We start from the raw sequence: 113467 nt of genomic DNA, 5'->3' as shown, positions 1-113467 counted from the left end.
TCGAAGCCGGCCGGCGCGATGCCGAGAATGGCGATCTTGCCGCCATTGTTCATCTTGTCGATCATGTCGCGAAAGGCGGGCGCCGCACCCGACATTTCCAGCCCGACATCGAAACCCTCGGTCATGCCAATGGACTTCATCACATCGGCAAGGTTTTCCTTGGAGGCGTCGACGACATGATCGATGCCGACCTTGCGGGCCAGCGCCAGCCGGGTGGGATTGATATCGGTGATGACGACCTTGCGCGCACCGGAGCGCTTGGCGACCATGGCCCCCATGATGCCGATCGGCCCCGCGCCGGTCACCAGCACATCTTCGCCCACCAGATCGAAAGAAAGCGCCGTATGGACGGCATTGCCGAAGGGATCGAAGATCGCGGCGATTTCATCCGGAATATCGTCGGGGATCGGCACGACGTTGGATTCCGGAATGCAGACGAACTCACCGAAGGAGCCGGGACGGTTGACGCCGACGCCGAGCGTGTTGCGGCAGAGATGGCCCCTGCCCGCCCGGCAGTTGCGGCATTTGCCGCAAACGATATGACCTTCACCCGAGACGCGCTCGCCGACATGATATTTCGTCACGGCGGAACCGATCTCGGCGATCTCACCGCAAAATTCGTGGCCGACCACCATCGGAACGGGAATGGTTTTTTGCGCCCATTGATCCCAGTTCCAAATATGGACATCCGTGCCGCAGATCGCTGACTTTTTGACCCGGATCAGGACATCGTTCGGCCCGACGTCCGGAACCGGCACATGCTCCATCCATAGCCCGACCTCCGGCCTGGATTTGACCAACGCTTTCATCATGTTCGACATGATCGGTTCTCTCCAACCAATTCAAATGATTCCGAGTTCTTTTCCGGCTTCGGCAAAGGCTGCAATCGCCTTTTCGACATCGGCCTTCGAATGGGCAGCCGACATCTGTGTGCGGATGCGCGCCTGCCCCTTCGGCACCACGGGGAAGGAAAAGCCGATGACGTAGACGCCCTTCTGCAGCATGAGCGCCGCCATGTCCTGCGCTAGCTTCGCGTCGCCAAGCATGACGGGGATGATCGGGTGATCGGCGCCGGCGAGCGTGAAGCCGAGCTTGGTCATCTCTCGGCGGAAGAGTTCGGCATTGCCTTGAAGGCGTGCACGCAAATCAGCGCCATTTTCGATCAGATCGAAGACCTTCAGCGAGGCTGCGGCGATGACGGGTGCCAAGGTGTTGGAGAACAGATAGGGGCGCGAACGCTGCCGCAACCACTCGACGATCTCACCCCTGGCAGAAGTATAACCGCCGGAAGCGCCGCCAAGCGCCTTACCGAGCGTGCCGGTGATAATGTCGATTCTGCCTTCGACGCCGCAGTATTCAGCCGATCCCCGGCCATGCTCACCGACGAAACCGACCGCATGGCTGTCATCGACCATGACCATCGCGCCATATTTCTCCGCCAGATCGCAGACGCCGCCGAGATTGGCGATGATGCCGTCCATGGAGAAGACGCCGTCGGTCGCTATCAGCTTGAAGCGGCTGCCCTCGGCCTTCTTCAGCTCTTCTTCCAAAGCCGCCATGTCGTTGTTGGCGTAGCGGAAGCGCTTCGCCTTGGAGAGCCGTACCCCATCGATGATCGAGGCATGATTGAGGGCATCCGAGATAATGGCATCCTCTTCCGACAGCAGCGTCTCGAACAATCCGCCATTGGCATCGAAGCAGGACGAATAGAGGATCGTCGCCTCCATGCCGAGGAAAGCCGAAATCCGCGCCTCGAGCTGCTTGTGCTCTTCCTGTGTGCCGCAGATGAAACGAACCGAAGCCATGCCGTAACCATAGCGATCGAGCGCTTTCTTTGCGGCCTCGGCAAGTTCCTCATTATCGGCGAGACCGAGATAGTTGTTAGCGCAGAAATTGAGGACGCGCGCGCCACCAAGCACGGCGATTTCGCCAGCCTGTTTAGAGGTGATGACGCGCTCGGCCTTATAGAGACCGGCTTCTTTCAGGCCGAGAAGTTCGTTGCGCAAATGGGATATGAACGCTGAAGTCATGGTCGCATTCCGATGCTGGTCAAAGGGCCTAATTAATCAAGGAATAACATAGGATCCGGCCTGTTGCTGCATCCGACAGCGGCAAAAATGCGCAACGCCGTGACGTCCGCGCGATAGGCGGCAGTTTCGATATTATCTGTCGAAATGGACTGAATGGACGCAACTTTCGAGCCAGCTTTCATTGGTTGCTATCGCAAAAATTACTTGACTCAGTCCAATATTTTACAGCAGATTGGCGCTACTCTGAAAATAAGTAAGGGAGAGCCATGAGTATATTCCACAGATTCTCCCTCGCAGGACGGGTTGCCCTCATCACCGGCGGCGGGCGCGGCCTGGGATTTGAAATGGCGCAGGCGCTTGCCGATGCCGGCGCTCACGTCATCATCAACGGACGAACCGCAGCCACACTTAATGTAGCCGTGGAGACGATCCGAGCGAGAAACGGCTCGGCGGAAGCCGCAGCCTTCGATATTTCCGATAGTGATGCCCAGCACGCAGCAATAAACGACATCGAAAACAATCACGGCCGGCTCGACATACTGATCAACAACGTCGGTGCGCGCGACAGACGCCCGCTGGCCGACTTCGATGACGAGGCGATCCTCGCCTTGCTCAACACGGATCTTGCCGCCTCGATCATGCTCTCCCGCGATGCCGCGCGCCTCATGAAACGAAACAATCATGGGCGACTGATCTCGGTCACTTCGATCAGCGGGCAGGTCGTCATGCCCGGCGACTGCGTCTATCCCGCCGCCAAGCAGGGTCTGACAGGCCTAATGCGCAGCATGGCTGTGGAATTTGGTCCTCACGGCATTACCAGCAACGCCATCGCGCCGGGTTGGTTCGCAACGGAAACCAATGCAGCAATGGTCGCGAACGAAGACCTGATCCCCATCGTGCGCCAACGCATCCCCGTTCAACGCTGGGGACGTCCGGACGAGATTGCGGGCGCCGCACTTTTCCTCGCCAGCGATGCCGCTTCCTTTGTCAACGGCCACGTCCTGACCGTCGATGGCGGCATGACCGTGCGCATGTAGCGCGTCGGCAGCCGCGTTTCGATATCGGCCTTCAGCGCGTCACCGGTTGATGAATTCCGAAATCACGGCAAGGAACGCATCCCCATAGCGTTCCAGCTTCGATTGCCCCACACCGGATATCCCCAGAAGGTCCCTATGATTCGTCGGCCGCTCCGTCGCAAAGGCAATCAGAGTCGTATCCGGAAAGACGACATAGGGCGGCACACCCAATTCTTTGGCGATCCGGGTGCGCTCGGCGCGCAACGCGTCGAAGAGAAGCTGGTCTTCGCCGGAAAGCCCGTGAGCCTGCTTCTCCGGTCGCCCCGCTCTCTTGCCGCGGCGGCCCGTTTCGGGCCGATCCTTGCGGAAAAACACCTGCCGCTCGCGCTTGAAGACGGCCCTCGCCTGTTCCTGGAGCTTCATGGCACCGAAGGCCGTGTGGTCGATGTTGATAAAGCCGTTCGCCAATAATTGCCGGAAGATCGATTGCCAGGTGCGAGAGGGAATATCCTTGCCTGCGCCGAAAACTGGCATGTCGATGTGGCCGAAACGCTCGGTCTTCTCATTGACCGTTCCCATCAGCACATCGATGACATGGCCGGTGCCGAAACGCTCGCCTGTACGATAGACGGCGGCAAGCGCCTTGATGGCCGCTTCCGTCCCGTCCCAGGTCTCGACAGGCTTCAGGCAGGTATCGCAATTGCCGCAACCGCCGCCATGTGCCTCGCCGAAATGCGAAAGGATCGACTGCCGCCGGCAGCCGGCCGTCTCGCAGATCGCAAGCAGCGCATTGAGCTTTGCCCGTTCCACCCGCTTGATTTCCTCGGACGCGCCGCCCTCGTCGATCATTCGCCCGCGCTGGATGACATCGGCCATGCCATAGGCCATCCAGACATTGGAAGGCAGCCCATCGCGCCCGGCGCGACCCGTCTCCTGATAATAGGCCTCCACCGATCCCGGCAGATCGAGATGGGCGACATAGCGCACATTCGGCTTGTCGATGCCCATACCGAAGGCAACCGTCGCCACGAGGCACAGGTCTTCCTCTTTCAAGAAGGCATCCTGATTGGCATCGCGAAGCGCTCGATCCATGCCGGCATGATAGGGAAGCGCACGGATGCCCTGCCCATTCAGCCACTCCGCCGTGTCCTCGACCTTGGCACGAGAGAGACAATAGACGATACCGCTATCGCCACGATGTCCGTCGAGAAAGCGCAGCAATTGCTGGCGTGGCTGATCGCGCTCGACAATCTCATAGGTGATGTTCGGCCGGTCGAAGCTGGTGGTAAAGACCTTGGCATCATCGAGCGCCAGCCGTTCAATGATGTCTTCGCGCGTATGCGGATCGGCCGTTGCCGTTAGCGCGATGCGCGGCACGCCGGGAAAAAGCTCGGCAAGCCGGCCGAGATCGCGATATTCCGGTCGGAAGTCATGGCCCCATTGCGAGACGCAATGCGCTTCGTCGATCGCAAAAAGCGCGATCTTGGCTCGGCTGAGCATCTGGCAGAAGCCTTCCGTCGCAATGCGTTCCGGCGTCACATAGAGCAGATCGAGCTTGCCGGCGGAAATGGCGCGATAGACATCACTCGCCTCCTCGCGCGACAGCGACGAATTCAAGGCGGCCGCCCGGATGCCGAGCTGCTTCATCGCCTCCACCTGATCCCGCATCAGCGCAATCAGCGGAGAGACAACGATGCCGATACCATCGCGGCAAAGCGCGGGGATCTGGAAACATAGCGACTTGCCGGCACCAGTCGGAAACAGCACGACCGCATCGCCGCCGGAAACGACATGCTCGACCACCTGCTGTTGCTTGCCGCGAAAGGCGGAATAGCCATAAACACGCTTCAGGACATCAAGCGGCGCCGGCGCACCGGTATGCTCACCGAACAAAGCGTCGTCTACGGAAAATCGCGGCTCTTGTCTTTCAGGCTGAGGCATCTATTCCCTATTTTCCAGCGGCACCTTTGACGCGACCGGAGAGCACGCCGAAGCCATCGATGATCGCTTCCTGGTTTTCCAGCCTTATCGCTTCGAGTTGAACCTCCTGCAAGGCGCGCATCAGCTGCTCGATCAGCTCGCCGTCGCCGTCTTCCGTTGCCTCGGCAATCGCGCCCTGCAATTCGATCTTGTGCCAACGGAGCGCCTTGGAACGCTTGTGAAGCGCGAGCGCCTGGCGGTAACCTTCGCGCGCATCCTCCATGGCGGCCTCCTCGGTTGCCGTCCACAGCCGGGCATTGCGGACCTGCTGGTCGAGGCTCTTCAGCAAGGCGCCGAAGCCCTGCTCCTCCAATTGCTCGACCAATCGTTCGCGGACGAATTGCGGCCCGACCATGGTGGCAGCGATGCCGAGAACCGCCGACCACAGGCGCTGCAATTCGCGGCTCTCGTAGTCGATCGCAGCAATCTCGTCGTACTCGTCCTGCAACAGTGGCGGATGATTGACGATGGTCAAGGCGAGCACGCTTTCGCGAAGGCTCGGAATATCCTGATGCCCCTTGATCATGGCCGAGCGGGCCAGACGATCGGATGCCGTCGTCGGCATTGGGGGAGCGCCGCGCGCCTGCCCACCGCGACCGCCGAAAGAGCGGCCGTTACCATCACGCGAAAAGCCGCGTGCCTGCTGGCCGCTGTTTCGTTGAAATTGCGGCTGAAACAACCCATTCAGCCGCTCCCGCATGTTTTGCTGGTAGTGGCGGCGGACATCCTCATCCGTGATGACGGAGACGATGCGCCGCAGCCGCGCTTCCAGCTCCGCCCGCGCCTCAGGCGTCTCGAACGTGCCGCTGCCGGCTTCCCTCGTCCAGATGAGCTCAGCAAGCGGCTTTGCCTGCGCCAGCACCTTGTCGAAGGGTGCGCGCCCGTCATGCCGGACGAGATCGTCGGGATCCTTGCCATCGGGCAGCAGCGCAAAACGCACGGTGCGGTTCGGTTTGATATGCGGCAGCGCCAGATCGGCGGCACGATTGGCGGCGCGAATGCCGGCGCCGTCACCATCGAAGCAGAGCACCGGCTCCGGCGTCATCTTCCAGAGAAGATCGAGCTGGTTCTCGGTCAGTGCCGTGCCGAGCGGCGCAACCGCATTCTCGACACCCGCCTGATACAGCGCGATGACATCCATATAGCCTTCGACGGCAATGATGGTGCCGGCCCCATCATTGCCCTGGGCAGCACGGCGCGCGCGCGTGAAATTATAGAGTACGTTGCCCTTGTGAAAGAGCTCGGTCTCGTTGGAATTCAAGTATTTCGCCGGCGCATCCGGCGACATGGCGCGGCCGCCGAAGGCGATCACCTTTTCTCTGGAAGAGAGAATCGGAAACATGATGCGGTCGCGGAACCGATCATAGGAGACCGGCACGTTCTCGTGCACGACAAGGCCACAGGCCTCCATCTGCTCCTTCAGTACGCCCTTGCCGGCGAGATGCTCCTTCAGGGCGTTGCGGCTATCGGGCGAATATCCCAGGCGGAACGTTTCGATGGTGCGGCCGCTGAGGCCGCGGTCGCGCAGGTAAGCTCGCGCTCGTGCGCCGTTGGCCGTCTGCAACTGATCCTGAAAGAACTGAGTCGCCATTTCCATGACATCGAGCAGCGATGTGCGCTCCTTCTCGCGTTTCGCCTCCATCGGATCGGCCACGGGCATCGGAACGCCGGCCATGTCGGCGATCTGCTGTACGGCCTCCGGAAAGCTCAAGCCCTCCAATTCGGTCAGAAAGCGGAAATGGTCGCCCGTCACCCCACAGCCGAAGCAGTGATAACGCCCCTTGCGATCCTCGCAGTGGAAGCTCGGCGATTTTTCACCGTGGAAGGGGCAGCAAGCCCAGTAATCGCCGCGCGGCACATTTGTCTTGCGCCGATCCCAGGTCACACGACGACCGATCACGTCCGAAATCAAAACGCGGTCGCGAATCTCGTCGAGAAACGTATTGGAAAATCGCATGGCTACCTCTGGCTCATTCCATATAAACAGGAATGCCGGGCATTGCCACGGCGACGCGGCCGCCTCCCACGCTATTCACAGCCCTTTGCCGGCGATTGCATTTTCGCCCCAACGATCACAACTCCGTGAACACGACGGTAGATTTATCCGCATTCGTGTCGAAATTCCCGGCTGCCGTTGACAGGCTCGAAATACCCAAAAGTTGCCTCCGCGTGACCGAAACTGGTAGGATTACATCCATGGGAGTAACTATTTCGTCCGCAAAAATCCGCGAAAAAGCAAAGACTTGCACAGCCTATGGTCGACAAACGCGACCAAGAGCGATGCCATGGACAATCAATGGCTGCAAAGCAATCGCGCACGCGCGACACTCTCTGACGGCGCATTTGCGGCAAGGTTCGTAAGCCAAACATTATTTTTTTGTAATTTGATTGTTCGTGTGCGCCGCAATAGCGTCCTTCTCACAGGGCGAGACAAGCCGGCAAAGAAACTTCTTTGCGACGCGACATGCCGAGACGCCCTGACGAACCGAAAGCCACCAGGTACGGGCTTTCTGTTTAGGAGAGGGAAATGCGCGTTCTGATCGTACCCTTGGCAGCAGCAGCCATCTTCGCCACAGCTAGCTACAGCTCGGCCACGATGGACGGCGGCGCCAGCGAAAAGAATGTGCTTTATGCCGGTGCGGGATATCAGTTGCCGGCGAATATGAAAGTTCCTGCCCTTACGGCAGGCGTAAAGGTTCAAATGTCCGAACTGCCGTCGCAGGCATTGGCTTTGCCCCAGCAGATCAGGATTTTCAGATAAGTTCAGCAGATACTCAGGTGGGGCACCATCCCTACCCCCGGCGCCGCCCCACCTGAGTGCCTTTGCAAAAGACGTTTGATTTTTGGGCCCCACCCTGCGTCATCAAACGTCAGCAAAGCGCAAGAAGGCAGGAGCTCCCCCAGCTCCTGCCTTCTCTAATTTTGGGCCATCCCCAATTCGCGACAATACGAGCATCGACACATGCTGCGGAACATCTTTGGTTCCTCGCCGCGAGTATCTTGACGCAACGATATCGATCGATATCCTTTATTATCTACGTATATGCGATCTTAGTAATTATCTCGTCAGACAATTTGAAACTTTGTTCAGTTGATCGGAGACGGTTGCATGTCTTTATCCGCGAAGGAACTTGTTCAAGACCCCAAATTTTTCACGGAAATCCTCGGTTATACACGAGAGATTATATCCACTTATGATGAAAATCAGCGCGTATGCTCTGTCTTTGCTTCACAGCAACGCTGGCTGATGGCGCTCGCCGGCTTCGCCCTTTATTGCGGCGGCATCGACGGAGAACCGCCCGGTATTCACGCCAATCGCTTCGCCAACTATATCGTCGAACACGAAATCGCCAGCCACAACACCGCACTCAGCTTCATTCAGGAGATGCTGGCTCTCGGTTTCCTGCGCTTTCTGCCTATCACCAGCGACAGGCGCGCGCGACCAATGCAGCCCACAGAAGAGGCCGCAAGGCAGCTTGCAAGATGGCTGAGCATCCATCTGTCCGTGCTGGATCGGTTGGATGGCGGCAAGCGCAACGCCTTATTTAGCAAAAAACCGGAACTCGTTACGCTGCTTCAGCCTACGATCTCGGTTGGCATCATCGAAAGCGACGAGCTGCGCAATCCGGGAGAAACGTTCGACCTGTTCACCTGGGCAAACTCGGGCGGCATCATTATGGATTATCTGATCTCCCGCATCGGGACGATCAATACGGCGACTAAGAAAGCGATTATCGGACCGGTGGCCTTTACCGATCTCTGCAACCGGTTTCTCATTTCCAGAACAAACGCAAAGCGACTCATGAACAAGGCCATAAACATGCAAAGCGTCGGATGGACGGGAGCGCCTGGGCGGAGCCAGCTTTGGCTCTCCACCGCTTTCATCGAGGAATATCGGAACTATCAGGCGGGGAAGCTCGCCATCATAGACGCCGCCTGGCAAAATACCCTCGGCAGGCGGCCGGTCCGCATACCGAGGGCGAAACAGAGTTTTACTTCAGCAGTTCCTTCAGGATAGCGGAGGCCTTGGCGAAATCCATCTGGCCGGCATAGCGCTCGCGCAAGGCGGCCACGCACTTGCCCATATCCTTTAGGCCTTGCGCGCCAAGTTCCGCGACGACGGCAACACAGATCTCACGGACCTTCTCTTCGGAAAGCTGCTCAGGCATGAAGCCCTGGATGACCGCGATTTCCGCGCGCTCCTTGTCAGCTAGCTCGGGACGGCCGCCATCGATATAGATCTTCACCGATTCCTCACGCTGCTTGATCATCTTGGCAAGCAGCTGCAGAATCTCGTCTTCGCTCGCCTGCTCCTTGCCGAGACCGCGATTGGCGATATCCTTATCCTTGATGGCAGCAAGGATGAGACGGACGGTCGAAAGCCTCGCTGTGTCCTTTGCCTTCATGGCATCTTTCTGGGCGCTGGAAAGGGTTTCGCGGATCATGTCTTTAACTCCTTGAAGCAGGCCGGCGACGATCGCCCCGGCCACTTATGTCATGTTGCTGTCTCTTAAACCAACAGTGCCGATCAACGCAATTGCGCCCGAGAGCCCGAATTCCCTATCAGGAAAGCAAAAGCGCGCATTGACCGCCTCGCCTTGTTTAGCTATGTCCATCACCTGCACATAAGATCGATAGGAAGATCTCAAGCCGCGGCCTCGGTCGACGGCTGCACCTTGCTACAAACATGGCGGAACCGCCGGTCTCTTCAAGGCCGCGCCCGACGCCGGAAACGGGATGACTATGACCGCCACAGCCCCATGGACCACTGAAAAGCCGACCGCCCTCCTCGTTCTCGCGGATGGCACCGTGATCGAAGGCAAGGGTATCGGCGCGACCGGCAAGGTCCAGGCCGAAGTCTGCTTCAACACGGCGCTCACGGGTTATGAAGAGATCCTGACCGACCCCTCTTATCTCGGCCAGATCGTCACCTTTACCTTCCCCCATATCGGCAATGTCGGCACGAACGAAGAAGACATCGAAGACCTGACGCCGGCCGCCCGTCACGGTGCCGTCGGCGTCATCTTCAAGGCCGATATCACCGACCCCTCGAACTACCGCGCTGCCAAACACCTAGACCAATGGCTGAAGGCGCGCGGCATCATCGGGCTCTGCGGCATCGACACGCGCGCGCTGACCGCCTGGATCCGCGAGAACGGCATGCCGAACGGCGTGATCGCTCACGATCCGAACGGCGTCTTCGACATCGAGCAGCTGAAGGCGGATGCCAAGGCCTGGAGCGGTCTCGAAGGTCTCGATCTCGCCAAGGTCGCCTCCTCCGGTCAGTCCTCACAATGGTCGCAGACGCCCTGGGTCTGGAACGAAGGCTATGGCGAACTCGGCGCCGATGACGCCAAGTACCATGTCGTCTGCCTCGACTACGGCGTCAAGCGCAACATCCTGCGGCTGTTTGCCGGCCTCGATTGCAAGGTCACGGTCCTGCCGGCGACGGCTACCACGGATGACGTCCTCGGTCTCAAGCCGGATGGCATCTTCCTGTCCAACGGCCCCGGCGATCCGGCAGCGACCGGCGAATATGCCGTGCCCGTGATCAAGGACCTGCTGAAGTCGGAAATCCCGCTCTTCGGTATCTGCCTCGGCCATCAGATGCTCGGTCTGGCGCTCGGCGCCAAGACGGCGAAAATGCATCAGGGCCATCACGGCGCCAACCATCCGGTGAAGGATCACACGACGGGCAAGGTCGAGATCGTGTCGATGAACCACGGCTTTGCAGTCGACTCGAAGTCACTGCCAGACGGCGTTGAGGAGACTCATATTTCGCTCTTCGACGGCAGCAATTGCGGCCTGCGCGTATCGGGCAAGCCGGTCTTCTCGGTGCAGCATCACCCGGAAGCCTCTCCCGGTCCGCAGGACAGCCATTATCTCTTCCGCCGCTTCATCAATCTGGTGCGAGAAAAGAAGGGCGAAGAAGCCCTGGCCGAACGCGCCTGATAAAACCGATGATCTAACCGCATGAAAAAGCCTCGGATTGGTGCCAATCCGAGGCTTCCTTTTGGTGCGTCAACTTGGGAGGTCTCTCGTCACATGCGTCCATGCCTGCCGGAGCTCAGGCTTGCAGGCGGCGTTGCTTGACCACTTCGAGCTCGCTCATCAGGATTTCTTCGAGGAACTCGAAATCCGACTGCCCGAACTCCACAAGACCGAATCTCAGCTTGTAACCCCAATTCTTGTCCTGGGTGAAATCAAGCCAGCCGAGGAGAGGACGAAGCGGCTGTTCGGGCGCATCAAGCCAATCCACATCCTTGCGATAGGCTTTTCCGCAGCCCATTTCGGCAAGATAAGGCTCGCCCTCACGGACAAAACCGATGGCGGTGAAGCTCTGAAAGCCATCCCTCTCGCCCATTTTGACAGACGGCGAATAGTAGACGATGCCGTCGCCCGGCTTGATACGCTTCAAAGGGGCCCGCTTGCCGTGGTTTACTTGCATGAAGCCTTGCTCGCGCCCAATACGCACATGCTCGGCACTGGCCACCGCCAGCCAGTAGGACTTCTGCTCCGGCTCCGGTCGCCGGGACGAAGTGTTGGCGTGTGGCAGGAGGCGTACGGCCGCCCCCCGATTGATTTGATCATCCCGCGGGAAAAGCGCGGCATCATTACGATTGCTTGCCTTGAATAACATGGTCGTCTCCCGTCTCTGGTATGAAACAGTTATAGCCGATCATGCTGTCAAATTTTGTCAGTAGTCTCACAACGCAATGAACGCTGCCGCTATCAGGCGGTAGCCTTCTCCGCCCGTACAAGAAGGTAGAACCGTGCACAAAGCATCGTCGCCGCAGAAGCAAGGCCGAGCAGGAAGCCGAACCAGATGCCGATGCCGCCGAAGCCGAGCGGAAACGCCAACAGCCAGGCAAGGAAGAAGCCGATCGGCCAATAGGCGATCAGCGCCAGAATCATCGGCACGCGCGCATCCTTCAGTCCGCGCAGCAGACCGCTCGCGATCGCCTGCAGCCCATCGACGAGCTGGAAGAAGCCGGCGACGACAATCAGCGGTGCGGCAAAGGCAAGGACCTCAGGCGCCTCGGCCGAATGGACGTCAAGGAACCAGCTTGCCAGCCAGGATGGCACAGTTGCAAACAGGATGCTGCCGCAAACCGCAATGCAGCTCGAAACGATAAGCACCACGATGGCCGCACGCTTCAGGCCGAAATGATCGCCCTGCCCATGGGCGACGCCGATGCGCACGGTCGCCGCCTGGCTGAGGCCGAGCGGGATCATGAAGGCAATCGACGCCCATTGCAGCGCGATGCCATGCGCAGCAAGCTCGATCGTGCCGATCTGGCCCATCAGCAGCGATGCTGCCGTGAATAGGCTGACCTCAGCTAGAACCGTCACACCGATCGGAAAACCAAGCCGGATGACATCCCATAAGGCATGCCAGTCGGGCCGCCAGAATCGCACAAAGATCTCGTAGCGCCGCGTCTCCCGGTGGGCTTGCACGTAACCAACGATGAAGAGCAAACCGGCGGTCTGCACGGCGACCGAGACAATGGCCGCACCATGCAGGCCCATCGCCGGCAGGCCGAAATGGCCGAGCACCAGGATATAGGCAAGCACGGCATTCATCACCAACATAGCGATCGTCACTTTGAGGATGATGCCAGCCCGGCCGATGGCGCTCACCAGCGCCCGGATGACATTGTAGAGCAGGCCCGGCAACACGGCGAAGTGGCCAATATCGATATAGCCGCTCGCTAATTTCGCGACGTCAGGCTTTTGTCCGGCTGCAAGCAGAATCTCCTCGGAATAGAAGAAGGCCGGCTGCGCCAGCAGCCAATAGGCCGTTACGACCCATAGGCCCATTCGCAACGCACGGCGCACTGAGGTAACGTCGCCTCTGCCATAGGCCTGCGCCACCAGCGGCATGACCGCGATGGAAAAGCCCGAACCGAAAACCAGGATCGTGAAAAGAAACTGGGCGGAAAGCACCATTGCAGCCAGCTGTTCGGCACCGAGCCGGCCGACGATCATTACGTCAGTCGTGTTGATGCCGAGCTGCGCCAATTGCGCGCCGATCAACGGAATGCCCAGCGCAAGCGTTGCGCGAACATGTGCAGACCACGAATTATCATTGTCATGCGCGTGCGGGCGCGCAGGTACCGGCATATCCATAGCGAAGACTCGATCTTTAGAATCGCGCAAACCGTCCTACCCAAGGGTGCGCGAGCCTGCCGCATTAACGCAACCTAGGTTAAAAAGCCAGCAGACAAGTCGATGATGCTAAAGAATTCATCAGAACATCAAAATATCTGATGATATTTTAGGCCGCTTCGCCTGCCTGCGATTGCGATACCGCTTTCGGCTCGGTCTTGCGGACCTTCGCCACGAGCACGACAAGCCCGGCAACCACTAGAATTGCGCTCATGATGAAGGGAGCACCGGCAAAAACGACGGGTGCGGTTGGCGCGGTATAATACTGGAACAGATATGGAAACAGCACGGGGCCGATGATGGCGGTAATACTCGTCAGGCTACCGAGCGCTCCCTGCAATTCGCCCTGTGCGGAAGGCGGAACCTTGCTGGCTGCAATCGATCGCAACGGCGCATCCGCGACATTTTCGATGACCGTCAGGACGATAACTGCGTAAACCATCCAGCCTTGCCATGAAAAAGCGTAGCCGATCAGGCCGAGACAGGAAAACACCATCCCGAGCACTGCGGTCTTCCACTCGCCGAGAACAGGCACCAGTCGTGGCAACACCAGACCCATAGCAATGGCGGCGCCGATCCCATAGACGGCAAGTGAGAAGCCGATCTGTCCCTCACTCCACTCATAGCGATAGGAGGTGACGAAAGCCCAGACTGCAGGATAGACGCCGTGCGCCAGCCAATTCAGGAACATCACGACACAGACCCAACCGATACCTTGATAGCGGCGCATGTGCCTCAGCGCGCCGAACGGATTGGCGCGTGTAATCTCGAAGGGCCGGCGGTGCTTGGCATCCAGCGTTTCCGGCAACAGGAAATAGGCGCCGACGAAATTCAGGAAAGCCAGAGCCGCCGCACCATAGAAAGGCACGCGTGGACCGAACTCGCCGAGGAAGCCGCCTATCACGGGACCGAGCACGAAACCAACGCCGAAGGCCATGCCGATCAGGCCGAAATTCTTCGCGCGGTTCTCGTCATTGCTGATATCGGCGATATAGGCCGAGCAGGTCGAGAAACTTGCGCCGCTGATGCCGGCAAGAATGCGGCCGACAAACAGCATCCAGTAGGAGCCCGCAATCGCGCAGATGAAATTGTCGATCGCGAACGTCAGCACAGAGGCAAGCAACAGCGGGCGGCGACCGAAGCGATCGCTCAAATTGCCGATCAAGGGCGAAAATAGGAACTGCATGCCGGCATAGGCCAGCAACAGCCAGCCGCCCTCGGTTGCCGCCGTGCTGACCGAGGCACCCGTCAACTCCTCCAGATATTTCGGCATCACCGGCATGATGATCGCGATGCCGATGACGTCGAGGAAGAGGATAAGGAAGACGAGGAACAGGCCTCGACGGGCGAATTTCTGATCGATCATGGAGATGCCTTCTGGCGGCTCCGCCTCGACGAAAGAGACAGAACGTGAACGAAAAACCGGAGCGTTCCCCATACCTAAAGATTTTGGCGGAAACAATACGTGAACGCTTCAATCCTATTGATTTATCGAACGCTTTTTTGATCCTTGGCACAAAAGCGACTATCTGTCGCGACCGCGCCGCTGGTCTCGATTGAGAAAGTCGACGAAGGCTCTGAGTGGCGCCGGCATGTGCCGCCTGCTGGCATAATAGAGAAACGGCCCGGAAAAGACCGTGTCCCATTCTTCGAGGATCGGCACCAGCTCTCCGCGGGCAATCTGCGGCGCAAGGAATTCCTTGAATGTTCGGATGATGCCCAAGCCGGCCGCGGCCGCGCTGCGTTCGATATCGATCGAATTCGTCGCAACGACCATCGGTGGCGTAATGAAGATCGTCTCGCCGTTTCTTTCGAACTCCCAGGGAACGACGGATCCGCTCAGGAAACGATGACGGATACAGCGATGCTCCAGTATATCGCGCGGATGCCTCGGCGTGCCGTTTGCCGCGAGGTAGGCCGGTGCCGCAGCCGTAGCATAATGCTGTTGCCGCGGCCCGATCGGCACGGCGATCATGTCCTTTTCCAGCCGCTCATCATAACGAATACCGGCATCGTAGCCGGCCGCCACGACATCGATGAAACTGTCCTCAGCGACGATTTCGACCGAGATCGCCGGATATTCCCTCAGGAAACAGCCGATGATGTCGGGCATGACGACCATGGCGGCAACCGTCGGCACATTCAGCCGTAACGTCCCGCCGACACTGTCGCGAAAGCTGTTGATATCATCGAGCGCCACGGCGATCTCGCTCATGGCCGGTGTCAGGCGCTCCATCAGCCGCTCTCCCGCCTCCGTCGGCGTCACGCTTCTCGTCGTGCGATTGAGCAGGCGGACCGCCAGTCGCTCCTCCAGTCGCCGGACCGCTTCGCTCAACGAGGAGGCGGAAACGCCGCGCTTCCGCGCTGCCTCGCGAAAGCTGCGCTCACGGGCAACAGCGGTAAAGGCAACCAGATCGGCCAGCGGCAAATCATCCATTGTGCGAAATTCCAAACAACCTGTTTCGATTTACCCGGATTATCGCACAGAGATCGGTGGAGTAAATAGACTGTAGAAGCCATGTTGGGATGGTGCGTACCTTAGGCAAGGAGAAGCAGGATGGAAAAGAATCAATTGGGAAGAACCGGGCCGCAGGTATCGGCGCTTGGCCTGGGCTGCATGGGCATGTCCGGCATGTATGGCCCGTCCGATCGCGCCGAGAGCATCGCCACCATCCATGCCGCGCTCGATGCCGGGATCAACCTGCTCGATACCGGTGATTTCTACGGCATGGGCCACAATGAGATGCTGATCGGCGAAGCCATCAGGGGGTTGAAGCGGGACGATTTCCTGCTGAGCGTCAAGTTCGGCGCACTGCGCGATCCCTCCGGCGCATGGCTCGGCTACGATGCCCGGCCGGCGGCGATCCGCAATTTCGTCGCCTATTCGCTGCAGCGCCTCGGCATCGATCACATCGATATCTACCGCCCTGCCCGCCTCGACCCGAACGTGCCGATCGAAGATCAGATCGGCGCGATATCGGATCTCATCAAGGCAGGCTACATCAGACATATCGGCCTGTCGGAAGTCGGCGCTGACACCATCCGCCGCGCCGTTGCCATCCATCCGATCGTCGACCTGCAGATCGAATATTCGCTGATCTCGCGGGGGATCGAGGACAAGATCCTGCCGACCTGCCGTGAACTCGGTATCGGCGTTACCGCCTACGGCGTTCTTTCGCGCGGCCTCATCAGCGGCCACTGGCAGAAGGATAATGCCCAAAAGGGCGATTTCCGCACGATAAGCCCGCGCTTTCAGGCCGGAAACGTCGAAAAGAACCTGGAACTGGTGGAAGCTTTACGAGAGATCGCCGAGGCGAAGGGCGCAACCGTCGCTCAGATCGCGATTGCCTGGGTCGCAGCCAAGAGCAAGGATATCGTCCCGGTCATCGGCGCCCGCCGCCGCGACCGCCTGACGGAAGCCCTGGGAGCGCTCGCGGTTGAATTGTCGCCAGCCGATATGGCCGCGATCGAACGCGCGATCCCGAAAGACGCCGCAGCCGGCGGCCGCTACCCCGAAGCGCAGCTGACGCATCTCGACAGCGAGAAATAACCCGAAAAGGCTTGCCCGCTCGCCGGTATCCCGGGAGCGGGCAAGCAGGATCAGACCGGATTGTTCAGCGTATCGCAATCCGAGAGCTTGCCGGAATCGAAACCCTGCTTGAACCACTTCATGCGCTGCGCCGACGTGCCGTGGTTGAAGCTGTCGGGAACGACGTAGCCTTGCGTGCGCTTCTGCAGCGTATCGTCGCCGATCTGCTGCGCGGCATTCAGCGCCTCTTCGAGATCGCCGGCCTGCAATATGCCCTTCTGCTGCGTGAACTTGCCCCAGATGCCGGCGAAGCAATCGGCCTGCAGTTCGATGCGCACCGACATCTTATTGGCGTCCACTTCGCTCATGTTACGGCGGGCCTGATTGAACTTCGGCAGGATTCCGAGCAGGTCCTGCACATGATGGCCGACCTCATGTGCGATCACATAGGCTTGCGCAAAATCGCCGGATGCGCCGAACTGATCCTTCATCTGCTGGAAGAAGGCCATGTCGAGATAGACCTTCTGATCGCTCGGGCAATAGAAGGGGCCGGTCGCCGCCGAAGCCTGGCCGCAAGCCGAAGGGAAGCTGCCGGAAAACAGCACAAGCTTCGGATCCGTGTAGGTCTGGCCCATCGATTTGAAGATGCCGGTCCAGGTGTCCTCCGTATCGGCAAGCACGGTCGCGACAAACTGCTTCATCTCGTCATTGGCCGGCTGCCCGCCGCTACTACTGTTGGAAGTGCTCTGCTGATATCCGGAGCCGCCGCCCTCCAGCATGCCGCTTTGCTGCAGCAGACCGATGACATCGACGCCCATGGCCCTCAGGATCAGGAAGATCACGATAAGGACGATAATGGTGCGGAAGCTCAAACCGCCGCCGCCAATCCCTCCGCCCGGAAATCGAAAGCCGCCGCCACCGCCGCCGCTCATGGGTGATGAGCCGCGTTCGTCCTCGATATTGTCGGATTGCCGACGCCCCTTCCAATCCATAGTGCACCTCCTGGCGATGCCTAAAATCAAAGTCCCTTGAGGCATTTATATATCCAGGAAGTGTAACAAAGCCAGTTGGCGATCGACAGAAGATCAGCTTAAACGACGGCGCTGCCATATTTCTTTAGACATCAGCCATAAAAGCGCGACGCCTATGCCTGCCACGACCAGGAGCGGGACAATTTCATCGCCCTCGAAGGCCACCTTGTCCATGATGCGGCCTGGAATGAAGGTAAACGCGCCTGCGCCGACAATACCGCCGAAGTAAAGGCCTCTCACGATGCGCTTATGAGCCTCAATATTGCGTTTGCGGGCATTGACGATGGCGCCCCAGCAACCGAACAGAACATATATCGAAAGCAGGTGGATCGGGCTGAAGCCATAGAACATGTTGATCTGGTGAATGAAGAAGCTCGATAGCGCCGTAACCACCATCAGAACCAGCCATATCTTGCCGAGCAGACGGTGCCTCGGCGTCCCCTTCGGCCTGACGAGGAGATAGGTGCCGAGCAAGGCGGCGGGAATGACCGCCGCGACATGGATCTGAATCGCGAGCGGGGCATCGAGAAGCGGCTCGAAGGTCATGATTTCTATCCGGTTGAGTTTATCGAGCCTTTCCGTGATAGTATCGTTCTCTCAACCGAAATTGCGCGAAAGAACGAGACATCTTCGTGGATCACACCTTTCTGCAGTCCACGCTTCGTGAATTGCAGGTCATCCGGCGTTCACCACGCTTCTGGGCGACCTTCGCCACGATCGTCCTGATCTTTACCCTGACCGGCCCGTACGGCACCCTTGACCGGCTGATGCCGGGAGCGCGGCTCGGTTACTGGCTCGCCTTGCATGCCATGGCCTGGTCCTTCGCAATCGTGTTTTCCGTCGTCGCCGAAATCCTGCTGCGGGGATATGTGGCGAGCATATTCGCCCGGATGATGATCGGCTCCGTCATCGCAGCATTGCCGATCGGTTTTGGCATCGAGCTCGTCGACTTCGCATTCTTCGGCGCGTTGCCCACGGTGAGCGGCAGCCTGCGTCAATCGCTAGGCTCTATACCACTTTGCGCCCTCTTCTGCATCCTCACCTATCTGACCATGCATCGGCAGATCGCGATGGCAACCGCAGGAACAGATCTCTCGGGTGCGAAGACGATATCCGCCTTCGCACCCGAGATTCGGCCAGGGACACCGCAGCCGCCAATTCTCTCGCGTTTGAAGCCGGAAAACCGTGGAGCGCTGATAAGGTTCACCGTTCGCGATCACTATACCGAGGTCGTGACAACACGCGGCCGCGAACTCGTCCTGCTGCGTTTCGGCGATGCGCTCACGGAAATCGGCAATACGGAGGGCATACGCCTGCACCGATCGCACTGGGTCGCGATGGATCAGGTCGCCAGCCTGAAACGCGACAACGGCAAGCTTTTCGTCATCGCCCGCGATGGAATAGAGATGCCCGTCAGCCGCTCCTATGCGGAAGCCGTTCGGCGCCGTTTCGGCTGATTACGAGGAAGCTGGCAGAATTCATGTCGATTCCGCCATTTATGGGGTTCCGTTTGCAAATACATTTGCCTATAAGCCGCTTCTAGCCTGAAAATATTGCCCATGCGCCCCCGGCCGGTGATCTCCCACCCTGGCCGGTTTTTGGCGCAACGAAAAAACGGATGTGAGCTCATGCCGAAGCGCCAAGATATCAAATCGATCCTCATTATCGGTGCAGGGCCGATTGTTATCGGGCAGGCTTGCGAATTCGACTATTCCGGCACGCAGGCCTGCAAGGCACTCCGGGAGGAAGGTTACCGTGTCATCCTCGTCAACTCCAATCCGGCAACGATCATGACCGATCCGGGCCTGGCGGATGCGACCTATGTCGAACCCATCACGCCTGAGGTCGTCGCCAAGATCATCGCCAAGGAGCGCCCGGACGCGCTGCTGCCGACCATGGGCGGCCAGACCGCGCTCAATACCGCGCTGTCGCTGAAGCGCATGGGCGTGCTCGACCGCTATAATGTCGAGATGATCGGCGCGAAGCCCGCCGCCATCGACATGGCCGAAGACCGCGCCCTCTTCCGCGAAGCGATGGCCCGCATTGGCCTGGAGACACCGCGCTCCATGCTGGCAAACGCCACCGACATCAAGGATGCCGACCGCAAGACGCATGAAGCCGAGCGCAGCAAGCTGAAGGCATCACTTTCTGGTTCCGAGCTCGACAAGGCGCTGGACGAACTGGAAAACCAATGGAACCTCGGTGAAAGCGACCGCAAGCAGCGCTATATGAGCCATGCGATGGCAATTGCCGCGCAGGCGCTCGACCATGTCGGCCTGCCCGCCATCATCCGTCCGTCCTTCACGCTTGGCGGCACCGGCGGCGGCATCGCCTATAACCGCTCGGAATTCTTCGAGATCGTCGGCGGAGGCCTCGATGCCTCTCCAACCACGGAAGTGCTGGTTGAGGAATCGGTGCTCGGCTGGAAGGAGTTCGAGATGGAAGTCGTCCGCGACACCGCGGACAACTGCATCATCATCTGCTCGATCGAAAACATCGATCCGATGGGCGTCCACACCGGCGACTCGATCACCGTTGCCCCGGCATTGACGCTAACGGACAAAGAATACCAGATCATGCGTAACGCCTCGATTGCGGTTCTGCGCGAGATCGGCGTCGAAACCGGCGGCTCGAATGTTCAGTTCGCCGTCAATCCGAAGGACGGCCGCCTCGTCGTCATCGAGATGAACCCGCGTGTGTCGCGTTCCTCTGCGCTTGCCTCGAAGGCCACCGGATTCCCGATCGCCAAGGTCGCGGCCAAACTCGCTGTCGGCTACACCCTGGACGAACTCGAAAACGACATCACCGGCGGTGCAACCCCGGCGTCCTTCGAGCCGTCGATCGACTATGTCGTCACCAAGATCCCGCGCTTCGCCTTTGAAAAGTTTCCCGGCGCCTCCCCGGTTCTGACCACCGCGATGAAGTCGGTTGGCGAAGTCATGGCGATCGGCCGCACTTTCGCGGAATCGCTGCAGAAGGCTCTGCGCGGCCTCGAAACCGGCCTGACGGGCCTCGATGAAATCGAAATCCCGGGCATCGAGGAAGGCGAAGGCAGCCAGAATGCCATCCGCGCCGCCATCGGCACGCCGACGCCGGACCGTCTGCGCATGGTCGCGCAGGCCCTGCGCCAGGGAATGAGCATCGAAGAAGTGCATGAAGGCTGCAAGATCGACCCCTGGTTCCTTGAGCAGCTGAAGAACATCGTCGACATGGAAGTCCGCATCCGCGAGCATGGACTGCCGCAGGATGCAGCCAACCTGCGCATGCTGAAGGCCATGGGCTTCTCCGACGCACGTCTCGCGACGCTGACTGGCAAGCGCCCGAAGGAAGTGGCCGAACTGCGCAATTCGCTGAATGTCCGCCCGGTTTTCAAGCGCATCGACACTTGCGCCGCCGAGTTCGCCTCGCCGACCGCCTATATGTATTCGACCTATGAGACGCCTTTCGTCGGCGCTGCCCGCTCGGAAGCACAGGTATCCGACCGCAAGAAGGTCGTCATCCTCGGTGGCGGCCCGAACCGAATCGGTCAGGGGATCGAGTTCGACTATTGCTGCTGCCATGCCGCCTTCGCGCTGAAGGATGCCGGCTATGAAGCCATCATGATCAACTGTAACCCGGAGACGGTTTCGACCGATTACGACACGTCGGATCGTCTCTATTTCGAGCCGCTGACCGCAGAAGATGTCATCGAAATCCTGCGTGCGGAGCAGGAAAAGGGTGAAGTCGTCGGCGTCATCGTCCAGTTCGGCGGCCAGACGCCGCTGAAGCTCGCCGAAGCGCTTGAGAAGAACGGCATTCCGATCCTCGGCACTGCGCCTGATGCGATCGACCTTGCAGAAGACCGCGACCGCTTCCAGAAGCTCCTGATGAAGCTGGACCTCAACCAGCCGAATAACGGCATCGCCTATTCGGTCGAACAGGCACGCCTCGTCGCTTCCGAAATCGGCTTCCCGCTGGTCGTGCGCCCGTCCTACGTTCTTGGCGGCCGCGCCATGCAGATCCTCCATTCGGAAGGCCAGCTGCAGAGCTACCTGCTCGACACGGTTCCGGAACTGGTGCCGGAAGACATCAAGCAGCGTTATCCGAACGACAAGACCGGCCAGATCAATACGCTGCTCGGCAAGAACCCGCTGCTGTTCGACAGCTATCTGACCAACGCCATCGAAGTCGACGTCGATTGCCTCTCCGACGGCACCGACGTCTACATTGCGGGCATCATGGAGCATATCGAAGAGGCCGGCATCCATTCCGGTGACTCCGCCTGCTCGCTACCCCCTCGCACGCTCTCTCTTGCGATGATTGACGAACTCGAGCGTCAGGCGAAAGCCATGGCCAAGGCTCTGAATGTCGGCGGCCTGATGAACGTTCAATTCGCCATCAAGGACGACACGGTCTACGTGCTCGAAGTCAATCCGCGCGCCTCGCGTACCGTGCCTTTCGTCGCCAAGACCATCGGCGCGCCGATCGCCAAGATCGCCGCCCGCGTCATGGCCGGCGAGAAGCTGGATGCGACCTTTGCCGCCTATGGCAAAAAACCCGATCCGCGCAAGCTGAAGCATATCGCCGTCAAGGAAGCAGTCTTCCCCTTCGCCCGCTTCCCCGGCGTCGACACCCTGCTCGGGCCGGAAATGCGCTCGACCGGCGAAGTCATCGGCCTCGACACGGATTTCGCACTCGCTTTCGCCAAGTCGCAGCTCGGCGCCGGCGTGGAATTGCCGCGTGACGGAACGGTGTTCGTCTCGGTTCGCGACGAAGACAAGCCGCGCGTGCTGCCCGCCATCCGCATGCTGGCCGAACAGGGTTTCAAGGTGCTCGCAACCGGCGGAACCCAGCGTTTCCTTGCTGAAAACGGCATCGAAGCAACCAAGATCAACAAGGTCCTTGAGGGACGCCCGCATATCGAGGACGCGATCCGCAACCGCCAGGTCCAGCTCGTCATCAATACGACCGACAGCAACAAGGCGATCTCGGATTCGAAGTCGCTGCGCCGTGCGACGCTGATGCAGAAGGTGCCTTATTACACCACCATGGCTGGTGCCGAAGCAGCCGCCATGGCGATCAAGGCGCTGAAGGCCGGAAACCTGGAGGTTCAGCCGCTGCAGAGCTATTTCTGAAGCAGCCAATTCGACCGCAAGGAGCGTGAGCAGGATAGCCGGCTCACGCTCGTTGCGGCCCCGCCAGCCGATCGAATGGCCAGGGAGCTTCAACAGGACCTGTCCTTAAACCTTCGAATTTTCTGGCATTCGTCTGTCGCAATCTGCTATAGGTGACAGAATAACGGCTCTGGATGGTTCCGAAGTACCCCTTCGGGACCTGTTTTCTTTTGTGTCTGCAGCAGAGCAACACAGGGAGTGAAGGACAAGAAAAATGGTTGAAAAGGTACCGATGACACAGAACGGGTTCGTCAAGCTGCAGGAAGAACTGCGCTGGCGTCAGCAGGAAGAGCGCCCGCGAATCATCGAGGCAATTGCAGAAGCGCGCGCCCACGGCGATCTCTCCGAAAATGCCGAGTACCATGCAGCCAAGGAAGCCCAGAGCCACAATGAAGGCCGCATCAGCGAACTCGAAGACCTGACGGCACGCGCAGAAGTCATCGATCTCACCAAGATGTCCGGCTCGAAGATCAAGTTCGGCGCCAAGGTCAAGCTCGTCGACGAAGATACGGAAGAAGAGAAGATTTACCAGATCGTCGGCGACCAGGAAGCCGATGTGAAGGCAGGCCGCATCTCCATCTCCTCCCCGATCGCCCGCGCCCTGATCGGCAAGGAAGTCGGCGATTCCATCGAGGTCAATGCACCCGGTGGCGCCAAGGCTTACGAAATCCTCTCCGTCTCCTGGGGCTGATCGCCCGTGCGCGATCGTGAGACAGCGCATGCGACCGATCTCCGCGAGATCGAAATCATAGCAACGAATTTCAAACGCCGGCTTTCCGGCGTTACGTCTACGATCGTGCAACTGATCCCCAAGCAGGTGGAGCTCGGCTATCACATCGCCACACTCGGCCCCGGCCTGCCGGAGAACCTGCCAAGGCTCGGTTGGCTCCGCCTGCCCGGTCTCTGGATGAAGCCGCGCCGCTATCGTGTCCGCATTTGGCATGCCCGCCGCAACAACGAAATGCTGGTGGGCTTGCTGCTGCGCTCCGTTCTGCGCATGCCCCTCAAGCTCGTCTTTACCTCGGCCGCCCAGCGCCGCCACACCGGCTATACACGCTGGCTGATCCGCCGCATGGATGCTGTGATCGCCACCAGCACCCGCTCCGGCAGCTTCCTTGAAGTGCCGCACACAGTCATCCAGCACGGCGTTGATCTCAACAGCTTCCATCCGCCGGAGAGGCCTGATGACCGCATGGCCGCAACCGGCCTGCCCGGCACCTATCTGATCGGCTGCTTCGGCCGTGTCCGGCATCAGAAGGGCACGGATCTCTTCGTCAAGGCGATGATCGAGCTCCTACCGCGCTATCCGGACTGGACCGCCGTCGTCTGCGGCCGCGTGACATCAGAGCATCGCGGCTTCAGCGAGCAGCTGGAAAAGATGGTGGCGGATGCAGGTCTCACCGATCGGATCCGCTTCATGGGCGAAGTCGACGATATCAAGCCCTGGTATCGCCGCGCCACCCTCTATGTCGCCCCTTCCCGCAACGAGGGTTTCGGCTTGACACCGCTGGAAGCCATGGCGTCCTGCACAGCCGTCGTCGCCTCGGATGCCGGCGCCTATGCCGAAATGATCGTGCCGGGCGAAACCGGGGCTGTGGTATCTGCGGGCGATGGCGAGGCTCTCACCAGAGCGATCGCCTTCTATCTGGCCAATCCGGAGGAAACCCTTCGCCAAGGAGAAAATGCCGTGCGCCATGTGCGCAGCGAATTCGCCCTAGAAAAGGAAGCGACCGCCATCGGCGACGTCTACAAGCGGCTGCTCGTCGCCAATAAGTGAGCGGATCAATCAGCGGCCGAGATCGATGCGCTTGCGCTCGATGAGATTGATCATCGAACGATCCTCCACCATGTCCTCTTCGATGCTTTTGACGATGGAAAGGACCTTGTCCCGATATTTCGTCGCACTGCTGTCATAGGTCCATCCCCGCGCCAGCTTCTCCATTAGCTCCTGCCGGGATTTCGTATAATAGTGGTTCAGCTGCAGAAAACGGTTCGAATAGAACTCGGGGGACTTCCGCGCACGCCGGGTAAACCGCTTGCCCGCGTCGTTGGCCGTCAGATCGCCGTAAGTCCGCGTCCGGAACTGGTGCACACTGACTTCGGTTACTTCACATGGGTCGACGATACACTTGAAATTGCTGACGTTTTCCTTCGTCGTCATTGGATCGGCGCCACGTTGCGTATAGTTCAGCGTCAACGGCCCATCGGGCGGCGTCTCATGGCCGCTGGTCGCAAACATATGCCAGGGCAACGAGACATTCGGGAAATCGCCGACGGCCTCCAACGCCTGCTCGACCGTCGCGGCCTCCTTTGGCAGCAGGAACTCGTCGACATCGATAAACGCCATCCAGCGGTAATCACCGCCGAAATTCAGGATGGCATGCGCGAAGGTGATGACCTGACCGTTCAGCACCACCGACGTCGCCGCGTCGCGCATGCGCCCGGCCCAGGGAATAATCGTCAACGCATCTTCAGAGAGCAGATTTCGAAGAAACGAGCAGGTCTCATCCGTCGAGCCGTTGTCATAGATATAGAAATGGCGAATGCCGACCGCCCGGTGGAAGCGCACCCATTCCTCGATGTAACGAGCCTCGTTCTTCACACAGGCGGCAATGGCGATGCCATGGCGCCCTGCCCTTGGCTCGGGCGGATCGATGGATAGCTTCTTGGCGTCGGACGCCTTCGGTTTCAGCCAGCGTATAAGCTTCATTCCATCGACCCTAATTTCACAGCAGGCTCGCCGGCTCCGGCAAGATCACGTCTGCGGCTTCAACGCAAACCTGTCGTTGTAACCAAAATCATATTTGAGCAGCGCCGAAACGCGGGAATAGTTGACGAAAGCGACACCGCGCTCGGCTGCGATCTGCCGTGCAAGTACGAGATGCTCGATGATGCGGGCTTCAGCGCGCGCGATGCCGGAAAAAGCGGTATCGCCGGCGGTCTCATAAAAGCGGGGCTCGCCGGCGTTGGAGATATCAATCCCCAGAAAGCCGACTTGATGCTTTGCGCAGTAAAGAGCGAATTGCAGGGCCGAGACGGCAACGGATCCGCCCAGAAAGACCCCGCGATCAGGCGAAAGCGAAAAACCTGCCGAACCCTCAGCATCCAATCGCACATATTGCAGTTTTTTGAGATCGTCGAGGGAGCGCCGGCGCGCGCCATAGGGCTTGCGGATATCGTCGATCAGGATGATCGTCTTGTCCGCCAGCCAACTTTTGTCGATCTCGCAGAGCGCACGCAGCACCGCCACGGAAAACAGGCAAAGCGAACCGGGAGCCACCTTCTCGCGCAGCATATCAAGATGCCGCCAGACAAAACGCTCATCCTCGACTGCAATTGCCAAAGGCTCGGAGATTGTGTCGCCTGACAAGCGGATAGCACCATTCAAAAGAATGGCGCTGCGGAATTCCAGGCCGCTCAGATCGTTATCGCGAATCGATGGGCCTGACCCGACGATGTAGATCGCGTCGCCGCAGCGTTCGCGCAGACGATCCATGCCCGCAAGGCTCGCGACCTTGACGCCGCGGTAAAGTACCTCGCTGACATTCTGGCTGCGGACGATGCTGAGCCCCGGAAACCAGTCCTGCACATGAGCCCGCGAGCCGCCCAGGAAAAGGCGCACGCCAGACTTGATCAGCGACCGATGCCAGGGGCGATCCGCCATCGCCTAGAGCTCCACTAGGCCGAGCTTCTTGACTTGCCGGATGGTCAGCATAGTGCGCACGGTGTCGACATGTTCATTCGCCGTCAGAACTTCGATGACGAAGTCCTGGAAACGGGTGAGATTTTCCGCAACGCAGTGCAGCAGGAAATCACTGTCGCCGGACACCATCCATGCCTGCCGAACGAGCGGCCACGCCGAAGTTGCGCTGGCAAAAGCCTTGAGGTTCGCTTCTGACTGATGCTTGAGACCGACCATGCAGAAAGCCACGAGATCGAAGCCCAGTTTCGGGCTGTTCAGCATGGCGTGATAGCCTTCGATGACGCCGGCCTCTTCCAGCTTGCGCACGCGGCGCAGGCACGGAGGCGCCGAAATGCCGACCCTGTCCGCGAGTTCGACGTTGGTCATGCGTCCGTCCCGCTGGAGTTCCCGCAGAATCTTGATATCGATGGCATCGAGCTCAGCGCGAAGCACTTTTTTGCCTTTCTTTAATTCCCCCTCGCCAGCTTCTATATAAGGCGGGAAAATACGCAAGAAAGTTTCTCTCGCGTAGTTGATTCTTACACAAAGCAGATTTGCTCTGTGTGTAATGCAAGGCTGCCCTTGAATAAATGCATAAGGCAATCATAAATGGAGCGCGGATCGCGAAATCGCCTGTTTTGCGCGCTTGAAGCCGCGCTTTCGCAATCGCCGAATTGAAAGGACTGACTATGCCTGCCCGCCACACGAAGGTGCTCATCATCGGTTCCGGCCCAGCCGGTTACACCGCAGCGGTTTATGCCGCGCGCGCGATGCTGCAGCCCGTTCTGATCGCCGGTCTCGAACAGGGCGGCCAGCTGATGATCACGACTGATGTCGAGAACTATCCGGGCTTTGCCGATCCTATCCAGGGCCCATGGCTGATGGAGCAGATGCTTCAGCAGGCACAACATGTCGGCGCCGAGATCGTCAACGACCTCGTGACCGAAGTCGATACCAGCAAGCGTCCTTTCGTCGCCCATACCGACAGCGGCCAGGTCTGGACCGCCGATACGCTTATCATTGCCACCGGCGCCAAGGCGAAATGGCTGGGTATCGAGAGCGAGCAGCATTTCCAGGGCTTTGGTGTCTCCGCCTGCGCCACCTGCGACGGCTTCTTCTATCGCAACAAGGATGTGATCGTGGTCGGCGGCGGCAACAGCGCTGTCGAGGAAGCACTCTATCTCTCCAATATCGCCAAATCGGTAACAGTGGTGCATCGCCGCGATACCTTCCGCTCGGAAAAGATCCTGCAGGAGCGTCTGTTCGCCAAGGCAAACGTGAGGATACTCTGGAATACCGAGGTTGCCGAGATCACCGGCACGCCGGCCAAGCCGCCGATGTCGCCGTCCGTCACCGGCGCACGCCTGCGTGATACGCGTACCGGCGCCGTCACGGAAATGCCGATCGACGGCATCTTCGTTGCCATCGGCCATGCGCCGGCGACCGAGCTCTTCAAAGGCAAATTGAAGCTCAAGGACAACGGTTATCTCTGGACCGCACCGGATTCGACCGCGACAAACGTCGAAGGCATCTATGCCGCCGGTGATGTGACCGACGATACGTTCCGGCAGGCGATCACGGCAGCAGGAATGGGCTGCATGGCCGCACTTGAGGCGGAACGCTATTTGACCGGGCACATGCCCGTCGCCGTGGCTGCGGAGTGATGCAGCCGATGAGGGGAAACGGCATGCCATTGGACTGGGACAAGCTGCGTATCTTTCACGCGGCTGCCGAAGCGGGTTCGTTCACGCATGCGGCGGATAAGTTGCATTTGTCCCAATCTGCCATCAGCCGCCAGGTCAGCGCTCTCGAGCAGGATGTCGGCATCAAACTCTTCCATCGCCATGCGCGGGGCCTCATCCTGACGGAACAGGGCGAGCTGCTTTATCGCACGGCTCATGACGTTCTGCTGAAGCTCGAAACTGTCAAGATGCAATTGACCGAGACGACCGACAAGCCGAGCGGCAAGCTGCGTGTGACGACGACCGTCGGCCTCGGCCAGGGCTGGCTCACCGACAAGATCCAGGAATTCCTGCAGCTTTATCCCGATATGTCGATCCAGCTCATCCTCGACAATGAGGAGCTGGACGTGAACATGCGTCACGCCGATTGCGCCATCCGTCTGCGCCAGCCGCAACAATCGGATCTGATCCAGCGCAAGCTCTTCACCGTGCACATGCACGTCTATGCCGCCCCCTCCTATATCAACCGCTACGGCGAGCCGCAGTCGGTTGAGGATTTGGACGAACATCGCATCATCAGCTTCGGCGAGCCGGCACCGAACTACCTACTTGATGTCAACTGGCTGGAGATTGCCGGTCGCTCATCCGACAACAAGCGCATTCCGCATCTGCAGATCAACAGCCAGACGTCGATCAAGCGTGCCTGCCTGCTTGGCATCGGCATCGCGGTACTGCCCGATTATATCGTCGGCCGCGACCCGGGACTCATTCAACTCGCGATCAACGCGGACGTGCCGTCCTTCGACACCTATTTCTGCTATCCAGACGAAATGAAGAATGCGGCTAAGCTCAAGGTTTTTCGTGATTTTATCGTCGCGAAAGCGCGCAACTGGAATTTCTGACGAAGGTAAGTCACTGATAACGAACTCTTTTTACGGCCAGCATACCAGCTACGCATATGACGCATAGCTGATATGCACAAATGAGAGTTGAAGCCTGCACATTTAACTACCATATCGCACATAGCTGATGCACACGGTGGCTTTTCCTCCCAGTTCCACCGCATTGGCTGTTCCCCTCTGGAGGTTTTTGACCTTCATACCTATAGGGCCCTGGATCACTCCGGAGGCCCTTTTTTTTGCCTTTTTGCCGCCGACGTAGCAAACGCATAACTGCCATGCACAAAAAAGCATTGCGCACTGCACAAATTAGCATCATAACGCACTCAGCTGATGCACATGGTGGCTTTTCCTCCCAGTTCCACCGCATTGGCTGTTCCCCTCTGGAGGTTTTGACCTTCACACCTATAAGGGCCCTGGTTCATACCGGTGGCCCTCTTTTTTTGCCCAATTTCTAAGCACGCACGTCGGCAGTTCTGCCAAAAATAATATTCAGCGTCGCCCTTGATATATCGAAAACCGTCGATACATAAATCGTAATTATTCGATATTCATGCGGTGAACGCCATGGACAAGAACGAGATATTGAAGGCCTTGGCCAATCCGGCCCGGCTCGAAATCCTCAATCATCTGAAAGATCCGGAAACACATTTCCCGACCCAGGAACATCCGCTGGAGCTTGGCGTCTGCGCCAGCCAGTTCGAGCGCTGCGGCCTGTCGCAATCGACAGTCTCGGCGCATCTCGGCACGTTGCATCGCGCTGGACTGGTGACGACGCGACGACTTGGCCAGTGGATTTTCTATAAACGCAACGAGGAAACAATCGCCGAATTCCTCGAAGCCATGCAAAAGGAGTTGTGAAGATGCGCCTTGCACTCCCCCTGCTCGCACTCAATTCCTTCGCCATCGGCGCGACCGAAAAAGAAGAGGCACCTACCTCTTCCTGATCTCCTCCTCCTCTCTTCTTCTCCCCCTCATAGAAAGGACTACCCCATGACCAAATTATTCGAACCGACGAAGCTCGGCGATATTTCCATCGCCAACCGCATTGTCATGGCACCCCTGACGCGCAACCGTTCGCCGAACGCCGTGCCGAACGATCTGAACGTCAAATATTATGCCCAACGCGCCACCGCGGGCCTGATCATCACCGAAGCAACGGCAATCACCCATCAGGGCCAGGGCTATGCCAACGTTCCCGGCCTTTACAGCAAGGAAGCGCTCGATGGCTGGAAGAAGGTGACGGACGCCGTGCACGCCAATGGCGGCAAGATCGTCGTGCAGATGTGGCATGTCGGCCGTATCTCCCATACAACCCTGCAGCCGAATGGCGGCAAGCCGGTCTCCTCGACCTCCAGGCGCGCTGAAAATTCAAAGACCTATCTGGTCAACGGCGACGGCACCGGCGGCTTTACCGACGTCTCGGAGCCGCGTGCGCTCGAAACCTCGGAAATCCCGGGCATCATCGAGGATTACCGCAAGGCCGCCCGCGCTGCGATCGATGCCGGTTTCGATGGCGTCGAGATCCATGGCGCCAACGGCTATCTGATCGACCAGTTCCTGCGCGGCGATATCAATGACCGTACAGACCAGTATGGCGGCTCGATCGAGAACCGCACCCGCTTTCTGTTCGAAGTGGTCGATGCGGTCTCCAAGGAAGTGGGCGCGGGCCGCACCGCGATCCGCATTTCGCCCGTCACGCCGTCTGGCGATGCCAGCGACCCGGCTCCGCAGCAGCTCTTCACCCAGGTCGTCGAAGGCCTGGCGAAATACGGCCTTGCTTATATCCATGTCGTCGAAGGCCAGACCGGCGGCAAGCGCGACTTCCTGCCCTTCGACTACGACGCTCTCCATGCGGCCTATAAGGCTGCAGGCGGTAAGGCAGGCTGGATGCTCAACAATGCCTATACCCGCGAAATGGCGATCGAGGCTGTAGACAGCGGCAAGGCCGATGTCGTTGCCTTCGGCAAGCCGTTCATTTCGAATCCGGATCTTGTCCGTCGCCTGAAGGAAAACGCACAGCTCGCCCAATGGGACCAGGCAACGCTCTATGGCGGCGGCGCCAAGGGCTATGCCGACTACCCGACGCTCGAAGAAGCAGCCTGATTAGGGCTTCCCAGCCAGATTGCGCTTTCGACAAAGAGCCCTCGCAACCCATGTTGCGGGGGCTCTCCATATCGGCTTCTGAGGCGGGTGAAACGAGCCATTCACGCAGTTTGCAGGCAACCGATCGATACAAGGCTTGCCCTTACCGCCTCATCGATCGGCGTATGCGGCTCTTCGCCGAGCACGGACACCAGCTTGTCGTTCCGCATTTGCAGCGGCACGTCCCAGAGATAGCTCATTTCGCGCAGCTCCCGCATGAATGTCACGAAGGGAGAGGCTAGCGGCACGATCCACCAGGGAAATGATTTTACCTTCACCCTGTGACCAACGACGCGCTGGACGGCCTCGATCATCTGCCTGCCGTCTCCATCCCAATGACCGCGCATATGATAGGCGGCGAAGGCCGGCAGCTGGTCGCCTTTCTCGATCAGCCGGATCATGGTTTCAGCAACATCGGGCAGATAGGCCCATTGATGGCCGACGCCGCGTTTGCCCGGATAGGTCATCGAAGTGATCAGTTTACCTGGCGTCACCATGGCTTGAGAAAACCAGCTGTTGGCGCGCGCACCCCCGAAGAAATCGCCGGCGCGAACGATGATGACAGGGGTATCGCCCTGCTCCGCCGCAGCCTTCAGACGTCGCTCCATCTGCACGCGGATGGCCCCCTTGCGGGTCTTCGGCCGTTGGGCGCTCTCTTCCGTGACAATCGGGAAAACATCGGGACCGAAATTATAGACCGTACCTGGCAGCACGATCCGTGCACCGACCGCCTTGGCGGCGGCAATGGTATTGTCGAGCATAGGCAGGACGACCTTGCCCCAATTGCGGTAGCCGGGCGGGTTGACAGCATGCACGATGACATCCGCGCCTTGCGCCGCCTTCAGAACATCATCCGCCTGCATGGCATCGCCCTGGAACCAGTCGAATTCCGGCTGGCGACGAGCCGCCTCGGCCGCATTGCGGTTCAGCGCCCGAATGCGCCAGCCGCGAAGGGCAAGCCCTTCCGCGACGGCACCGCCGATGCCGCCGGTCGCGCCGAGTATCAGGGCGGTCTTCGTGCTTTCCTTATTGTTGCTCATCGTCATCTCCATCGGTTTCGATGGCCTGACTATGCTTGGTATCGATGATAAACGAAATTGCCGAAAAATCTGCAGATGATATACATAAATGTATGACTCGAGTCGCTGAGCCAAGCTGGGATTTCTATCGCACCTTTCTTGCCGTGCTGGAGCACGGCTCACTCTCGGCTGCTGCGCGCGAACTCGGCCTGACACAGCCGACGGTCGGCCGTCACATCCTTGCCTTGGAGCAATCGGTCGGCGCGGAGCTGTTCACGCGTTCGCAACAGGGGCTGCTACCCACCGATACCGCCCTCGTTCTGAAACCCTATGCCGAGACTTTGGCGAGCACGACCGCCGCACTGTTGCGCGCAGCCTCCGCCTCGAAGGATAAGGTCAGCGGCACGGTACGCATCAGCGCGAGCGAGGTCATCGGCGCCGAAGTGCTGCCACCGATCCTTGCCAAGCTGCAGGCAGGATTTCCGGATCTGATCGTGGAGCTTTCAGCCTCCGATACGGTGGAAGATCTGCTGCAGCGCGAGGCCGATATTGCCGTACGCATGGTCGCGCCGGCGCAAGAAGCACTGCTTGCCCGGCATATCGGCATCATCTCACTCGGCCTCTTCGCCCATCGCAGCTATATCGAGCGGTATGGCAAGCCCGAAACTCTGGAGGAACTGCGTCGGCACAAACTCATCGGCTTCGATCGCCAGACAGCCTATATACGCATGATGACGAAGCGTTATCCGATGCTCGAAGGCGTCTCTTTCAGCTTTCGCTCCGATCACAGCATTGCTCTGCATAACGCCCTGCGCGCCGGCATCGGCATCGGCTTCCTTCAAATTCCCCTGGCAGGCCGCGACCCAGCCCTCGTCCAGCTGTTGCCGGAGATCGAGGTCGAGATCGACACCTGGATCGTCATGCATGAAAATCTGAAGACGTCGCCACGCTGCCGGGTGACATTCGATGCCCTGGTGATGGGTTTGCTCGATTACATTAAGGAAAACAACGTGAAGAACGGATCTTGACCATGGGAACGGCGGTGGAACTGGTGCCATACGACCCGCGATGGCCAGGGGATTTCGAGCGCATCCGCGAAAAGCTCGAACGATTGCTGGCGCCCTGTGTCATGACGATCGAACATATCGGAAGCACATCCATTCCCGGAATCGCAGCAAAACCGCTCATCGATATCGACGTCATCCTGCGCGGCGCAGCCGACGTGCCTGCTGCAACGCAGATTCTTCTCAAGCAAAATTACGAACCCCGCGGCAATCGCTATGATGATGATGTTTGGGCCTTCATGCGACGCGACGGCAGACCGCCGGAACGAATTTATCTCTGCCCGCCGAACAACCGGACCCATGAGCGCAGGGTGATCTTTCGCGATTATCTTCGGGCACATCCTGCAGAAGCGGCAGCCTACGCCACGCTGAAATTGGAGCTCGCCGAAATGCATCGACATGATGGCGATCGCTACACCGCCGAGAAACGTCACTTCGTCGACGCGATTATCGAGAAGGCAGCCGGTCAGCGGCAGATCTAGGCGCCAGGGGCAGTATCGACCGGCGGAAAATGCATCTGGCCGTCGATAACTTCCGTTTCCGGGCGGTCACCGCCGTCGGCATATTCCTCATGCCACTTGCCGCTCTCGTCCTGCCAGCTGATTTCGGCTGAATCTCCCCCGATTTGCTGTTCCGCCGCCACGATCCTGGCGGCCTCCACGGCCTCGGAATGTGTTGGAAACGCTTCCGAATAAACGTCACGGAAGCGATAAGCCCATCCACCGTCATGCGGCACGATTTCGTAAACGACCTTGACCATTCAGACCCTCCTTCTCATCTGCCAAGACCTTCAAACCGGACGTTGCCGGCAGAATCGCGTGCATCTGAGACGGTTTCGAGGATGCCGCTGCATTGTGGTTGGGCAGACCTATTCGCGCAGTATTCCATTAAACCGCGTTAACTGCAAATTTCGCCCTCTTCCTTGCAAGCTTGATGTGCGAACTCCTTGCTTTAGAGTGCAACCGTGAATCGGCGCAAAGGTGGGAAAGTGATCTTAGCGAAGTGGTTTAAGCAGGAAAGAAGCCTGCTGGTAGCATTGATAATTGCCGTTGGCGCCTATGTCGGCGAACATTCCATTCTGGAAATGGGCCAGGGCGCATCAATGATCGCAGCAGCGGCATTGATCGCGACGATCGTACTGGCCTCCATGCGCGTCGCCCATCATGCCGAGACGCTCGCCGTCAAGGTCGGCGACCCCTACGGCACGATGATCCTCACTCTTTCGGCCGTTGCCGTCGAGGTCATCATCCTCGCCATCATGATGAGCGGCGAGAGCTCGCCGACGCTGGTGCGCGACACGATCTATGCCGCCGTCATGCTCGATATCAACGGCATCCTCGGCCTAGCCGCCCTGCTCGGCGGCCTGAAACACGGCGAACAGCCCTATAATGACGATTCCAGCCGGACCTATGGCGTGATGATCCTGACTGCCATGGGCATTTCGATGATCGTGCCGGAATTCATACCGGATGCGAAATGGCACTATTATTCCGCCTTCACCATCGTTGCAATGATCGCTCTCTATGCGCTGTTCCTGCGCATGCAGGTCGGCCGGCATAGCTATTTCTTCAGCTACAGCTATCCGCGCACGGAAAAGAAGCTCGCAGCTGGGGAGGCTGAAGAGCATCATGAAGAGGAATCCACGGCAACTTCGATCGTGACAATCCTGATCGGCGTCGTGCTGATCGGTGCTTTGGCGGAGTTTATGTCAGCCTTCATGGACACCGGCCTCAAGGGCACCGGCGCTCCGCCCGCCATCGCCGCGATCGTCGTTGCCGCCATCTCGGCCGCGCCGGAAATTCTGACGGCGCTGCGCGCAGCCCTCAGAAACCGCATGCAGGCGACGGTCAACATCGCCCTTGGCGCTTCGCTCTCGACAGTCATCCTGACGGTGCCGGTCATGGAGGCGATCGCGCTCTATACCGGCCAGCCCTTCATCATGGCCATGTCGCCGGTGCAGACGGTCATGGTGATGATCACCCTGATCGTCGCCGCCATCAACCTCAACGACGGCGAAACCAACGCCATCGAGGGCATGACCCATTTCATTCTCTTCGCGACTTTCATCATGCTGACGGCGCTCGGTCTTTAATTCCGATTTCAAGGACTTGCGCCGCCAGGCGGATTCAAATTGCGAAGCGCTTGAATCATTTAATGAAGCCGAAACCGTCAGCCTGAATACGAAAAAGCCCGCCATCTCTGGCGGGCTTTCCATGTAAGCTATCGCTGGCCGCTTACTTGCAGGCGCCGCAGAAGCGCTGGATGCGGCGGCAAGCTTCCTCGAGCAGCTCTTCCGAGGTCGCATAGGAGATGCGGAAGTTCGGCCCGAGGCCGAAAGCCGAACCGTGGACAACGGCAACACCTTCCGATTCCAGCAGCTCGGAGACGAAATCCTCATCCGTCTCGATGACCTTGCCGGTCGGAGCCGTCTTGCCGATTAGGCCGGCGCAGGACGGATAGACGTAGAAGGCACCTTCCGGAACCGGGCACGAAATGCCCTTCGCCTGGTTCAGCATCGATACGACGAGATCGCGGCGACCTTCGAAGATCTTCTTGTTGCGCGGAATGAAGTCCTGCGGACCGTTCAGCGCTTCGACTGCAGCCCACTGGGCGATCGAGGTCGCGCCAGAAGTCTGCTGACCCTGGATCATATCCATCGCCTTGATGAGCTGCAGCGGGCCGGCGGCATAGCCGATACGCCAGCCGGTCATGGCATAGGCTTTCGACACGCCGTTCATCGTCAGCGTGCGGTCATAGAGGCTCGGCTCGACTTCGACCGGGGTGGCGAATTTGAAATCGCCATAGGTCAGGTGCTCGTACATGTCGTCGGTCAGGATCCAGACATGCGGATGCTTGACCAGCACGTCCGTCAGCGCCTTCAGTTCGGCATGCGAATAGGCAGCGCCCGACGGGTTGGACGGCGAGTTGAACATGAACCACTTGGTCTTCGGCGTGATCGCCTTTTCAAGATCGGCAGGCTGGAGCTTGAAGCTGTTGGCCTGCGTGGTCGCGACGAAAACCGGCGTACCGCCGCACAGCGCCACCATTTCCGGGTAGGAAACCCAGTAAGGGGTCGGGATGATGACTTCGTCGCCCGGGTTCAGCGTCGCCATGAACGCGTTGAACAGGATCTGCTTGCCGCCGGTGCCGACGATGGTCTGCTCGGGAGCATAGTCCAGATTGTTCTCGCGCTTGAACTTGGCGGCGATCGCCTTGCGCAGTTCCGGGATGCCGGCGACCGGCGTGTACTTCGTCTCGCCGCGGTTGATCGCGTCGATGGCCGCCGTCTTGATATTATCGGGCGTATCGAAATCCGGCTCACCGGCGCCGAGGCCGATCACGTCGCGTCCTTTTGCTTTCAGCTCGCGCGCTTTCTGGGAAACGGCGATGGTGGCAGAAGGCTTTACACGGGAAAGAGCGTCGGCAAGAAAGGCCATGGTGATCGGTCCTATTCGGTTGAAAATGGCAGAAAGCCTGTGGACCAGATTTCTGCGCTAAGCTCTATGTCGAATATGGACCGACGTTTCAAGCACAAAGGCGTCACAGTGGCTTTATTTCATGGCTTTCCGGGCTCCGCACGCTAGCTTTTCTTACCCGGCTAGAAGCCTGCCCACGAGACCAGGCGCCGCTTTCGCCGAGGACAGATCAAGCGTAGCCGGGCACCGTAGCCCCTCTGAACTTGAATCATCACGCGAAGCACCTGAATCGGATTCTGAAGACGGCGAAAATTTCCAATAGAGATCAAATACTTCATGAATATCCGATTCTCAGAAGGCAAGCTGCACACCTCCTTACGCGGGAAATACCTCGCCTACACGCGGGTTCGGAAGACCCGAAAAGCTTCTTTCAGCCGGAAGCGAGAACACAAAGACGTTATCGGTTCCACAACCAGCCTTGAACGGCAGTCGAACGGCCCCACCTTGCGAAAACAAGACTCTTGGGGAGGTCGAACGGATGCACAGGGCCAAAACAGGATCAGGCAGAAGCGGATTTACGATCGCTTTGATGGTCTGTGCCCTGCTCGCGGGAACACCGGTGCTCGCCGCGCCGGCACAGACCATCAAGACGCAAAAGGTTGATGTCAAAGTCGAGAAGATAGCGACAGGGCTCGAGCACCCCTGGGCGGTGGAAGTGCTACCAGATGGCGCTTACCTCGTGACCGAGCGGCCCGGCCGTATGCGTCTTGTCCGCGATGGGAAAGCCTTGGCCCCGATTTCCGGCGTGCCAGAGGTCTATGCGCGCGGCCAGGGTGGCCTGCTCGATGTCGCCCTTGATCCGAAATTCCCAAGCAACCGCACTCTCTATTTCACGGCTTCCGTGGCAGGCGATGGCGGAAGCGGCACGGCCGTCTTTCGCGCCAGACTATCGCCGGACGAAACTCGGCTGACCGATGTGAAGCGTATCTTCCTGATGAACAAGCTGTCGCGCGGCAATATCCAGTATGGGTCGCGCATTGCGATTGCCCGCGACGGCAGCCTCTTCGTCAGCCTCGGCGACCGTGGTCAACAGGACCGCGCCCAGGATTTTCAGGACGATGCCGGCTCCATTATCCATATCGAAGCCGATGGCAGCATTCCCGCCGACAATCCGTTCACGGACGGCAAAAGCGCTCTGCCGGAAATCTGGTCGAAGGGCCATCGCAACCCACAGGGCATCACTTTCGACAGCCAGACGAACAGGCTCTACACTGCAGAGCACGGCGCCCGAGGCGGCGATGAGATCAACACGCCCGAAGCTGGCAAGAACTATGGTTGGCCAGTTATTTCCTACGGCGTCAATTACAACGGCACGAAGATCGGCATCGGCACGGCAAAGCCCGGTATGGAGCAGCCCCGTTTCTATTGGGATCCATCGATCGCCCCGGGCGCCATTGTCGTCTACCACGGCAAGATGTTTCCTGAATGGAACGGCGATTTCCTCGTCACGGCACTGAAGTTCGAGCTGCTCTCACGGTTGAGCCAGGATGGCAAAGGCAAGATCACCGAACAGGAACGTATGTTTGACGGCGAATTCGGGCGCTTACGTGATATTACGGTCGCGCCAGATGGCGCGCTGCTGGTCACGACCGATGAAGACAACGGTGCGCTTCTGAGGATTTCGAGAGCCGCGAGCTAGGCTCAGCGCTCCGCTCCGGGCAGCTTTCGGCCTTGCCGCGAGCAAAAGCAGCTGCTAACGATCGCCTCATTCTTCCTCCCCTTCCCGCAGGATACAGATGTCTCGCATACAGGCGAATTTGTTGTTGTTGCTTGCCGCCGCGATCTGGGGCGGCGGTTTCGTTGCGCAATCGACAGCGATGAAGGCGATCGGACCGTTCTGGTTCATCGGCCTCAGATTTGCCGTGGCCACCATGGTCGTCCTGCCTTTCGTGTGGATGGAAAACAGAAAGGCCACGAAGCCGCTGACGTCGCGCAACTGGCTCTCCTTTTTGTTGATCGGCCTCGCTCTTTTCGGCGGAGCGGCAACGCAGCAGCTTGGCCTGCTGACGACGACGGTTACGAATTCCAGCTTCATCACCGGCCTTTATGTGGTCTTCGTTCCGCTGATCGCTGTTATCTTCCTGCGCCGCTCGCCGCATTGGGTCATCTGGCCAGCGGCATTGATGGCGCTTTGCGGCATCTACCTGCTCTCGGGCGGCTCCTTCTCGCGCCTTACCGTCGGCGATTTCCTGACCGTAATCTGCGCGCTCTTCTGGGCTGCGCAAATCACGCTTGCCGGCTCGGCCGTCAACGAAACCGGACGCCCGCTTGGTATTTCCGCCGTGCAATTTGCCGTCACTGCCGTTCTCGCTCTCGCGGTTGCCGCCGTCATCGAACCAATCAGCATCGCCGATATAAGCGCCGCACTCGGCGAGATCCTTTATGTCGGCATCTTTTCCTCGGGCCTGGCTTTCGCGCTGCAGATCATTGGCCAGCGTTATACGACCGCGCCGCAGGCGGCGATCTTCCTATCTTCGGAAGCGCTGTTCGGGGCTTCGCTCGGCGCCTTGCTGCTCGGCGAGACCATCGGCCCGCTCGGCTATGCCGGCTGCGCTTTGATGTTTGCGGCGATGCTGGCCGTGGAATTGGTGCCGGAATTGACTCGCCGACGCGACGCCACGGCATAAAAAACGCCGAAAATGCGCGCTTTTAGCCGCTTGACGGCATGCCTCGCCAAAATTTTTCGGGCGCTCGAAAATGGCCGTTCACACCAGCGAATTTGGGGAAATTTCGCCAATACTATATCGCGAGCGATGCAAAACCCTTAGAAACTTGTTTCAAAGTGGGAAAATTTGCGAATCGCCCTAACATATTCGCGTTACGGTATTGTAGCGGTTGTGCCACGTTAAAAAACTTTTGCTTGCCAATTTCCCATAAACACAGCACTCTCAATAGTGTTCGGGCATTTTTAGAGCATGGGAAGTCCTAATAGAATTGCGAGCCGGAAACGCTAATATTCCGGTCAGCCTGGTCGAGAAGCGGGTGGCAAACATCGCATTGAGATCATGCCGAGTTACGGGGACCTTTTCCTTCAAATTTCGAGAACTGCCTGCAAGCGCCCGCAAGGGCAACTAAAGTAATGCTGCCCGTGTGGATGGTGGGCAGAGAGAAAAGGACCTGAGGCATGGCCGAGACTGGCACTGTAAAGTTTTTCAATACCGATAAGGGCTTCGGTTTCATCAAACCGGACAAGGGTGGCGCAGACATCTTTGTACACATTTCTGCAGTTCAGGCTTCTGGTCTGGCAGGATTGTCGGAAAACCAGAAGGTAAGCTTCGACACGGAACCGGATCGCCGCGGCAAGGGACCGAAGGCCGTCAATCTGCAGATTGCTGGCTAAGACACCTTACGGCTTTCAAATTCGAGTTGAGGCCCGGCAGCAATGCCGGGTTTTGTCATTCAGTCTGCATTCAGTTTGCCACGTATAATTTGCCTCCCATGAAAGAGCGGGAATGACTTTTGTCCCGCTTCCGTTAGAGGATAGGCCAATGACCATACTCGGCAAAACGCTCGTCATGTCCGCCGTCGCAGCGGCATTGACGATCACTTCCATGAGCGCCGCGTCCGCCGACGAATATTGGCACCATCATAACCGTGATGGTTGGGCGCTGGGTGCTGCCGGGCTTGCAACTGGCCTGATCGTCGGCTCCGCCATCGCCAGCCAGCCGCGGTACGTCGAACCGTCCCCGGCTTATGTCGACCCGGGCTACGACGCGCCTCCTCCTGGCTACTACTATCGACCAGCACCGCGCCGCGTCTATGTCGAGCGCGACGTCAGCTATTATGCGCCAGCGCCGGCATACGGTCTGCGTCCCTGGTCATCCGCATGGATGCGTTATTGCTACGACCGCTACAGAAGCTTCGATGGCCGCACCGGCACCTATGTCGGCTTTGACGGCATGCGCCATTTCTGCACGACCGACTAATTTCAGCCGTGCCCCGAACGAAAATGCGAGGAACCACGGTGCCGCTTTCGAGCGGCGCCTGATTGATACGGAATAGGTCCCATCGGGAAGCGTTCGTCTTTCCGCCTGGATTTGCGACAGCGTGACCGCCTCTCGCTCGCTGAACGACGCGCCACGCCTCCCGCCTGGATACAACGTCTCCGATAAGAGCTCCGGCCCCATCGCGCGGGAGCTCTCATCCAAATACTGTGTGATAATGTCCTGCCATGGTCACACTGGCATTTAGGCGTATAGCCGTTGGCCGCGCGAGGAAGCTTTCCCGAGGTTGGAGAATGGGCGTCAGGAACTATTTGATCGAAGGCGTTTCTGGCGCCGGCAAGACTGCAGTCGCCACGGAGCTGCAGCGGCGCGGCCATCATGTTATCCACGGTGACCGCGAATTGGCGTACAAGGGTGATCCGGGGACGGGCGAACCTCTGGATGACTCTGCCAATGAGCCGCACACCCTGGATGTGACCTTCGGGCACAGGCATCACCTTTGGAATCTCGACAAAGTCAAATCCCTTGTCGCCGATCGAAGCCATCCGACCACCTTCTTCTGCGGCGGTTCCAGGAATTTCCATCGCTTTATCGATCTGTTCGATGGGGTCTTCCTACTCGACCTCGATCTGGAAACGCTGAATCGCCGGCTTGCCGCCAGGCCGGAAGATGAGTTTGGCGGCAAGCCTGCCGAGCGAGAGGTCATCGTGCGATTGCACGCGACGCAGGAGGACATTCCGAAGAATGCGACAAGCATCGACGCGACCGCCCCGCTCGCAAGCGTTGTCGACGATATTCTTTCCAGATGCCGCGAGAACGCGGGGCAAAAGGCCCGCCAATAACGCTTTGCCTACAGCCCGCGCAAAAAGGGATTGGCGCGACGCTCGTCGCCGATCCGGCTCCCCGGCCCGTGACCACAGATGAAGCCGACTTCATCGCCCAGCGGAAAGACTTTGTCGCGGATCGATTCTAAAAGCTGCTGGTGATTGCCGCCGGGCAGATCGGTTCTGCCGATCGAGCCGTTGAACAGCACGTCGCCGAGATGGGCAAAGCCCTGCTTCCGGTTGACATAGATGACATGGCCCGGCGCATGGCCCGGGCAATGGAAAACCTCGAATTCATGCTCGCCGAAGGAGACCTTGTCACCCTCCTTCAGGAAGCGGTCCGGCGTGACGTTGCGCACGCCGCTGATGTTGAACATCTTGGCTTTGGCTTCGATATCCTCGAGCAGGAAGCGATCATCCTCATGCGGGCCGATCACCTCGATGCCGAGCTTTTCGCGCACCTCGTCGGCACCACCGGCATGATCGATATGGCCGTGCGTCAGCCAGATGGCCTTCAGGGTAATGCCGTTCTCGCGCACCGTCTGCAGAATGATATCGACATCGCCACCCGGATCGACCACCACGCCCTCCTTCGTCTCCGGATCGAACAGGATCGTGCAGTTCTGTTCGAAAGGGGTCACCGGAATAATGCCGGCTTGGAGCATGCCCATGGAGCGCCTCGTCTGTTTGATCGTCGTGCTGCCGGTATAAAGGCAAACATCAGACAAAGCAGCCCCCGAAGTTTCAAAGTGATGGAATGCCGGCAGCCGAACCTCGAGATTCGATAGTATCCGTTTATTTCAAACGGTTATTTGGTCCTCCCATCGAACGATGACCTATTGGTGTCCGGCAAATCGGAACACTCAGGCACTCGAAACGTTGAAGATAAGTCTTTCAAGACAGAAGGAGAAAACCAATGTCCTTGAAGAGGAATCTGTTGCTGACCGGCTTTGTCCTTCTCGGCAGTGCGGGTCTCGCTCAGGCCGAGATGGCCGCAACCACCGCCACGGATATAGAAGTTCGTTCCGGGCCGGGTGCGGAATTTCCGACGGTCGGCGTCGCCACTCGCGGGTCCGAAGCAACGCTCGACGGTTGCGTCGAAGGGAGCCGCTGGTGCCGGGTTGACGTCAATGGCATGCGCGGCTGGGTCTATGCGCAATATCTGAGCGTCGAACAGAATGGCACCTCGGTCGTCGTCCAGGACCACCGGGATGATCTCGGCATCCCCACCATCACCTACGAACAGACAGATCCAGTCCAGACGGGCAGCCTACAACGCGTTCAGCCAAGTCCGAACGATCAGTTACTGGGTCCCGTCGATGAGAGCGGCACCGATGTGGTCGCCGTCACCCCGCCTGAGGAAGTCCGGACCTATATCGATGACAATCCGGTCGATACGGTTCGGTTGAATGGTGATCTGGTCGTGGGCGCCACCGTCCCGCAAAGCGTGGAGGTGCACCGCATTCCGGATTATCAATACAGCTATGTCGAGGTGAACCATCAGCCGGTTCTGGTCGATCCCGGCACGCGCAGGATCGTCTACGTCTACCGCTGATTCGCCCCGTAGGGCCGCATAAGATGGCGAAATTGACATGCGGCGGGGCGGCCGCATGTCCAAATCGCGAATTTCCCCTGAAATTATTGCGGGATTCTCCCGTTTGAGTTGCCCTTCTATTTCCAGCGATCCGTGCATGATGTAATCCTAATATCAATGAAGGATTATCGCCGCTCCCTGGCACCGATCCGGGACGCCGCGAGAGGGCATCCGGAAGCGTCTCCGGAATTATGGGAGAAGGGCAGTCATGGAAAGTCTAGGGCCTATCATTACGCAATTGATTGCCGGTGCGATCGGTGGCAACGCCGCAAGCGCCGTTTTGAAGCAGGATGGGATCAATCTCATTGCGAGAACGATCGCCGGGGCCGTGGGCGGCCTTGGCGGCGGCCTGATCCTGAACCTGATCGGCAGCGAAGCTCTGACCGGCCTCATCGCGCAAGGCATATCCTCGTTGGTCGCCGGCGGCGTGCTCTCCGCGATCGTTGGTGCCGTTCTCGGCCGCAAGTCCTAACTAGATCGGATCGCACAAGCCCGGCCGGGCAACGGTCAGGCTTGTGCGGATCAATGCGCAATTCTGCTTGGCAACAGCCGCTTTCACCGTGCATTGAGCTAGGCAAGGCGAAAGCATGCCATCGCTACGATATTTGCTGCCTTCAATGACCGGATATGTGCACTCTCCCACCCGAGAGCCCATCTAAGGCTTTCATTTTGCCCCGGGCGATCTTACCGTTTCACCAAGCATCTGATCCCTGCGTCTCCGCGTCGACGGAGCGGAAGAAAATGCAGGATGTGTTGGAGTTTTATGGGGCCGCGCTTAATTTCCTAATGAAGCAGCGCCATTTGGGCCGCACGGCATTGTGCGAAAACGGACAACGACGTAATGCGTCAATAGAGCTGACATATTTTTGCGGAAGTTTCCCGGATGCTCCATAATAGGAAAGGAAATGTCACGGTGCCACGACAGATGAGCCAGAATGCGGCAAAGACTGAGCTGCTGGCTACGCCGATGCAGAATGCGGGAAGCATCGATTTCGAGATTATCGAGCTGCTTTTCTTCGCCTACCGTGATTTTGTCTCCGATCCGGACCAGATCCTCGTCAAGAGCGGTTTCGGCCGGGCTCATCATCGTGTCGTCCATTTCGTTAACCGCGAACCCGGCATGACGGTTGCGGACCTTCTGGAAACATTGCAGATCACCAAACAGAGTTTGGCGCGGGTTCTCAAACAATTGATCGATTCGGGTTATATTCGCCAGGTCGCAGGTCCGGAGGACCGGCGGCAGCGCAAACTGTACCCGACGCAGGCAGGGCGCGATCTGGCGCTGGCGCTGGCCGAGCCGCAATCGCGCCGCATTGAAAGGGCATTCGAAGGCGCGTCGGAAGCGACGCGCGAAAGCGTGAAGCGTTTCCTGCGGGGAATGCAGACCGAGAAATGATGGCAATCCCGCCCGTGGGGCCGGTGCGGAATGCGTCAACTCAATCGATGGGTAGGACAGGATCGAGACGAACCGAATGACGACAAAAGCAGCAATCTCGGATGACGCAGCACATCTTCTGGTGGTGGATGACGACACACGGATCCGTGCCCTCCTCAACCGTTATCTTATGGAGAAAGGTTTTCGCGTCACGGCCGCCGCCGATGGCGCCGAAGCCCGCCGCAAGCTGGAAGGGCTCGATTTCGACCTCATCATCATGGATGTGATGATGCCCGGCGAATCCGGCATTGCGCTGACGTCGAGCCTGCGTGCTATCAAGAACATTCCGATCCTCATGCTGACGGCGCTGGCCGAAGCCGATTCCCGTATAGCGGGCCTTGAGGCCGGCGCGGACGACTATCTGCCAAAGCCCTTCGACCCGCGCGAGCTGGTGCTGCGCGTCAACAATATTCTTCGCCGCAACGCGCCCGCCGATTCCCCGAAGATCGAGCTCGTGATGTTTGGTCCTTATACGTTTTCGCTCACCCGTAAGGAGCTGAAGAAGGCGGCGGAGCTCATCCGGCTTACCGATCGCGAGCAGGAAATCATGCTGTTGTTTGCCAAGCGCGCCGGCGAGACGATCCCGCGCCATGAACTCATCGGCAACGATGCCGAAGTGGGCGAGCGGACGATCGACGTGCAGATCAACCGGCTGCGCCGCAAGATTGAAGATGACCCTGCCAACCCTATCTGGCTGCAGACGGTGCGTGGCATCGGCTATCGCCTGAGCATAGACTGAGATCGGCCCGCGGGATCAGATTATGGTGACATTCGATTCGATCAGACGCGACCAGGATCACACGCCATCCAACGGCCTGAGGTGGCTTTCGCGCTGGATGCGTCGCTATATCCTGCCGACCGGTCTCTATGCCCGCTCATTGCTGATCTTTATCCTGCCGATGATCATTCTGCAGGCGGTTGTCACCGTCGTCTTCATGGAGCGCCACTGGCAGATGGTGACGCAGCGGCTGTCGATGGCGACCACGCGCGACATCGCCGCCATCATCACCATCATCCAAACCTATCCGCAGGATGCTGACTATTCCGCCATCACCCAGATGGCGCGTCAGAAGCTCGACCTTAGTATATCGATCGAACCTGGGGGTGAATTACCGCCCCCGCGCGAAAAGCCCTTCTTCTCCATCCTCGATGGCATTTTGAGCGACGAGATAAAGGAACAAATCAATCTACCCTTCTGGATCGATACGGTCGGTAACTCCAGTCTGGTCGAAATCCGCGTTAAGCTGCCGGACAAGGTGCTGCGCGTCTTCGCAAAGCGCAGCCAGACCTACGCCTCGAACACCCATATCTTCATTCTATGGATGGTCGGTACGTCGCTAGTGCTAATCGGCATCGCCGTCCTATTCCTGCGCGGCCAGATCCGCCCGATCCTGGCGCTGGCTCAGGCGGCGGAGAGCTTCGGCAAGGGCCAGCGCCTGGAAAACTACTCTCCCCGCGGCGCCGACGAAATACGCCGCGCGGGCCTTGCCTTCATCCTGATGCGCGAGCGCATCGAACGGCAGATCGAACAGCGCACGGCCATGCTCTCCGGCGTCAGCCACGATCTGCGCACCGTTCTCACCCGCTTCAAGTTGCAGCTCGCCCTTGTCGGCGAAAATCCGGATCTTGTCGGCCTCAGCGAAGATGTGGAGGACATGCAAAGCATGCTCGAGGGCTATATGGCCTTCGCTCGCGGCGAGGCCGAAGAAGATGTCGGACAATTCAAGCTCAGCGATATCCTCGAGAAAGTCCGGCAGGACTTCACGCTGCATGACAAGTCCATGAGCTTCTCCATCGAAGGAGATGACGAAATCTCCGTCCGGCCGAATGCATTTACCCGCCTGGTGACGAACCTCGCCACCAATGCACGACGCTATGCCAACAGCCTCCGCGTCGAAGCGAGGCATAGCGCCAAGTGGCTGACGATCATCTTCGACGATGATGGGCCCGGCATTCCGGTCGCCGCACGGGATGATGTATTCAAACCGTTCTTCCGGCTGGATTCGGCCCGCAATCTCGACAAGTCGGGCACAGGCCTCGGCCTTGCCATTGCACGCGACATCGCCCGTAGCCATGGCGGCAATGTCACGCTCGGCGACAGCCCGCTCGGCGGCTTGCGCGCCACCATCCGCATTCCTGCCTGAGAGAGAGAGAGAGAGAGAGAGAGAGAGCATATGCCGATCGATATCGATGGCATGCACTGGTTGAACACGCCGCCGATGTGGGAAGTGAACCAGGGACGCCTGTTCGTCCAGTCCGGCAATAAGACCGATTTCTGGCAGGAAACCTATTACGGCTTCCACCGCGACGACGGTCATTTTCTCGGAATGCCCCGCCGCGGCGATTTCACCGCCGTAGTCACCTTCGTCGGGCATTATCGGGAACTTTACGATCAGGCCGGCCTGATGGTCCGCCACGATGCCAGGCACTGGATGAAATGCGGGATCGAATACACAGACGGCGGCAGGCATTTCAGCGTCGTCGTCACCAATGGCAACTCCGATTGGTCGGCCTTCCGGCTCGATCACGAGTTCGATGCCATGTCGGCACGGGTCACCCGCAACGGCGACGCCCTCTTCATCCAGTATCGCACCGACCGCATGAGCGAATGGCGCATGGCAAGGCTCGCCTGGTTCGATCCGACGCTCGATGAAGTGTTGGTCGGCCCGACCTTCTGCTCGCCGCAACGCGAAGGCTTCGAAGCAGAATTCCTCGATTTCAGCCTGACCGACCCGGTATCAAAAGATATTCACTGAGGACACGTCCTTTCGATTGCGAAAGGGGCGCCGCTCACATCATCCTTTTGCCATTCGGCACCGGATGGGTCACCGCAGCCAGAACGATCGCGCCGGACTCATCCTCGAAACCGAGCGTCAGCACTTCGGAGCGAACCGGCCCGATCTGGCGTGGCGGGAAATTGACCACGGCCAGCACTTGCCGGCCGACAAGAGTTTCCGGCGTATAGTGCACGGTGATCTGCGCGGAGGAGCGCTTGATGCCGATCTCCGGCCCGAAATCGATCCTGAGCTTGTAAGCAGGCTTGCGCGCTTCCGGAAAAGTCTCCGCTTCGATGATCGTTCCGACGCGGATATCCACCCGCTCGAAATCGCCGTAAGTGATCTCTTCCGCCATATCCTGCCTTTATAGGAAACTCAACCGGCCAGTTCCTGCGCCCGTTTGCGCGCCGCTTCGAGGGCCGCGTCGAATAGAGGCTGCATGCCATCCTCCGCCATCAGGACGCTGAGTGCCGCAGCTGTGGTGCCGCCGGGAGAGGTCACGTTCTGACGCAGGCGCGAAGCGTCGTCGGGAGACTGGTGCAACAGTTCACCAGCCCCCGCGACGGTTTCCCGTGCGAGCCGCATGGCGAGGTCCGCCTGCAGGCCAAGCTTTCGGCCCGCCTCCGCCATGCATTCCACGAGATAGAAAACATAGGCCGGGCCGCTGCCGGAAACGGCGGTTACCGAGTCGATATCGGTTTCGCCGGGCACCCATTCGACCGGACCGGATACCTTCAACAGGTTTTGAACCAGCTGCCGCTGGCGGTCGCTCACGCGTGCATTGGCAAAAGCGCCCGTCACACCGCGCCCGACCATGGCGGGCGTGTTCGGCATGGCGCGCACCATGGCCGCTTCTCCCAGATGCGTTTCCAGCGCGGAGAGCGTCTTGCCGGCCGCGATGGAGACGACGACCGTCGTCTCCCCGACAAGCGGCTTGAACGGCGGCAGAACCGCGTCCATCAGCTGCGGCTTGACGGCGATGAAGAGAACCCCCGCCGTCACGCCTTTCGGCACTTCGGTGACATGGCTTGCACCGGCATCCGCAATCATTTTCCCCATCGCTTCCGCCGGATTGGGATCGACGACGATGACCGATGATCCCGGCACGCCGTTTTTCAGCCACCCCGTCAGCAATGCCCCGCCCATATTGCCGGCGCCGATCAGAACGATCGGTCCTGAGGATGCAAATGCATTGGCGGATTGTTCGCCTGTCATGTCACGCTTCGCCTACCGTTTCGAAAAGTACGGCTTCCATGGCGCGATTTGCATCGAGCCCTGACCATACGACGAATTGGAAAGCCTGATAGTAAGCCTCGCAGGTGTCAAGCGCGTTGGAAAGCAGCACTTCCACCTGACGGTTGGTGGGCTCCGCCCCGCCCGACAAGAGAAGGGATTGGCGGAAAATGACGATGTCTTCCTGACGCCACAGATCGAAATGACCCATCAGCACCTGCCCGTTGATGCACGACAAGAGCTTGATCACCTCGTTGACGCGCGGGTCCGGAACCTTAACATCGAACGCGCAGGCTATGTGCAGCGCTTCGAATTCCTCCATCCACGAGAACGAGACGTGATAGTCGGTCCATCGCCCTTCGACGGTCATGGCGATTTCGTCCTCGCCAGACCGTTCGAACGACCAGTCGTTGTTGGCGGCGACGAATTCGATCATGTCGACCGGATTCGATTGTCGTTCGGCTTCCATTTCCATAAGGCTCATGCAGCACCTTCTTGACCGGATCGGTTGCAGTTTTCCCGTGGCTCGACACTGAAAGAACGCAAACAATTTTACTCCGGAAACATCCTCGGGATGATGTTGAACGGCTGCCAGACTAACGCTTCCACCATGCCCGGGGCTTACCAAGTCCGTTTCGAATCATCATTTAAAATCAGTGTATAGCGGCATGCCCGGCATGCCAGCCCCTGAACGGTGATTTTGGAAACGGCACTGTGGAAAGCTCTTCCGGCGTCTATTCAGAAGGGAGTCATAACCGACTCTGGCGATTGGCTTTTTTGCCTATGTCCACAGGTGGAAAACCGGACGGAAATTTTCAGAGGAAAAAGGCACGGCAAACGGGTGCCGCGCCGATCAGCAAACAGAAGTCCAGGCTTATTTGCCCTTGGAAGCGACCTTGGCTTCGAGCGCTTCGATTCTCGCCAGCAACGCCTCGTTCTCGTCGCGCGCCTTGATCGCCATTTCGCGAACAGCCTCGAATTCCTCGCGCTTGACGATATCCATGCTGTTCAGCCAGCGCTCGGCATGGGCATTGAAGGCGGTCTCGATTTCGCGGCGCACGCCTTGGGCAGCACCGGCGGCATCGGTCATCAGCTTGGCGAATTCATCGAAGATTCGGTTCGGTCCAGTGCTCATGGCAGTCTCCTTGCGGCCGTCGGCCCTCAACGGTCAGGCATCGATATGGGCCAGATAGTGCTGAGGTAGGATTTCCAAGGGGCCGATGCAAGCAAATTGAGATAGGACTGGACAACCGGACCTGCCATCTCGGCGAGATCAACAATCGACTTGACCGTTTCGACAGCGAACGCCATGTTCCGCGCACATTTTGGATATTTAGCATGATCCTGCCCCGAAATGGCATGATGCTTTCGGGAACATGCTGCAACGGGCCTGACGATCTTGCTGACTTCCGCCAATCTCGCCGCCATCCTGCCTTTTCCGGATATTGATCCGGTCGCCGTTTCTCTCGGCCCGGTTTCAGTCCATTGGTACGGGCTTGCCTATGTCGCTGGCATTCTGCTCGGCTGGTTCTATGCCAGACGGCTGGTCGATAACGGCAAGCTCTGGCTGAACGATACGGCACCGATGACGCGCCAACATCTGGACGATTTCATCCTCTGGGTCGCCTTCGGCATCGTTCTCGGGGGCCGCATCGGCTATATCCTTTTCTACGATCTCGATCCGGTGCTGGCCAATCCGATCCGCGCCATCGAAGTCTGGAACGGCGGCATGTCCTTCCACGGCGGATTAATAGGCACGACCATCGCCATGATTTTGTTCGCAAGGCGAAACAAGATTCGCGTCTGGAGCCTGTTCGATATCGTCGCGGCCGTCGCGCCGATTGGCCTGTTCTTCGGCCGCATCGCCAATTTCATCAATGGCGAGCTCTGGGGCCGCGTCACGGACGCTCCCTGGGCGATGGTCTTCTGCAGCCCGCATGTGATCGCCGCCCATAATGGCGTCTGCCCCGCAGGCTCCGACCCGCGCCACCCCAGCCAGCTTTACGAGGCTGGCATCGAAGGCATTATCCTCTTCCTCCTGCTCTTCATTTTGACCCGCTGGGCCCTAGCGTTGAAAAAGCCGGGCACGGTCAGCGGTATTTTTGTCATCGGCTATGCCTTCTCGCGTATTTTTGTCGAATTCTTCCGTCAGCCTGACGAGCAGCTCGGCTATCTGCTCGGCACGAACTGGCTGACGATGGGGATGGTGCTGTCGCTTCCGATGGTGGCGATCGGCCTTTGGGCCGTTATCCGCGCCCGTCAGGCAGCGGCAAGGCAGATGGCTTGAGGTGGAGTTCAATATCGCGTGGTCTTCATAAAGGTTGCTCCCATTTTGTCTGGGCCACGCATTAGCGAAAGCATAGAATGACAACGGCGCTCGGGGAAAAAATCAAAGCCATCATCCGCACCAACGGGCCATTGAGCATCACCGATTATTTTTCGCTGTGCCTCGCCGATCCGGTGCATGGTTATTACAAGACGCGTGAACCCTTCGGCCAATCCGGCGACTTTGTCACCGCGCCCGAAGTCAGCCAGCTATTCGGCGAGATGATCGGCGTCTTCATGGTGCATGCCTGGCAGCGGCATGGAGCCCCTGCCGAGGTGCGTCTCGTCGAAATCGGCCCGGGCCGTGGCACGATGATGTCCGACATGCTGCGCGTCATCGGCAAGCTGGCCCCGCCGCTCTATGATGCCATGACGGTCCATCTCGTCGAAACCAGCGAGCGCCTGCAGGGCTTTCAGCGCCAGACCCTCGAGCCCTACGGCGCAAAAATCTCCTGGCATACGGATTTCGGCGAGGTGCCCGAGGGTTTCACCCTGCTCGCCGCCAACGAACTCTTCGACGCCATTCCCATCCGCCAGTTTGTTCGCACCGCCAACGGTTTCCGCGAGCGCACGGTCGGCCTCGACGCCAATGACGAGCTGAGCTTCACGGCAGGCGTCGCCACGCTCGATCCTGCACTTCTTCCGGAGGGCGGACTGCCGCCGATCGGTACGATCTTTGAAATCGCGCCAGCCCGCCAGGCCGTCATGACGACGATCTGCGACAGGCTTGCCGCCCATGGCGGCACGGCGCTTGCCATCGACTACGGCCACATGGCGACAAGCTTCGGCGATACGCTGCAGGCCGTGCGCATGCACGAATACGATCCGCCGCTGGAACATCCGGGCGAAGCGGATCTCACCAGCCATGTCGATTTCCAGCATCTGGCACAGACCGCCCTCGCCTCCGGCCTGCACATCAACGGCTGCTGTCATCAGGGCGATTTCCTCGTCGGGCTCGGCCTATTGGAGCGGGCGGCGGCCCTCGGCAGAGACCAGGATGCGGCAACCCAGCAGAACATCCGTGTCGCCGTAGAAAGGCTGGCCGGCGCCGGCGAAGGCAAGATGGGAGAGCTCTTCAAGGTGCTGGCGGTTTCCAGCCCGGCTATCGATCTCCTGCCCTTTCGTGCCGTCAGCTGAGGCTTGACCACCAATCCTACGGATTGACAGTGCGCGCCGGACTGGGCCAACATCCCAGTCAAATCGAACTGCTTCGCCGCAGCTGCGTTATTCATCGCACGACAGGCTGAACCAAGACATCAAGGGACACCGCAGTTGCCGACACCACTTGCAAGCACGCTGCTGAGCGCCGCCGAAGCTGCCGGCATTCGCCATGGCTATTTCACCCGCGCCGGCGGCGTTTCCGAAGGCCTTTATCGCGGGCTGAATGTAGGCTTGGGTTCGCATGACGATCACGAGCACGTGCAGGAAAACCGCCGCCGCGTGGCCGGCTGGTTCGGTCTGCCCGTCGAACGGCTTGCTACCGTGCATCAGATCCATTCGCCCGATGTCGTGACAATCGGCGCCTATTATGATGGAAGCCGGCCGCAGGCCGATGCGATGGTCACGGCGACACCGGGCATCGCAATCGGCGTGCTCGCCGCCGATTGCGGCCCCATCCTTTTTGCCGATCCGGAAAATCGGGTCATTGGCGCCGCTCATGCCGGATGGAAGGGCGCGCTGACCGGTGTGCTGGAAAATACCATCGATGCGATGGTGGCGCTTGGCGCTAGACGTGAAACGATCATTGCCTGCCTCGGCCCGTCCATCAGCCGGGCGAGCTATGAGGTCGGCCCCGAATTCGTCGAGCGCTTCCTCGCCCATGATCCCGATTATGCCAGATATTTCACCCCTTCGGAGCGCGACGGCCATGCCATGTTCGATCTGCCGTCCCTCACGGTCGATCGCCTGCACAAGGCGGGCGTCACCGCCGAAAGCCTGAACCTATGCACCTATCCGGATCCTGAGCGCTTCTTCTCCTATCGGCGCACGACGCATGCGAAGGAGCCGGATTACGGACGGCAGATTTCCGCCATCGCTATCGGAAAGGCAGCTTGATATGGCCTTGCATTTCGAACGCAGCGAATTCGACGCTCGTCTGGCACGGCTGCTGGCGAGAATGCAGGAAGAAAAGCTCGATGCCATGCTGCTTTTCGCACAAGAGAGCATGTATTGGCTGACGGGCTACGATACGTTCGGCTTTTGCTTTTTCCAGACGCTGGTCGTCAAGGCGGATGGATCTCTGACGCTGATGACGCGCTCGGCCGATCTGCGCCAGGCGCAACTGACTTCTGTCATCAGCGACATTCGCATATGGGTCGATCGCGTCAACGCCGATCCGACGCTCGATCTCAAGGAGCTGTTGTCCGATCTCGATCTGCTCGGTGCCCGTATCGGTGTCGAGTATGACACTCACGGCATGACGGGCCGCATCGCTCGCCTGCTCGATCATCAGCTTGCAAGCTTCGGACAGATCATCGACGCCTCTTATCTTATAAGTCGACTGCGTCTGACGAAGAGCCCAGCGGAAATCGCCCATGTCGAACGTGCCGCCGCACTGGCCGACGATGCCCTCGATGCGGCGCTGTCTGTGGTCAAGGCCGGCGCGGACGAATCGGATATTCTCGCGGCCGTGCAAGGCGCCGTCTTTTCGGGTGGAGGCGATTATCCCGCCAACCCGCTCATCATCGGCTCGGATGCGGAAGCCCTGCTCTGCCGCTACAAGTCCGGCCGCCGCAAGCTCGACGCCAATGACCAGCTGACGCTCGAATGGGCCGGTGTGGATGCTCATTATCACGCCGCCATGATGCGCACCGTCGTCATCGGCACTCCCACCCATCGCCATCGCGAGCTCTATAGCGCCTGCCTGGAAACGCTGCAGGCGATCGAAACGATCCTGATGCCGGGACACACCTTCGGTGACGTCTTCGACATGCATGCGAAGATCATGGACGAGCGTGGCCTTGCCCGCCACCGGCTGAACGCATGCGGCTATTCGCTCGGCGCCCGCTTCTCGCCGTCATGGATGGAGCATGAAATGTTCCATATGGGTAATCCGCTGGAGATTCAGGAGAACATGTCGCTCTTCGTGCACATGATCATCATGGATTCCGACAGCGGTACCGCCATGACCCTCGGGCAGACCTATCTGACGACCTCGCAGGCTCCGAAAGCCCTTTCCCGCCACCCTCTCGAATTTCTTAACCGTTAGGGGCGTAAGATAGCGATCCTGGACGGTAAGACCGTCGGGAGAAAGGATCGCGTCAATGGGAGTGGTCAGGATAACGTTGACTGTCGCCGGCTTTTGCCTCGCGCTCTCCGCCTGCAATACCACGGACGCCCTGACGCCGCCCGAAGCGATAGGCGATGCCGGCTCCAGCCCTGTCACCCAGCGCGATGTCGAGCGCATGGCTTCGACACCCCAGCGCCGCCAAACCTATCAAAGCGCGCAGGAGAGTTACGGCTATCAGCAGCAGACCTCGCAGCAGGCCTATCAGCCGCAAAACTACGGCGGCAGCGGCACGCTGGACGACCAGGCCTCGGCGTTGAGATCGAACGGCACCAATCCCTATGCGTCGCGCCCGCTCGACGGGTCCCGCACTGCTTCCATCGCTCCAGCCAACAATCAGTTTTCCGAAGCCGACGAGCAGCGCGAAGCCGATCGGCGCTTGTCGGACGATCAGCAACCCCGGCAGCAGCAGCAGACTGCCGACGACCCACAGCCGGAACAACAGCAACCAGATCAACAACAGGCGTCGCTACCGCCCACGGCAGCGGCCGGCGGCAACAGCGTCCGCTTCCTGCCGATCATCGGCGCTCCCGTCGAAGCCGTCACGCCGCTGTCGCGCCAGCTCGGCGCCGACGCCCGCTCGCTCGGCCTGACGATCAAGAGCTCAAGCGATTCCAGCGCCGCCTATATCCTCAAGGGCTACCTTTCCGCCTTTGAAGACGGCCCGCAGATTTCCGTGACCTACGTTTGGGACGTGCTTGATAGTAATGGCAACCGCGTCCACCGCATCCAGGGTTCAGAAAGCGCGCCTCTGAAGCGTGGTGACCCTTGGTCAGCCGTTCCTCCAACGGTCATGCAGAAAATTGCCACCAAAACCATGTCGGATTTCAATTCCTGGCGCGAATCCAACGGTGGATAGCTAAAAGCTTTTCAGAAATATGAAAGCTAACACGCCTCTCCCTCTTGCATTCGAGAGCAAGGCGGTTAAAAGCGCGGCTATCAGGTTGGTAATAGGCGGGCCACAATGAAGGTTTTCGCAGGCAATTCGAACCGGCATCTCGCCGAAGCGATCTGCAATTATCTCAACGTTCCCTTGGGAAGAGCTAGCGTCCGTCGGTTCGCCGACCAAGAGATTTTCGTAGAGATCCAGGAAAACGTACGCGGCGAGGATGTGTTCCTGGTACAGCCGACGTCGTTTCCGACCAACGATCATCTCATGGAACTGCTGATCATGATCGATGCGATGCGCCGCTCGTCGGCACGGCGCATAACCGCAGTCATCCCCTATTTCGGTTATGCCCGCCAGGATCGTCGCGCCTCTGGGCGCACGCCGATCTCGGCAAAGCTGGTCGCCAATCTGATCACCGAGGCTGGCGCAGATCGCGTTCTGACGCTCGACCTGCACGCAGGCCAGATCCAGGGCTTCTTCGATATCCCCACGGACAATCTCTATGCGGTTCCGATCCTGACGCGCGATATCAAGGCGAATTATGATATCGGCAACGTGATGGTTGTCTCGCCCGATGTCGGCGGTGTCGTGCGCGCCCGCGCCCTGGCAAAACGTCTCGACTGTCTGTTGGCGATCGTGGACAAGCGCCGCGACCGCCCGGGTGAGTCCGAAGTGATGAACATCATCGGCGAGGTAGCCGGGAAGGATTGCATCCTGATCGACGATATCGTCGATTCCGGCGGCACGCTTTGCAATGCTGCCGAAGCACTGCTCGCACAAGGTGCGGCAAGCGTCACCGCCTACATCACCCACGGCGTTCTCTCCGGCGGCGCGGTGACCCGCGTGGCAAATTCCAAACTGAAGGAACTGGTAATTACCGATTCCATCCAGCCGACGACTGCCGTACTTTCGGCGCCGAATATCCGCGTCATCACGACGGCAACGCTGATCGGCGAAGCCATCAATCGCACCAGCCAGGAAGAATCGGTTTCAAGCCTGTTCGACTGAGCCTTGGGGCCGCCTCAGGTGGCCTTTGCTCCCGCAGGATGCGCCTGCTTCCATGCGAGCAGGCCAATGCCCAACAGCCCCGAGATGAAGACGGCCGCACCCGATCCCATGATCGAAGGCCCGATGCCGAACCACGCAAACAGCGTTGGGGACATCAGGTAGGCCAGAAGCAGGCCGGTGAAGATCGCGCACATCAATAGCCGATAGACCTGCGCCAGACGATGCGGCTCGCTGCGCGTCTGCATCAGATGCAGCATGGCAAGGTTCTCGAAGGGTCCGTTGATCGCCGCAAAGCAGGCAACGATCATCAGCCCTATCCGATCATGCATCAGCGGCAGCAGGAAAACGCCAGATCCGAAAATGAGCTTCGCCGCGATGATCCAGACCACCGGCCGGCGCGGCTTGACGCTGCCGAGGATCAGATTGGTCGTCAGATTGCCGACGCCGTAAGCCGTCATCATCAGGCTGTAGTCGGTGAGCGGGTCGGCGCTGGTTTCGCGCAAGTGCAGGATCATCCCAAGTAGGATCCCCATCGCCCAGGCGACGTTTCCCATCAGGTTGGTGAAGAGGCCGTAGAGAAGTGCCGCATGGCCACGCGCTGCGCGCCACCCGCCCAGAATGCCGTCCATGACGGCCGCCATTCCGGAGAAATCGCGACGCCGCGACGCCATCGGGAGTTTTGCCACCGCGAGCCATACGGCAACCGCCGACAATATGAAAGTAACAGCCGTGACGGTGAAGAACTGAGATTTCGGCAGGAGCCCGTTCACGAGCGCAATGAGGCTCGGACCGAGAATACGCGCCATGCGGCGGGTGGCATCGAACAAACCGTTCGTCGCATGCCGGATTTCGGCATCCACCGCAATCGTCGGCAAGGTCGCCTGCAGCGAAGGGTCGAACGTTGACGTCAGCAGCGCGATGCTTCCGGCAAGCACGATCAACAGCGGCAGGCTCATCAGATGCAGCGTTCCTGCTAGCGATAGGGCTAGCAATAGAGCCGCCCGCATCAGATCGGCCGTGATCATCGTCGTGCTATGCCGCCAGCGATCCGTGACGATCCCGCCGAACAGGCTGCCGAACAGCAGCGCGCCCGACTGCAACGCGGAAACATATCCCGCATTGCTGCCGATGAAGTCAGCCGCAATCCAGACGACTGCGACCATGTAAAATTCGGAGCCTGTAGCCGCCAGCACCTGGCCGGCCCATAATAGAGAGATCGAGCGCTGGCTCAGCGGCTTCAGGACAAACATGATCGCATTCTGATTTCGGAGTGGCTTATTTCATGACCTGCCCGTTGACTGTCACGTGACCGTCGTCGGAAAGATCGATATCCCAGCGCGAGCGTCCATCGGCATCCGTCTTGGCAAAGCCCTTGGCCATCATCAGGCCGAAGGAGAGCTGAGACAGATCCTCCTTGGTCTTTGCGGCCTCCTGGATGGCGGCAATCGTCTTGTCGAGATCTCGGGCAAGAACCGTCATCTTCATGGCGACGCGGTCCTTTTCGGTCAGCCAGCCGCGCATACTGCCCGACGCCTCGACATCATAAAGACCCGAAACGGCGCTAACCTTCGGGAAGTTGATGGTCATTGTCCCGTCAGGGAACATGGCCTTCTGCAGCTTCTCGTCCAGGGCTTTATCGCTCTCCGGGTTCTTGAAGTCGGCTTGCTGGAACACATCCGCCAGAGCGGAGAAATTCAAGTTCGGCACCTGCACCTGGATATCGGCCGTATTGGGAATGAAGGCGACATAGTCTTCGGGGATGAGGCCCGTTTCCAGGGCAAGCTTCTCGGCATTCAGCCCGAAATCGGCATTCATGGCATTGGCCGGTCCGGCTATCTTGAAGAAATAGCCCATCTTCTGCAGGCCGCCATTGCCGAATGGCGTCGTGACCGCGATATCCTTGATGGCGACTGACTCGTCGAAGGAGCCGACAATCGGCATAGCATCCATCAGCAAGGACTTGACCGCCTTGCTATCGGCATCCGAAAGCGTCTTCTCATTCTTGTGTTCGGAGACGAACTGCAGCAAGGAATTCAGTGCCTTCAAGGGCAGTTTCGTCGCCCCCATGTTGAAATCGATCGCCGCGATCTTGACTTCCCCGAGCGTTGCGTCGTCGGCCGAGATCTTGTCGTAGAGCGATTGCAGGCTGCCGTTCATCTTGAGATCGAGCCTGCCCGGCTCACCGCTGTCTGCCGACGACACGGTATAGGTAATGCTCTCGGCTGTGGCGTCATTGCTCTGGACGCTTTTATCTTCATCGGTGGTTTTTGTCGCAATGGTGATGCCGTTGCCCTTCATATCCATGGAACGCAGATAATGAAGTGCGGGATCGAACACGCCCTGAAAGGTCGATGACGCCAAGGCGTAGCGAACTTCAGTGTCGGGGCCCTTGCCAGGCTTAGACTTCGCCGTGATATCGAGGGCATTGTTGCCTTCGATATTCCAGAGGCCGCTATCGAGCGGCGTCGCCAGCATCATCAATGGCTTGAGGCCGCTCACGGCAAAATCGCTTACGTTCAGCTTGTCGAGAAGCTTCTGCACATCATAGGTGACTTCGTAGTGCGAGCTGACCGGCTTGACCGAGATCGCGCCGCTCTTGGCGATATCATCAGGCAGAAAATAAGTCAGATTGCCGTAAAGATCCTTGGCACCCTGCTCGCTGACATCAGCCGCCTGCACAAGGCCGGCCACGCCGGCAGCGAGAACAGCCGCCGTGGCAACCGCTTTGAAACGCATAATTCACCCCCAAATATGATGGAAAAGAAACGTGGAAATCTGGAAAGCGCCGACCGGCCTTTCGCGTGGAACTTTATCATCGCCCTGATACATGGGCTTGCCCTCAAACCTCAAGGCTTCTTCATCACCTGTCCGTTGACCGTCACCGTCCGGTCTTCGCCCATCGTGATATCCCAGCGGAGGCGGCCGTCCGGGTCGGTCTTGGCAAAACCCTTTGCAGCCAGCAGGCTGAAGGAAACGCTGTTCAAACGAGGCTGAGCCTTGGCGGCCTCCTGAAGTGCTGCAACCGTCTTGTCGAAGTCGCGCGCCAGGATCGTCGCCTGCAGCGAAATGCCGGAATGCGGCTTGGTCGAGCCCTTCAGCGCGCCGGAAACCTCGACGTCGTAGACATCAGACTTTGCGCTGATCTTCGGGAACTCCAGCGTTCCATAGCCATTCGGGAACATCGTGCGTTTCAGAGCCTCCCCGGAGACCGGCGTCGCCCGTGTTGCAATCGAATCGAGACCGGCATCGATGAGACCGGCAAAGTTGATATTGGGCACGCCGAGCTGAACGTCCAGCACCGCGGGCAGGAAAGGCGTAAAGGCATCAGGCACCAGACCGGCGTCGGGCGTGAACTGCTCGGCCCTAAGCTCCAGGTTGACGTTCGAAGCCTTGGTCAGACCGTCCATCTTGAAACTGTAATCGATGCGCTTGACACCGACCTTGCCCTTCTCGGTTGCCACCAGTGCGTTGTTCACTGTCACGGTCTTGCCGAGCGAACCGAAAACCGGCAGGGCCTGATGGACCAGCTGCTCGAACTTCTCGCTGCCGCTTTGCGATAGCTGCTTGGCCTTGACGTGTTGAACGAAGAAACGGATGAGCGCGCCCAGATCCTTCACCGGCAGGCTCGTGGCAGTGACGTTGGTATCGACGCTATCGGCGCTGAACGTGATGGGCGAAGCATCCGGACGCACCGTGAACTGCTCACGCAGGCGTTGCAGCGTTCCCTGCAATTGCAGGTCGACCTTGCCCGCTTCGCTGCTGTCGGTGACCGTATGGGCAAAGGAGGCACTGTCGATGGTGGCATCGATCTTGCGCCCGCTTTTCGGGCCGCTGCCGGCGCTCGAAAATTTCATGCCGCTGCTCTTGATACCCATAGACCGCATCATTTCGATGCCAGGATCGAAAATGCCGTCGAAAGAGCTGGAGGCGATCGAATAGGCGATGTCAGCGGTCGGCGAGTGCAGGGCGACATCGAGGCTATTGTCACCCGTCAGATGCCACCGTCCCTTTTCGACCGGCTGCGCAAAAAGCGAAAGCGGCTTGAAACCTGTGACCGAAAACGCGCTCGAATTGATCTTGTCGAAGAATTTCGCAAGATCGTAGGTAATCTCATATTGATCGCCGGCCGGCTTGACGGTCACGAAATCGCTGCGGGCAAGGTCCTGCGAGAGCGAATGGGTCAGGACGTTGCGGAGTTCCTTGGCGCCTTGCTCATTGACGTCGGCAGCCTGTGATGCGCCAGCAAGACCAATGGAAAAAACCGCGGCGGCGATTGCTCTGGAACGCATGCCCGACCTCTCCTTCTGGCGCCAATCGATTGGATTCGACTGTTGATGGGGCCGAGGGTATATGTCAAGGCGTTGATAGACATGATACGTCAGGCTTGTTCGTGGCAGTTGCAATGTCACCACAGGGCTTCGTATCCGGGGTGCTTGCACCTTTAGCCGCTTTGTATTATACGCCACGCGTCCGCGTAGACACCCTTGGAGGCAACGCGGATGAGGCAGGGCATGCCCTCCTCCAGTTCAATCGATACGGCGTAGGCCGACCGAATGAACTCTCCAAATAACCTCGAAAGGAATAGCTATGAGCCACGAAAGCTACGAGCTCAAGGCCGAGGCGCGCGAACGGGTTGGTAAGGGGTCCGCCCGTGAACTTCGCCGCAATGGTCTGATCCCCGCTGTCATCTATGGTGACAAGCAGGCCCCCATTTCTATCGCTCTCAACACCAATGAGGTGACGAAGCGCATCCACGCCGGCGGCTTCCTCACGACGATCGCAACGATCGACGTCGGCGGCAAGAAGATCAAGGTTCTGCCGAAGGACTACCAGCTCGATCCGGTCCGTGACTTCACGGTTCACGTCGACTTCCTGCGCGTTTCCGGCAACACGGCGGTCACCGTCGAAATCCCGGTTCACTTCGAAAACCATGAGAAGTCCCCGGGCCTCAAGGCTGGCGGCGTCCTGAACATCGTTCGCCACGAAGTCGAAGTTCATTGCCCGGCCGATGCGATCCCGGAATTCTTCACCGTTGACCTCTCCGGTCTGAAGAGCGGCGACAGCATCCACATCTCGGCCGTCAAGCTGCCGAAGAACGTGACCCCGGTCATCGCCGACCGCGACTTCACGATCGCAACGATCGTTGCTCCGGCAGCCGGTCTTGCTGAGGACGAAGCAGAAGGCGGCGAAGAAGCCAGCGCCTGATTGGCATCTTCGACCTGAAGCATTGAAACCCGCCTCCCCACGGGAGGGCGGGTTTTTTCATGTCCGGAAACAAATATTAGAGAAAGTAAAAATAAGAACGTCTTGGATCTATACTATCGTTGATTTCCATTAACCCCACAGTTTCAGCAACATTTAACGGATTCATGAAAATCTGCTCGAAAGAGTTGTAGAAAGCGGCGCCCTCCCAAATCCGCTGGTCTATAACCGGGGAGCTAACGGAACTATGAGCCATTCGGTCGAAAACCGGTTTTTCGCGATCGTTTGCGGTGCGCTGCTGGTTTTCGTGGCGCCGCTCTTCGTGCTTTTCCTTTTTCTGTCGTCCGAACGCGCCGAAAAGGAAATCAAGGATCACATAGCCGTTCTACTCGTCGCCAATGCCCAGGCCCTCGCAAAGCCGTTATGGGACCTTGATGAAGACAGCGTCACCCAGATCAGCGCGACCACCGTCGCCGAAGGCGCGATCGTCCGCGTCAATGTCCGCGATCTTTCCGGCCAGCTCGACGTCACGCAATCGACCATCCCGAAATCTTACAAGGGCAATCTGGAGTCCGTTGACCGGCCAATCATCTACAATGGCGTCGACGGTGCGAAGCGGCTTGGCACCATCACCGTCTATTATCCTCAGCTCGGCCTGTTCGACGGCCTGAAGAGCGAAGAGATCGTCTTCATCTCCATCTTCATCTTCGCCGTGTTGACGGTCTTCGGCGCGGCGCTGATCGGCAATCGCATCTTCGTCATCCAGCCGCTGATGCGGCTGACGCATGCCATCGAGGCCACACGGCGGCTCGGCTCGCGTCATCACGTCGACTGGCAGTCAAACGACGAGATGGGCCGGCTTGCCAGCAGCTTCAACGATATGCAGAGCAAGCTCCAGCGCGAGGAAAACGAACTGAAGCTGGCCCATCGGCGTGCGACGGATACCTATAATCTGACGCCCGCCATGCTTTTCTCGCTCGACAAGAACGATTGCATCGCTGCCGTCAGCGACTACTGGCTCGCTGCCACAGGCTATGATCGCGCCGAGGTGATCGGCCGCGAGTTTGCAAGCCTGATCCTGCCGGATTCACGCGTGCAATATATCGAGCGCAAACGCGGCAACCCCGATAGTGCCGCCCGCCTTGCCGTGACGGTGAAATTCCTTTGCCAGGATGGGCGGATCATGGATGTCCTGATCCTCGAAACGACCGCGATCCAGGACGGTCTGTCGCTCTCCGTCATGACCGACGTTACCGAACTCAAGCAGTCGGAAGACCGTAATCTGCGGCAGGCGATTACCGATCACCTGACCGGCCTTCTCAACCGCCAGGGCTTCGAGAGCGCGCTGGACGCAAAGATCAATGAAGCCGATCTGCGCAAGCGCGAACTCGCCTGCCTCTTCATCGATCTCGATCGCTTCAAATGGATCAACGACAATATGGGCCATGCCGCCGGCGATGCGGCACTGCGCGAATTGGTATCGCGCCTGCAGAAATGCCTGAAGCCGGGCGACATCGCCGCCCGCCTCGGCGGCGATGAATTTGCCATGCTGCTTCTGGCCGAGAATGCGGAAGCAAGAGCGATCGACATGGCGGCTCTTATCGCCGAGGTCTTCGAGGCGCCCTTCATCGGCGATGCGCGCCTCAGCGCCAGCATCGGCATTGCGATTTATCCCAGTCAGGCCGCCAATGCAGCCGAACTGCTGCTGAAATCCGACATCGCCATGTATGCCAAGAAGCGCGATGGCAAGAACGGCGCACAAATTTTCGACAACGGCATGCTGGACGATTCCCGCCGCCGCGCCGAACTGGAGAACCATATCGAAACCGGCCTCAACGAAGACTGGTTCGAAGCCTATCTGCAGCCCGTCGTCAATATAGACGACCGCTCGATCGCCGGTTTCGAGGCGCTGATGCGCCTGCATCACCCGCAAAAAGGCATCCTGCCCCCTGGCCGCATCATCGAGGTTGCTGAAGAGACCGGATCGATCATTCGCATCGGCAATCGCATCATGGAGAAGGCTATCGCCGATTTTGCTAGCCTCTCGCGGATCGAAGGCATGCAGGACACCTATCTCGCCATCAACTTCTCGCCGCTGCAGTTCGAACAGGAATTGCCGCTGCGCATTGCGGCCCTGCTGTCGCGCCACGAAATTGCCGCCCGACGCATCGTCGTCGAAATCACCGAGGCTGTGCTCATGGATGACAATCCGGAGACGCGCATGGTGATCAACGAGATCTGCCGCTACGGCTGCCGCATTGCACTCGACGATTTCGGCACGGGTTATTCGTCACTGAGCTATATCAACCGCTTCCCCGTTGACATTATCAAGATCGACCAATCCTTCATCCGCGCCATCAACGACACCGCCTCCGATGTCAGCGCCAAAAGCCGCATGCTGGTCGAAAGCATCACCACGCTGTCGCACAAGATGAATTGCACAGTGATTGCGGAAGGCGTGGAGACCGAGGAGGAATGCGCGACCCTGCGTGCCATGGGTATCGACTATGGCCAGGGCTATCTGTTCTATCGGCCGCTACATCCAGACAATCTGATACGGACGCTGGTCGGCTCGCACCAACATCACCCTTCCCCCGTAGCACAAGCGTCATAGCGATGAGGAACCGCATGCGAAAACCGCTGCTTATGATTGCTACCGGCCTGTTTTCGCTCACGTTTTTCTCCTCCGTCCACGCCGAGACAATCCATTTCACCACCGAGGAATATCCGCCCTTCAACTATCGCGAGGGTAAGATCGTTGTCGGAGCGACCACCGACCAGGTGCGGAAGGTAATGACCGATCTCGGCGTCGACTATACGATCGACATCATGCCCTGGGCGCGAGCCTACAACCAGGCGCTGATGGAACCCATGACCTGCGTATTCGTTGCAGCTCACAACGAAGAACGCGACAAGCTCTTCAAATGGGTGCAGCCGCTGCTGATCGACCGTAACGTTTTAATCAAGCATAGCGGCTCCAGCGTTACCGCCGGCAACATCGCCGAAGCCAGAAAGTATCTCGTCGGCACCTGGCGAGAGGATTATACGGAAGCGATCCTGCGCCGGAACGACTTCCCGCGCATCGACGTCGGTAGCGACTTCAAGGCCGCGCTGAAGAAGCTGATGAGCGACCGCATCGACCTGATGCCGATCTCCGAATTCTATTTCGACAAGTTGCAGAAAGAGGGCAACGCCGTGGAGAAGGTGACCCTTCTCTCGCAACAGCCCATGGGGATCGCCTGTCACAAGGATTTCCCCAGCGACCTCTTGGACAAGATGCAGACGGCTCTGAATGCGCTGATTGCCGACGGAACGCAAAAGCGGATTTTCCTGAAGTACGGCCTGCACCTCAGCGACTGACCGCATCCCGCCTTGACTTTGTCGTCAAATCGCTGTGGTGAAGGGCATCGGCATTTTCGAAGGGCGAAGCACATGCTTCTCATCGCAGGCCTCGGCAATCCGGGCGCCAAATATCAGGGCAACCGCCACAATATCGGCTTCATGGCCGTGGATGCGATCCACCGCCGCCACAACTTTTCGCCGTGGTCGAAGAAATTCAAGGCGGAGATTGCCGAAGGCGAATTCGGCGGCCAGAAGGTGCTGCTCATCAAGCCGCAGACCTTCATGAACCTCTCGGGGGAATCCGTCGGCGAAGCCATGCGCTTCTATAAGCTGCAGCCGTCCGACCTCGTCGTCATCTACGATGAACTCGATCTGCCCGCCGGCAAGGCGCGGCTGAAGACCGGCGGCGGCCATGGCGGCCATAACGGCATCAAGTCGATCGACGCTCATTGCGGCAAGGACTATCGCCGCCTGCGCCTCGGCATCGGCCATCCCGGTGCCAAGGAGCTGGTGCACAACCACGTTCTCGGCGATTTCGCAAAAGTGGACAGGGACTGGCTGGATCCCTTGTTCGATACGCTTGCCGACAATGCCGACATGCTGGTGCGCGGCGAAGATTCGCAACTGATGAACAAGATCGCGCTTGCCCTGGGCGGCAAGGCGGAGGACGACGCGCCCAAGCCGGAGAAGAAGGCGCCAGCCAACAAATCCCATATTCATCAGGCGCGCAATCACATCAAGCCGAAGATCCCGGAAACGGGTCCCATGGCGGAGATGCTGAAGCGGATGTTCGGCAAGAAGGACGATTGAGATGTCGGAGATAGCGCCGGAAAGCGGAGCAGATATCGTCGTCCGGTCGGTCGCGATGGCGGACCTGCCGACCCTGCTTGCACTTTATCGGCACCTGAACGCGGAAGATCCGATACTGGAGCTAGGGCTGGCGGAGAGCCGCCTTACGGAAGTCCTTGCCCATCCCGGCATGACGATCTTGGCCGCCTTTGACGGCGACGAGGCCGTCTCCTCCGTGACGCTGGTCATCATTCCCAATCTCACGCGGGGCGGCGCGCCTTATGCCTTGATCGAGAATGTGGTAACCCACGCCGACCACCGTCGGCGCGGCCTTGCCGGCACGGTCATCCGCAGGGCGTTCGCAAGCGCCTGGGAGAGGAACTGCTACAAGGTCATGCTGCTAACGGGCTCGAAAAATCCGGCAACGCTGCGTTTCTATGCCAATTGCGGCTTCAAGCAGGACAAGACCGGCTTCCATATCCGCCGGCCTGCCTAGCAAATATTACCGTGCCTATTCCTCAGGCTCTGTCGTGAACATCAGCGGGAATCCAGCGCTTTTGGCAAGATCGATCGCCTCTTGCGCCTTCGTCTCGGCAATATCGCGCGCACAGACCATGACCACGCAAGTGCCGAGCTTATGCGCGGTCATCATGACGCGATAGCCGGTCTCCTCGCTCATGCGGAAGACGGCCTTCAGCACCATGATGACGAATTCCCGCGGCGTATAATCGTCGTTCACGAGAATGATCTTGTAGAGCTTCGGTCGCTCGACCTTCGGCTTGGTCTTAGTCTTCGGTTTCAGGACAACATCATTGTCACTCATCGGCATCACCGTTGACGACAGGGAAAAGAGTTTTGGGCTGGCATCTTGATTATAGTGCCGCGCACCACATCCTTCAAGAAGGGCATGGGAGGGGAACAACGAGCCGATATCCCCGCCAAACCTCTTCTGCCAGCAGAAAAGTGGCTCTTTACTTGCCCGAGACTTGACCCGCAACGGCCCTTCCCCCATAGGCACTGCAAAGATTTTCAAGATATGGGCAAGGTGCCATGGGTTTCAAATGCGGTATCGTCGGGCTGCCGAATGTCGGCAAGTCCACTCTGTTCAACGCACTGACCAAGACGGCAGCGGCGCAGGCGGCGAATTATCCGTTCTGCACGATCGAGCCGAACACGGGTGAAGTCGCGGTTCCCGATCCGCGCATGCGCAAGCTTGCCGACATCGCCAAGTCGAAGGAACTGATCCCGACGCGCATCTCTTTCGTCGATATTGCCGGCCTCGTGCGCGGCGCATCGAAGGGCGAAGGCCTCGGCAACCAGTTCCTCGCCAATATCCGCGAAGTCGATGCCATCGTGCATGTGCTGCGCTGCTTCGAAGACAGCGACATCACTCATGTCGAAGGCCGCATCAATCCGGTCGCCGATGCCGAGACGATCGAGACCGAGCTGATGCTCGCCGACCTCGAGAGCCTTGAGCGCCGCACCGAGCAGACGCGCAAGCGCGCTACCGGCAAAGACAAGGAATCCATGGCGATGCTGCCGATCATGGATGCGTCGCTCGCATTGCTTCAGGAAGGCAAGCCGGTGCGCACGCTGCTCTCGAAGCTGGATGCCGAGGAAACCCGCATCCTCAAGGGCCTGAACCTTCTGACCTCGCACCCCGTGCTCTACGTCTGCAACGTCGCCGAGGGCGATGCCGCGACCGGCAACGAGCATACGGCAGCAGTCGCTGCCATGGCCAAGGAGCAGAATTCGGAAGTCGTCATCATCTCCGCCGCCATCGAAGCGGAAGTGGCGCAGCTGCCCGACGAAGAGGCGAAGGAATTCCTCTCCGCGCTCGGCCTCGACGAAGCTGGCCTCGACCGCCTGATCCGCGCCGGCTACAAGCTCCTACACCTCATCACCTACTTCACCGTAGGCCCGAAGGAAACACGCGCCTGGACCATCGAAACGGGCACGAAGGCACCGCAGGCCGCCGGCGTTATCCATTCGGATTTCGAACGCGGCTTCATCCGTGCCAACACGATCGCCTATGACGATTACATCGCCTACAACGGTGAAACAGGCGCCAAGGAAGCCGGCAAGGCACGCGACGAAGGCAAGGAATACGTCGTTCAGGACGGCGACGTCATCCACTTCCGCTTCAATACCTGATCGCCTTTATCTTGCCGGCGCCTATCTCAACGCCGGCAATCTCATCTGCAGGCCGGCAGGCAGGCGCCGCACGATGAGGCGGCGCAGATCGGCCCAGCCGATGCCGATCACGAGCACGACCAGCCCTACAATCATCAGCACCAGGAAGCCGACCTTATCGAGACCGGCGTTGTTGTGCCGGAGGATGGCTGCCGTCGCCAAGCCCAGCGATACGAGGCCGGCAGTCACGAAAGCGCGGCGATCGATGATGAGCCCGATCAGCATCATCACCAGCACCGCCACGAGGACCGTCACCGCCTGCAGATACCCCCCAAAGAGGGCATCGGTGAGATTGGTGAAGACGATGCCGCTGCTGGCGAGCTCGAGGCGCAAAGCCAAAAGGATCGTCGAGTAAAGCAGGGCTGGCGCCGTTGCGAGATGCAGCCAGAAGGCCACGTCGGACCGGCGCGTCACTCTCTGCGGATCGCTGAGATCATAGCGCATTGCCAATATAAAGCTGCCAAGAGCGGTCACCAGCAAGATCATCATCGTCTGGATGGGATAATCCGCCGGCACATTCGAAGAGCCAGTTACCGTGCCGACGGCATAGAAGACCGCGGCGAGAAACAGGCCGAACAACGAAAACAGGAATAAGGCCAGCGACAGCGGCACGCGGTAGCGCCAGTAAAACAACGCCAGCGACAGCGGGAATGGCGCTACCAGGACGATTGCGCCGATCGTGAAATTATTGCTCAGCGTCGGTGTGGAAGTCACATAGCTCACCACCATGTAGAAAACCCAGACGACGAGCGCGACGGTCAAGAACACGGCCGGAAGCGCCAGCCGCTGTCGGCGCACCAGGATCTCGGCGAGGACGACGATGGCCAGCATGGGCGCATAACGGTTCGCCAGCCCCCATAGCCCGACAAGCAGAACGACGAGACCGATGGTGATGAGCACATCGTGAAAGCCTCGCACGAAACGCGGCGCCTCGGTGTCTTCCAGGGGGTTGGGATCATCTGGAAAACGCGGTGCCGAGAGACCCTGTCCAGTCGGCACCGCGCCAATGTTCTTGTCCGCCAGATAGGGCAGCAATCGTTCGGCCTGACTGGAGGAAATGATCCCCGCGCCTGCGGCCTGTTCCAGTGCGACTTTGAGTTCGCTCATTCTAGCTCTCATACCATCTTGCCACGACCCAAGCCTCAACATATCGCCGGCATACAATCAAGGGCTGTCGGCGGCCAATGGACAGTCATCGTCGCCCCCCTCTGTTATATCGGCCGTGAAAATGCTTGCGCCACCACAGCCGGCCATGCGATTGCCGATAAACGAGACGTGGAGGACGACAGAAGACATGACGAAATTCGTCTACGAAGACTTCCAGCCGGGACGAGAATTTCCGCTCGGCCCAAAACATGTAACGACGGCGGAGATCATCGAATTCGCCAAGGAGTTCGATCCGCAACCGATGCATCTGGACGAGGAAGCCGGCCGTGCCAGCATTCTCGGCGGCCTTGCCGCTTCCGGCTGGCACACCTCGTCCATGTTCATGCGCATGATGTGCGACTCCTATCTCCTTGCCACCGACGCACAAGGCGCGCCGGGCATCGATTTCATGGAATGGAAGAAGCCGGTTCTGGCTGGCGATACCCTGTCGGGCCGATCGATCGTCGTCGAGGCTCGTCCCATGCGCTCCCGTCCGGGTATCGGTATCGTCACGTTCCGCCATGAGGTCGAAAACCAGCGTGGCGATCTCGTCTGCCTCGGCCAGAATGCAGTGATGATCCGCATACGTGCTGACGCGGAGGTATCGGCATGAAGATGAGCGAACTCTATGCTGTCGGTGAACGTATCGAAATCGGCAGCCATACCTTCACGCCTGAGGGCATCGTCCATTTTGCCTCACGCTTCGACCCGCAAATCTTCCATATGGATGCGGAGGCGGCCAAGCACTCCTTGTTCGGCGGCCTCTGTGCCTCAGGATGGCATAGCTGCTCCATGTGGATGCGCAGCTTCGTGGATTACTGGAAGTCCGAAACGGCAAGGCTGATCGCCGAAGGCAAGACGCCGCCCACTCTCGGCCCCTCGCCCGGCTTCACGAAGCTGCAATGGCTGCGGCCGGTCTTTGCCGGCGATACCATCAGCTATGGCGTGACAATCCTCGGCAGCCGCGCCTTGGCCTCGCGCCCCGGCTGGACGCTCTACACCCTTGCTTGTGACGGAATAAACCAGGACGGCTTGCCGGCCCTGCGCTTCGAAAGCACGGTGCTTGCCTTAGAATAGCAAGCCGCGGGGCCGTTCATGACGGCCCTCGCCAATCTTCGGAATGCGGTCAGTGACCGGAAAATTCCACCAGCGTATGCACGGGCACGTCAAGCTCTTCCAGCTTCCTGCGCCCGCCAAGGTCAGGCAGATCGATGACGAAGCAGGCTGCAACCACTTCGGCGCCGATCTGGCGCAGAAGCTTCGTCGCGCCGACGGCGGTGCCGCCCGTCGCGATCAGGTCGTCGACGAGGATGACCCTCTCACCCGGATTGACCGCATCACGGTGCATCTCCATTTCGTCGACACCATATTCCAGGCTGTAGGCGATGCGGACGATGTCGTGCGGCAGCTTGCCCTTCTTGCGGATCGGCACGAAGCCGGACGACAGCTGATGCGCCACCGCGCCGCCAAGAATGAAGCCGCGCGCTTCCATGCCGGCGACCTTGTCGATCTTGGTGCCGGCGTAGGGATGCACCAGCGCATCGACGGCACGGCGGAATGCCCTGGCGTCGCCAAGCATCGTCGTGATGTCGCGGAAGATGATACCGGGCTTGGGGTAATCCGGAATGGAGCGGATGCTGGCGGCAAGCTCCGAAGCAATAGTGTTCATCAAATATAGTCTCTCAGGCTGTGATAGGGCCGGCTGCACCCTATCAATACCAGGGCGCTATACCAACAAAAAAGGCGGCCTCGCAGGGCCGCCTTTTCTTGATCATTGTCGCGATGCTCAGTGAGCGCCAGCCTTGGCATAAACGGAACGCTTGGTGAGATAGATCAAGATTGAGAAGATCAGCAGGAATACCATGACCATGAAGCCAAGGTGCTTGCGATCTTCCAGGTGCGGTTCTGAAGTCCACATCAGGAATGCGGAGACATCTCTCGCATACTGATCGACCGTCTGCGGCGCGCCGTCGTCGTAAGTCACCTGACCGTCCGAAAGCGGCTTCGGCATCGCAAAGGTCGCAGCCGCATCGAAATACGGATTGTAGTGCGAGTTCTGCGGTACGGTGAAGCCGGCCGGCGGCTCTTCATAGCCTGTTAGCAGCGAGTAGATGTAGTCCGGGCCACCTTCCTGATATTGCGTGAAGATGTCGAAGATGAACTGCGGGAAGCCGCGCTCGATTTCGCGCGCCTTGGCAAGCAGCGACATGTCAGGCGGCACGGCCCCGTTATTCGAAGCGGCGGCAGCCTCGTCATTCGGGAACGGCGAATTGAAATGGTCAGACGGAAGCGCCTTACGGGTGAACATTTCACCCTGAGGGTTCGGGCCGTCCTGCACTTCGTAATTGGCAGCGAAGGCCTTCACCTGTGCTTCCGTATAGCCGAGGTCTTCCAGCGTGCGGTAAGCCACGAGCTTCATCGAATGGCAGGCGGAACAGACTTCCGTATAGACCTTGAGGCCACGCTGCAACTGCGCCTTGTCATAATAGCCGAATGGGCCGGAGAAGGTCCAATGCTGCTCGCGCGGCTCCTTCAGCGGATAGTGCGGCGTTTCGGCTTCTGCGGCGGGCTTCGTTTCCGCAGCGATTACGGCGGCAGTCGAGAAGCCGCCGATGAGCGTCAGGGATAGAAGGCCGACAATAATCTTCTTCATCGTTTTCTTCCTCTATCGCCGGTTATGCTTGAACCGGAGCGGCAACTTTACCGCCCTGTTTCTCAAGAACCGCTTCCGTAATCGAATTTGGAATGCGCCTCGGAGTCTCGACAATGCCGAGCACCGGCATGATGACGAGGAAGAAGAGGAAGTAGAACAGCGTCGCGAACTGCGCAGCCGTGGTGTAGATGCCTTCCGCGGGCTGCGAGCCCAGCCAGCCGAGCAGGATGGCATCGGCGATGAACAGCCAGAAGAACAGCTTGTACCACGGGCGATAGACGGCCGAGCGGATCTTCGACGTATCGAGCCAGGGCAGGAAGAACAGCACGATGATTGCGCCGAACATCGTCAGAACGCCGCCGAGCTTGGAGTCGATCGGGCCGATGTTGAAGGTGATCGAGCGCAGCATCGCGTAGAATGGCAGGAAGTACCATTCCGGAACGATGTGGGCCGGCGTCTTCAGCGGGTTGGCCGGAATGTAGTTATCGGCATGGCCGAGGAAGTTCGGCAAATAGAAGACGAAGTAGGCGAAAACCAGCAGGAAGACGGAAACGCCAAGCGCATCCTTCAGCGTCGCATAGGGCGTGAAGGCAACGGTGTCGGTCTTCAGCTTGACTTCGACGCCGGTCGGGTTCGTCTGGCCGGTCACATGCAGCGCCCAGATGTGTAGGATGACGACACCCGCGATCATGAACGGCAGCAGATAATGCAGCGAGAAGAAGCGGTTGAGCGTCGGATCGTCAACGGCGAAGCCGCCGAGCAGGAAGGTCTGGATCCAGTCGCCGACCCATGGGAAGGCCGAGAAGAAGCCGGTGATGACGGTCGCACCCCAGAAGGACATCTGACCCCAGGGCAGAACGTAGCCCATGAAGGCGGTTGCCATCATCAAGAGGTAGATGATCACGCCGAGAATCCAGAGGATTTCGCGTGGCGCCTTGTAGGAGCCGTAGTAGAGGCCGCGGGCAATGTGCAGGTAGACGGCCACGAAGAAGAAAGATGCGCCGTTGGCGTGCATATAGCGCAGCAGCCAGCCATGATTGACGTCGCGGACGATCTTTTCGACCGAGTTGAACGCAATCGCAGTATTGGCCGCATAATGCATCGCCAGCACGACACCGGTCAGGATCTGCAGGACCAGCATGACCGCCAGCATGGCGCCGAACGTATAGGCATAGTTCAGGTTGCGCGGAACCGGATATGCGATGAAACTATCATAGACCATACGTGGCAGCGGAAGCCGCGCGTCGACCCATTTTTCGAGCCCCGTAGATGGCTCGTAAGACGAATGACCACTCATGATTCAGCTCCCCCTCAACCGACCTTGATCTTCTTTTCCGACGTGAACGCATATTGCGGTATGAAGAGGTTCTGCGGCGCAGGCCCATGGCGGATGCGGCCGGCGGTATCGTAGACCGAGCCATGGCAGGGACAGAACCACCCGCCATATTCACCTGCCTGGCCGAGCGGAATGCAACCCAGATGGGTGCAAACGCCGATCATGACGAGCCAGTTTTCCTTGCCCTCGCCGGCCGAACGGGCAACGTCGGTTGCCTGTGCGTCAGCCGGAAGATTGGCGTTGCGCGCGATCGGATCCTTCAGGTCCGACAGCTGCGCGCCCTTGGCATCGTCGATTTCCTTTTGCGTGCGGTTACGGATGAAGACGGGTTTGCCGCGCCATTTCACCGTCAGCGACATGCCAGGCTCGAGGCTCGACACGTCGACTTCGATGGAAGCAAGAGCAAGGGTCGATGCATCCGGGCGCATCTGATCGATAAACGGCCATGCGACCGAAACCGCACCAACGGCGCCGGCCATGCCTGTTGTCAAATAAAGGAAATCGCGGCGCGTAGGCTCGCCTGTGGATTCACTTGTCGTACTATGCTCGCTCAACGCTGCACATCCTCTTCCCGCAAACCACGGCAAAACCGTGGTACCCCTCACTAACGGCGAATCATCGCGACCATAATTCCGCCATAGATTCCTCCGTAACCCGCTGCGTTCTAAGCTTGATCGCAAATTATGTCCAGTCTTGGCAAGGGGTCAGGGCACAATGTCGCGGCAAAACTGCGCTATTGCGTCGCAAGGCTGGAGCCTGAACATTCTCAGAGCCGATGCGAAAAGTTAAACCCATGAAAAATCTGGGGATTTCTGTAGTATTTTCTTATATTGCAAGGCAAAATAGACAATGATTTCAATGCTGCATTGCGGAAGGCAACGTACTATCGGCACTTTCACCACTTCGTGGGACCTACGCTTTACTACTTAAATCCCAATGGATTTCCCCTCCGATTTATGGAGGATTGCACTCGTTGTCTTGCGCATACGAAGCAGCGAAAATGAAGTACGAGAACTTCTCATGAGACACACGATTTATTGCATCCTATGCGTTCTCGCCACACTGGCGGTCGGCATCCTAGCCGCGCGTTACGTCACCGATTCCTGGCTGCTTGCCTTTTTCGAAAGTCTGCAGACCCATGTAAGCCTGTTCGCGATCCTGCTTGCCTTGATCGCATTCGCCTTCAAGCGCCACTGGTATGCGCTCTTTCTGACTGCCGCCGGAATCATCCTGCTGGTTCACTCCGTCCTCATGCTGCAGGAATACGCTGCGTCTTCGCTCGTCGCTTCGGCTGAGGCGAGCGGCGAGCATTTCAGGTTGCTCTCCTTCAACATCGAGGACAGCAATTTCGAAAACGGCCCTCGCATCGCCGATCTCATCATCGCCTCGAAAGCCGACGTCGTCGAAATCTTCGAGGCAGGACCGATCTTTTCCGAGATGGACCGCATCTTGAAAGTCTATCCCAACCGCATCGGCTGCGGCGTGATGACCACCGATTGCGACTCCCTGCTGTTGTCGAAGAGACCGTTCCAGACCCAACTCATGCGCAGCCTCGGCAGCCTCTGGGACAATCGCTTCATTCTTGCCACCATCGACATGGACGGCCAGCCCGTGAACTTCGCCTCCGTTCATCTGAGCAAGCCTTATTTCGATGCATTCCACCAAATCGAGCTTGGCCTGCTCGCTCCGGCCCTCAATGACGTGAAAGGGCCGTTGATTCTCGCAGGAGATTTCAACGCTTCGGTCATCACGCCCGACATGCGCGATTTCCTGGCGGCAACCGGCTTTCGCCATGCCTTTCCCGAGCCCGCCACATGGCCGATTGCTGCTGGAGCCTATGGGATCACCATCGATCACGTCTTCGCCCGCGCGCCGCTTCGGCTGATATCCGTGAAACAGATCCGCGACGCCATGGGCTCGAACCATTTCGGCCTCATGACGGAGTTCAGCGTGCCTCGGCAGCAATGATCCGGCGGGTTTCAGGGTGGCTCAATCGGCATCCGCCGCAATGAAACCGCCGGACTGGCGTGCCCAGAGCTCTGAATAGAGGCCGCTGCGCGCGATCAGCTCGTCATGCGTCCCCTCCTCGATGATCTCGCCCTTATCGATGACAACAAGCCGGTCGAGCTTGGCGATGGTCGACAGCCGGTGCGCGATCGCAAGCACGGTCTTGCCCTTCATCAGCCCATCGAGATTGGACTGCAGCACGGCCTCGACTTCCGAATCCAGCGCCGACGTAGCCTCGTCGAGCACGAGAATGGGCGCGTTCTTCAGCATGACGCGCGCGATCGCAATGCGCTGGCGTTGGCCGCCTGAAAGCTTGACTCCGCGTTCGCCGACATGGGCGGCATAGGCGGTGCGCCCCTTCTGATCCTCGAGAGCGGTGATGAAGCGATCTGCCTCCGCCCGCCGGGCCGCCTCCACCATCTGCTCGTCGCTGGCGTCGGGCCGACCGAAGAGGATATTATCGCGGATGGAGCGATTGAGGAGAGCGGTGTCCTGTGTCACCATGCCAATCGCGCTAGGCAGCGACTCCTGCCTGATGGCGGCGATATCCTGTCCGTCGATCAGGATGCGGCCGCCCTCCAGATCGTAGAAGCGCAGCAACAGGTTGACGAGCGTCGTCTTGCCTGCTCCGGAGCGGCCGACGATGCCGACCTTTTCTCCCGCGCGTATGTCGAGAGAGAAATTGCCGATGATGCCGCCGCCGCGCCCATAGTGAAACGTTACATTGTCGAAACGAATTTCAGGTCCGGTGACGACCAGATCCTTGGCATCAGGCCGATCGACCAGACCGATAGGCTCGGAGATCATTTCGGCCGAATTCTGGATGGTGCCGAGATTGCGCATGATGGCATTGAACTGCGACATCATCCGGCCGAAGAGCATGTTCAGGCGCAACACCATGCTGAGCGTGAAGGCGACGCCTCCAGTCGAGATTTCACCCGCCAGCCAGAGATGAACCGCGAGCGCACCGATCGTGGTGATCATGACGCCTGACAGCAGCGCCAGCGACGAGCGCACGCCGGTCAACAATCGTGTGAACGGCATGACAGCCGCCTGGAAGCGGTCGAAACCATTGCGGATGTACTGGTCGTTCTGCTCCTCGCGCCCGAAGAGCTTCAGCGTCTGAATATTGGCGTAGGCATCGACCATGCGACCATTCAGCATCGAGGAGGCCTCGGCTGCATTGCGCGCATGCCGACGGATGCGCGGCACGAAATATCGCGCAAGCAGAGAGAAGACGCCGATCCAGACCGCGATTACCAGCGCCAGCCGCCAATCCAGCCCGCCGACCAGCGCGATGGTGGAGACCGCATAGATGATGATGAACCAGACGACCTGCAGCAGCGAGACGACGAGATCGCCCGTCGCCTGCCCCGCCGACCAGACCTTGGTGACGACACGGCCGGAGAAATCGTTCTGGAAGAATTCGACGGATTGCCTCGCCACATGCCGATAGGCCTGCCAGCGCACGAGATTGAGAAACCCCGGCACGACCACCTGTTCCTCGACCAACGCGCCGAGGCTGACGACCACGAACCGCACTACGAGTACGACGAAAACCATGCCGACCAGCGCCGCGCCATGGCCGGCAAGCAGCCCTGACCATCCCTCGCCCGGTTTCACCTTGTCAAGGATGTCGACGAGATGCCCGACAAACCAGAACAACGCCGCCTCGAGCATGGCGACCGCGCCGCCGAGTACCGCCATCGCCAGGAAGGGTCCTTTGGCCTGACCGACATAGTACCAGATGAAGGCACCGAGCGACCGCGGCGGTCGAAGATCGCCGCTGCGATAGAAAGGATCAATCCAGGTCTCGAACAGACGGAACACGGAACGGATGAGCATGCCAGCGATATAGGGAATTTCGGTGCGTCCGGAAAGTAAAGGGAGGCTGCGACAAAAGTTACATTTTCGTTAGGTTGAATAAGACGATGAGCTGGAATAGCGACCGATCCGCAATTTCATTCAAGACCGGAGAACGCGACACCTCGATATTGCCTCAGGCCTTCATCGAGAGGGATCCAAGCTTGCCATTTCCCCACACATCGACGCGACGCATCAACGGCCTCCGTCATCCGTCAGCAGCTGCCCCGCAACGAACGGTCCGATCGGGCTTCCGCCGCACAAAAATATCACTCTGTCCTGAGGGCAATCATATGAGCATGGAGTTTCTGATAACGACCCTCATCATCGTGGCGTCTCCCGGCACTGGCGCAATCTACACGCTTGCGGCCGGATTGTCGGGTGGCATAAGGGCAAGTGTGGCCGCCGCGCTCGGCTGCACACTTGGCATCATCCCGCATTTGCTCGCCGCGATAAGCGGCCTTGCCGCACTTCTGCACGCCAGCGCGATGGCATTTCAAGCCCTCAAATGGCTCGGGGTCGCCTATCTGCTTTATATGGCCTGGTCGATGTTTCGAGAACGAGGTGTTTTGCGTGTCGACGGCGCACCGACCGACAGGAGTACGCGGCAGGTGATTGGCTCGGCGATCCTGATCAACCTGCTCAATCCGAAATTGTCGATCTTCTTCTTCGCTTTCCTGCCTCAATTCGTGACGCCGGATCAGACAAGTCCGATCATGCTGATGCTGAAGCTCAGCCTGGTCTTCATGGCGCTCACCTTCATCATTTTCGCAGCCTATGGTGTGTTCGCGGCCTACCTGCGCCGCCATATCGTCTCAAATCCGACTGTTCAGTCGTGGATGCGCAGAAGCTTCGCGACCGCATTCGGAGTGCTCGCAGCGCAGCTTGCCCTTGCGAGCCGTTAGCGTGTTGCCTTCCAGACTTCTTTGTTAGATTTTGAATTTTTGGAAAATGGTCGCTTAGGAAAATAGCAGCTGGGGCGCCGTGGCGCCCCAGCTCTTCGGTTCATTATTGCGCTGCCGCCTCGACCTCTTCGTGGTCGGCGAGGAAGCCACCGGACTGCCTGCTCCAGAGCTCGGCGTAGATACCGCCCTCCTGGACCAGTTCCTGATGCGTGCCCATCTCGATGATCCGGCCCTTGTCGAGAACGACGAGACGGTCCATCTCGGTCAGCGTCGACAGGCGGTGGGCGATGGCAATCACCGTCTTGCCGTGCATCAGCGCGAAGAGGTTTTCCTGGATCGCCGCTTCCACTTCGGAATCGAGCGCCGAGGTTGCCTCGTCGAGCACCAGGATCGGCGCGTCCTTCAGAAAGACACGGGCGATCGCGACGCGCTGCCTCTGGCCGCCTGACAGTTTCACGCCTCGCTCGCCGACCTGCGCGTCGAGCCCTGTGCGGCCGTGCATATCGATCAGACCTTCGATGAAGTCCCAGGCATTGGCGCGCTTGGCCGCCTGGATGATTTCCTCGTCGGTCGCCTCCGGACGGCCGTAGGCGATGTTGTCGCGGATAGAGCGGTGCAGCAGCGATGTGTCCTGCGTCACCACGCCGATCATGGAGCGAAGGCTGTCCTGCGTGACGCCTGCGATATCGTGGCCGTCGATGGTGATGCGGCCGCTCTCCAGATCGTAGAAGCGCAGCAGCAGGTTCATCAGCGTCGTCTTGCCGGCGCCCGAACGGCCGACCAGGCCGACCTTTTCGCCCGCGCGGATATCGAGGGTCAGATCCTCCATGACACCCTTCGCCTTGCCGTAATGGAAGCGAATGTGCTCGAAGCGGATCGCACCCTGCTTGGCAACGATCGGCGATGCTGCCGGCTTGTCGACGATATCATGCGGCTTCGACATCATCTCCATGCCGTCGTAGACGGTGCCGATGTTTTCGAAGAGCGCGGAGACCTCCCACATCACCCATTGCGACATGCCGTTGACGCGCATCGCAAGGCCGATGGCAATGGCGATGGAGCCGACCGAGATCGAGCCGCTGAGCCAGAACCAGATCGACAGAGCCGAGACGATGAACAGCGCCGCGCAGTTGTTGAAATAGACCGAGGCGTGGAACAGCGTCACCTTGCGCATCTGCTTGTGCACGGTATTGAGGAATTCCTCCATGCCGGCCCTGGCATATGTCTCTTCGCGGCCCGCATGCGAGAACAGCTTCACCGTCGCGATGTTGGTATAGCTGTCGACCACGCGGCCCGTCATCATCGAGCGCGCATCGGCCTGCTGCGCGGCGATCTTGCGCAGCACCGGCACGAAATAGGCGACGATGGCGACATAGACACCGAGCCAGACCAGGATCGGAATCATCAGCCGCCAGTCGGCTGCCGCGATGACAAGGATCATCGACAGGAAGTACGTGAACACGTAGACGAAGACGTCGAGGATCTTCATGACCGTTTCGCGCACGGCAAGCGAGGTCTGCATCACCTTGGTGGCGACGCGGCCTGCAAACTCATTGGCGAAAAAAGTCATGCTGTGGCGCAGCAGGAAGCGGTGCATCTGCCAGCGCGCGATCATAGGATAGTTGCCGAGCAGCACCTGGTGCATGATGAAGCTGTCTAGGATCGCCGCAGCCGGCAAGCCGATCAGCACCATCGCGCCCATCCAGAAAAGCTTGTGCCATTCCGTCTGCAGGAAGGTCGCCTTATCCGCATGTGTCAGCCAGTCGACGATATCGCCGAGGAACTGGAACAACGCCACCTCGCCGATCGCGATCGACATGGTGAGGATGCTCATGGCGATCAGCCACGGCAGGGCCGGCTTGGAATAATGCCAGCAGAAGGCGAAGAGGCCACGCGGCGGCGTATCCGGCACCTCGCTAGGAAATGGATTTAGTCGGCGTTCGAACCAGCTAAACATGGAAATGCTCCAAAGACTCGACCCTTCGACCACCCGCTGCGCTGAAAGATCGCAGATTCATATGGTGGCCGGGCGGTAAAACGACGAGGCCATAGTGGCCGCGCAATGACTTAAAGAAGGGGGATACTTGCGAATATGCGCCTTATAGCGCTCATCAAATCCGTGGATTCACGGCACCGAGGCGCAGCATCATAAACAAGATATCCATCTGAGCCTCCTTCTTTCGCAAGTTGTAGAGCGCCCGTCTTTTAGCGCGACTTTTCCTGTTTGAAAAGCGAAATATGCCTGAAAAATGGGCTGAAACCTTCAATTCTCTTTATGGGAGACATCACAGAAATGAAGGGCGCTCGAAAAATCTGAGACAAATCCGGACGATTTCGCTAGTTGCAGCATATGACAAAACTGCGCATCGCCCTTTACCAACCCGACATTCCCGGCAACACCGGCACGATCCTGCGGCTTGCGGCCTGCCTCGGCCTCGGCGTCGACATCATCGAACCGGCCGGCTTCGACATATCTGACCGCAATCTGAAGCGCGCCGGCATGGATTACCTTGCCGCGGTCACCCTGACTAGGCACGTCAACTGGGAACGCTTCGAGGTATGGAGACAGGAAAGCGGACGGCGGCTGGTGTTGGCCTCGACGAAAGCGGCGCAGCGCTATACGGACTTTACTTACCACGACGACGATATTCTCCTCTTCGGCCGCGAAAGCGCCGGCGTGCCGGAGCATGTGCATGAAAAGGCCGATGGCCGCATCCTGATCCCCATGGTCGAGGGCCAGCGCTCCATCAATGTCGCGATGTCGGCGGCCATGATTTCGGGTGAAGCCTTGCGGCAAACGCAATGGCCGCCGCTTACCGCACCAGGGCCGCACCTGGCCTGAATGTCGCACCCGAATAGGCGTTGGCACGCCGGATAAAGTGTGAGAAGCTTCGCTCTGGAATGCTCTAACTCAGGCAGCCTTGGCGAGGTGACCCCATGTTCCAGACGGCATTCACGCTTTCCCTTACGCAGTTTGCACGTACATTGAGCCTCCCCGAACGGCTCCAGCACTCCCCTTTGCGCAACCTCGCGCTTGAGGGCCTCCGCCAGCGCAACCTCGCTCTCGATGCGCTGTTCTACGACGTCAAGGTCATCACACCCGAGGAAGCCTTCTATATCAGTGACTCGCTCGCCGCCGAAGGCGCGATCATGCTCATTCCGCCAAGCGGTCTTGGAGCACTCACACTCTGCGAAACCATCGATGAATTCGTCCTGCGCGGCGGCACCAAGGCACGGGCGCTCGCAGTCGCCGGCATCGGCGGTTCCGCGCTCGGGGCAGCCGCCTTTGCCCGCAACGTGGCCGACGCGATCGACGCACCAGTCGCAGTCGTCGTCTCCGGCTATGGCATAGCCGACGCCATCACCGAAGCCTTCGGCGGATCGTTTTTCTTCGGTCATTTGAGGGGGCTGCGGCCGCTGCTTGAAAGCTTGGACGACCTTGCCGGTCGCCCTAGGTTCGGAGCACAGGCTGAGACGGCAGCGGCTCGCAGCAGCCTCGACACGAGAACCGTGCAGGCGCTTCTTGCCGATCCCCGCCTATCCTTCCCTCTGCTGACGGGCCACTCCAAGGGAAACCTCGTGCTGTCTGCCGCACTGCATAACCTCTCGAAGCAGGATAAAGGACGAGTTGCTGAGCTGGCGCGGCATACGAAGATCGTGACGATCGGTGCGCGCATCGCGATGCCTCCGGTATTCAACGATGTCATCGATGTCATGGGCGAGTGGGACTGGTTCGGCGAGATCAATTCCCGACGGTTCATCCACGCCGATCAGCGCGTCGCGCATGCATGGCATCACACGAATACCGATTTGGGTGGCCACCTGCCGGTGACCATCACGCTGATGGAGATTCTCGCGGCATCGCCCATCGCCGAAGATCAGAAAGCTGGAGAACACCAAGCTGCAAAGCTCGGTGCCGCGACCGAACGGCCGGCGATACCAGTGACAAAGTCTCCCTCACCTTCGGCCGGCGGTAATGCGACTGCGATCGAGAAGGTCAAGAAAGCTTTCTCCGCGATGCCCATGCCAAGCACTCAGCCGCCCGCGTTCGGCCCGTCGGATGAGCCGCCACCGACCATGCCGCATTGAGCGCGTGACCAATCGCCAGCCCGCCTCCGAGAAACGGGAACACACTTCGAGAGCCAGCACCCGTCGACGCGGGTGCCATGTCGTTCAGTTCAGTCCGCCGATGGCAGGCGCCGCATGGTGAATTCGATGCGGTCGCCATCGACCTGACGCCAGCTTTCGACTTCGGTCCAATAGGCCGCTTTCGGGAATTCGTTGAACCATTCACGCGCCTTTTCGCGCGCTTCCGGGCGACTGAGACAAAAGGTCTCGCGAACGAATTCGCTCTTTCCGCCGGTCGGATGGTCCTGCCGGTAACGGAATATTCTGTTTCTCAACCCATCCAGGGGCGGCGGTCCGGGTATCCTCATGATAAAACCTCGCCTTTGAGAGAGGGAACATAATACCGCATTGTGAAATTTGCGAGTCGATTCTCCTGCGACGTTGCTGCACTGGCTGCGCCGCAATCTTGCTGATATTCCAAATCACGATACATACGGTGCGAATCGCGGGCCGCCGGCTGCTCGCACCGTCGGAGAGCGTGAATGGAACGACCCAATCTTCCCAAGGGATTACCTGAGGATATTGAAGAAAAGAAAGAGGCAGCGCGACACTGGTTCGAAGGCCTGCGCGATACGATCTGCGCGGAGTTCGAGCAGCTGGAAAACGAGCTGACCGGCCCCCTTTCCGACCAGCAACCTGGCCGCTTCGTCGCCAAGGACTGGCAGAGGGACAAGGGCCAGGGCGGCGGCGGCCGCATGTCGATGATGGAGGGCCGCGTCTTCGAGAAGGTCGGCGTCCACACCTCGACGGTCTATGGCGAATTCTCTCCCGACTTTCGCAGCCAGATTCCTGGCGCCGAGGAAGATCCGCGCTTCTGGGCTTCGGGACTGTCGCTGATTGCCCATCCCGTCAACCCGAACGTGCCGACCGTGCATATGAACACCCGCATGGTGGTGACGACGAGCCAGTGGTTCGGCGGCGGCGCCGACCTGACGCCGGTGCTCGATCGACGCCGCACCCAGGAAGATCCCGACAGCGCCCTCTTCCACCGCGCCATGCAGATCGTCTGCGACCGCCACGCCGTCGCCGACTACCAGCGCTACAAGAGCTGGTGCGACGAATATTTCTTCCTGAAGCATCGCAACGAGCCGCGCGGCATTGGCGGCATCTTCTTCGATTGGCTGCATTCGCCGGAAGAATCCGGCGGCTGGAATGCCGATTTCGCCTTCACCCGCGACGTCGGCCGCGCCTTCGCAATGGTCTATCCGCGGATCGTCCGCTCCAATTTCAACGAAACATGGTCGGAAGAAGATCGCGACGAACAATTAATTCGCCGCGGACGTTATGTGGAGTTCAATTTGCTGTACGATAGGGGTACAATATTTGGACTGAAGACGGGCGGCAACGTGGAGTCGATCCTATCGTCTCTGCCGCCGGTGGTGCGCTGGCCTTAAGATACGTCGCGCAAAAGCAGGCGGCGATTTTGCGACAACGACGCAGGGTAAGCTTCGAACTTCAAGCGCAACGAATCTGAAGGATCCCGATGCGCTTGAGACGTTCAACATTAAATGATCGGACAGTGTCCTGAAATCGGCGGGAGGAGTGCCTAAGTGATCTAATGCTCGTTTCAATCGGAGGAGGTTGTAATGGCAGCAGAGAAACAAGTCGCACAAGCTTCGAAAGAACAGAAACTTTCGCGCACAGTCGATAGTCCGGAGTTCATCATCCGACTGGCCGAGGATATGCGGACCCGGAGCGGGTCCGACCTACCCCTCTCCTGTTTCATAGAGCAGGTAAGGATGCAATTGGCAGGTAAATCTCCGAGCGATATCGCCCGTTTCGCGGCCGATCGTTCGGCCAGGCAGCCGCCAATCACCCGATATCAATCGTCGGATTGCTTCAAATCCTGGGCAATGCCGGATTGATGTCCGGAAGAGCCGCCGGCAAGCGGGAGACTTGCCGGACGGCAGAAACCTTTTCTCGTTCGTTGCGTTTAGGCCTTCAGGTCGTTTTTGGGCGAGAAGCCGTTGAAAGATGAGGAGGAAGATATGCGACTGTTCGAATGTGGTACGCTCGTGCCCGGTTGCGCCTGGCACACCCGCGCCAAGGATGACGCCGAGGTGGTCCGTCGCGCCGTCGAGCACATGCGCGAAGCGCATGGCGAAACCATCATCCGCGAAAACATGGTCGACAATATCAAGGCCCGGATTCGCGACGAAGCCAACGCGGCCTGATTGGCGGACAGGGCAGTCAGCGCCAATTAGGCCTCATTATCAGGCATTGGCCAAATCCTTGAGTCGGGCGAGTAGGCTCGCCCGGTTCATCGTAAAATTCCCGTCGAGCCATTCCTGCTCAAGTTTACCAAGAAGCTCGCCCACGCGCGGTCCCGCATCGACCCCCGCAGCAAGCGCATCCGCGCCATTGAGCGGAAAAGTGGGCTTCTTCCAGTTTGCCACCCGTTTCAGCAATTTCCCGAGCCGAGCTACGCGCGCCATCTCCTCGAAATCGCCCTCCGCCTTACTGCGGGCAACGGCTAGCGCCAGCTTCAGGCGAACCGCGATGCCGGTCGGATCATGGCGATAAAGCAGGCGATCGAAGGCCGCGTCCGAAATATCGTCCTTGACGATTGGCGCATTCGCCCAGGCTTGCAGATAAGCCCCTTCCGCTTTCGAGAGGCGCAGGCGCTCGGCAAGTTTGGCGAGCCTTGCCGCATCGGGCGGCACAATGGCCGCAAGACGAAGCAGAGGTTCCGGCGGCCAACCGAGAGCCTGTTCGGCGGCAATCAGCCCGGGAATAGCATCGATCCCCCATTTCTCGGTTTCCGGCAGCACCTCGGTCAAAATACCAATCTGGCGCATCCAGAGTAGCGCCCTGCCCGGATCCGGCGCCGCCAGCAGCTTCTTAATTTCGGACCAGACACGCTCGGCTGAGAGGATTGATATCTTCGACTTTGCGGCGGCACAGGCGCGCAAGCCGTCCGCATCAGGACGGCCGCTGCCGTAATAGGCAAAGAAACGGAAGAAGCGCAGGATGCGCAAATGATCCTCGGCAATCCGCGTCGCCGCATCGCCGATGAAGCGAATGTTGCGGCGTTCCAGATCGTCAAGCCCGCCGACGAGATCCACGACCTCGCCATCGGCGGATGCATAGAGCGCATTGATCGTCAGGTCTCGGCGCTCGGCATCGGCCTGCCAATCCCGGCTGAAGGCCACTACGGCGCGCCGCCCATCCGTTTCAACATCACGCCGCAAGGTGGTGATTTCGAACGGTTTTCCATCGATGACTAAGGTAACCGTGCCATGCGCAATGCCGGTCGGCACCGCCTTGATCCCCGCCGCCTCTGCTCTTTCCACGACCGTTTCCGGCAGGAGGGTCGTCGCTATGTCGATATCGGCAACGGGCAGCCCCATCAGACTGTTGCGGACGGCACCACCGACCACGCGCCCCTCGCCGCCATCGGCATCGAGCAGCGCCAGCACCCGCTGCAATGCCTCGTCGCGAAACCAGGCCTCATCGGCAACGGACGTCATGTATAGAGCCTTTCATAAAGCGTTCGGACGATACCCGCGGTAATGCCCCAGATCATGCGCTGTCCATAGGGCATGCGGTAGAAATGGCGTTCACTTCCCTGCCAGAGCATCGTGTCGGTCACATGATGGTCGGGGTCCATCAGGAAGGAGAGCGGCACCTCGAAGGCGTCTTCCACCTCCGTCGGATTGAGAGCCAGATGAAAGCCCGGCTTCACCACGGCGAGAATGGGCGTGATGCGAAAGCCGGTAGCCGCCAGATAATGCGGCAGCCGCGCCACCGGCTCGATGAAGATGTCGGCGAGCCCGATTTCCTCGCCAGCTTCACGCACCGCCGCCATTTCCGGCGACGCGTCTTCCGGATCGATGGCCCCGCCCGGAAAGGCGATCTGGCCGGAATGCTTGCGGAGCGTCGATGTCCGGAGGGTAAAAATGACCCTGGCATCGTCGCCGCTGTCGACAACAGGCACGAGCACGGCGGCATCCTTGAGCTTCAGGTCCGCAACCTGCGATATGGTCTCGGGATTGAGGAGATGATCGCCATGATCGCGCCAGGCAAGCTCCACCGGCCCACCACTCTGATGGAGGGCGCGACGGCGGAATTCATCCGCGGAATAGAGGGGAAATTCATTCATCGAGTAAGCGCATCCAGTTCGGCAACCGGCATGACGGGAAAGATAGAGCTGCCAGAACGCACGCAGAAGATCTCCCGCCCGGCAATCACGACGGGCTCACCAAGCTCGATGAGATCGTACATGACCGCACGCGTCACCAGAGCCTCGAGCCGCCCGCGGACATGCAGATAAGGCTTCAGCTCGTCGTTCTCGCCGCGTATGACGAAGCGGATCGGATGGTCCCTGCCCGCCTCGACGACATCACCGACATTCGTGCGGAAGGTCAGCACCCGTCTGCCCTCACGCTCCGTCACGCTCATCTCGACGGCCACGAACGGCGCGTCGACGACGCGAATGCCCACCTTTTCCACAGGCGTGACGAGATAGGTCTTTCCATCCTCGTCCTTGCGCAGCACTGTGGAAAACAGCCGCACTAAAGGCGCGCGGCCGATCGGTGTGCCGAGATAGAACCAGGTGCCATCGGCGCGGATCTCCATGTCGATATCGCCGCAGAATGGCGGATTCCAGCGATCGACTGGCGGCAGGCCCTTCTTGGAGCCGCCGCTATCGCCGGCCGCGCGCGAAATCAGCGCCGCGAGGCTTGCGGCGTCGCCCGTTGTCCTGATTTCCTCGGTTGCCATTCTTCTGTCCCGGTTGGTCGTTAGTCAGGAATATGACAGTTCTCACGAGATAGTCATTTGAAACGTGCTTGTCAGCGGTCTTGCTGGCGATAAGTTGTATTGATTATGAGGCAAATGTGTAACGACTGCGAATCGCGCGCACCGTTTTTCTGCCATTGGAGACGCAAATGGGCATGATCAAATCGACCGAAACGAGCCTCGATGAGCAGGCCATCATCGCCTCGGCCGAAAAGGCACTGGGCGATATCGCCACCATTCGCCAGGAGGTATCGAAGGTCATTTTCGGCCAGGAAAGCGTCGTGGAAAACACGCTGCTGGCCGTGCTTGCCGGCGGTCATGCCCTGCTGGTCGGCGTGCCGGGCCTTGCCAAGACGAAGCTCGTGACCACGCTCGGCGCAGCCCTCGGCCTTGCCTCCAATCGCGTTCAGTTCACACCGGACCTCATGCCCTCGGATATTCTCGGCTCCGAAGTTATGGACCAGGATGAAACCGGCCGCCGTTCTTTCCGGTTCGTCAAGGGTCCGGTTTTCGCGCAATTGCTGATGGCCGACGAAATCAACCGCGCCTCGCCGCGCACGCAATCGGCTCTGCTGCAGTCCATGCAGGAATATCACGTCACCATCGCCGGCCAGCGTTATGACCTACCCGCTCCTTTCCACGTTCTCGCAACGCAGAACCCGCTCGAGCAGGAAGGCACCTACCCGCTGCCGGAAGCCCAGCTCGACCGTTTCCTGCTGCAGGTCGATGTCGATTATCCCGAACTTGCCGACGAGCGCCGCATCCTGCTCGAAACCACAGGCTTGAGCGAAGTAACGCCGCAGGCTGTCATCGACGCCGAACGCTTGCTGGAAATCCAGCAGCTCATCCGCCAGATGCCCGTCAGCGACGGCGTCGTCGATGCGATCCTGTCGCTGGTGCGCTCTGCCCGCCCGGGCCAGGGCAATGCCTCCACAGACAAGCACGTCGCCTGGGGTCCAGGCCCGCGTGCCGGCCAGGCGATGATGCTCTGCGCTCGTGCCCGCGCCCTTTACGAGGGCCGGCTTGCCCCGTCGATCGACGACATTCATGCACTTGCCGAGCCAGTATTGGAACACCGCATGGCGCTGACTTTTGCAGCCCGCGCCGAAGGCATGTCCGTGCGCGATGTCATTTCAGGGCTGGTCAAGCAGTCGAAGTCGTAACCCGGATGTCGAGGAGAGTATAGCGCGTGGCATCCATCGGACAGACCGTCAGACCGACCTCAGGCAATGATGCCCTCTCCCGAGCCCGCAGCCGCGCCGCCCTCGTGCCGGATTGCCTCGTCGAAGCCAAGCGCATCGCCAACACGGTCATTGCCGGATGGCACGGCCGGCGCAAGCGCGGCATCGGCGAGAATTTCTGGCAGTTCCGCCCCTATACGGAAGGTGAAAGCCTGTCGCGCATCGACTGGCGGCGCTCGGCTCGCGACGATCATACCTATATCCGAGATCATGAATGGGAAGCCGCGCATACGATCTGGCTCTGGGCCGATCTGTCGCCATCCATGATGTATAAATCGACCTTTGGCCATGTGTCCAAGGAGGGCCGCGCGCTCGTCCTGATGCTGGCGCTGGCGGAAATTCTATCCCGCTCGGGCGAGCGTATCGGCTGCCCCGGCATCATGGAACCGGTTTCGACCCGCAATGCCGCCGAGCGCCTGGCCGCAGCGCTGGTGCACACGCCGCTCGAAGGCGGCCTGCCGCAGACGGCGATGATCCGCGGCTGGAGCGATATCGTGCTGATCGGCGATTTTCTCGACGATGCCGATAGCGTCATGGGCAGGATCGGACCCTTGGCCCGCCGCGGCTTGCGCGGTCATGTGATCGAGGTTGCCGACCCCGCCGAAGAACTCTTTCCCTATAGTGGACGCACCGAATTCAGCGATCCCGAAACGGGCTCGAAGCTGATCGCCGGCCGCGCGGAAAATCTGCGTGATGATTATCGGCGCGCCTATCTCGCGCGGCGCGAAAATCTCGGCCAATCGCTGCGTCAGCTCGACTGGACCTTTGTCAGCCATCGCACAGATCGGCTGGCTTCCGAAGCCCTGGTCGCCGTGCATATGTATCTCTCAGGCATGCCCGCGAGGGTCGCGTCTGGAGGCCAGCCATGAGCGGTCTCTCCTTCGCATTTGCATCGCCAGCCATCCTGGCAGCGCTCATTCTGCTTCCTGCGATCTGGTGGCTGCTGCGCCTGACGCCGCCACAGCCGCGAACGGAAGTGTTCCCGCCGCTGCGCATCCTGGCGAGCATTCTCAAACGTGAGGAAACGCCGGCGCGCAGCCCATGGTGGCTGACGCTGCTGCGCATGCTGCTTGCGGCTCTGGTCATCCTTGCCATCGCCAATCCCATGTTCAATCCGCGCACCAACACGCTCTCGAGCGGCGGCCCGCTGGTGCTGATGATCGATAATAGCTGGGCGAGCGTCTCCGACTGGGAACGCCGTGTGCGCACGGCCGACGCGCTGATTGATGATGCCGACGCCAAGGGCATTCCCGTTTCGATCGCCTTCACCGCCGAGCAGGGCAACGATGCGACACCGAGTGCGGCGACAACTGCCCGAGACAAGCTGCATGCGATGAACCCGAGGCCGCTGGTGCCGGATCGGCAACGCGCGGCTGATGCGGTGAAAGCGGCGCTCAATGGCAGCAAGCCCGGCACCGTCGCCTTCATCTCCGACGGTATCGAGAGCAGGGAAAAAGACGATATCGTCAGCCGGCTTGCCGCGCTGCAGCCAAGCGAGCTGCGGCTGATCGAGGGCGACGGCCACGATATCATAGCACTCACCGGCGCAGCCAATACCGCCAGCAACATGACCGTCACGGCCACACGGCTGAACGGCAGCGGCCCGATGCGCCTTGGGCTCACCGCGCAGGACAACCAGGGACGACCGATCGCCGCCGGTTCGCTTGATTTCGCCGGCGGGCAGACGGTTGCGACCGGCTCCATCGCCGCGCCCTTCGAAATGCGCAATGATTTCGCCCGCATCAGCATCGACCGCCAGGCAAGTGCGGGCAGCGTCTATCTGCTCGACGACGGTTTTCGCCGCCGACGCGTGGCACTCCTCTCCGGACAAGCCGCCGACGAATTCCAGCCGATCCTGTCGCCGCTCTATTATATCCAGCGCGCCCTTCAGCCCTATGCCGATCTGACGCAGCCCAACAGCGCCGATCTGGCGAAGTCGATCCCGCAATTGCTTGCGGGCAATCCCTCCGTCATCATCATGGCCGATGTCGGCCGCCTGCCGCAGGAAACCTACGCGCCGCTGCAAAAGTGGATCGAAAATGGCGGCACGCTCGTCCGCTTTGCCGGTCCTCGCCTTGCCGCGGCACCCGCCGACGATCCTTTGGTTCCGGTCACATTGCGGCAGGGCGAACGTACATTCGGCGGCGCTCTTTCCTGGGCCGAGCCGCAACCACTTGCCGATTTTCCATCGTTCGGCCCCTTCGCCGGCATGCCGAAGCCGACTGATGTCCTGATCAAGCGGCAAGTTCTGGCCGAGCCGACACCGGATCTCGCCGAGCGCACCTGGGCAAGCCTTGCCGACGGCACGCCGCTCGTCACAGAAAAGCAGATGCAGGCCGGCCGCATCGTCCTCTTCCATGTCAGCGCCGAGCCGCAATGGTCCGATCTGCCGATATCTGGCAATTTCGTCGAGATGCTGCGCCGTATCGTCCAGCTGTCGCGCGCCGGCGGCGTCGCGTCGGGCCAAGTGGCTGCCAAGGCAAGCGAAGCAATGCCACCCTACCGGCTTCTGACCGCCAAGGGCGTGTTGACCAGCGAGATCGGCAGTGCCCGCCCGCTGGAGCCAAGCAACAAGGGAGCCGCAGTCGCAAGTTTCGACAACCCGCCCGGCCTCTATGGTTCCGAAGAGGGCTTCAGCGCGCTCAATACCCTTCCGAGCGGCGCAGCGCTCAAGCCGCTGGATACCTCGGCAGCGGGGGCGGTCGCACGAGAAGGCCTGATCGGCGGCGAGGCCTGGTCCGCGAAGCCGATCCTCTTCACCCTCGCCTTCCTCCTGCTGCTGGCCGACAGCATCATCGTCCTGTTCATGAACGGCGCCTTCCCGCGCCTGGGCAGATCGGCCAAGACGATTGCGGGCGGCGCGGCAATGCTGCTGTTGGCCGCCTCGCTCGCCATGTTCCTTCATCCAGCAAATGCTCTGGCCGACGATTCCAAACCGGGCGACGACGCCATCTTCTCGCGGCTGGACAAGACGCATCTCGCCTTTGTCGTCACCGGCGAAACGGATGTCGATCACATTTCGGAGCGGGGGCTTGCAGGCCTCTCCGACTATCTCACCTATCGAACAACGCTCGAACCCGGCCCGCCGGTCGGTGTGGATCTTGCAAAGGATGAACTCGCTTTCTATCCGCTGATCTACTGGCCGATTTCTGCAACGGCGCCGATGCCGTCCAACGACGCCATCAATCGCATCGACGCCTATATGCGCAACGGCGGAACGGTGCTCTTCGACACGCGTGACGCCATCGACACGATGGGCGACACTTCGTCGCCGAGTCCGAACGGCCAGCGGCTGCAGCAAATTCTTGCCAATCTCGACATCCCGCCCCTGGAGCCGGTGCCCGCGGGCCATGTGCTGACCAAGTCCTTCTACCTCCTGTCGAGCTTCCCCGGCCGCTATGCCGACAGCCCGCTCTGGGTGGAAGCGCGTCAGGATGCGCGTCGCGATGCGAATGCGGTCGCCACCTCCGACGGAGTGACGCCGATCATGATCACGGGCAATGATTTTGCCGGCGCCTGGGCCGTCGGCGACAATGGCTCGCCGCTGCTGCCGACCGTCCCTCCGGACGAAACCCAGCGCGAATATGCCTACCGCACGGGCGTCAACATCATGATGTACATGCTGACCGGAAATTATAAGTCCGATCAGGTCCACGTTCCCGATATCCTGCAGCGCTTGGGGCAATAAAATGAATATCGGTTTTGCCCCCTTCCTCCCCTGGCCCGTGCTTGCCGCTTTGGCGGTGCTGACGCTCGCCGTCGCGGCGCTGGCGATCTACAGACGCCTGCGCGGCGGCTGGATACGCGCCCTGGCGGGCATCGCTCTGCTTGCGGCACTCGCCAACCCGGTGCTGATGCAGGAAGATCGCGATCAACTGTCGACGATCGTTCCCGTCGTCGTCGACCGCAGCTTGAGCCAGCAGACGCCGGAACGTACCAAAATGACGGACGAAGCCCTGGCGATGCTCAAGGATCGGCTGGCGCAATTCCCCCGCATCGAGCCACGCATTGTGGAATTCCGCGATCCGGCGGAATCGGAATCACCGTCGACCCGGCTTTTTTCCGCCCTGTCTTCGTCGATCGCCGACGTGCCGCCCGCCCGCATCGGCGGTGCCATTTTCCTGACCGACGGCCAGATCCACGACATTCCCGGCATCAATCAGCAGCTCGGCTTCGACGCGCCCGTCCACGGGCTGATCACAGGCAAGCCGGATGAATTCGATCGCCGCATAGAGATCGTGCGCGCACCCCGCTTCGGCATCGTCAACGATGAGCAGCAGCTGGTCTTTCGGGTCGTCGACGACGGCAAGAGCCCAGGCGGGACCGCAGCAGTCACGGTCAAGATGAATGGCGACGAGATCGCCACCTTTCAGGCCACACCCGGCCAGGACACGCCCTTCAGCTTCAAGGTACCGCGCGCCGGAAACAACGTCCTCGAATTCGCAGTCGCCGAAGTACCTGGCGAAGTCACCGGCATCAACAATCAGACGGTCCAGCTGATCGAAGGCATCCGCCAGAACATGCGCGTTCTCCTCGTTTCGGGTGAACCGCATGCCGGCGAGCGCGCCTGGCGCAACCTGTTGAAATCGGACGCCTCGGTCGATCTCGTGCACTTCACCATCCTGCGTCCGCCGGACAAGCAGGACGGCACACCGATCAACGAATTGTCGCTGATCGCCTTCCCGACGCGCGAGCTTTTCGTCGACAAGATCAGCTCTTTCGACCTGATCATTTTCGATCGCTATCAGGACCGTCAAAACGTCCTGCCGACGATCTATTATGATTACATGGCGCAATATGTCGAAAACGGCGGCGCCTTACTGGTCGCGGCCGGGCCCGAACATGCCGGCGGCAGTTCGATCGCGCTGACGCCGCTTGCCTCGGTGCTGCCGGCCGAGCCGACGGGTCAGATGATCGAAAAAGCCTTCTATCCACGCCTGTCGGACCAGGGCAAGAAACACCCCGTCACGCGCGGGCTGGATGGCTCCGAAACCGAGCCCCCGCATTGGGGCCGCTGGTTCCGCAGCGTCGATGTCGAAAGACCTCAAGGCCAGACCGTGATGGTCGGTGCCGATAACAGTCCCCTGCTGGTGCTGAACCGCGTCGGCCAGGGCCGTGTCGCCATGCTGCTCTCCGATGAGGGCTGGCTCTGGGCGCGCGGTTTCGAGGGTGGCGGCCCGCATGTGTCGCTTTACCGCCGCATTGCCCATTGGCTGCTCAAGGAGCCGGCGCTGGAAGAAGAAGCTCTGACGGCCAATGCCGCCGGGCGCACGCTGCAGGTAACGCGCCAGACGATCGGCAACGATCCCGGCCCCGCCACGATCAAAACGCCATCAGGCAAGACGGACACCCTGCCGCTGAAGCAGACGCAGCCGGGCCTTTATCAGGCGGAGAAGCATATGGGCGAGATCGGGCTCTACCAGATCGCCAGCGGCGATCTGTCGACGCTGGTCCATATCGGCGCCATCGATGCTCCGGAATTCAAGGCGATGATCTCCACCACCGAAACACTGAAACCGCTCGCACAGAAGACCAAGGGTCTCGTCACCCGCGTCGCCAGCGCAAATGGCGGCGTGACGGTGCCGCAGGTCCTGCCGGTGCGCGGCGCGGTGCGCGTTGCCGACGGCCAGCGCCTGACCATCCGCATGACCGACGAAACCGTATTGAAGGGGATCAATACCCTGCCCTTGTTTGCAGGCTTTGCCGGTCTCGCCGCCCTTCTTTTTGCTTTCTCCGCCACATGGTGGCGCGAAGGACGGTGACTATGAAGATCGATGTGACCGATACACCATCGGAAAGCGAGCTCGCGGCTATCAGCGAGGGATTGACGGCGTTCAACACCGCTGATGTCGGCCCGTCCGGCCGGCAATCCCTCTCCGTTCTGATCCGCGATGATGCGGGCAAGACCATCGGCGGCATATCCGGCTACACCGCCTGGGGGTGGCTGTTCACACAATGGCTTTTCGTGCCGGAAAGCCTGCGCGGCCAGGGCATGGCCGGAAAGCTCTTGGAGGCGGCGGAAGCTGAAGCCAGCGCGCGTGGCTGTTTCGGCGCATGGATCGATACCTTTAATCCGCAGGCGCTGAAAGCCTATCAGCGGCAGGGCTATGCCATCTTCGGCGAACTGCCGGATTTCCCCGTTGGCCGCAGCCGGTTCTTTCTGCAGAAGAGACTGTCGCCCCGCTGATATTAGGCATGGTAATTTTTCGTTGATAGCGCCTTAGACAGCGATCGCGGTGAGCTGCATGACATCATCCAGATCTTCATCGTCTTCGGCTTCCATAGCCGCAGCGGAATCATCACGCCAGATGATCGAACCCTGCAGCCGCGCATGCGTGTCCCCAGCAATCGGCACGACCAGCACCCGGTTGGGATCGACCGGCCCCGGGAAGGTCAGTGCATTGTAGGCGACCTTTTCGAAACCGAGTGGGCAATAATAGGGCGGATCGCCGATGAGGATGACGGCTTCCGATCCCTTGCGCTGCGCAGCCGCCACCGCGATCCGCACGAGCTCGCGGCCGATTCCCTTGTTCTTGTGCGAAGGGCGGACGGCAAGCGGGCCAAGCAGATGTCCCTTGACCGATCCTGCCAGCACCGGCGTCATCCGCACGGAGGCGATCGTCTCGCCATCATCGGTGCAGATGAAGGATAGCGACCGGTCGTGCGGCCCCTGTTCGCGAATGCGAGCAGCAGCGCGGGTAAACCGCCCCGGACCGAAAGCTTCTTCGTTGATGAGTTCGATAGCAGCGTCGTGCGACGCATCCTCAGTGAGGTAGACCAGATCGTGCTTGTACATTAGCCCAAAAAACCAGTAGACGGACGATATTGTTCCCGAAAGCGCTCATCGAGCGTTCAAGATCATCGGCGTCGTCGCAGGCTTCTGGTTACTTTCATGACAAGGGGTCCTTAAAGTGTGAAAAGCCGGATAGCAGGAAATATCCGGCGCGTCCAATGCAAAATGTATCCTGCCGTTCATTCATGCAAGATCTCGATCTCGACACCACCCGATCAGCCCGCGAGGGGCACCTATGACGCAGTGTTCATCATTTGCCGTCTCGAAATCCGGAGCGCATACCGTATCTCTAGAGTTATAGTTTCGGCAGTTTTCCGGAAGGATGAAGCAATGGGTATGTTGGTTAACGGCGTCTGGCATGACGTCTGGTATGATACCAAAGAGACGAAGGGTCATTTTAAGCGCGCTGCATCGCAGTTTCGAAACTGGGTGACCGCGGATGGCAGCGCCGGCCCGACAGGCACCGGCGGCTTCAAGGCAGAGGCCGGACGCTATCATCTTTACGTGTCACTCGCCTGCCCCTGGGCGCATCGAACCCTGATCTTCCGCAAGCTGAAGAAGCTGGAGGAGCTGATCTCCGTTTCGATCGTCGACCCGCTGATGGTTGAAAACGGCTGGGAATTCAAAGGCACAGACGGCGGCACCATCGACCATCTCTTTGGCGCAACAAAACTCTGGGAGGTCTATGTCAAGGCCGATCCGCATTATTCCGGCCGAGTTACCGTTCCCGTTCTTTGGGACAAGCAGATCGGCACGATCGTCAACAACGAATCGGCCGAAATCATCCGCATGTTCAACACGGCCTTTGACGGCCTGACCGGTTCCACGGCGGATTTCTATCCCGCCGATCTGCGGGCCGATATCGATGCATTGAACGAGCGCGTCTACGATACCGTCAACAACGGCGTCTACAAGGCAGGCTTTGCGACGACGCAGGAAGCCTACCAGGAAAACGCACTCCGCCTCTTCGAAACCCTCGACATGCTCGATGAGCGCCTGGCAACACAGCGCTACCTGTTCGGAGACCGCTTGACGGAAGCCGACTGGCGGCTGTTTACGACGCTTATCCGCTTCGATGCCGTCTATGTCGGCCATTTCAAATGCAATATCCGCCGCATCGCCGATTATGCCAACCTCTCGGCCTATCTCCGGGATCTCTATCAGATCGGCGGCGTTGCCGAGACGGTGAACATCGGGCACATCAAGAACCACTATTATCGCAGCCACAAGACAATCAATCCGACAGGCATCGTGCCGATCGGGCCGGAACTGGATTTCGATCGCCCGCATGGGCGCGAGCGGCTGGCAAAGGCTGCCTGACCCAGGCGTCGGAGGCTACCAATAGCTGGAGGGAGCCTCCGCTCCTTCCAATTCCTTCAGCCGGCGATAGGTTGCCTTTGTCGTGCCTGGCGGCAGCGCATCGACGGGAAAGAAGCCGCTTTCGACGATTTCGCGATCGGGCTTGCGCGGCGAGGTCTGGGTGACCTCGGCGCGATAGAAGACGACGTGATCGCGTTTGCTGGTATGATTGTTGAAATAGACGTGGAAGAGCTGCGGCTTGCCCGAGATCACCAGATTGCCTTCCTCGCGCAGCTCCTTCTCAAGCGCCTGCTCCACAGTCTCATGGCGTTCGACGCCGCCGCCGGGCATATGCCACCCGGCGATATAGGAATGCCGAACCAGAAAAATCCGCCCTTCGCCATCGAAGCAGGCGGCGCGCACGCCGATCGTCATGCTGCGGGTCAGCACGAAATAGACATGCAACGCGCGGCCGAACAGACGCACAGCCAAACCCTGCCTTTCATCGCGTCGATTGTCTTCACTCATGCCTGAACCCCGGCATGGTGATCTGCAATCGGATCGAGGATGTATTTGTTTTGACAACAGAGTGGGCTATGTCTCATCCCATGTTCAAGCTCGCGCATATTTCCGATGTTCACCTTGGTCCACTGCCACGTCTTTCGATCAGAGAACTCGCCTCCAAACGCATTACCGGATTTGTGAACTGGCACCGGAACCGGCGCAAGCATCTTTTTGGCGATACGCTCGATGTCCTTCTTGACGACATCAAGGCGAAACAGGCCGATCATCTGGCCGTAACCGGCGATCTCGTCAATCTGGCAAGCGGCATGGAGATCGAGACAGCGGCTGCATGGCTGAAGACGGTTGGCGATCCCCTCCACACATCAGTCGTTCCCGGCAATCACGATGCCTACGTGCCCGGCGCCTACGAAAAGGCCATGCGCTCCTGGTATCCCTATGTCCGCGGCGATGAGGCTCCCGCCGAATGGCAGGAGGACAAACGCATTTTCCCCTATCTGCGCGTCCGAGGTCAGGTCGCCATTGTGGGATGCTCCACAGCCGTCGCCACCCCACCCTTTGCCGCAAGCGGTTTTTACTCCTCACGCCAGGCCCGCGAGACGGTGAACATCCTGCGCGCAGCCGGAGATGCCGGACTCTTTCGTGTCGTTATGATCCATCACCCGCCGATTCGCGGCGCGACCAGCTTCTACAAGCGGATGATCGGCATTCGCCGTTTTGCCGCCGTCATCTCGACCGGGGGCGCTGAACTTGTCCTGCATGGCCACACACATCTCAACACCTTGCACTGGCTGCGCGGCCACATGGGCCGGGTTCCGGTCGTTGGGATCGCCTCAGCATCGCAAGGGGTGGGCGGATTGAAGCCGCGCGCTGCCTATAATCTTTTCACCATCGCCGGCCGGCCGGGCGCCTGGGAACTGAAAGCGGAGCGTTACAGCCTCAGCGACAATGGCAGCGGCGTCGATCCCGAAGGCTACGATATTCTGGCGACATGGTGAAGCTTTCAGCATTGTCGCGCGCATCGTTTCGGTAGCGTTTTCTAAGATACGGAGCTACAATCGAAGCATTGGAATCCGGAAATATGGGACGGATTTTGAGGTCGTGACAAGGAACACCGCATGCCAGCTTTCGGAGCCTGTATCCACCGGGGTTGCTGCTTCCTGGAAGGCTCTGGCCAGCGCCGGGACAGTATCGGCCGATACATTGTGGGATCACCGCGGTAAGAACGACAGTCAAACGCGCGGGTGCTTTTGAAGACTTGCGAAACGGCAGGAAAATGGTTCATACCAGTACAGGACGATTATTCCGCTCGCATCACCTTTCTTACAGGGAAGGCCTTCGATTGCGGAAGCAAATTGCCGATCTGACAACCTCCAACGCCTTCCTGGAACGATCATGCCAACGCCGGTAGCAGCCATCGATATCAGACGCGATCTGGTCGGCCTTCTTCCGAAGCTTCGCCGCTTTGCAGTGACGCTGACCGGCGATCTCACCGAGGCAGACGAACTTGTCCAAAACGTCTGTCAGCGCGGCATAGCCAAGTTCCATCTCTGGAACAGTGGCGGCAAGCTGGAAAGCTGGCTCTATACCATGGCCCGGCACCAATGGGTCGATGAGGCACGGCGCCACAAGCTGCGCACCGCCGGCAAGGGCAATGCCCTTGAACAGGGTGATCCGGCATCGCAAACCCATTTAAATCCGGTGGAAGCCGGTGAAGCGCACCGCCTCGTCACATCTTTGCCAGAAGGTCTTGCCAGTGTCTTCCTGCTGGTCGATGTCGAAGGACACAGCTACAAGCAGGCGGCCGATGTTCTCGGCATCCCGTTGTCGGCGGTGACATCAAGGCTCTCCAGCGCACGCCTTTACCTCGCCTCCCAGGGTCATAGCCGCTCGCCCCGAAGGTTTTAAGCATTGCAAGACATGAAGAAAACGCCGCTCGAAATCCGCTTGTCCGCCTTCATGGATGGCGAGACGAGCCGCGAAGAAAAAGAAGAGCTGGAAAAGCTCATCGCCTCAGATCCGAACGCGCGACGTATTTTCGATGAGCTGAGGCATGGCTCCGACGTCGGCCGCAAGGCTTTCGATGAGGTTCTGAAGGAGCCGGTGCCTCTGGCGCTCGTTCGCTCCATCAAGAGCACTCAGCCTCCGAAGACCCGAGAGCCATCTCCACGCATTACCAGGCATTCGCTGAAACTGGCACCGACGGGCAGGCAATCATTGGCCGCGGCCCTTATCCTGTTCGCCGTCGGCGGCGGCATCGGTTATCTTTTCGGTATGCAGCCCGCTGACGTCCCGGCGAGCGCTCCGCCGACCCCGTCACAGCTTATGACGCGCAACTGGCTGGATGATATTGCCGCCTACCACCGCATCTATGCGCGCCAGCCGCAGCATATGGTTGAGTTGCAGGCAAGCCAGTTGGACGAGATCGCCAAGTGGCTGGCGAGCACCGCCGGCGTCAAATTCAACTTTCCGGATCTCGCTGCTGATGGTCTCGTCTTCCAGGGCGCGCGTATGTCCGTCGCCGCCGGTAAACCTGTCGGCCAGCTGATCTACAAGAACCTCGATGGCGATGTCGTCGCCATCTGCTTTACCAAGACGGACGGCATCGCCGACGACGATTTTAACGAAACCATCAAGGACGATATCAGCATCGTATCCTGGCATCGCAACGGCACCACCTATGCGGTCGTCGGCCCCTCCTCGAATGCGATGCTCGATCAGATCGCCAATCGGGTATCCTCGGAGATCTGACTGATATCCCATCCGTTTTGCCGCTTGCAGCTACCAGCCGGTCGATGGATAATAAGGCGCGGTAATCGTGTGGGGTCCGATAGTCTTGCTGGAGTTTCAACATGTCCGACGTTCTGCTGACCATTCCTGAAATCGACAGGCGTATTGCGGCAATCAGGGAAAATCTTCGCGAACTGATTGAGCAGGCAACAGCCTTTTCCGGCGCCGCCGACGAAGAGCGGGCGTCCGAGCGGATAGCCGAACAGGAAGAAGAGCTCGAGCGTCTGACGAAGCGACGCGATGAACTTGCCAAAGGCCAGGCCTGAGCAAAATTCACCATTGAAACATATATATCCTCGGACGACCTCGACGCGAGCCGTGTAAAGGACGCTATTCGCTCATCTATGTCGAACGATCCCGATACAATTGCTGCTGACATCGGCACCGATACACGCTATGTAGGTTGCAGCGACCAATGAGGAGAGCACTCTGATGAAAAATCGCGGCACAGGAAGCCACCGCTGAAAAGCAGTGCCGTGAAGGGCTGCTTTATCGGCCCGACCATCAGATTGATATCTTCGCCCGTGGAGGGCACTCATGTTTCGTCGCTTCGAAGAGCTTGTCGATCCATTTCAGGATCATGACCAGCCGCAACCGGCATCCAAGGCCTGGCGCTATCTTCTAAACAACCTTCGCCCGTTTCGCACAGTCATGGCAATCAGCCTTGGCCTGACTGCCATCGGCGCCGTCATCGAGATCTGGCTCATCGGCTATTCCAGTCGGCTGGTGGATAATCTCGCCGCTGCCCGACGAGATGATTTCTGGACATCCGAAGGAGCTGGACTGCTGGCCGCCGCCGCCCTCGTCCTGATCGGCCGGCCTCTTGCCGGCTATCTTCGCGAAAGTCTGGATGATATCGCGTTCCGGCCGAATGCCGAGACACTGTTCCGCTGGCGCGCCCATCGTCACGTCCTTCGGCAATCCGTCGGCTGGTTTCGCCAGGATTTTTCCGGGCGTATCGCCAGCCAGGTGCGCGACATAGGCACGGCCGCAACGGGCGCGGCCTATCAGGTCCTGCACACGCTCTCCTTTGTCACGATCTATGTGGCCGGCTCGCTCTGGCTGATGGCCTCGATCGACCCGCGCCTCATCTGGCCCCTATTGATCTGGCTTCTCTGTTATCTCGCACTGATGGCCTATGTCATCCCTCGCCTGCAGAAGGCCTCCGCGCAATATCAGGGAGCCTATGCCGAACTGACGGGAATGCTGGTGGACAGCTATGCCAATATTGACCTCATCAAGCTTTTTGCCGATGCCAGGGCGGAAGACAAGGAAGCCCGTCGTCGTTTCGCTCAAACGCGCGAAACATTCGTTTGGGTGCAGAGGCTGGAAGTGCTTGTCAATTCGAGCATGCTGTTCCTCGGCAGCTTCCTTATCGTCGCACTCGTCGGCTATGCGGTCGTGCTCTGGCAGTCCGGCGGCGCACCGCTAGGACTGATCGCGGCATCGCTCGCCTTAAGCTTCCGTATAACCGGCATGGCCGAATGGATGCTGGATGCGGTGTCGTCGCTCTTTGCCCATCTCGGCGCCATGCGGCAGTCACTGATGACCGTCTCGCAGCCCCTTGCGATTACCGATGCGCCGGACGCCGAGCCGCTTGCCGTCACCAAGGGCGAGATCGCCTTCCGGCAAATCACGCATCACTACGGCAAGGAAGATGGCGGGCTCGACGGCGTTTCGCTTCGAATTGCGGCGGGCCAGAAGGTCGGCCTTGTCGGTCGCTCCGGCACCGGCAAATCGACGCTGGTCAATCTGCTGCTTCGTTTCTTCGATCCGGAGGGTGGCATCATCGAAATCGACGGGCAGGATATTCGGCAGGTGACGCAGGATAGTCTGCGCCGGCAGATTGCCGTGGTCGGCCAGGAGGCATCGCTCCTTCACCGCTCCATCCGCGATAACATCGCCCATGGCAATCCCAGCTTTTCGGAGGATGCAATTCTCGCTGCGGCCGACAAGGCTGCCGCCAGCGATTTCATCGCGGGCCTGCGGGATCAGGAAGGAAGAACCGGCTTCGACGCTCACGCCGGCGAACGCGGCGTCCAGCTCTCCGGCGGTCAGCGGCAGCGCGTCGCGATTGCCCGTGCTATCCTGAAGGATGCGCCGATCCTGGTGCTCGATGAAGCAACCTCCGCCCTCGATTCCGAAGTCGAAGCCGAAATCCAGGATACGCTCTACGGCATCATGCAAGACAAGACGGTAATTGCCATTGCCCATCGCCTGTCGACCATCGCGCGCATGGACCGCATTGTCGTGCTCGACCATGGCCGCATCGTCGAGGACGGCACGCATACGGAGCTGATCGCCCGGAACGGCATCTACGCAACGCTGTGGTCGCACCAATCCGGCGGCTTCATCGAAGACGACGAGCCGTCAGCCGACTAATGCGCAATAAAAGCAGTCCCCTCGAAAACGAGGGGACTTTCAAATCAGAGCTGCGATGAAGCGGGAGCCTTACGCCGCCTTGATAGCGAGCACGCGGTTCGCCGCCGAGACGATCGCCTCGAGAGACGCGGCGACGATATTGGTGTTGATGCCGGCACCGAAAAGCTTGCCGCCCGGATAGGAAACCTCAACATAGGAGATCGCCGAGGCGTTGGAGCCGTGCTGGAGCGAATGCTCGGAGTAATCCTCGACCGACATCGGGATGCCGAGATAGATCGAGAGCGCATTGATGAATCCGTCGATCGGGCCGTTACCCCTGCCCTCGATGCGCTTCACTTCGCCCTTGTCGGTGATTTCGGCCGCGACGATGCGCTGCCCCTTATGTTCGGGATCGGCGAAAGTGTGGTGGTCGACAAAGCGGATCCGCGCGTCCGGCTGCGTCACATAGCGCTCGATGAAATGCTCGTAGATGCGCTTCGACGGCAATTCCTTGCCTTCCTCGTCGGTGATGCGCTGGATCTCCTCGCGATATTCCACCTGGAGATTGCGCGGCAGGTTCAAGCCGTAGTCCTGCTGCATGATATAAGCGATGCCGCCCTTGCCGGACTGCGAGTTGATGCGGATGATCGCCTCATAAGTGCGGCCGACATCCTGCGGGTCGATCGGCAGGTAAGGCACTTCCCACACGGGGTCGTTGGCGACCTTCGCGGCCTTCATGCCCTTGTTGATCGCATCCTGATGCGAACCGGAGAAGGCCGTATAGACTAGTTCGCCGACGTAAGGGTGACGCTCGCCGATTGCCATCTGGTTGGAATATTCGAAGACTTCCTTCATGCGCTCGATATTCGAGCAATCCAGCTCCGGATCGACGCCCTGCGTGAACATGTTCAATGCCATGGTGACAACGTCGACATTGCCGGTGCGCTCGCCATTGCCGAACAAGGTGCCCTCGACGCGGTCGGCGCCGGCCATCAGCGCCAGCTCGGCAGCAGCAATGCCCGTGCCACGGTCATTATGCGGGTGCAGAGAGATGATCAGGTTTTCGCGGTTATCGAGATTGCGGCACATCCATTCGATCTGGTCGGCATAGATGTTCGGCGTCGCCATTTCGACCGTCGACGGCAGGTTGATGATCAGCTTGTTATCAGCCGTCGGCTTCACGACGTCGATGACAGCGTTGCAGATTTCCAGCGCCACATCGAGCTCGGTGCCGGTGAAGCTCTCCGGCGAATATTCGAAGCGATAGCCGCCGCCAGCCTTGGCCGCCATATCGGTGATCATCTTGGCCGCATCAACGGCGATCTGCTTGATGCCCTGCACGTCCTTGGCAAACACCACGCGGCGCTGCAATTCGCTGGTGGAATTGTAGAAATGCACGATCGGCTTGTTGGCGCCTTCCAGCGCCTCGAAGGTGCGGGTGATCAATTCCGGGCGGCACTGGACGAGAACCTGCAGCGACACGTCGGCTGGCACATTGCCCTGTTCGATACACCAGCGGGCAAAGTCGAAGTCGGTCTGCGAAGCCGAGGGGAAGCCGATCTCGATTTCCTTGAAGCCCATGTCCAGCAGCAGCTGAAACATGCGCGCCTTGCGGTCATGACCCATCGGATCGACGAGTGCCTGATTGCCGTCGCGCAGGTCCACCGAGCACCAGACCGGTGCCTTGGTGATGGTCTTGGACGGCCAGGTCCGGTCGGGAATATTGATCTGCGGATAAGCGCGGTACTTTACCGTCGCTTCGGGCATGCCTTTTGGGGAATGGCTGTTCGCGGCCATGGTCTCGTCTCTTCCTTTCCCGTCATTTTATCCCGCGTCTTAGCCGATCGGATGCGGCTTGGCGATGATAAATGCGGACCCTTTGCGGGTAAGCTGTCGATTTTAGGGTAAGTCGCGAGGAGCGATGGCCAGCGGGCTTTTCGGCCGCCGGGCGCTCCTCAAAGGACCCGGCAACCGCGCGTAAGGCCGAGGAGGAGAAGCGAAGTAAGGGCGCGCGTATTGTCACGCAGGGCAACGCGCCCACGTGCAATCTGTTCGGAAATCTTTGCGCCAGTCAGCTTCATGGCCGCGCTTATAGCCGCCGGATCAAAAAGAAGCAACCCCTCGCCTACTTCTTCAGCATCTGCACGCCGCGCGACAGGGCCAGCATCAGCCCGCCGGCGATCAGCCCCCAGAAGGCTCCGGAGATGCCGCCGAAGGAAACACCCGATGCGGTCACCAGAAACGTGATGGCGGCGGCTTCGCGCGATTCCGGCTGCTGGAAGGCGTTCAAGGTGGAATTGGAGAGCGCGCCGACCAGCGCCAGGCCGGCCACCGCCTCGATGAGAATAGGCGGCGCGAGCGCCACGAAAGCCGTAACCGCGCTCGCCAGCAATCCGAAGACGATATAGCCAAGTCCGGCAACGATAGCCGCCCAATAACGCCGCTTGGGATCGGCATGGGCATCCTGTCCGGCGCACATGGCCGCCGTGATCGCCGCGAGATTGACGGCATGACCGCCGAAGGGAACGGCAAGCAGCGAGAACACGCCGGTCACGGCAAACAGCGGACCCGGCTTCGGATCGTAATCATGCACCTTCAACACCGCGATGCCGGGAATGTTCTGCGACGCCATCGTGACGACGAACAGCGGCAACGCGATAGACACGATGCCGGCAAGCGTGAAGACCGGCTTCACGAATTCGGCCGTCGGCAGCAGCGAATGTTCGAGCGAGGAAAAGGCGCCATCCGGTATCTTCACGCCGAAGGCCAGCACCAGGGCAAAGGCCGCAAGCGCAGCCGGCACCGCCCATAGCCGCTTGAACGACCCGACGACGATCCAGGCAAGGATGATCGGCAGGCCGAAGGCAGGATTGAAGGCGATCGCCTTCACCGGCGCAAAGCAGAGGCCGAGCAGAACGCCGGCCAGCATGGCATTGGCAAGCGGCGCCGGGATCGAGGCAACGGCACGACCGAAAGGCCGGAACAGCCCGGCAACGACAATCAATATGCCACAAATGAAAAATGCACCAACAGCCGCCGGGAAGCCGCCCTCGATCGCTCCGGCGCTCGCCAGCAGTGCGGCTCCTGGCGTCGACCAGGCAATGCTGATCGGAAGCCTCGTCGCCACGCTGAGCACGATCGCGCAGAGACCCATCGCAACAGAAAGCGCCGTCAGACCGGAGGCAGCCTGCGCATCCGTGGCGCCCACCACCTGCAGGCCGTGGAAGACCACGGCGAAGGAACTGGCAAAGCCGACGAAAGCCGTAAGGCACCCCATGAACAGGCTTTGAACGGAAAAATCTTTGAGCATGGCGATGGAGACTCGAAGAGCGCAGAAGGATCGATTGAACCCGCATGGAGCATCACAAGCATCGGGCGTGCAAGTGCTGTTTTCGCGCGAAATGACAGTCCCGCTGCATAATCACTCGCGGATTATATCCTCCTCAAGGACAATCATGTATAAACGCGCACATTGACTCTCTTGTTTATGCACGTTAATGCAAATTTATGAGCAATCCACTCCCCTTGTCCCGCCGGGACGTCATCGAAGCGCGGCTTGCAGAGGGCCGGCAGATCGTTGCCGCATCTCTGGCTGCCGAATTCAACGTGTCTGAGGATGCCGTGCGCCGCGACCTGCGGGCCCTTGCCGCTGAGGGCAAATGCCGCCGCGTCTATGGCGGCGCGCTTCCCCTGTTGACACTTTCCCAGCCCATGGCCGCGCGCGTCGGACAGGAATCCGGCCGTAAGAAAACCTTGGCCAAAGCCGCCATTGCGATGGTCGAGCCGGGCGAATTCCTGTTTTTCGACAGCGGCAGCACCAATCTCGCGATGGTCGATCTTCTGCCGAAGGACCTGGACGTGACCATCGCGACGAATTCCATTGATATCGCCAGCGCCATCATGAAGCGCGGCGATATCCCGCTCGTCCTGATCGGCGGCGCAGTAGATCCCGTCGTCGGCGGCAGCGTCGATGCGTCCGCCGTTGCGGCCATCGAAGCCATGAACATCGATCGCTGCTTCCTGGGCGTCTGCGCAGTTTCGGCGAGAAACGGCATCAGCGTGTACGAACATGCGGACGCGATCTTCAAACGAACGCTGCTCAAGAGAAGCGCGGCACGTATCGCGTTGATCACCTCGGAGAAGTTTCACGAACGCGCGCCGCACCGCATCGGTGGCGCCGACGATATCGACTGGCTCGTTGTCGAGGATGACTTGCCTGCCGCAGACGAAAAAACGGCCGCCGACGCCGGCTTCTCGCTCGTCAAAGCAAGCGACGTCGCCGCATCCTCCTGATCTCGAAAGACAAGAAATGACCATGCAATCCACAGATCGGCCGGAAACCCGGCTGGCGACACGACTTGCTTTTCTCGTCGGGGGCTTCGCCCTCGCCTGCTGGGCGCCCCTCGTCCCCTTCGCCAAAGCTCGCCTTGGGGTCGATGACGGCGTGCTGGGCATGCTGCTGCTGTGTCTCGGCCTCGGCTCGGTAGCGGCAATGCTTGCGACCGGCATATTGAGCGCGCGATATGGCAGCAAGCCAATCATCATCGCGGGCGGTTTCGGTCTTGCACTTGTCTTGCCGACCTTGGCCGTAGCCAGCACGCCGTTTACCCTCGGCCTTGCACTGGCGACATTCGGTGCCTGTCTCGGCTCCCTCGACGTCGCCATGAACATTCACGCCGTCGAAGTAGAGAAAGGCGCGGATCGACCCTTGATGTCGGGCTTCCATGCCCTGTTCAGCATAGGCGGCTTCATCGGCTCCCTGCTCGTCACTTTGCTCCTGTCCGTCCAGGCCGGTCCCGTCGCCGCCACGCTTCTAAGCTCGGCTGTCATGGTCATCGCCATGATCGTCGCATGGCCGCGGCTGCTTCGAACTGTCCAATCGGAGGACGCTCCCCTCTTCGTCATGCCACGCGGTTTCGTGCTGCTGCTGGCAGCTCTTGCGGCAATCACCTTTCTCGTCGAAGGCGCGATCCTCGACTGGAGCGCCCTGCTGCTGACAACGCAGGCCCGGGTCGACGCAAGCCATGGCGGCCTCGGCTACATGCTGTTTGCAATCGCGATGACGATCGGCCGCCTGGCCGGCGACGCCATCACCGCAAAGATCGGGGACAGAGCGATCATGCTGTGGGGCGGCCTGATCGCAGTCGCGGGCTTTGTCGTCCTCCTCATCAGTCCGATTTCGATCCTTGCGATGGGCGGTTTCCTGCTAATCGGCCTTGGCGCCTCCAACATCGTCCCGGTGCTGTTTCGCAAGGGCGGTTCGCAGAAGGTGATGCCTGCAGGCCTGGCCGTCGCAGCCATCACCATGACAGGGTATGCAGGCGTGCTTGTCGGCCCCGCAGGCGTCGGCTTCGTCGCCGATCATGTAGGCCTGCCCGGCGCCTTCTGGATGCTCGCTCTATTGCTCTGCGTCGCACCTCTCTGCGCCAGCATCGTTACTCGCAATCACGAACAGGAACAGGGAGAGGCAAATGCGGATCGCTCATACCGCTCTATGGACGCCTAATCTCGATGCGGCCGCGGCTTTCTGGGAGACCTATTTCGGCGCGACCGTCGGCGAACCCTATCGAAGCCAGCGTCGGCCTGGCTTCATCTCCCGCTTCGTTTCCTTGCCTGGAAGCAACGACCAGATCGAATTGATGACCGGCCCCTGGCTTCCCCGCGAGCCGCAGAGTGAACGCATCGGCTGGGACCACATTGCCATATCGCTCGGCAGCAAAGCTGCCGTTGATGCGCTGGCCGAACGATGCAAGGCGGATAACTGCTTGAAATCAACGCCGCGCACCACAGGCGACGGCTTCTATGAGGCTGTCATCACCATGCCCGAGGGAACACCGGTGGAGATCACCATATAGGGGGCGCACTCCGCTTGTAACTTGCGCTTTCGAGTTCGCCGCTCCCGGAAACGTTGCAACTCCCGAGTGGCGAAGGCTGGCGGCGGAGATTTCTGCCGCCAGCTTTGGGCTTTCGATCAAAACTGCTTCATCGCAAAACGCCCCCGCCAGCCTTCCGGCAAGCGAGGGCGCTCAATTCAATCGGGAAAACCCGTCAGATCAGATTTCTGCCTGCGAGGTCACGATGCGCGAGACCAGACCGTAAGCCTTGGCTTCCTCGGCAGAGAGCCAGTAATCGCGATCCGTATCCTTGGCGATCTTTTCGATCGGCTGGCCGGTGGCTTCCGAGAAAATCTTGTTCAGGCGCTCGTTCATCTTGATGATCTCGCGTGCCTGGATCTCGATATCGGAGGCCATGCCGCGTGTGCCGCCGGACGGTTGGTGCAGCAGGAAGCGCGTGTTCGGCAGGCAAATGCGGCGCTCCTTGGGAGCGGAGACATAGATCAGCGCTCCGGCGGAGGCGACCCAGCCCGTACCGATCATCCAGACCTTCGGCTTGATGAACTTGATCATGTCGTGGATGGAATCGCCGGACTCGACGTGACCGCCGGGCGAATTCACATAAATGCGGATATCGTCGTCACTGGCGGCGGCAAGCGCCACGAGCTGGGAGCAGACCTTCTGCGCCAGTTCCTGCGTGATGCCGCCATAGATGAAGATCGAACGCGACTTGAAAAGATTCGCCTCCGCGTCCTTGCCCAAGGGCTGCTCGGTCTTCTTGTCTTCCTGTTCGTCTTCGTCGTTCATTCAACTCTCCAGCATGATGCGTCGTTCACCGCACATAGTGCGACTCAATGCGTAAAACAATGCCGGAAAAAGACAAGGCGGGAATAGCGGCTGACAACATGGTGTTATGTTTGGGGATTACCGAAATGTAACTTGAATGGCTTTGAAAAGCCGAGATTCGATCCTACGTCAGGTCAGCGCGGTTAGAAATCGCGCCCCGAATTTGCAGCACGGATAGCCAAGGAGGCCATCATGTCGCCAGAAGAACGTCAATTGCTTGCCTCTCTCTTCGATCGCGTGCGCGGTGCCGCCAGCACGCCGCGCGACGCCGATGCGGAGGCCTTCATCAACCAGTCGGTCCGCGACCAGCCCTATGCCCCCTATTTCCTGGCGCAGGCCGTTATCATGCAGGAACAGGGCATGAAAGCTGCGGCTGATCGCATCCAGCAGCTCGAAGCCCGCGTGCACGAGCTCGAGCAGCAGAGCGCCGATAATTACCAGCAAGGGCAGAGCGGCGGTTTCCTGGGGGGGATCGGCTCGCTCTTCGGCGGCGGCCAGCAGCAGCGCGCCGCAGCTCCCCAGGGTGGCAACCCGCAGCAGCAGGGCCGGCTCTATGACGATTATGCCCGCAATGCGCCTCAGACCGGCCCCTGGGCTGGCCAGCCGCAACCACAGCCGTCTGGGCCTTGGAGCCAGCAGGCAGCAGCGCCTTCAGCCGGCGGCAGCTTCCTGCGAGGCGCGCTTGGCACGGCGGCTGGTGTGGCCGGCGGCGTGATGCTGGCGGAATCGCTCTCCAGCCTCTTCAGCCCACATCTGGGCGGAACTGGCGGCGGCCTTTTTGGCGGAAGTGCCGGTAGTGGCCTCTTCGGGGGCACGGCGGCCAATGCCGCCGAACAGCCGGTGCAGGAAACGATCATCAACAACAACTATTTCGGCAATGACGATAATAGCGATCAGAATGATCAAAGCGCGGCCGATTACGCCCAGGATGCTGCCCAAGACGCTCAGGACGACGATTATGATGACTCGTCCTATGACAATGGCGACGACAACTCGTTTGCCTGAGTCACAGTCTCATCGCATCTAGCAGAAAAGCCGCCATCTTCGGATGGCGGCTTTTTCATTCAGCCTCGGCCGCGATAGGGCTGCACACCCTGGTCCGGTAGCCAGACACCTTCCGGCGGCTTGCCGGTCTGCCAGAAAACGTCGATCGGAATGCCGCCGCGCGGATACCAGTAGGCACCGATGCGCAGCCACTTCGGCTGCAGCAGATCCACCAGGCGCTTAGCGATGTAGATCGAGCAATCCTCATGGAATGCGCCGTGATTGCGGAAGGAATGCAGGAAGAGCTTCAGCGACTTCGATTCGACCAGCCATTCGTTCGGAATGTAGTCGATGACGATATGGGCGAAATCCGGCTGTCCCGTCATCGGGCAGAGCGAGGTGAATTCGGGCGCGGTGAAGCGCACGACATAATCGGTGCCGGCATGGCCGGATGGCACCTTTTCCAGAACGGCCTCTTCCGGATTGCTGGCCGTTTCCGTCTGGTTGCCGAGCATCGACAGGCCGGACACATCGGTCTTTGGCATCTCAGGTCTCCTTGATCACTTTGACGCGGATACCATGGGCCTTCTCGCCCTCCGGCTCCACATGAATGGTTATTTCGGCGCCCGCATGGATCGCCCGTATGGCATCTTCAAGGCGGTCGCAGATTCGATGGGCCTCTCGCACCGGCATGGCGGCGGGCACGACCATGTGAAAATCGACGAAGGTCACCGCCCCTGCCCTGCGCGTCTTCAGATCGTGCACGCCGAGCGAACCCTCAGCACTCCCCGCGATCGCACTCTTGATAGTCTCCTCCTCTTCCGGCAGGACAGCCTTGTCCATAAGCCCATCGATCGAAGTGGAGATGACCTTCCAGCCCTGGTAGAGAATGTTGATGGCAACGAGAATGGCAAGTACGGGGTCGAAGATCGGCTGGCCGGTACCGAGCGCCAGCAACAAGCCGATGAGCACGCCGATCGAGGTATAGACATCCGACATGATATGCTGGCCGTCCGCCGTCAGTGCCGGTGAGCGGTGCGTCCTTCCGGCGCGGATCAGCGTCAGAGCCCACGCGCCGTTTATGACGCCGGCGACGAAGTTGATGGCGAGGCCGAGCAAAGGCGCCTGCATCGGCTGCGGATTGCCGAGGTGCCCGATCGCTTCCTGCACGATCATCAAAGCGGCAACGACGATCATCACCCCTTCGGTAACGGCGGAGAGATATTCCGCCTTGTGATGCCCGAAGGGGTGATCGTGATCGGCCGGCTTCTGCGCGTAACGGATGACGAAAAAGGCGATGAAAGCGGCAACGACATTGACCAGCGATTCAAGTCCATCGGACAAAAGCGCCACGGAGCCCGTCAGCCACCAGGCCAGCATCTTCAGTCCCATGACGCCGAGCGACAGCGGAATGCCCCAAAGGGCAAGCCGCCTGATCGTATCGTTTCCTTGACTGTTCATGCCCGTCTCCAAATGTCCGCACGCCTGCTTATGCGAATGAATTGCAAAAAAGGCGCCGTTGAAATGCAAAACCGCCCGCGCGAATTTTCGCGCAGGCGGTTCATTGACGCTCCATATGACGCACGATGCGAAGTTTGTCAAAGGAGATGGCCGCTTTCGCACGACAATTCATCCTTAACCTGGGGATCGAAACAAACGCAGTTTCCGCAGTCCATGTGCCAAACATGAGGAAGATGTTTCCCAAACCGCCGTTCCATGACAATCGAAAGCCGATAATGCGCTCGCCTGTGGAAAATCGTCCTGGTAGTTTGGCTTGCCATCCAGCACTAAGCTGTGCTTCAGCCTAGTGTGCAAGGGTCGGCGATACCGGCCGATACGCCGCCTAATGAAAATCATGGTTGAACATGCCCGCTCCTGAAAAGACTGCCGATGCTATACCGTCCATCGCCGACGCTCCCGCGGGTGTGTCGGATCATCTGGTTACAGCCGGGGCATTTTCGGAGGTGGAGCGTGACGCCGTCTATCGCGCCATCGAGACGCGGCGCGACGTGCGTGACCAGTTCCGGCCCGATCCCCTGCCCGACGATCTTGTCCGGCGCTTGCTCAAGGCGGCTCATTCGGCGCCGTCGGTCGGTTTCATGCAGCCGTGGAATTTCATTCTGATCCGTCAGAGCGAGACGCGCGAGCGCGTGTGGCAGGCCTTCCATCAGGCCAATGAGGAGGCCTGCGCAATGTTCGAAGGCGATCGCCGCAGCCAATATCAACGGCTGAAGCTGGAAGGCATCCGCAAGGCGCCCCTCAGCATCTGCATCACCTGCGACACCAAGCGCGGCGGCCCGGTCGTGCTCGGCCGCACGCATAATCCGGATACCGATGTCTATTCGACCGTCTGCGCGGTACAGAACCTCTGGCTTGCCGCACGGGCCGAAGGCGTTGGTGTCGGCTGGGTCAGCATCTTCCATGAGGATGCCATCAAGGCCATCCTCGGTATACCCGAGCATGTGAAGATCGTCGCATGGCTCTGTGTCGGCTATGTCGACGAGCTCTACGACATGCCGGAACTCGCCGTGAAGGGATGGCGGGATCGCCTGCCGCTCGACAAGCTGGTCTTCGAGGAAGGCTGGCAGGATTGCGAGGATATGTGACGGTGGCTGCTCTGCGGCAATCCTCGACGAACCAAAGTGTTACGACCTGAACGTCACAAACGAGATCACGTTTCCGTCCGGATCGCGCACGTGAAAATCCGTGCCGCCCCATGCCTGCTTGGTGAGCGGCTGTGCAAACTCCACGCCCCTCGCCTTGAACTCCTCGAACAATCCCTGGACATTCGAAACCTCGATCGAAGCGAGGATCAACGACTTCTCCTTTGCAGCCGCCGCCGCAAAGTAAGGCTCATAGACAAGCCGCAAGTGAACCCAGATGCCATCGCGCGACACCGCGCCATAGAACGGCGGTGCTCCATGCAGGAACTCCTCAGAGAAACCCAGCCTCTCCCTGAAGAAGGCCGCACTCGCGGTGACATCCCGCACGAAAAGGATCGGAACGATGCTCTTGAAAACCGGCGGTTCCGCTGTCATGGCCGGCATCTTCGGCGCGTCCGCTGCGACGGACTTCAATTCCGCCCAGCTATTATGGCCCGCTTCGACCGCAACGATCTCCTGCGCCAACGATAGGGGGAAGTTCATCGCCAGGATCTCGCGATCCGTCAGCTCCTTGAAACGATCGAGCATTCGGACTCTTCCGCCAATGGAATAGTCGCGCTCACGGTGCCAGCGCATCAAGAGCTTGGCTTGTTTACGGTAGGTGTCGAGGGTTGGCATGGGCAGACTCCTGCTGAGGATATCAGCGGGCAGGCCTAGCCCTTTCGGCGCGATGCCGATGTGCCCCACAGGAACGGCGCAAAGATTAGGATACAACCTGAAGCAAGTCAAACCGCCTCAAGGCAGGGCATGGCGTGCTACAAAGCGTTCATCGTCATTATGCAGCCTCATGGACATTCGCAGCATCCAGGGCAAGGATGTCCAAAGGCCGGAGATCAATCCTGCTTGCCTCAGCCCGGCAGCCGTCCAGGTGTTGCATCCCATCAGCGCATTGAAATAACCCCGCGCTTCGAAGAACGCATCGTTTGGCCCATAGTTGCTGCCAGGCAGGGGTATCGGATTGCTATCGGAGCGATCAAAGCTGGCGAGAACGAATTGCTTGAGCCGCTCAAGACCTTCGGCATCGATGTCGATGACCGTCACGGCAGGCGCGTCCAGCGGGATATCGCCTGCGAGCTCCGCATGAATGACGGAACGGTCGAGCGCAAAGCTCTTCAACACGGGACCCGCCTTCAAATCTGCCCATGTCCGCGTCTCCGTATAGAAGCTCCGTCCGCCCCAGCCGAAAATGAGATAGCGCAGGTTGGGATTATCAAGATCGAGCCCGGCCGTTCGCAGGAAGGCGAAACGGGTGAGGAGATCGCCATCGACGGGAATGGCAATGTCCGTATGGATGTGGTTGCTGAGCATGAGGATTTGCCGCGAGGGCTCGCTGCGCGCAGCCGATCCATCATGCCAGAGCGGCCGTGGCACGATGATGCCGAGACCGACGAAGAGCGCGACGGCAAGAACGACATAGAGAATGCCCTTGAATATCCTTGGAATCACCGACTGAAAGCTCCCGCCCGCCAACAATCAGTCTCTTCAGCGGTTTGTTGGCTCTTTCAAGGCATAAAAATAGCCCCATGCTCCTTTTCCGAGTGTGAATTGACCCCCGAAAGTTGGACACCCAACTTCGGGGGTTTTGCATGTCCAAATACAGCAGCGCATTCAAGCGAGAAGTCATTGAGTATTACGGCAAT

Annotated in this window: 110 protein-coding genes (1 of these 110 cut by a window edge); 64 read left to right on the top strand and 46 right to left on the bottom strand. The window is 59.5% G+C overall.

The annotated features are described in order from the left end of the window. Positions 1–821, bottom strand: the 5' portion of a protein-coding gene (tdh, locus tag PH562_RS02390; protein WP_285171268.1) for an L-threonine 3-dehydrogenase. 217 nt of this gene lie to the left of the window's left edge; the window shows 821 of its 1038 coding nt (coding positions 1–821); it begins with the start codon at positions 819–821; the stop codon falls past the left edge of the window. Positions 822–842: 21 nt separating this feature from the next. Continuing rightward, a complete protein-coding gene (locus PH562_RS02385) occupies positions 843–2030 on the bottom strand; it encodes a glycine C-acetyltransferase (protein ID WP_285171267.1) in 1188 nt (395 codons plus the stop codon). A 266-nt stretch (positions 2031–2296) separates the two neighbouring features. Here PH562_RS02385 and PH562_RS02380 point away from each other — a divergent pair, with 266 nt between their 5' ends. Beyond that, entirely contained in the window at positions 2297–3067 is a 771-nt protein-coding gene (locus PH562_RS02380) for an SDR family oxidoreductase (RefSeq protein ID WP_285171262.1), read from the top strand. 39 nt (positions 3068–3106) lie between these two features. Here PH562_RS02380 and recQ read toward each other — a convergent pair whose 3' ends face one another. Beyond that, positions 3107–4987, bottom strand: a complete 1881-nt coding sequence (gene recQ, locus PH562_RS02375) for a DNA helicase RecQ (RefSeq protein ID WP_285171261.1) — start codon at positions 4985–4987, stop codon at positions 3107–3109. A 7-nt stretch (positions 4988–4994) separates the two neighbouring features. Beyond that, positions 4995–6983: a DNA primase gene (dnaG, locus tag PH562_RS02370; protein WP_285171260.1), complete on the bottom strand. Its 1989-nt coding sequence runs from the start codon at positions 6981–6983 to the stop codon at positions 4995–4997. A 570-nt stretch (positions 6984–7553) separates the two neighbouring features. Between dnaG and PH562_RS02365 the strand changes: the two genes are divergently transcribed. Further along, the gene (locus PH562_RS02365) at positions 7554–7787 is read left to right on the top strand and encodes a hypothetical protein (protein WP_285171259.1); all 234 of its coding nucleotides are present in this window, start codon (positions 7554–7556) and stop codon (positions 7785–7787) included. A gap of 348 nt (positions 7788–8135) precedes the next feature. Continuing rightward, entirely contained in the window at positions 8136–9044 is a 909-nt protein-coding gene (locus tag PH562_RS02360) for a hypothetical protein (protein WP_113230330.1), read from the top strand. Here PH562_RS02360 and PH562_RS02355 read toward each other — a convergent pair. Next, entirely contained in the window at positions 9019–9471 is a 453-nt protein-coding gene (locus tag PH562_RS02355) for a GatB/YqeY domain-containing protein (protein ID WP_113230329.1), read from the bottom strand. The two genes, PH562_RS02360 and PH562_RS02355, sit on opposite strands and share 26 nt — an antisense overlap. A gap of 298 nt (positions 9472–9769) precedes the next feature. Here PH562_RS02355 and carA point away from each other — a divergent pair, with 298 nt between their 5' ends. Further along, positions 9770–10978 (top strand): glutamine-hydrolyzing carbamoyl-phosphate synthase small subunit, encoded by a 1209-nt coding sequence (gene carA, locus PH562_RS02350; RefSeq protein ID WP_285171544.1) that lies wholly within the window; start codon positions 9770–9772, stop codon positions 10976–10978. A 115-nt stretch (positions 10979–11093) separates the two neighbouring features. Here carA and PH562_RS02345 read toward each other — a convergent pair whose 3' ends face one another. From PH562_RS02345 to PH562_RS02330, 4 genes are all read right to left on the bottom strand, one after another. Continuing rightward, positions 11094–11666 (bottom strand): EVE domain-containing protein, encoded by a 573-nt coding sequence (locus PH562_RS02345; protein ID WP_285171257.1) that lies wholly within the window; start codon positions 11664–11666, stop codon positions 11094–11096. A 92-nt stretch (positions 11667–11758) separates the two neighbouring features. After that, complete coding sequence (locus PH562_RS02340) at positions 11759–13156, bottom strand: MATE family efflux transporter (RefSeq protein WP_285171256.1); 1398 nt, start codon at positions 13154–13156, stop codon at positions 11759–11761. A 148-nt stretch (positions 13157–13304) separates the two neighbouring features. Next, positions 13305–14561: a TCR/Tet family MFS transporter gene (locus PH562_RS02335; RefSeq protein WP_285171255.1), complete on the bottom strand. Its 1257-nt coding sequence runs from the start codon at positions 14559–14561 to the stop codon at positions 13305–13307. A gap of 159 nt (positions 14562–14720) precedes the next feature. After that, positions 14721–15632, bottom strand: coding sequence for a LysR family transcriptional regulator (locus PH562_RS02330; RefSeq protein WP_285171254.1), 912 nt, complete (start codon positions 15630–15632; stop codon positions 14721–14723). 120 nt (positions 15633–15752) lie between these two features. Here PH562_RS02330 and PH562_RS02325 point away from each other — a divergent pair, with 120 nt between their 5' ends. After that, complete coding sequence (locus PH562_RS02325) at positions 15753–16745, top strand: aldo/keto reductase (protein WP_285171253.1); 993 nt, start codon at positions 15753–15755, stop codon at positions 16743–16745. A 50-nt stretch (positions 16746–16795) separates the two neighbouring features. Here the strand turns inward: PH562_RS02325 and ypfJ are convergent, their stop codons facing one another. Both ypfJ and PH562_RS02315 read right to left on the bottom strand, forming a co-directional pair. Next, positions 16796–17716: a KPN_02809 family neutral zinc metallopeptidase gene (gene ypfJ / locus PH562_RS02320; RefSeq protein WP_113230323.1), complete on the bottom strand. Its 921-nt coding sequence runs from the start codon at positions 17714–17716 to the stop codon at positions 16796–16798. Between the two features lie 93 nt (positions 17717–17809). After that, entirely contained in the window at positions 17810–18301 is a 492-nt protein-coding gene (locus tag PH562_RS02315) for a DUF2306 domain-containing protein (protein WP_285171252.1), read from the bottom strand. A gap of 86 nt (positions 18302–18387) precedes the next feature. On the opposite strand from PH562_RS02315, the gene PH562_RS02310 reads away from it, so the two are divergent. The 4 genes from PH562_RS02310 to PH562_RS02295 all read left to right on the top strand — a co-directional run bounded on the left by PH562_RS02310 (position 18388) and on the right by PH562_RS02295 (position 24685). Further along, positions 18388–19212: a LytTR family DNA-binding domain-containing protein gene (locus PH562_RS02310; RefSeq protein ID WP_285171251.1), complete on the top strand. Its 825-nt coding sequence runs from the start codon at positions 18388–18390 to the stop codon at positions 19210–19212. 171 nt (positions 19213–19383) lie between these two features. Further along, positions 19384–22869: a carbamoyl-phosphate synthase large subunit gene (carB, locus tag PH562_RS02305; RefSeq protein WP_285171250.1), complete on the top strand. Its 3486-nt coding sequence runs from the start codon at positions 19384–19386 to the stop codon at positions 22867–22869. Between the two features lie 253 nt (positions 22870–23122). Beyond that, the gene (gene greA / locus PH562_RS02300; protein WP_113230320.1) at positions 23123–23599 is read left to right on the top strand and encodes a transcription elongation factor GreA; all 477 of its coding nucleotides are present in this window, start codon (positions 23123–23125) and stop codon (positions 23597–23599) included. Between the two features lie 6 nt (positions 23600–23605). After that, on the top strand, positions 23606–24685 hold the full coding sequence (locus PH562_RS02295; protein ID WP_285171249.1) for a glycosyltransferase family 4 protein: 1080 nt from the start codon (positions 23606–23608) through the stop codon (positions 24683–24685). Between the two features lie 9 nt (positions 24686–24694). Here the strand turns inward: PH562_RS02295 and PH562_RS02290 are convergent, their stop codons facing one another. The 3 genes from PH562_RS02290 to PH562_RS02280 are packed head-to-tail and all read right to left on the bottom strand — an operon-like array spanning position 24695 to position 27043. Then, the gene (locus tag PH562_RS02290; protein WP_285171248.1) at positions 24695–25618 is read right to left on the bottom strand and encodes a glycosyltransferase family 92 protein; all 924 of its coding nucleotides are present in this window, start codon (positions 25616–25618) and stop codon (positions 24695–24697) included. A 45-nt stretch (positions 25619–25663) separates the two neighbouring features. Then, on the bottom strand, positions 25664–26572 hold the full coding sequence (locus PH562_RS02285) for a glycosyl transferase (protein ID WP_285171247.1): 909 nt from the start codon (positions 26570–26572) through the stop codon (positions 25664–25666). 3 nt (positions 26573–26575) lie between these two features. Then, positions 26576–27043: an Lrp/AsnC family transcriptional regulator gene (locus PH562_RS02280; protein WP_015340578.1), complete on the bottom strand. Its 468-nt coding sequence runs from the start codon at positions 27041–27043 to the stop codon at positions 26576–26578. A gap of 236 nt (positions 27044–27279) precedes the next feature. Between PH562_RS02280 and trxB the strand changes: the two genes are divergently transcribed. The 4 genes from trxB (at position 27280) to PH562_RS02260 (ending at position 31277) form a co-directional block, all read left to right on the top strand. Continuing rightward, positions 27280–28254: a thioredoxin-disulfide reductase gene (gene trxB / locus PH562_RS02275; protein ID WP_285171246.1), complete on the top strand. Its 975-nt coding sequence runs from the start codon at positions 27280–27282 to the stop codon at positions 28252–28254. A gap of 23 nt (positions 28255–28277) precedes the next feature. Beyond that, positions 28278–29174, top strand: coding sequence for a LysR family transcriptional regulator VtlR (locus PH562_RS02270; protein ID WP_113230315.1), 897 nt, complete (start codon positions 28278–28280; stop codon positions 29172–29174). Between the two features lie 564 nt (positions 29175–29738). Then, positions 29739–30032 (top strand): ArsR/SmtB family transcription factor, encoded by a 294-nt coding sequence (locus tag PH562_RS02265; RefSeq protein ID WP_112344094.1) that lies wholly within the window; start codon positions 29739–29741, stop codon positions 30030–30032. Positions 30033–30164: 132 nt separating this feature from the next. Continuing rightward, positions 30165–31277: an alkene reductase gene (locus PH562_RS02260; RefSeq protein WP_285171245.1), complete on the top strand. Its 1113-nt coding sequence runs from the start codon at positions 30165–30167 to the stop codon at positions 31275–31277. Positions 31278–31378: 101 nt separating this feature from the next. On the opposite strand, the gene PH562_RS02255 is transcribed toward PH562_RS02260, so the two are convergent. Further along, positions 31379–32356, bottom strand: a complete 978-nt coding sequence (locus tag PH562_RS02255) for an SDR family oxidoreductase (protein ID WP_285171244.1) — start codon at positions 32354–32356, stop codon at positions 31379–31381. A gap of 92 nt (positions 32357–32448) precedes the next feature. Between PH562_RS02255 and PH562_RS02250 the strand changes: the two genes are divergently transcribed. After that, complete coding sequence (locus PH562_RS02250) at positions 32449–33363, top strand: LysR family transcriptional regulator (RefSeq protein ID WP_285171243.1); 915 nt, start codon at positions 32449–32451, stop codon at positions 33361–33363. Positions 33364–33365: 2 nt separating this feature from the next. Continuing rightward, a complete protein-coding gene (locus PH562_RS02245; RefSeq protein ID WP_285171542.1) occupies positions 33366–33881 on the top strand; it encodes a GrpB family protein in 516 nt (171 codons plus the stop codon). Here the strand turns inward: PH562_RS02245 and PH562_RS02240 are convergent. Next, on the bottom strand, positions 33878–34159 hold the full coding sequence (locus PH562_RS02240) for a DUF2188 domain-containing protein (RefSeq protein ID WP_092711617.1): 282 nt from the start codon (positions 34157–34159) through the stop codon (positions 33878–33880). The two genes, PH562_RS02245 and PH562_RS02240, sit on opposite strands and share 4 nt — an antisense overlap. 324 nt (positions 34160–34483) lie before the next feature. Between PH562_RS02240 and PH562_RS02235 the strand changes: the two genes are divergently transcribed. Continuing rightward, positions 34484–35491, top strand: a complete 1008-nt coding sequence (locus PH562_RS02235) for a calcium:cation antiporter (RefSeq protein ID WP_483315312.1) — start codon at positions 34484–34486, stop codon at positions 35489–35491. 142 nt (positions 35492–35633) lie between these two features. Here the strand turns inward: PH562_RS02235 and PH562_RS02230 are convergent, their stop codons facing one another. After that, a complete protein-coding gene (locus tag PH562_RS02230; RefSeq protein ID WP_113230308.1) occupies positions 35634–36836 on the bottom strand; it encodes a pyridoxal phosphate-dependent aminotransferase in 1203 nt (400 codons plus the stop codon). A gap of 517 nt (positions 36837–37353) precedes the next feature. Between PH562_RS02230 and PH562_RS02225 the strand changes: the two genes are divergently transcribed. From PH562_RS02225 to PH562_RS02205, 5 genes are all read left to right on the top strand, one after another. Next, positions 37354–38514, top strand: a complete 1161-nt coding sequence (locus PH562_RS02225) for a PQQ-dependent sugar dehydrogenase (RefSeq protein WP_285171240.1) — start codon at positions 37354–37356, stop codon at positions 38512–38514. 97 nt (positions 38515–38611) lie between these two features. Next, the gene (locus PH562_RS02220; RefSeq protein ID WP_113230307.1) at positions 38612–39502 is read left to right on the top strand and encodes a DMT family transporter; all 891 of its coding nucleotides are present in this window, start codon (positions 38612–38614) and stop codon (positions 39500–39502) included. Positions 39503–39999: 497 nt separating this feature from the next. Continuing rightward, positions 40000–40215 carry a cold-shock protein gene (locus tag PH562_RS02215; RefSeq protein WP_004116423.1) on the top strand — a complete coding sequence of 72 codons (216 nt, stop codon included), beginning with the start codon at positions 40000–40002 and terminating at the stop codon, positions 40213–40215. Positions 40216–40363: 148 nt separating this feature from the next. Further along, positions 40364–40801: a BA14K family protein gene (locus tag PH562_RS02210; RefSeq protein ID WP_285171239.1), complete on the top strand. Its 438-nt coding sequence runs from the start codon at positions 40364–40366 to the stop codon at positions 40799–40801. Between the two features lie 311 nt (positions 40802–41112). Then, positions 41113–41661 carry an AAA family ATPase gene (locus tag PH562_RS02205; protein ID WP_285171238.1) on the top strand — a complete coding sequence of 183 codons (549 nt, stop codon included), beginning with the start codon at positions 41113–41115 and terminating at the stop codon, positions 41659–41661. An 8-nt stretch (positions 41662–41669) separates the two neighbouring features. Here PH562_RS02205 and PH562_RS02200 read toward each other — a convergent pair whose 3' ends face one another. Continuing rightward, positions 41670–42314, bottom strand: coding sequence for an MBL fold metallo-hydrolase (locus tag PH562_RS02200; protein WP_285171237.1), 645 nt, complete (start codon positions 42312–42314; stop codon positions 41670–41672). 245 nt (positions 42315–42559) lie between these two features. On the opposite strand from PH562_RS02200, the gene PH562_RS02195 reads away from it, so the two are divergent. The 6 genes from PH562_RS02195 to PH562_RS02170 all read left to right on the top strand — a co-directional run bounded on the left by PH562_RS02195 (position 42560) and on the right by PH562_RS02170 (position 47428). Next, the gene (locus PH562_RS02195; protein WP_285171236.1) at positions 42560–43198 is read left to right on the top strand and encodes a DUF1236 domain-containing protein; all 639 of its coding nucleotides are present in this window, start codon (positions 42560–42562) and stop codon (positions 43196–43198) included. Positions 43199–43445: 247 nt separating this feature from the next. Further along, positions 43446–43709 (top strand): hypothetical protein, encoded by a 264-nt coding sequence (locus tag PH562_RS02190; RefSeq protein ID WP_092711633.1) that lies wholly within the window; start codon positions 43446–43448, stop codon positions 43707–43709. 453 nt (positions 43710–44162) lie between these two features. Next, positions 44163–44633, top strand: coding sequence for a MarR family winged helix-turn-helix transcriptional regulator (locus tag PH562_RS02185; protein WP_285171541.1), 471 nt, complete (start codon positions 44163–44165; stop codon positions 44631–44633). A 76-nt stretch (positions 44634–44709) separates the two neighbouring features. Next, entirely contained in the window at positions 44710–45411 is a 702-nt protein-coding gene (locus tag PH562_RS02180; protein WP_113230302.1) for a response regulator, read from the top strand. Between the two features lie 22 nt (positions 45412–45433). Beyond that, entirely contained in the window at positions 45434–46816 is a 1383-nt protein-coding gene (locus PH562_RS02175; RefSeq protein ID WP_113230301.1) for an ATP-binding protein, read from the top strand. A gap of 30 nt (positions 46817–46846) precedes the next feature. Further along, entirely contained in the window at positions 46847–47428 is a 582-nt protein-coding gene (locus PH562_RS02170) for a DUF1349 domain-containing protein (RefSeq protein WP_113230300.1), read from the top strand. A gap of 34 nt (positions 47429–47462) precedes the next feature. Here PH562_RS02170 and PH562_RS02165 read toward each other — a convergent pair whose 3' ends face one another. From PH562_RS02165 to PH562_RS02150, 4 genes are all read right to left on the bottom strand, one after another. Next, a complete protein-coding gene (locus PH562_RS02165) occupies positions 47463–47804 on the bottom strand; it encodes a tRNA-binding protein (protein ID WP_113230299.1) in 342 nt (113 codons plus the stop codon). A 20-nt stretch (positions 47805–47824) separates the two neighbouring features. Next, positions 47825–48664 carry a pyrroline-5-carboxylate reductase gene (proC, locus tag PH562_RS02160; protein WP_285171235.1) on the bottom strand — a complete coding sequence of 280 codons (840 nt, stop codon included), beginning with the start codon at positions 48662–48664 and terminating at the stop codon, positions 47825–47827. Between the two features lies 1 nt (position 48665). Next, entirely contained in the window at positions 48666–49166 is a 501-nt protein-coding gene (locus PH562_RS02155) for a type III secretion system chaperone family protein (RefSeq protein ID WP_069612651.1), read from the bottom strand. 390 nt (positions 49167–49556) lie between these two features. After that, positions 49557–49817: an accessory factor UbiK family protein gene (locus PH562_RS02150; protein WP_285171234.1), complete on the bottom strand. Its 261-nt coding sequence runs from the start codon at positions 49815–49817 to the stop codon at positions 49557–49559. Positions 49818–50081: 264 nt separating this feature from the next. Between PH562_RS02150 and lgt the strand changes: the two genes are divergently transcribed. The 6 genes from lgt to PH562_RS02120 all read left to right on the top strand — a co-directional run bounded on the left by lgt (position 50082) and on the right by PH562_RS02120 (position 56190). Then, positions 50082–50969 (top strand): prolipoprotein diacylglyceryl transferase, encoded by an 888-nt coding sequence (gene lgt / locus PH562_RS02145; RefSeq protein ID WP_285171233.1) that lies wholly within the window; start codon positions 50082–50084, stop codon positions 50967–50969. 77 nt (positions 50970–51046) lie between these two features. Further along, a complete protein-coding gene (locus tag PH562_RS02140) occupies positions 51047–52144 on the top strand; it encodes a class I SAM-dependent methyltransferase (protein WP_285171231.1) in 1098 nt (365 codons plus the stop codon). 135 nt (positions 52145–52279) lie between these two features. Continuing rightward, entirely contained in the window at positions 52280–53062 is a 783-nt protein-coding gene (pgeF, locus tag PH562_RS02135) for a peptidoglycan editing factor PgeF (protein WP_113230295.1), read from the top strand. A 1-nt stretch (position 53063) separates the two neighbouring features. Then, a complete protein-coding gene (locus PH562_RS02130; protein ID WP_285171230.1) occupies positions 53064–54215 on the top strand; it encodes a M24 family metallopeptidase in 1152 nt (383 codons plus the stop codon). A 55-nt stretch (positions 54216–54270) separates the two neighbouring features. Continuing rightward, entirely contained in the window at positions 54271–55152 is an 882-nt protein-coding gene (locus PH562_RS02125) for a hypothetical protein (RefSeq protein ID WP_285171229.1), read from the top strand. A 105-nt stretch (positions 55153–55257) separates the two neighbouring features. Continuing rightward, the gene (locus PH562_RS02120) at positions 55258–56190 is read left to right on the top strand and encodes a ribose-phosphate pyrophosphokinase (RefSeq protein WP_069612657.1); all 933 of its coding nucleotides are present in this window, start codon (positions 55258–55260) and stop codon (positions 56188–56190) included. A gap of 14 nt (positions 56191–56204) precedes the next feature. Here PH562_RS02120 and PH562_RS02115 read toward each other — a convergent pair whose 3' ends face one another. The 3 genes from PH562_RS02115 to PH562_RS02105 form a co-directional block, all read right to left on the bottom strand. Next, on the bottom strand, positions 56205–57440 hold the full coding sequence (locus PH562_RS02115; protein WP_285171228.1) for an MFS transporter: 1236 nt from the start codon (positions 57438–57440) through the stop codon (positions 56205–56207). 25 nt (positions 57441–57465) lie between these two features. After that, on the bottom strand, positions 57466–58926 hold the full coding sequence (locus PH562_RS02110; protein WP_285171227.1) for a hypothetical protein: 1461 nt from the start codon (positions 58924–58926) through the stop codon (positions 57466–57468). A gap of 110 nt (positions 58927–59036) precedes the next feature. After that, entirely contained in the window at positions 59037–60479 is a 1443-nt protein-coding gene (locus PH562_RS02105; protein ID WP_285171226.1) for a hypothetical protein, read from the bottom strand. 298 nt (positions 60480–60777) lie between these two features. Here PH562_RS02105 and PH562_RS02100 point away from each other — a divergent pair, with 298 nt between their 5' ends. From PH562_RS02100 to PH562_RS02080, 5 genes are all read left to right on the top strand, one after another. After that, on the top strand, positions 60778–61395 hold the full coding sequence (locus PH562_RS02100) for a 50S ribosomal protein L25/general stress protein Ctc (protein WP_113230289.1): 618 nt from the start codon (positions 60778–60780) through the stop codon (positions 61393–61395). A 244-nt stretch (positions 61396–61639) separates the two neighbouring features. Further along, positions 61640–64006: an EAL domain-containing protein gene (locus PH562_RS02095; RefSeq protein WP_285171225.1), complete on the top strand. Its 2367-nt coding sequence runs from the start codon at positions 61640–61642 to the stop codon at positions 64004–64006. 14 nt (positions 64007–64020) lie between these two features. Further along, positions 64021–64752 (top strand): substrate-binding periplasmic protein, encoded by a 732-nt coding sequence (locus tag PH562_RS02090; RefSeq protein WP_285171224.1) that lies wholly within the window; start codon positions 64021–64023, stop codon positions 64750–64752. A gap of 72 nt (positions 64753–64824) precedes the next feature. Beyond that, on the top strand, positions 64825–65544 hold the full coding sequence (gene pth / locus PH562_RS02085) for an aminoacyl-tRNA hydrolase (RefSeq protein ID WP_285171223.1): 720 nt from the start codon (positions 64825–64827) through the stop codon (positions 65542–65544). A gap of 1 nt (position 65545) precedes the next feature. Beyond that, positions 65546–66019, top strand: coding sequence for a GNAT family N-acetyltransferase (locus PH562_RS02080; protein ID WP_285171222.1), 474 nt, complete (start codon positions 65546–65548; stop codon positions 66017–66019). Positions 66020–66034: 15 nt separating this feature from the next. Here PH562_RS02080 and clpS read toward each other — a convergent pair whose 3' ends face one another. Further along, complete coding sequence (gene clpS, locus PH562_RS02075; protein ID WP_285171221.1) at positions 66035–66346, bottom strand: ATP-dependent Clp protease adapter ClpS; 312 nt, start codon at positions 66344–66346, stop codon at positions 66035–66037. A 227-nt stretch (positions 66347–66573) separates the two neighbouring features. Between clpS and ychF the strand changes: the two genes are divergently transcribed. After that, positions 66574–67677 carry a redox-regulated ATPase YchF gene (gene ychF / locus PH562_RS02070; protein WP_285171220.1) on the top strand — a complete coding sequence of 368 codons (1104 nt, stop codon included), beginning with the start codon at positions 66574–66576 and terminating at the stop codon, positions 67675–67677. 21 nt (positions 67678–67698) lie between these two features. Here the strand turns inward: ychF and PH562_RS02065 are convergent, their stop codons facing one another. Next, complete coding sequence (locus tag PH562_RS02065) at positions 67699–68823, bottom strand: hypothetical protein (RefSeq protein ID WP_285171219.1); 1125 nt, start codon at positions 68821–68823, stop codon at positions 67699–67701. Between the two features lie 187 nt (positions 68824–69010). Here PH562_RS02065 and PH562_RS02060 point away from each other — a divergent pair, with 187 nt between their 5' ends. After that, positions 69011–69475, top strand: coding sequence for a MaoC family dehydratase (locus PH562_RS02060; RefSeq protein WP_285171218.1), 465 nt, complete (start codon positions 69011–69013; stop codon positions 69473–69475). Continuing rightward, positions 69472–69939, top strand: coding sequence for a MaoC family dehydratase (locus PH562_RS02055; RefSeq protein ID WP_285171217.1), 468 nt, complete (start codon positions 69472–69474; stop codon positions 69937–69939). The genes PH562_RS02060 and PH562_RS02055 overlap by 4 nt, the downstream gene beginning before the upstream one ends. 49 nt (positions 69940–69988) lie before the next feature. On the opposite strand, the gene PH562_RS02050 is transcribed toward PH562_RS02055, so the two are convergent. The 4 genes from PH562_RS02050 to petA form a co-directional block, all read right to left on the bottom strand. Beyond that, positions 69989–70531, bottom strand: a complete 543-nt coding sequence (locus PH562_RS02050; protein WP_285171216.1) for an adenine phosphoribosyltransferase — start codon at positions 70529–70531, stop codon at positions 69989–69991. A 117-nt stretch (positions 70532–70648) separates the two neighbouring features. Next, complete coding sequence (locus PH562_RS02045) at positions 70649–71515, bottom strand: cytochrome c1 (protein ID WP_285171215.1); 867 nt, start codon at positions 71513–71515, stop codon at positions 70649–70651. Between the two features lie 22 nt (positions 71516–71537). Next, positions 71538–72812, bottom strand: coding sequence for a cytochrome b (locus PH562_RS02040; RefSeq protein WP_285171214.1), 1275 nt, complete (start codon positions 72810–72812; stop codon positions 71538–71540). Between the two features lie 14 nt (positions 72813–72826). Continuing rightward, entirely contained in the window at positions 72827–73405 is a 579-nt protein-coding gene (petA, locus tag PH562_RS02035) for a ubiquinol-cytochrome c reductase iron-sulfur subunit (protein WP_113230279.1), read from the bottom strand. A 466-nt stretch (positions 73406–73871) separates the two neighbouring features. On the opposite strand from petA, the gene PH562_RS02030 reads away from it, so the two are divergent. Continuing rightward, complete coding sequence (locus PH562_RS02030; RefSeq protein ID WP_285171213.1) at positions 73872–74819, top strand: endonuclease/exonuclease/phosphatase family protein; 948 nt, start codon at positions 73872–73874, stop codon at positions 74817–74819. A gap of 21 nt (positions 74820–74840) precedes the next feature. Here the strand turns inward: PH562_RS02030 and PH562_RS02025 are convergent, their stop codons facing one another. Next, positions 74841–76703, bottom strand: coding sequence for an ABC transporter ATP-binding protein (locus tag PH562_RS02025; protein ID WP_285171212.1), 1863 nt, complete (start codon positions 76701–76703; stop codon positions 74841–74843). Between the two features lie 311 nt (positions 76704–77014). Here PH562_RS02025 and PH562_RS02020 point away from each other — a divergent pair, with 311 nt between their 5' ends. Beyond that, on the top strand, positions 77015–77626 hold the full coding sequence (locus PH562_RS02020) for a LysE family translocator (RefSeq protein WP_285171211.1): 612 nt from the start codon (positions 77015–77017) through the stop codon (positions 77624–77626). A gap of 103 nt (positions 77627–77729) precedes the next feature. On the opposite strand, the gene PH562_RS02015 is transcribed toward PH562_RS02020, so the two are convergent. Further along, positions 77730–79583 carry an ABC transporter ATP-binding protein gene (locus PH562_RS02015; RefSeq protein ID WP_285171210.1) on the bottom strand — a complete coding sequence of 618 codons (1854 nt, stop codon included), beginning with the start codon at positions 79581–79583 and terminating at the stop codon, positions 77730–77732. Positions 79584–79976: 393 nt separating this feature from the next. Between PH562_RS02015 and PH562_RS02010 the strand changes: the two genes are divergently transcribed. After that, the gene (locus PH562_RS02010; protein WP_285171209.1) at positions 79977–80468 is read left to right on the top strand and encodes a tRNA (cytidine(34)-2'-O)-methyltransferase; all 492 of its coding nucleotides are present in this window, start codon (positions 79977–79979) and stop codon (positions 80466–80468) included. Positions 80469–80563: 95 nt separating this feature from the next. Then, the gene (locus tag PH562_RS02005; protein ID WP_285171208.1) at positions 80564–81715 is read left to right on the top strand and encodes a hypothetical protein; all 1152 of its coding nucleotides are present in this window, start codon (positions 80564–80566) and stop codon (positions 81713–81715) included. An 89-nt stretch (positions 81716–81804) separates the two neighbouring features. On the opposite strand, the gene PH562_RS02000 is transcribed toward PH562_RS02005, so the two are convergent. Beyond that, the gene (locus tag PH562_RS02000; protein WP_285171540.1) at positions 81805–82065 is read right to left on the bottom strand and encodes a hypothetical protein; all 261 of its coding nucleotides are present in this window, start codon (positions 82063–82065) and stop codon (positions 81805–81807) included. A 171-nt stretch (positions 82066–82236) separates the two neighbouring features. Here PH562_RS02000 and hemF point away from each other — a divergent pair, with 171 nt between their 5' ends. The 3 genes from hemF (at position 82237) to PH562_RS01985 (ending at position 83928) form a co-directional block, all read left to right on the top strand. Next, positions 82237–83148 (top strand): oxygen-dependent coproporphyrinogen oxidase, encoded by a 912-nt coding sequence (hemF, locus tag PH562_RS01995; RefSeq protein ID WP_285171207.1) that lies wholly within the window; start codon positions 82237–82239, stop codon positions 83146–83148. A 192-nt stretch (positions 83149–83340) separates the two neighbouring features. Next, complete coding sequence (locus PH562_RS01990) at positions 83341–83619, top strand: hypothetical protein (protein ID WP_113230270.1); 279 nt, start codon at positions 83341–83343, stop codon at positions 83617–83619. A gap of 123 nt (positions 83620–83742) precedes the next feature. After that, positions 83743–83928, top strand: a complete 186-nt coding sequence (locus tag PH562_RS01985; protein WP_075851104.1) for a DUF1059 domain-containing protein — start codon at positions 83743–83745, stop codon at positions 83926–83928. A gap of 39 nt (positions 83929–83967) precedes the next feature. Here the strand turns inward: PH562_RS01985 and PH562_RS01980 are convergent, their stop codons facing one another. The 3 genes from PH562_RS01980 to PH562_RS01970 are packed head-to-tail and all read right to left on the bottom strand — an operon-like array spanning position 83968 to position 86476. Then, the gene (locus tag PH562_RS01980) at positions 83968–85224 is read right to left on the bottom strand and encodes a CCA tRNA nucleotidyltransferase (protein ID WP_285171204.1); all 1257 of its coding nucleotides are present in this window, start codon (positions 85222–85224) and stop codon (positions 83968–83970) included. Then, positions 85221–85856, bottom strand: coding sequence for an NUDIX hydrolase (locus tag PH562_RS01975; protein WP_113230268.1), 636 nt, complete (start codon positions 85854–85856; stop codon positions 85221–85223). The genes PH562_RS01980 and PH562_RS01975 overlap by 4 nt, the downstream gene beginning before the upstream one ends. Beyond that, positions 85853–86476 carry a DUF1285 domain-containing protein gene (locus PH562_RS01970; protein ID WP_112334301.1) on the bottom strand — a complete coding sequence of 208 codons (624 nt, stop codon included), beginning with the start codon at positions 86474–86476 and terminating at the stop codon, positions 85853–85855. The genes PH562_RS01975 and PH562_RS01970 overlap by 4 nt, the downstream gene beginning before the upstream one ends. A gap of 167 nt (positions 86477–86643) precedes the next feature. On the opposite strand from PH562_RS01970, the gene PH562_RS01965 reads away from it, so the two are divergent. The 5 genes from PH562_RS01965 to PH562_RS01945 are packed head-to-tail and all read left to right on the top strand — an operon-like array spanning position 86644 to position 93922. Further along, positions 86644–87657: an AAA family ATPase gene (locus tag PH562_RS01965; RefSeq protein WP_285171202.1), complete on the top strand. Its 1014-nt coding sequence runs from the start codon at positions 86644–86646 to the stop codon at positions 87655–87657. A 26-nt stretch (positions 87658–87683) separates the two neighbouring features. Beyond that, complete coding sequence (locus tag PH562_RS01960; RefSeq protein WP_285171201.1) at positions 87684–88604, top strand: DUF58 domain-containing protein; 921 nt, start codon at positions 87684–87686, stop codon at positions 88602–88604. After that, positions 88601–91423: a DUF4159 domain-containing protein gene (locus tag PH562_RS01955; RefSeq protein ID WP_285171200.1), complete on the top strand. Its 2823-nt coding sequence runs from the start codon at positions 88601–88603 to the stop codon at positions 91421–91423. Before PH562_RS01960 ends, PH562_RS01955 begins: the two co-directional genes overlap by 4 nt. A gap of 1 nt (position 91424) precedes the next feature. Further along, entirely contained in the window at positions 91425–93497 is a 2073-nt protein-coding gene (locus tag PH562_RS01950; protein WP_285171199.1) for a hypothetical protein, read from the top strand. Between the two features lie 2 nt (positions 93498–93499). Next, positions 93500–93922: a GNAT family N-acetyltransferase gene (locus PH562_RS01945; protein ID WP_285171198.1), complete on the top strand. Its 423-nt coding sequence runs from the start codon at positions 93500–93502 to the stop codon at positions 93920–93922. 33 nt (positions 93923–93955) lie between these two features. Here PH562_RS01945 and PH562_RS01940 read toward each other — a convergent pair whose 3' ends face one another. Continuing rightward, on the bottom strand, positions 93956–94531 hold the full coding sequence (locus PH562_RS01940) for a GNAT family N-acetyltransferase (RefSeq protein WP_285171197.1): 576 nt from the start codon (positions 94529–94531) through the stop codon (positions 93956–93958). A 327-nt stretch (positions 94532–94858) separates the two neighbouring features. On the opposite strand from PH562_RS01940, the gene PH562_RS01935 reads away from it, so the two are divergent. Beyond that, the gene (locus PH562_RS01935) at positions 94859–95848 is read left to right on the top strand and encodes a glutathione S-transferase family protein (RefSeq protein WP_285171196.1); all 990 of its coding nucleotides are present in this window, start codon (positions 94859–94861) and stop codon (positions 95846–95848) included. Between the two features lie 15 nt (positions 95849–95863). On the opposite strand, the gene PH562_RS01930 is transcribed toward PH562_RS01935, so the two are convergent. Further along, positions 95864–96355, bottom strand: coding sequence for an NUDIX domain-containing protein (locus PH562_RS01930; RefSeq protein WP_113230261.1), 492 nt, complete (start codon positions 96353–96355; stop codon positions 95864–95866). Positions 96356–96423: 68 nt separating this feature from the next. On the opposite strand from PH562_RS01930, the gene PH562_RS01925 reads away from it, so the two are divergent. From PH562_RS01925 to PH562_RS01905, 5 genes are all read left to right on the top strand, one after another. Further along, on the top strand, positions 96424–97347 hold the full coding sequence (locus PH562_RS01925; protein ID WP_483315307.1) for a metallophosphoesterase family protein: 924 nt from the start codon (positions 96424–96426) through the stop codon (positions 97345–97347). 397 nt (positions 97348–97744) lie between these two features. Then, on the top strand, positions 97745–98257 hold the full coding sequence (locus PH562_RS01920) for an RNA polymerase sigma factor (protein WP_285171194.1): 513 nt from the start codon (positions 97745–97747) through the stop codon (positions 98255–98257). A gap of 3 nt (positions 98258–98260) precedes the next feature. After that, on the top strand, positions 98261–99100 hold the full coding sequence (locus tag PH562_RS01915; protein ID WP_285171193.1) for an anti-sigma factor: 840 nt from the start codon (positions 98261–98263) through the stop codon (positions 99098–99100). 101 nt (positions 99101–99201) lie between these two features. Next, positions 99202–99405 (top strand): hypothetical protein, encoded by a 204-nt coding sequence (locus tag PH562_RS01910; RefSeq protein ID WP_285171192.1) that lies wholly within the window; start codon positions 99202–99204, stop codon positions 99403–99405. A 271-nt stretch (positions 99406–99676) separates the two neighbouring features. Then, on the top strand, positions 99677–101521 hold the full coding sequence (locus PH562_RS01905; RefSeq protein ID WP_285171191.1) for an ABC transporter ATP-binding protein: 1845 nt from the start codon (positions 99677–99679) through the stop codon (positions 101519–101521). A 69-nt stretch (positions 101522–101590) separates the two neighbouring features. On the opposite strand, the gene leuA is transcribed toward PH562_RS01905, so the two are convergent. Then, positions 101591–103297 carry a 2-isopropylmalate synthase gene (leuA, locus tag PH562_RS01900; protein WP_285171190.1) on the bottom strand — a complete coding sequence of 569 codons (1707 nt, stop codon included), beginning with the start codon at positions 103295–103297 and terminating at the stop codon, positions 101591–101593. A gap of 328 nt (positions 103298–103625) precedes the next feature. After that, positions 103626–104810, bottom strand: coding sequence for a benzoate/H(+) symporter BenE family transporter (locus tag PH562_RS01895; RefSeq protein WP_113230256.1), 1185 nt, complete (start codon positions 104808–104810; stop codon positions 103626–103628). A 197-nt stretch (positions 104811–105007) separates the two neighbouring features. Between PH562_RS01895 and PH562_RS01890 the strand changes: the two genes are divergently transcribed. Genes PH562_RS01890 through PH562_RS01880 form a run of 3 tightly spaced genes read left to right on the top strand, consistent with a single transcriptional unit; the run spans position 105008 to position 107355 of the window. Further along, positions 105008–105793 (top strand): DeoR/GlpR family DNA-binding transcription regulator, encoded by a 786-nt coding sequence (locus tag PH562_RS01890; protein WP_285171189.1) that lies wholly within the window; start codon positions 105008–105010, stop codon positions 105791–105793. A gap of 22 nt (positions 105794–105815) precedes the next feature. Further along, on the top strand, positions 105816–107006 hold the full coding sequence (locus PH562_RS01885) for an MFS transporter (protein ID WP_285171188.1): 1191 nt from the start codon (positions 105816–105818) through the stop codon (positions 107004–107006). Next, the gene (locus PH562_RS01880; RefSeq protein WP_285171187.1) at positions 106972–107355 is read left to right on the top strand and encodes a VOC family protein; all 384 of its coding nucleotides are present in this window, start codon (positions 106972–106974) and stop codon (positions 107353–107355) included. The genes PH562_RS01885 and PH562_RS01880 overlap by 35 nt, the downstream gene beginning before the upstream one ends. 198 nt (positions 107356–107553) lie before the next feature. Here PH562_RS01880 and PH562_RS01875 read toward each other — a convergent pair whose 3' ends face one another. Next, positions 107554–108141, bottom strand: coding sequence for an ATP-dependent Clp protease proteolytic subunit (locus tag PH562_RS01875; protein WP_285171186.1), 588 nt, complete (start codon positions 108139–108141; stop codon positions 107554–107556). 231 nt (positions 108142–108372) lie between these two features. Here PH562_RS01875 and PH562_RS01870 point away from each other — a divergent pair, with 231 nt between their 5' ends. Further along, the gene (locus tag PH562_RS01870; protein WP_285171185.1) at positions 108373–109185 is read left to right on the top strand and encodes a DUF2076 domain-containing protein; all 813 of its coding nucleotides are present in this window, start codon (positions 108373–108375) and stop codon (positions 109183–109185) included. A gap of 59 nt (positions 109186–109244) precedes the next feature. On the opposite strand, the gene queF is transcribed toward PH562_RS01870, so the two are convergent. After that, entirely contained in the window at positions 109245–109709 is a 465-nt protein-coding gene (gene queF / locus PH562_RS01865; RefSeq protein WP_015340658.1) for a preQ(1) synthase, read from the bottom strand. A gap of 1 nt (position 109710) precedes the next feature. After that, positions 109711–110625 carry a cation diffusion facilitator family transporter gene (locus PH562_RS01860; RefSeq protein WP_285171184.1) on the bottom strand — a complete coding sequence of 305 codons (915 nt, stop codon included), beginning with the start codon at positions 110623–110625 and terminating at the stop codon, positions 109711–109713. Positions 110626–111029: 404 nt separating this feature from the next. On the opposite strand from PH562_RS01860, the gene bluB reads away from it, so the two are divergent. Then, the gene (gene bluB / locus PH562_RS01855; protein ID WP_285171183.1) at positions 111030–111770 is read left to right on the top strand and encodes a 5,6-dimethylbenzimidazole synthase; all 741 of its coding nucleotides are present in this window, start codon (positions 111030–111032) and stop codon (positions 111768–111770) included. Positions 111771–111809: 39 nt separating this feature from the next. On the opposite strand, the gene PH562_RS01850 is transcribed toward bluB, so the two are convergent. Together PH562_RS01850 and PH562_RS01845 are read right to left on the bottom strand one after the other, a co-directional pair. Further along, positions 111810–112445, bottom strand: a complete 636-nt coding sequence (locus PH562_RS01850; protein WP_285171181.1) for a glyoxalase superfamily protein — start codon at positions 112443–112445, stop codon at positions 111810–111812. A 117-nt stretch (positions 112446–112562) separates the two neighbouring features. Next, complete coding sequence (locus tag PH562_RS01845) at positions 112563–113273, bottom strand: TIGR02117 family protein (RefSeq protein WP_350223766.1); 711 nt, start codon at positions 113271–113273, stop codon at positions 112563–112565. Between the last annotated feature and the right edge of the window lie 194 nt (positions 113274–113467).

Source organism: Rhizobium centroccidentale (assembly GCF_030182565.1).
Taxonomy (GTDB): domain Bacteria; phylum Pseudomonadota; class Alphaproteobacteria; order Rhizobiales; family Rhizobiaceae; genus Rhizobium.
The sequence above is the reverse complement of the archived record's forward strand: the minus strand, read 5'-3'. Positions and strand labels throughout refer to the sequence as shown.

What these genes read in the sequence shown, in the direction of transcription:
- PH562_RS02385 (WP_285171267.1), bottom strand. Translation starts at nt 2,030, where the DNA reads ATGACTTCAGCGTTCATATCCCATTTGCGCAACGAACTTCTCGGCCTG.
- PH562_RS02380 (WP_285171262.1), top strand. Translation starts at nt 2,297, where the DNA reads ATGAGTATATTCCACAGATTCTCCCTCGCAGGACGGGTTGCCCTCATC.
- recQ (WP_285171261.1), bottom strand. Translation starts at nt 4,987, where the DNA reads ATGCCTCAGCCTGAAAGACAAGAGCCGCGATTTTCCGTAGACGACGCT.
- dnaG (WP_285171260.1), bottom strand. Translation starts at nt 6,983, where the DNA reads ATGCGATTTTCCAATACGTTTCTCGACGAGATTCGCGACCGCGTTTTG.
- PH562_RS02365 (WP_285171259.1), top strand. Translation starts at nt 7,554, where the DNA reads ATGCGCGTTCTGATCGTACCCTTGGCAGCAGCAGCCATCTTCGCCACA.
- PH562_RS02360 (WP_113230330.1), top strand. Translation starts at nt 8,136, where the DNA reads ATGTCTTTATCCGCGAAGGAACTTGTTCAAGACCCCAAATTTTTCACG.
- PH562_RS02355 (WP_113230329.1), bottom strand. Translation starts at nt 9,471, where the DNA reads ATGATCCGCGAAACCCTTTCCAGCGCCCAGAAAGATGCCATGAAGGCA.
- carA (WP_285171544.1), top strand. Translation starts at nt 9,770, where the DNA reads ATGACCGCCACAGCCCCATGGACCACTGAAAAGCCGACCGCCCTCCTC.
- PH562_RS02345 (WP_285171257.1), bottom strand. Translation starts at nt 11,666, where the DNA reads ATGTTATTCAAGGCAAGCAATCGTAATGATGCCGCGCTTTTCCCGCGG.
- PH562_RS02340 (WP_285171256.1), bottom strand. Translation starts at nt 13,156, where the DNA reads ATGGATATGCCGGTACCTGCGCGCCCGCACGCGCATGACAATGATAAT.
- PH562_RS02335 (WP_285171255.1), bottom strand. Translation starts at nt 14,561, where the DNA reads ATGATCGATCAGAAATTCGCCCGTCGAGGCCTGTTCCTCGTCTTCCTT.
- PH562_RS02330 (WP_285171254.1), bottom strand. Translation starts at nt 15,632, where the DNA reads ATGGATGATTTGCCGCTGGCCGATCTGGTTGCCTTTACCGCTGTTGCC.
- PH562_RS02325 (WP_285171253.1), top strand. Translation starts at nt 15,753, where the DNA reads ATGGAAAAGAATCAATTGGGAAGAACCGGGCCGCAGGTATCGGCGCTT.
- ypfJ (WP_113230323.1), bottom strand. Translation starts at nt 17,716, where the DNA reads ATGGATTGGAAGGGGCGTCGGCAATCCGACAATATCGAGGACGAACGC.
- PH562_RS02315 (WP_285171252.1), bottom strand. Translation starts at nt 18,301, where the DNA reads ATGACCTTCGAGCCGCTTCTCGATGCCCCGCTCGCGATTCAGATCCAT.
- carB (WP_285171250.1), top strand. Translation starts at nt 19,384, where the DNA reads ATGCCGAAGCGCCAAGATATCAAATCGATCCTCATTATCGGTGCAGGG.
- greA (WP_113230320.1), top strand. Translation starts at nt 23,123, where the DNA reads ATGGTTGAAAAGGTACCGATGACACAGAACGGGTTCGTCAAGCTGCAG.
- PH562_RS02290 (WP_285171248.1), bottom strand. Translation starts at nt 25,618, where the DNA reads ATGAAGCTTATACGCTGGCTGAAACCGAAGGCGTCCGACGCCAAGAAG.
- PH562_RS02285 (WP_285171247.1), bottom strand. Translation starts at nt 26,572, where the DNA reads ATGGCGGATCGCCCCTGGCATCGGTCGCTGATCAAGTCTGGCGTGCGC.
- trxB (WP_285171246.1), top strand. Translation starts at nt 27,280, where the DNA reads ATGCCTGCCCGCCACACGAAGGTGCTCATCATCGGTTCCGGCCCAGCC.
- PH562_RS02270 (WP_113230315.1), top strand. Translation starts at nt 28,278, where the DNA reads ATGCCATTGGACTGGGACAAGCTGCGTATCTTTCACGCGGCTGCCGAA.
- PH562_RS02265 (WP_112344094.1), top strand. Translation starts at nt 29,739, where the DNA reads ATGGACAAGAACGAGATATTGAAGGCCTTGGCCAATCCGGCCCGGCTC.
- PH562_RS02260 (WP_285171245.1), top strand. Translation starts at nt 30,165, where the DNA reads ATGACCAAATTATTCGAACCGACGAAGCTCGGCGATATTTCCATCGCC.
- PH562_RS02255 (WP_285171244.1), bottom strand. Translation starts at nt 32,356, where the DNA reads ATGAGCAACAATAAGGAAAGCACGAAGACCGCCCTGATACTCGGCGCG.
- PH562_RS02250 (WP_285171243.1), top strand. Translation starts at nt 32,449, where the DNA reads ATGACTCGAGTCGCTGAGCCAAGCTGGGATTTCTATCGCACCTTTCTT.
- PH562_RS02245 (WP_285171542.1), top strand. Translation starts at nt 33,366, where the DNA reads ATGGGAACGGCGGTGGAACTGGTGCCATACGACCCGCGATGGCCAGGG.
- PH562_RS02240 (WP_092711617.1), bottom strand. Translation starts at nt 34,159, where the DNA reads ATGGTCAAGGTCGTTTACGAAATCGTGCCGCATGACGGTGGATGGGCT.
- PH562_RS02235 (WP_483315312.1), top strand. Translation starts at nt 34,484, where the DNA reads ATGGGCCAGGGCGCATCAATGATCGCAGCAGCGGCATTGATCGCGACG.
- PH562_RS02230 (WP_113230308.1), bottom strand. Translation starts at nt 36,836, where the DNA reads ATGGCCTTTCTTGCCGACGCTCTTTCCCGTGTAAAGCCTTCTGCCACC.
- PH562_RS02225 (WP_285171240.1), top strand. Translation starts at nt 37,354, where the DNA reads ATGCACAGGGCCAAAACAGGATCAGGCAGAAGCGGATTTACGATCGCT.
- PH562_RS02220 (WP_113230307.1), top strand. Translation starts at nt 38,612, where the DNA reads ATGTCTCGCATACAGGCGAATTTGTTGTTGTTGCTTGCCGCCGCGATC.
- PH562_RS02215 (WP_004116423.1), top strand. Translation starts at nt 40,000, where the DNA reads ATGGCCGAGACTGGCACTGTAAAGTTTTTCAATACCGATAAGGGCTTC.
- PH562_RS02210 (WP_285171239.1), top strand. Translation starts at nt 40,364, where the DNA reads ATGACCATACTCGGCAAAACGCTCGTCATGTCCGCCGTCGCAGCGGCA.
- PH562_RS02205 (WP_285171238.1), top strand. Translation starts at nt 41,113, where the DNA reads ATGGGCGTCAGGAACTATTTGATCGAAGGCGTTTCTGGCGCCGGCAAG.
- PH562_RS02200 (WP_285171237.1), bottom strand. Translation starts at nt 42,314, where the DNA reads ATGGGCATGCTCCAAGCCGGCATTATTCCGGTGACCCCTTTCGAACAG.
- PH562_RS02195 (WP_285171236.1), top strand. Translation starts at nt 42,560, where the DNA reads ATGTCCTTGAAGAGGAATCTGTTGCTGACCGGCTTTGTCCTTCTCGGC.
- PH562_RS02190 (WP_092711633.1), top strand. Translation starts at nt 43,446, where the DNA reads ATGGAAAGTCTAGGGCCTATCATTACGCAATTGATTGCCGGTGCGATC.
- PH562_RS02185 (WP_285171541.1), top strand. Translation starts at nt 44,163, where the DNA reads ATGAGCCAGAATGCGGCAAAGACTGAGCTGCTGGCTACGCCGATGCAG.
- PH562_RS02180 (WP_113230302.1), top strand. Translation starts at nt 44,710, where the DNA reads ATGACGACAAAAGCAGCAATCTCGGATGACGCAGCACATCTTCTGGTG.
- PH562_RS02175 (WP_113230301.1), top strand. Translation starts at nt 45,434, where the DNA reads ATGGTGACATTCGATTCGATCAGACGCGACCAGGATCACACGCCATCC.
- PH562_RS02170 (WP_113230300.1), top strand. Translation starts at nt 46,847, where the DNA reads ATGCCGATCGATATCGATGGCATGCACTGGTTGAACACGCCGCCGATG.
- PH562_RS02165 (WP_113230299.1), bottom strand. Translation starts at nt 47,804, where the DNA reads ATGGCGGAAGAGATCACTTACGGCGATTTCGAGCGGGTGGATATCCGC.
- proC (WP_285171235.1), bottom strand. Translation starts at nt 48,664, where the DNA reads ATGACAGGCGAACAATCCGCCAATGCATTTGCATCCTCAGGACCGATC.
- PH562_RS02155 (WP_069612651.1), bottom strand. Translation starts at nt 49,166, where the DNA reads ATGAGCCTTATGGAAATGGAAGCCGAACGACAATCGAATCCGGTCGAC.
- PH562_RS02150 (WP_285171234.1), bottom strand. Translation starts at nt 49,817, where the DNA reads ATGAGCACTGGACCGAACCGAATCTTCGATGAATTCGCCAAGCTGATG.
- PH562_RS02140 (WP_285171231.1), top strand. Translation starts at nt 51,047, where the DNA reads ATGACAACGGCGCTCGGGGAAAAAATCAAAGCCATCATCCGCACCAAC.
- PH562_RS02130 (WP_285171230.1), top strand. Translation starts at nt 53,064, where the DNA reads ATGGCCTTGCATTTCGAACGCAGCGAATTCGACGCTCGTCTGGCACGG.
- PH562_RS02125 (WP_285171229.1), top strand. Translation starts at nt 54,271, where the DNA reads ATGGGAGTGGTCAGGATAACGTTGACTGTCGCCGGCTTTTGCCTCGCG.
- PH562_RS02120 (WP_069612657.1), top strand. Translation starts at nt 55,258, where the DNA reads ATGAAGGTTTTCGCAGGCAATTCGAACCGGCATCTCGCCGAAGCGATC.
- PH562_RS02115 (WP_285171228.1), bottom strand. Translation starts at nt 57,440, where the DNA reads ATGTTTGTCCTGAAGCCGCTGAGCCAGCGCTCGATCTCTCTATTATGG.
- PH562_RS02110 (WP_285171227.1), bottom strand. Translation starts at nt 58,926, where the DNA reads ATGCGTTTCAAAGCGGTTGCCACGGCGGCTGTTCTCGCTGCCGGCGTG.
- PH562_RS02105 (WP_285171226.1), bottom strand. Translation starts at nt 60,479, where the DNA reads ATGCGTTCCAGAGCAATCGCCGCCGCGGTTTTTTCCATTGGTCTTGCT.
- PH562_RS02100 (WP_113230289.1), top strand. Translation starts at nt 60,778, where the DNA reads ATGAGCCACGAAAGCTACGAGCTCAAGGCCGAGGCGCGCGAACGGGTT.
- PH562_RS02095 (WP_285171225.1), top strand. Translation starts at nt 61,640, where the DNA reads ATGAGCCATTCGGTCGAAAACCGGTTTTTCGCGATCGTTTGCGGTGCG.
- PH562_RS02090 (WP_285171224.1), top strand. Translation starts at nt 64,021, where the DNA reads ATGCGAAAACCGCTGCTTATGATTGCTACCGGCCTGTTTTCGCTCACG.
- pth (WP_285171223.1), top strand. Translation starts at nt 64,825, where the DNA reads ATGCTTCTCATCGCAGGCCTCGGCAATCCGGGCGCCAAATATCAGGGC.
- PH562_RS02080 (WP_285171222.1), top strand. Translation starts at nt 65,546, where the DNA reads ATGTCGGAGATAGCGCCGGAAAGCGGAGCAGATATCGTCGTCCGGTCG.
- clpS (WP_285171221.1), bottom strand. Translation starts at nt 66,346, where the DNA reads ATGAGTGACAATGATGTTGTCCTGAAACCGAAGACTAAGACCAAGCCG.
- ychF (WP_285171220.1), top strand. Translation starts at nt 66,574, where the DNA reads ATGGGTTTCAAATGCGGTATCGTCGGGCTGCCGAATGTCGGCAAGTCC.
- PH562_RS02065 (WP_285171219.1), bottom strand. Translation starts at nt 68,823, where the DNA reads ATGAGCGAACTCAAAGTCGCACTGGAACAGGCCGCAGGCGCGGGGATC.
- PH562_RS02060 (WP_285171218.1), top strand. Translation starts at nt 69,011, where the DNA reads ATGACGAAATTCGTCTACGAAGACTTCCAGCCGGGACGAGAATTTCCG.
- PH562_RS02055 (WP_285171217.1), top strand. Translation starts at nt 69,472, where the DNA reads ATGAAGATGAGCGAACTCTATGCTGTCGGTGAACGTATCGAAATCGGC.
- PH562_RS02050 (WP_285171216.1), bottom strand. Translation starts at nt 70,531, where the DNA reads ATGAACACTATTGCTTCGGAGCTTGCCGCCAGCATCCGCTCCATTCCG.
- PH562_RS02045 (WP_285171215.1), bottom strand. Translation starts at nt 71,515, where the DNA reads ATGAAGAAGATTATTGTCGGCCTTCTATCCCTGACGCTCATCGGCGGC.
- PH562_RS02040 (WP_285171214.1), bottom strand. Translation starts at nt 72,812, where the DNA reads ATGAGTGGTCATTCGTCTTACGAGCCATCTACGGGGCTCGAAAAATGG.
- PH562_RS02030 (WP_285171213.1), top strand. Translation starts at nt 73,872, where the DNA reads ATGAGACACACGATTTATTGCATCCTATGCGTTCTCGCCACACTGGCG.
- PH562_RS02025 (WP_285171212.1), bottom strand. Translation starts at nt 76,703, where the DNA reads ATGCTCATCCGTTCCGTGTTCCGTCTGTTCGAGACCTGGATTGATCCT.
- PH562_RS02020 (WP_285171211.1), top strand. Translation starts at nt 77,015, where the DNA reads ATGAGCATGGAGTTTCTGATAACGACCCTCATCATCGTGGCGTCTCCC.
- PH562_RS02015 (WP_285171210.1), bottom strand. Translation starts at nt 79,583, where the DNA reads ATGTTTAGCTGGTTCGAACGCCGACTAAATCCATTTCCTAGCGAGGTG.
- PH562_RS02010 (WP_285171209.1), top strand. Translation starts at nt 79,977, where the DNA reads ATGACAAAACTGCGCATCGCCCTTTACCAACCCGACATTCCCGGCAAC.
- PH562_RS02005 (WP_285171208.1), top strand. Translation starts at nt 80,564, where the DNA reads ATGTTCCAGACGGCATTCACGCTTTCCCTTACGCAGTTTGCACGTACA.
- hemF (WP_285171207.1), top strand. Translation starts at nt 82,237, where the DNA reads ATGGAACGACCCAATCTTCCCAAGGGATTACCTGAGGATATTGAAGAA.
- PH562_RS01990 (WP_113230270.1), top strand. Translation starts at nt 83,341, where the DNA reads ATGGCAGCAGAGAAACAAGTCGCACAAGCTTCGAAAGAACAGAAACTT.
- PH562_RS01985 (WP_075851104.1), top strand. Translation starts at nt 83,743, where the DNA reads ATGCGACTGTTCGAATGTGGTACGCTCGTGCCCGGTTGCGCCTGGCAC.
- PH562_RS01980 (WP_285171204.1), bottom strand. Translation starts at nt 85,224, where the DNA reads ATGACGTCCGTTGCCGATGAGGCCTGGTTTCGCGACGAGGCATTGCAG.
- PH562_RS01975 (WP_113230268.1), bottom strand. Translation starts at nt 85,856, where the DNA reads ATGAATGAATTTCCCCTCTATTCCGCGGATGAATTCCGCCGTCGCGCC.
- PH562_RS01970 (WP_112334301.1), bottom strand. Translation starts at nt 86,476, where the DNA reads ATGGCAACCGAGGAAATCAGGACAACGGGCGACGCCGCAAGCCTCGCG.
- PH562_RS01965 (WP_285171202.1), top strand. Translation starts at nt 86,644, where the DNA reads ATGGGCATGATCAAATCGACCGAAACGAGCCTCGATGAGCAGGCCATC.
- PH562_RS01955 (WP_285171200.1), top strand. Translation starts at nt 88,601, where the DNA reads ATGAGCGGTCTCTCCTTCGCATTTGCATCGCCAGCCATCCTGGCAGCG.
- PH562_RS01950 (WP_285171199.1), top strand. Translation starts at nt 91,425, where the DNA reads ATGAATATCGGTTTTGCCCCCTTCCTCCCCTGGCCCGTGCTTGCCGCT.
- PH562_RS01945 (WP_285171198.1), top strand. Translation starts at nt 93,500, where the DNA reads ATGAAGATCGATGTGACCGATACACCATCGGAAAGCGAGCTCGCGGCT.
- PH562_RS01940 (WP_285171197.1), bottom strand. Translation starts at nt 94,531, where the DNA reads ATGTACAAGCACGATCTGGTCTACCTCACTGAGGATGCGTCGCACGAC.
- PH562_RS01935 (WP_285171196.1), top strand. Translation starts at nt 94,859, where the DNA reads ATGGGTATGTTGGTTAACGGCGTCTGGCATGACGTCTGGTATGATACC.
- PH562_RS01930 (WP_113230261.1), bottom strand. Translation starts at nt 96,355, where the DNA reads ATGAGTGAAGACAATCGACGCGATGAAAGGCAGGGTTTGGCTGTGCGT.
- PH562_RS01925 (WP_483315307.1), top strand. Translation starts at nt 96,424, where the DNA reads ATGTCTCATCCCATGTTCAAGCTCGCGCATATTTCCGATGTTCACCTT.
- PH562_RS01920 (WP_285171194.1), top strand. Translation starts at nt 97,745, where the DNA reads ATGCCAACGCCGGTAGCAGCCATCGATATCAGACGCGATCTGGTCGGC.
- PH562_RS01910 (WP_285171192.1), top strand. Translation starts at nt 99,202, where the DNA reads ATGTCCGACGTTCTGCTGACCATTCCTGAAATCGACAGGCGTATTGCG.
- PH562_RS01905 (WP_285171191.1), top strand. Translation starts at nt 99,677, where the DNA reads ATGTTTCGTCGCTTCGAAGAGCTTGTCGATCCATTTCAGGATCATGAC.
- leuA (WP_285171190.1), bottom strand. Translation starts at nt 103,297, where the DNA reads ATGGCCGCGAACAGCCATTCCCCAAAAGGCATGCCCGAAGCGACGGTA.
- PH562_RS01895 (WP_113230256.1), bottom strand. Translation starts at nt 104,810, where the DNA reads ATGCTCAAAGATTTTTCCGTTCAAAGCCTGTTCATGGGGTGCCTTACG.
- PH562_RS01890 (WP_285171189.1), top strand. Translation starts at nt 105,008, where the DNA reads ATGAGCAATCCACTCCCCTTGTCCCGCCGGGACGTCATCGAAGCGCGG.
- PH562_RS01885 (WP_285171188.1), top strand. Translation starts at nt 105,816, where the DNA reads ATGCAATCCACAGATCGGCCGGAAACCCGGCTGGCGACACGACTTGCT.
- PH562_RS01880 (WP_285171187.1), top strand. Translation starts at nt 106,972, where the DNA reads ATGCGGATCGCTCATACCGCTCTATGGACGCCTAATCTCGATGCGGCC.
- PH562_RS01875 (WP_285171186.1), bottom strand. Translation starts at nt 108,141, where the DNA reads ATGAACGACGAAGACGAACAGGAAGACAAGAAGACCGAGCAGCCCTTG.
- PH562_RS01870 (WP_285171185.1), top strand. Translation starts at nt 108,373, where the DNA reads ATGTCGCCAGAAGAACGTCAATTGCTTGCCTCTCTCTTCGATCGCGTG.
- queF (WP_015340658.1), bottom strand. Translation starts at nt 109,709, where the DNA reads ATGCCAAAGACCGATGTGTCCGGCCTGTCGATGCTCGGCAACCAGACG.
- PH562_RS01860 (WP_285171184.1), bottom strand. Translation starts at nt 110,625, where the DNA reads ATGAACAGTCAAGGAAACGATACGATCAGGCGGCTTGCCCTTTGGGGC.
- bluB (WP_285171183.1), top strand. Translation starts at nt 111,030, where the DNA reads ATGCCCGCTCCTGAAAAGACTGCCGATGCTATACCGTCCATCGCCGAC.
- PH562_RS01850 (WP_285171181.1), bottom strand. Translation starts at nt 112,445, where the DNA reads ATGCCAACCCTCGACACCTACCGTAAACAAGCCAAGCTCTTGATGCGC.